The following is a 115,343-nucleotide window of genomic DNA, read 5'->3' on the forward strand; positions in this document are numbered from 1 at the left end:
GTTCCTGGTCAGCCTGATCCGCCAGGGCCTCACCGGTAAAGATGCCGACGCCGCCCTGGGCCGCGCGCACATCACCGTCAACAAGAACGCCGTGCCCAACGACCCGCAGTCACCGTTCGTCACCTCGGGCCTGCGCATCGGCACCCCGGCTGTCACCACCCGCGGCTTCAAAGTCGCCCAGTGTGTGGCCCTGGCTGGCTGGATCTGCGACATCCTCGACAACCTCGGTGATGCCGACGTTGAAGCCGATGTGGCGAAGAACGTCGCCGCCCTGTGCGCAGACTTCCCTGTTTACCGCTGAGTGGAGTAAACGACCATGCAACGCTACTCGGGCTTCGGCCTTTTCAAGCACTCCCTCAGCCACCACGAAAACTGGCAGCGCATGTGGCGCACGCCGACCCCTAAAAAGGTCTACGACGTGGTCATCGTCGGCGGTGGCGGCCATGGTCTGGCCACGGCCTACTACCTGGCCAAGGAACACGGCATCACCAACGTCGCGGTGATCGAGAAAGGTTACCTGGGCGGCGGCAACACCGCCCGTAACACCACTATCGTGCGGTCCAACTACCTGTGGGACGAGTCGGCGCAGCTGTACGAGCACGCCATGAAACTGTGGGAAGGCCTGTCCCAGGACATCAACTACAACGTGATGTTCTCTCAGCGCGGCGTCTACAACCTGTGCCACACCCTGCAGGACATTCGTGACTCCGAGCGCCGCGTCAGTGCCAACCGCCTCAACGGTGTCGATGGCGAACTGCTGAACACCGCCCAGGTCGCAGCCGAAATCCCGTACCTGGACTGCTCCAAGAACACCCGCTACCCGATCCTCGGCGCTACCGTTCAGCGCCGTGGTGGCGTCGCCCGTCACGACGCCGTGGCCTGGGGTTACGCCCGTGCCGCCGATGCCCTGGGCGTCGACCTGATCCAGCAGACCGAAGTGATCGGTTTCCGCAAGGAAAACGGCGCGGTCATCGGCGTGGAAACCAACAAAGGCTTCATCGGCGCCAAGCGCGTCGGCGTGGTCACTGCCGGTAACTCCGGGCACATGGCCAAGTTGGCCGGCTTCCGCCTGCCGCTGGAATCGCACCCGCTGCAAGCACTGGTGTCCGAGCCGATCAAACCGATCATCGACAGCGTGATCATGTCCAACGCGGTGCACGGCTACATCAGCCAGTCCGACAAGGGCGACCTGGTGATCGGCGCCGGTATCGACGGCTGGGTCGGCTACGGCCAGCGCGGTTCGTACCCGGTGATCGAGCACACCCTGCAGGCGATCGTCGAGATGTTCCCCAACCTCTCGCGCGTACGCATGAACCGCCAGTGGGGCGGCATCGTCGACACCTCGCCGGACGCCTGCCCGATCATCTCCAAGACCCCGGTCAAGAACATGTTCTTCAACTGCGGCTGGGGCACCGGCGGCTTCAAGGCGACCCCGGGTTCGGGCAACGTCTTTGCCGCAAGCCTGGCCAAAGGCGAGATGCACCCGCTGGCTGCGCCGTTCTCCATGGACCGTTTCTACAACGGCGCACTGATTGACGAACACGGCGCCGCCGCCGTCGCCCACTAACCGGAGACACCGTCATGTTGCATATTTTCTGTCCCCACTGCGGCGAGCTGCGCTCCGAAGAAGAGTTCCACGCCTCCGGCCAGGCGCACATCGCCCGCCCGCTGGACCCTGCCGCCTGCTCCGACGAAGAGTGGGGCACCTACATGTTCTTCCGCGACAACCCGCGCGGTATTCACCATGAACTGTGGGACCACGTTGCCGGCTGCCGTCAGTACTTCAACGTCACCCGTGACACCGTGACCTACGAGATTCTGGAAACCTACAAGATTGGCGAGAAGCCGCAGGTGACCGCCAACGGCAAGCAGAACAGCGCACCGTCGACCGTCAAAGGCCAAGGGGAAAAAGTATGAGCCAGACCTATCGCCTCGCCAGCGGCGGCCGTATCGACCGCAGCAAGGTCCTGAACTTCACCTTCAACGGCAAGACCTACCAGGGTTATGCCGGTGACAGCCTGGCCGCCGCGCTGCTGGCCAACGGCGTCGATATCGTCGGCCGCAGCTTCAAGTACTCGCGCCCGCGCGGCATCATCGCCGCCGGTACCGAAGAGCCGAACGCCATCCTGCAGATCGGCTCCAGCGAAGCCACCCAGATCCCTAACGTGCGTGCCACCCAGCAGGCGCTGTACGCCGGCCTGGTCGCCACCAGCACCAACGGCTGGCCGAACGTCAACAATGACGTCATGGGCATCCTCGGCAAGGTCGGCGGCAGCATGATGCCGCCGGGCTTCTACTACAAAACCTTCATGTACCCGAAATCGTTCTGGATGACTTACGAGAAGTACATCCGCAAGGCGGCAGGCCTTGGCCGTGCACCGCTGCAGAACGACCCGGACAGCTACGACTACATGAACCAGCACTGCGACGTGCTGATCGTCGGTGCCGGCCCTGCTGGCCTGGCTGCCGCCCTGGCCGCTGCCCGCAGCGGTGCGCGGGTGATCCTCGCCGACGAACAGGAAGAGTTCGGTGGCAGCCTGCTCGACAGCCGCGAGACCCTCGACGGCAAGCCTGCCGCCGAGTGGGTGAGCAGCATCGTCAAAGAGCTGGAAAGCCTGCCGGAAGTGACCCTGCTGCCACGCGCCACGGTCAACGGCTACCACGACCACAACTTCCTGACCATCCACGAGCGCCTCACCGACCACCTCGGTGACCGCGCCCCGATCGGCCAGGTGCGTCACCGCGTGCACCGTGTGCGTGCCGGCCGTGTGGTACTGGCCGCTGGCGCACACGAGCGCCCGCTGGTGTACGGCAACAACGACGTGCCGGGCAACATGCTGGCCGGTGCTGTCTCCACCTACGTGCGCCGCTACGGCGTGGCCCCGGGCCGCAAGCTGGTGCTGTCGACCAACAACGACCACGCCTACCGCGCCGCGCTGGACTGGCACGACGCTGGCCTGCAAGTGGTCGCCATCGCCGACGCCCGCCACAACCCGCGCGGTTCGCTGGTCGAGGAAGCACGTGCCAAGGGCATCCGCATCCTCACCTCCAGCGCCGTGGTCGAGGCCAAGGGCAGCAAGCACGTGACCGGCGCCCGCGTGGCCGCCATCGACGTGCAGGCACATAAAGTCACCAGCCCTGGCGAAACCCTTGAGTGCGACCTGATCGCTACCTCCGGCGGCTACAGCCCGATCGTCCACCTGGCTTCGCACCTGGGCGGTCGCCCGGTATGGCGTGAAGACATCCTCGGCTTCGTGCCGGGTGATGCACCGCAGAAACGCGTGTGCGTCGGCGGTATCCACGGCATCTACGCCCTCGGTGACGTGATTGCCGACGGCTTCGAAGGCGGCGTGCGCGCAGCCACCGAAGCCGGCTTCAAGGCCACTGCCGGCACCCTGCCGAAAACCGTGGCACGCAAGGAAGAGGCCACCGTGGCGCTGTTCCAGGTGCCGCACGACAAGGGCACCAAGGGGCCGAAGCAGTTCGTCGACCAGCAGAACGACGTGACCGCCGCCGGTATCGAACTGGCCACCCGTGAAGGCTTCGAGTCGGTCGAGCACGTCAAGCGCTACACCGCGCTGGGCTTCGGTACCGACCAGGGCAAACTGGGCAACATCAACGGCCTGGCCATCGCCGCCCGTTCGATCGGCATCACCATTCCGGAGATGGGCACCACCATGTTCCGCCCGAACTACACGCCGGTGACCTTCGGTGCGGTAGCGGGCCGGCACTGTGGCCACCTGTTCGAGCCCGTGCGCTTCACCGCCCTGCATGGCTGGCACGTGAAGAACGGCGCCGAGTTCGAAGACGTCGGCCAGTGGAAGCGCCCGTGGTACTTCCCCAAAGCCGGTGAAGACATCCACGCCGCCGTGGCCCGCGAGTGCAAGGCTGTGCGCGACAGCGTGGGCCTGCTCGACGCCTCGACCCTGGGCAAGATCGACATCCAGGGCCCGGATGCACGCGAGTTCCTCAACCGCATCTACAGCAACGCCTGGACCAAGCTCGACGTGGGCAAGGCCCGTTACGGCCTGATGTGCAAGGAAGACGGTATGGTCTTCGACGACGGCGTCACCGCCTGCGTTGGCGACAACCACTTCTACATGACCACCACCACCGGCGGCGCCGCCCGTGTGCTGCAGTGGCTGGAGCTGTACCACCAGACCGAATGGCCAGAGATGAAGGTGTACTTCACCTCGGTCACCGACCACTGGGCGACCATGACCCTGTCCGGCCCCAACAGCCGCAAGCTGCTGAGCGCGCTGACCGACGACATCGACCTGGACAAGGACGCCTTCCCGTTCATGACCTGGAAGGAAGGCACTGTTGGCGGCGTACCGGCCCGGGTGTTCCGTATCTCGTTCACCGGTGAGCTGTCGTACGAAGTCAACGTGCAGGCCAACTACGCCATGGGCGTACTGGAAAAGATCATCGAGGCAGGCAAGCAATACAACCTGACCCCGTATGGCACCGAGACCATGCACGTACTGCGTGCCGAGAAGGGCTTCATCATCGTTGGCCAGGACACGGACGGCTCGATGAACCCGGACGACCTCAACATGAGCTGGTGCGTGGGCCGCAACAAGCCGTTCTCGTGGATCGGCCTGCGTGGCATGAACCGCGAGGACTGCCTGCGCGACAACCGCAAGCAACTGGTCGGCCTCAAGCCTGTGGACCCGACCCAGTGGCTGCCGGAAGGTGCTCAGCTGGTGTTCGACCCCAAGCAACCGATCCCGATGGACATGGTCGGCCACGTTACCTCCAGCTACGCAGCCAACTCCCTGGGCTATTCGTTCGCCATGGGTGTGGTCAAGGGCGGCCTCAAGCGCATGGGCGAGCGTGTGTTCTCGCCGCAGGCCGACGGCAGCGTGATCGAGGCGGAGATCGTGTCTTCGGTGTTCTTCGATCCGAAGGGTGAGCGGCAGAACGTCTAAGGCCCACCGGTAGGCCTGAATTGGAATGCAAACCTTGTGGGAGCGGGCTTGCCCCGCGAATGCGCTGGTGGCCTCACCGCCCTCTTCGCGGGACAAGCCCGCTCCCACTGGGCCCCCATTAGCATTCGGGCATTGCATCTGACCTCTGGTCTTACGGACAACAGAATTCAAGGCAGGTAAGAAATGAGCGCTATCAACGTCTTCCAGCAAAACCCCGGCGCCGAAGCCAAGGCCCAGTCGCCGCTGCACCACGCCGACCTGGCCAGCCTGGTTGGCAAGGGCCGCAAGAACGCAGGTGTGACCCTGCGTGAAAAGAAATTCCTCGGCCACCTGACCCTGCGCGGCAATGGCCATGACCCGGCCTTTGCCGCAGGCGTGCACAAGGCCTTGGGCCTGGAGCTGCCGGTGGCCCTGACCGTGGTCGCCAACAACGAGATGTCGCTGCAGTGGATGGGCCCCGACGAGTGGCTGCTGATCGTCCCGGGCGGCCAGGAGTTCGCCGTCGAGCAAAAACTGCGCGCGGCCCTCGAAGGCCTGCACATCCAGGTGGTCAACGTCAGCGGTGGGCAGAGCCTGCTGGAACTGCGCGGCCCGAATGTGCGCGAAGTGCTGATGAAGTCCACCAGCTATGATGTGCACCCGAACAACTTCCCGGTGGGCAAGGCTGTCGGCACCGTATTCGCCAAGTCGCAACTGGTGATCCGCCGCACCGCCGAAGACACCTGGGAACTGGTGATTCGCCGCAGCTTTGCCGATTACTGGTGGCTGTGGCTGCAGGACGCTTCGGCCGAATACGGCCTGAGCATCGAAGCCTAAGGAGAAAGACATGAGTCGGGCACCGGATACCTGGATTCTCACCGCCGACTGCCCGAGCATGCTCGGTACCGTCGACGTGGTGACGCGTTACCTCTTCGAGCAGCGCTGCTACGTGACGGAGCACCACTCCTTCGATGACCGGCAGTCGGGGCGCTTCTTCATTCGCGTCGAATTCCGCCAGCCGGACGATTTTGACGAGGTCGGCTTTCGTGCCGGCCTCGCCGAGCGCAGTGAAGCGTTCGGCATGGCCTTCGAGCTGACCGCGCCCAACCACCGCCCCAAGGTGGTGATCATGGTGTCCAAGGCCGACCACTGCCTGAACGACCTGCTGTATCGCCAGCGCATTGGCCAACTGAGCATGGACGTGGTCGCGGTGGTGTCCAACCACCCCGACCTGGAGCCACTGGCGCACTGGCACAAGATCCCCTATTACCACTTTGCACTCGACCCCAACGACAAGGCTGGGCAAGAGCGCAAGGTGTTGCAGGTGATCGAGGAGTCTGGCGCTGAGCTGGTCATCCTTGCCCGCTACATGCAGGTGCTGTCGCCCGAGCTGTGCCGACGCCTGGATGGCTGGGCGATCAATATTCACCACTCACTGTTGCCAGGGTTCAAGGGCGCCAAGCCTTACCACCAGGCGTACAACAAAGGCGTGAAGATGGTCGGCGCCACGGCGCACTACATCAACAACGACCTCGACGAAGGGCCGATCATTGCCCAGGGCGTCGAAGTAGTGGACCACAGCCATTACCCCGAGGACCTGATTGCCAAGGGACGGGATATCGAATGCCTGACGCTGGCGCGGGCGGTGGGGTATCACATTGAACGGCGGGTGTTCCTGAACGCCAATCGGACAGTGGTGCTCTGACTATTTTGGGGCTGCTTTGCAGCCCTTTCGCGACGCAAGGCCGCTCCTACAGGGGTACGCGATCTCCTGTAGGAGCGGCCTTGCGTCGCGAAAGGGCCGCGAAGCGGCCCCCTGCATTTGGTCTGCCGTAAAAAGGCATCCCCCTGTCGCTTCCAGTCAGTGCCTTGCGCCTCATCAGGCCCACAATTCCCTGCATTCCAGTAACACATGCCGCCCATGGATGGCGGCGCTTCAACCAACGCTGCATAAATAAAAACCAAGCGAGGTAAGAGCATGTCTGGCAATCGTGGAGTGGTATATCTCGGCGCCGGCAAGGTCGAAGTACGCAATATCGACTACCCGAAAATGCAGGACCCGCGTGGCAAGAAGATCGAGCACGGCGTGATCCTCAAGGTGGTCTCCACAAACATCTGCGGCTCCGACCAGCACATGGTCCGCGGCCGCACCACTGCCCAGGTCGGCCTGGTGCTGGGCCACGAAATCACCGGTGAAATCGTCGAGTTGGGCCGTGACGTCGAACGCCTGAAAAAGGGCGACCTGGTGTCGGTACCGTTCAACGTCGCCTGCGGCCGCTGCCGCTCGTGCAAAGAGATGCACACCGGCGTCTGCCTCACCGTCAACCCGGCCCGCGCCGGTGGCGCCTACGGCTATGTCGACATGGGCGACTGGACCGGCGGCCAGGCTGAATACGTGCTGGTGCCGTACGCTGACTTCAACCTGCTGAAACTGCCGGATCGCGACAAGGCCATGGAAAAGATCCGTGACCTGACCTGCCTGTCCGACATTCTGCCGACTGGCTACCACGGTGCTGTGACGGCCGGCGTTGGCCCAGGCAGCACCGTTTATGTTGCCGGTGCCGGCCCGGTCGGCCTGGCTGCTGCTGCCTCGGCCCGCCTGCTGGGCGCTGCCTGCGTCATCGTCGGCGACCTCAACCCATTGCGCCTGGCACACGCCAAGTCGCAGGGCTTCGAAGTGGTCGACCTGTCCAAGGACACCCCGCTGCACGAGCAGATCGTCGATATCCTCGGTGAGCCGGAAGTGGACTGCGCCGTTGACGCCGTCGGCTTCGAGGCACGCGGCCATGGCCACGAAGGTGCCAAGCACGAAGCCCCGGCTACTGTGCTGAACTCGCTGATGCAAGTGACCCGCGTTGCCGGCAACATCGGTATCCCAGGGCTGTACGTGACCGAAGACCCGGGCGCGGTAGATGCCGCCGCCAAGATCGGCGCGCTGAGCATCCGCTTTGGCCTGGGCTGGGCGAAATCGCACAGCTTCCACACCGGCCAGACCCCCACCATGAAGTACAACCGACAGCTGATGCAGGCGATCATGTGGGATCGCATCAATATTGCTGAAGTGGTTGGCGTGCAGGTGATCAGCCTGGATCAGGCGCCGGAAGGGTATGGCGAGTTCGATGCAGGGGTGCCGAAGAAGTTTGTGATTGATCCGCACAAGACGTTTAGTGCGGCGTGAAGGATATAAACGAAGCCCCGTGCCTGGGGCTTCGTTTACCGGCAGGCCAGTTAGAGCTGCGGCCGAATAGGTTTATAGTCTTTTCGGATCTGCACTGAATGGTCGTTCAGATCGTGTAGCTGATCATGGCGTCTTTTTCCAGCCTTGAGCATAAAGGAATTTTGACGCTCCAAAATATTGATTTGAATGTTGAGCTTGCGTTGGTCGATTTTTTCAAACAGCTTGGGCGCGGCTTGAAGGCTTTTGATTTCACTCAGGTTGCTAGCGAATTTTCCATAGTCATCCCCCACAAGAAACAGGTGCGTGCCATTCCGTTGTTTGATTGAATGAAGATGAGTGCGAGTCAATGTGTAGGTGGCAGTTTTAGGTGGTAAACTTAAATTCGCTGTGTTGCCACTTTGGTTGAAAATTTCTTGATTGTTGAGCCATTGTTTTTTTGGCGTTGTGCTGAAAATTTCAATTTTTCTTCTGGATACTGAAGTAATTCCTTGAATTGTGACGTGGCCGGTAGGGTCGGTATAGTTCAAGGGGTCTCCATGGCAGTAGGCGAAAGGGTTCATGCCGCCTTCGTCGAAAGGGCTGAGATTGTCAGGTGCAAGAAAGCGCATGAGCTCGGGGCTGTAGAGCCGATAGCCGTTACCCAGTAGATAGCCTAGGGTTTGGGGCTCGATACGCTCACCATTGAAACCGAGCGAGTGACGACGGGGGAGCAGGGCGGGGGCGTGTCCATAAGCTGAATAGCTATGCGCGGCTTCGTCACTTTCGCTTTGCACCTGTAGAACAGAGCCTTTGTCATCGGTTGCCAGTAACGCGTTACCTGACATTTCACCCGTCTGCTGCTCGGCCAGTGGCATCTCCGCGCTGCGGAAGATGGCGCGATGATGTTTACCCTGCTTCACGGTAACGAGCCTACTGTCTTGGTAGAAGAAGAACGATTTATTCACTGACTTAATCATGGCGTTGGCCTCCTAAAACCCAAGATCAGCGAGTTGCCAATTGTTTTTAGATCTTGGCTTTTCGTAGCTCTTCGGCGCGATAGTATAGGTCTGGGTCTGTTTTGCCTTCGCGATGGTTGAAAAGGTTCATCGGGCTACCGTTGCGTGCTGATTGGATTTTCATTTGATTTATGTGTTGATCGTTGTTTTTTTTGTATTCGAGATATCTGACTCTAATGGCCATTTGGTCGGTAGATTCTGTGGGTGCTTGGCCATACTTCTTTAGATTTTTGAGCTTTTTCTTGACGTATTTTGCATCGGTGCTTATTTGGTTTTGTAGTTTATTGATTGCTGTCAGGTTTTCTATGGTCGTTGGTTCCTCGGTCAGTTGAATAACCGCTGACCTGTCAAGCATGAGCTTCTCGCGGCGGTCGGATACTTGTTGTTTTCGTTTATCAATTCGACTGCTTCTTGTGCTTATCCAAGTGGATGGCTTAAATAACGAGAAGTGACGTAACGAGAAGTGACCTGTTGGGTCTGATTGGTTGACGGGATCTCCCAGGCAATAGCAGTAGCTATTCAAGCCGCCCTCTTGAAAAGGACTTAGATTGTCTGGCGAATAAAATCGCATCAGGGCTGGGCTGTAAGATCGGTAACCGTTGCCGAGCAGATAGTGTCCCTCGTCTGTCCGGTACTGGCCGTTAAATCTTAATAAGGAGAATAAGGAGAGCATTCTGGTTTTGGCAGCATCATGCCCATAAGCCGCATAGGCCAGTGCTGCAGTTTCTACTTCGCTAATCATACCTAGTACTGAGCCGCTTTTGTCTGTAAACACTCGGGTCGCGCTTGCTTTCAAGTCGGTGTGAAGCTCCGCAAGTGGCACGTCGTCGTAAGCAAAGATGGCACGCTTCTGCGCTCCCTGACTGACGGTGATGAGCTTTCCGTTCTGGTAGAAGAACTGTGTAGCGTTCGCCTGGTTTTTCATGAAGCGCTCCTGTTATCAGTCACCGCTGATGGGCCTATAACAGGATATTGGTCAGGAATGGAGTGGTCGGCTACTGGCAAAAATGATAGGTATGCGGAAATTGCCTACGTGGCTATGGGCGATTTCCTGCTTACTCTACGAATCAGCAGGAAATACCCTACGCAGTCTGTCGAATCGCGTCTGATTGCCCCTGTGAACCCCGGTCCGTAGGCTCGTTGGGTCGCTGAACGGTTCAGCGATGGGGGTGTGGAAACCCTGGTAGTCATCGATCGACATGCCGTTATGGCGGCTGTGCGCGGGAGGCCGTTTGGCCTACCGGGTTGCTCGATGACCGGTTTTCCACCCCGCGTTCAGCTGCCTCCATTCGTGTGGAAACGAGGTTGGTGGCTTTCCCATCACCATCGAGTTGAATCATGAAAAAAATCGTCCCCGATCCACCCCGCCTCAAACTGTTCAACACCCTCTATTCCTCCATCCACCCCGACCTGCTCCCGCTCGACGCCTTGTTTGTCGCCAGCGAGATGCTGCTGGGCATCTCGGAAACCGTCGACGAGTACCGCCGCATCCATACCGGTGAGCCGGGCCTGCACATGCTGGCCAATGCAATCCATTCCGCCGATACCGCCCACGCGTTGATCGAGCACGCGCTGGCGCGTATGTGAAGGAGGGCGTAGTGCGATGAGCGACGATAGACAAGCAAACGTTACGGTTGGCGCCAAGACCTTCTGCGAGGCTGGTGAACAGCCCAGCCATCTGTTCCGGGTGATGCCTGGTGTGCCGTTCGAGCATGCCTATGAGCAGGTTTCGGTACTGCTGGGGTACATCAAGCACCTGGTGCGCGAAGGGGATATGGAGGATGACCATAAGCTGCTCGGTGCTGCGGATTACCTGAGTGCGTTTGCCAAGGCGATCATGGATGACATCGAGCTTGCTCGGAACAGAAGGCACTGACTGGGCCAGTCTGTTAGCGGGGGCCGCTGTGCGGCCCTTCGCGGGGCAAGCCCGCTCCCACAGGATCCCGATCTGCGGCCTGGAACAAACCTTCAATCTTTCAGTCGAATGCCTCGTTTCCCAGGCCATCCCGGCCTACGAGGTCCCTCCCGATGAAAGCTCTCACCCTGGCAACCCTGATGACCCTGGCCGCAAGCCCGGTGTTCGCCTTCAACCTCAGCGATGCCGCCAATGCCGTGTCGGCCATGCAGAACCAGAACCAACAGGGCCAGGTGCAGGCGCCCGAGGCGCAGGCCAATTTGCTCAACACTTTGGGCAGCGAACTGAACATCACCCCGGAGCAGGCCGTGGGCGGGGCAGGGGCGATGCTGGGGTTGGCGCGCAACAACCTGAGTTCTGACGATTACGGCCAACTGACCAAAGCCGTGCCCGGGCTGGACCTGCTGTCGGGTGCCAATGCGCTGGGCGGGTTGAGCGGGCTGGGTGAACTGCTGGGCAAGAACAGCGAAAGCCAGTCGGCGTTGAGCAATGCGCTGGGCAATAACGTGGAAAACCGCAGCGACCTGGACAGTGCGTTCAAGGCGCTGGGGATGGATACCGGGATGATCGGGCAGTTTGCGCCGTTGATTCTGCAGTATCTGGGGCAGCAGGGGATTGCCGGGTCGTTGCTGCAGAACCTGGGTAGCCTTTGGACTACCCCGGCGCCCTTGACCCAGCCATCGGTCTGAAGGACAGGCGCGGCCTGTAGGAGCGGCCTTGCGTCGCGAAAGGGCTGCGTAGCGGCCCCATCGATATTAGCGGCGACGCTGAAATCCGGGGGCCGCTGCGCAGCCCTTTCGCGACGCAAGGCCGCTCCTACAAGAGCACGCTCAGCTTAGGTCAGGTGGCTTCGGTGAAATCCACCAAGCGCACCGGGCGGCGGAAGCCAGCCGTCAGCACCGCCAGATACGCCAGCCCCAACGCAAACCAGCACAGCCCAATCACCAACGTCAGCGCCGACAGGCTGGTCCACAGCCACAATGTCAGGCTCAACCCCACCAGCGGCACCGCGCCATAGCACAGCAAGCCTTTAAGGTTACGCTGCGCGCTGTCGTTCATCAGGTGCGTCTTCACCACTGCCAGGTTAACCGCCGAAAACGCCACCAGCGCGCCAAAGCTGATCAACGAGGCGAGGGTGGCCAGGTCGATCACCAGCGCCAGCAACGAGAACGCCGACACCAGCAGGATGGCGAACACCGGCGTGCCGAAGCGTGGCGACAGATACCCGAAGGTGCGCTGTGGCAGCACTTTGTCACGCCCCATGGTGAACAGGATGCGCGACACCGCCGCCTGCGAGGCCAGCGCCGAACCCAGGCTGCCGGCAACGAACGCAGCCGTGAAGAAGTTGGCCAGGAACTGCCCGCCCGCTTTGAACATCACCTCGTTGGCCGCCGCATCGGCATTGACGAAGGTGCTGCCCGGGAACACCAGTTGGCTGACGTAGGCCAGTACGGTGAACAGCACGCCGGCACACAGCGTGGTCAGGATGATTGCCCGTGGCACGTCGCGGCGGGCGTCGCGGCATTCTTCGGCCAGGGTCGAGACAGCATCGAAACCGAGGAACGACAGGCACAGTACTGCAGCACCGGCCATCAGCGGGCCAAAACCAGGCTGGGTGCCGTCACCCATCAGCGGTGACAGCAAGTCCACCGGCTGGCCGGCCAGGGTCTGGCAAGACAGCGCCACGAACACCCCGATGAACACGATCTGCGCGCCGACGATGAGGTTGCTGGCCTTGGCCACCGAGTGGATACCGATCACGTTGAGTACGGTCACCAGTGCGATCGAGGCAAGGATGAGGGACCAGGCTGGGATGGCGGGGAAGGCGATGTTGAGGAACAGGCCGATGAGCAGGTAGTTGATCATCGGTATGAACAGGTAATCGAGAAGCAGCGACCAGCCGGCGAGAAAGCCCACGTTTGGGCCAAACGCCATGTTGCTGTAGGAGTACGCCGAACCCGCGACCGGGAAACGCTTGACCATGAAGCTGTAGGACGTGGCGGTGAATGACATGGCCAGCAACGTGACCAGGTAAGCGCCAGCGGTGCGGCCACCGGTGAGCTCGGTGACGATGCCGTAGGTGGTGAAGATGGTCAGCGGGACCATGTAGACAAGGCCGAAAAACACCAGGGCGGGCAGGCCGAGGACACGGCGGAGCTGGGCGGGGGCGGAGCTAGGTTGGTTGGCCATTGATCGATCCAGGCATTTTTTGTAATTGTGCTTTGATCGATTTTTATCCACTTATGGGGATGATGACAAAGAAGTAATCCTTATGCTGATTATTAGTCAGGCTTTTAATCGAGTTTATCTGGGGGGGGCGTCTTCGCGGGGCAAGCCCGCTCCCACAGGCCCACCACTATCCGTGGGAGCGGGCTTGCCCCGCGAAGAGGCCGGCCCAGGCTTACTACTTAGCCAATTCCCCACGCAACTGCTCGATCCGCTGATCCTTCTCCAGCCACAGCTGATTCACCCACGCCTGCACGGACTGCCGGAAGGCCGGGTCATTTTCATAATCCCCATCCCACAATGCCGGGTCCAGCTCACGCACTTGGATGTCGATAATCACCCGGCTAATGCTGCCATTGAGCAAGTCCCAGAAGCCGGGCGCCTTGTGGCCGGGGTAAACGATGGTCACGTCCAGCAGCGCGTCCAGCTGCTCGCCCAGCGCTGCCAGCACAAAAGCCACGCCCCCGGCCTTGGGCTTTAGCAGGTGACGGTAAGGCGATTGCTGCTCTTGGCGCTTGGCCTCGGTGAAGCGTGTGCCTTCGAGGTAGTTGACCACGGTCACCGGCTGGCGCTTGAACAGCTCGCAGGCGGCTTTGGTGATTTCCAGGTCCTTGCCCTTGAGCTCGGGGTGCTTGTCCAGAAACGCCTTGCTGTAGCGCTTCATGAATGGGTAATCCAGCCCCCACCAGGCCAGGCCCAGCAGCGGTACCCAGATCAGCTCCTTCTTGAGGAAGAACTTGAAGAACGGCGTGCGGCGGTTGAGGCTTTCGATCAGCGCGGGGATGTCGACCCAGCTCTGGTGGTTACTCACGGCCAGGTACGAGGTGTCCTTGCGCAGGCGCTCGACGCCGCGGATGTCCCACTGGGTGGGGATGCACAGGGCAAAGATCGCTTTGTCGATCTCCGACCAGGTTTCGGCCACCCACATCACTGCAGCGGATGCGTAGTCGCGGCCACGGCCCGGCAGCACCAGCTTGAGCAGGGCAAACACCAGCAGCGGGCAGATCAACACCACGGTGTTGAGCAGCAACAGAAGGGTTGTGAGAATGCCGGTCAGCAGGCGACGCATAAAGAAACTCTTGTTGTGAGATAAACGCGGTCGGCAATGATAAGCAGCGATGCGCCCCACGCCAAATTTCCAGTGCCCGTCGGCGGGGACAAATGTTTCACATTGTGTTGATTACCCTGTAACGACGAACCTATTCAACGTGTGCAGTCTAAGCACTGTCTGCAATCAAGGAAGCGTAACCCGTGAAATCACTGCTTGCCCTGTTGTCGCTGTTTGCCTTGCCGGTCATGGCCGCTGAGCCGACGATTTATGGCCGTTACGAAAACATTGCCCTGCCGGAAATCGGCGAAACGCTGAAGGCCAAGATGGACACTGGCGCCTTCACTGCATCGCTGTCGGCCAAGGACATCGAGCTGTTCACCCGCGATGGCGATGAGTGGGTGCGCTTCCGCCTGGCGACCAAGGAGTCCGACGGCAAGGTCTACGAGCACAAGGTCTCGCGCATCAGCAAGATCAAGGGCCGTGCCGACGAAGAGGAAGAAGGCGATGCGCCGGAAATCTCCAAGCGTCCGGTGGTGGACCTGGAGTTGTGCCTGGGTGATGAGAAGCGCACCGTTGAGGTGAACCTGGTAGACCGCAGCAGCTTCAACTACCCGCTGTTGATCGGGTCAAAGGCGTTGCGTGAGTTCAAGGCGGCGGTCAACCCGGCCAAGAAGTTTACCGCGGGCAAGCCGGACTGCTGACCTGGAACCTGACTGGCCCATTGTAGGAGCGGCCTTGCGTCGCGATAGGGCTGCGTAGCGGCCCCGGCGATTTATGCCACTACAGAAAACCTGGGGCCGCTACGCACCCCTATCGCGACGCAAGGCCGCTCCTACACAATAGTGCGTCGCCATCGACATTTGCACAGGCCGCGCACCATGCCCCATATCCTCATCGTCGAAGACGAAGCCGCCATCGCCGACACGCTGGTCTACGCCCTGCAGGCCGATGGCCACAGCACCGAATGGGTGACCCTGGGCAGCGCGGCCCTCGATAAGCAACGCCAGCGCCCGGCCGACCTGATCATCCTCGACATCGGCCTGCCCGATATCAGTGGCTTCGAAACCTGCCGCCAGCTACGCCGCTTCAGCGAAGTGCCGGTGATGTTCCTCAGTGCCCGCGACGGTGAAATCGACCGGGTGGTGGGCCTGGAGATCGGTGCCGACGATTATGTCGTCAAACCCTTCAGCCCGCGCGAGGTGGCCGCGCGCGTGCGGGCGATCCTCAAGCGCATGGCGCCAAGGGCTGAGCCTGCTGCTGCGGCAACGCTGTTCCAGCTCGACACCCTGCGCATGCAGATCAGCTACCGCAACCAGCCGCTGGCCCTGACCCGCCATGAGTTCCGCCTACTGCAATGCCTGCTGGAGCAGCCCCAGCGGGTATTCAGCCGCGAGCAATTGCTCGATGCCTTGGGGGTGGCCTCCGACGTGGGCTACGAGCGCACCATCGACAGCCATATCAAGAGCCTGCGTGCCAAGTTGCGCCTGGTGGCCAGCGCGGCAGAGCCGATCCAGACCCACCGCGGCCTAGGCTACAGCTACAGCCCGGATCACGCCTGATGCGCCTGGGCATCCGGATCTTCCTGGTGTATTTCCTGTTCGTTGGGCTGGCAGGCTACTTTCTGCTCAACACAGTGCGCGAGCAGATCCGCCCGGTGGTGCGCCAATCGTCCGAGGAAACCCTGGTAGACACCGCCAACCTGCTGGCGGAGATCCTGCACGATGACGTCAAGGCCGGCACCCTCGGCCAGAGCCGCCTGCCCGAAGTGCTCAAGGCCTATGGGTCGCGTAGCCCGGGCGCGCAGATCTGGGGGTTGGCGAAGAACCAGGTCAGCCACCGCATCTACGTGACTGACGCCAAAGGCATCGTCCTGCTCGACTCCAGCGGTGAAGGCCTGGGCAAGGACTATTCGAAGTGGAACGATGTCTACCTCACCCTGCGCGGCGAATACGGTGCCCGCTCCACGCGCAGCGTCGCTGATGACGAAAGCACCTCGGTGATGCACGTGGCCGCGCCGATCATCGATGACGGCCGGATCATCGGCGTGGTGACCGTGGCCAAGCCCAACAGCTCGCTGCAACCCTACATCGACCGCTCCGAGCAGCGCTTGCTGACGTTGGGCCTGGGCTTGATCGGCCTGGGCTTGTTGATCGGTGCCGCGCTGTCGTGGTGGCTGGCGCGCTCGCTGCGCAGGCTGGCCCGCTACGCCCAGGCCGTCAGCGAAGGCGAACGCGCGGCGCTGCCGCACTACAAGGGCGGTGAGCTGGCGCACCTGGCCAATGCGGTGGAGCGCATGCGTACGCAACTGGAAGGCAAAGCGTACGTCGAGCGCTACGTGCATACCCTGACCCACGAACTGAAAAGCCCGCTGGCGGCCATTCGCGGTGCTTCCGAGTTGCTGCAGGGCGAGATGCCGGCCGAACAGCGGGCGCGCTTTGTGGGCAACATCGAACGGGAGAGCGAGCGCTTGCAACAGATGATCGAGCGCCTGCTCAACCTGGCGCGGGTCGAGCAGATGCAGGCGCTGGAAGACGAACAGCAGGTGGCGCTGGCATCGCTGGTCGACGAACTGCTGCTGGCCCATGCGGCACGTATCGAAGGGGCTGGCTTGCAGGTGCGACAGCGGGTGCCGGTAGGGCTGCGGTTGTTGTGTGATCCGTTTCTGATGCGCCAGGCGCTGGCCAACCTGCTCGATAACGCGCTGGACTTTACCCCGGTGGGCGGGGCGCTGCTGTTCGAGCTGGAGCGCGAGGGCGGGCGCGTGGCATTGAGCCTGTTCAACCAGGGGCAGGCTATCCCGGCGTATGCCATCGGGCGGGTCAGCGAGCGGTTCTACTCACTGCCACGGCCGGGCAGCGGGCGCAAGAGTACCGGGCTGGGGCTGAATTTTGTGGCTGAGGTGATGCAGTTGCATGGCGGCACGTTGGCGGTGGATAACGTTGACGGCGGGGTGCGGGTGCGGTTGTGGCTGCCGGTGCGGCGTATCAGCTGAGGTTGCTGGGGCTACGCGCAAAAACACGCAATCTCCATAGAGTCTCCCCAAAGCCTCCATGCAAGGCGCAGACACTGCGCCCACTGCCATAGGAGGCCCCATGAACAAGACCTTGAGTTTCAAGCTCGGCATGATTGCCCTGCTGATGTTGCTGTTGCTGATCCCCCTGCTGCTGATCAACGGCCTTATCGACGAGCGCCAGAGCCTGCGTGACAGTGTGGTGCGGGACATCGCCCAGAGCGCCAGTTTCGACCAGCAGCTCAGCGGCCCGCTGCTGGTGGTGCCCTATCGCAAGTACCAACGGCGCTGGATCGACAAGGACGGCGAGCGTACCCAGGAGACCAGCACCGTCGCCGGCCATCTGTACTTCCTCCCGGAAACCTTCGACGCCGACCTGGGCGTGGAGACCGAGCTGCGCGCACGCGGTATCTACCAGGCGCGGCTGTTTCACGCCAAGGGCCGTATCAGTGGCCGCTTCAAACTGCCCGAGCGCTGGGGCATCGACAAGGACTTCGACGACTACCGGTTCGACAAGCCCTTCCTGGTGGTGGGCATCAGCGATATCCGCGGCATCGAGAACGGCCTGGAGCTGACCTTCGACGAACGCAAATTGCCGTTCGAAGCCGGCACCGGGCTCAGCTGGATGCGCGCGGGCGTGCATGCCAGTCTGCCAGGGCTGGGTGGCCTGCAGGCGCGCGAGTTCAGCTATGGCTTCGACCTGGCGTTGCAGGGCACTGGCCAGCTGCAGGTATTGCCGGTGGGCCGCACCAGCAGTGTCGACCTGCGCGCCAACTGGCCGCACCCAAGCTTCATCGGCAGCTACCTGCCCAGCCGTCGCGACATCGATGCCCAGGGCTTCAGTGCCCATTGGCAGACGTCGTTCTTCGCCACCAACCTCGAAGACGCCCTGCGCCAGTGCGCCAGCGGGGGGGAGTGCACGGACTTCAGCGAGCGGACCTTCGGCGTGAGCTTCGTCGACCCAGTGGACCAGTACCTGAAGAGCGAGCGGGCGATCAAATATGCGTTGTTGTTCATCGCGCTGACCTTTGCCGGCTTCTTCCTGTTCGAGGTGTTGAAAAACCTCAGCGTGCACCCGGTGCAGTACATCCTGGTGGGCGTGGCGCTGGCGTTCTTCTACCTGCTGTTGCTGTCGTTGTCCGAGCACATTGGCTTCGGCCCGGCGTATGGGCTGTCGGCTTTGGCCTGTGTGTTGCTGATTGGCTTCTACCTGAGCCACGTGTTGCACAGCCTCGGCCGTGGGGTGGGGTTTGCAGCAGGGTTGGCAGCGCTGTACGCGATGCTTTATGGGCTGCTCAGCGCCGAGGACTATGCGCTGCTGATGGGCTCGCTACTGTGCTTTGGCTTGCTGGGCGTGTTCATGGTGCTGACCCGGCGGCTGGACTGGGCACGGGTGGGGAGGGCGGCATGAGGGAGGATAGAGAAATCGGGCGTTGGTTGGCCCGCAGGATCGGGCAGTTGTTTCCTGTGATACCCAAGTAAGGCTTGGGGCTGCTTTGCAGCCCATTCGCGGGGCAAGCCCGCGAATGGGCCTGTCAGGCTGTCGGTGCTGTGGCGACCATCGAAGGCCGCTTGGCCACCTCGGCATACCAGGCCGCCAACCTAGGCTGGTGCTCACGCCAGCCAAAATCAGGCTGGCGCAAATCCAGGTATCCCAGTGCGCACGCCACACCGATTGCCGCCAGATCAAAGCCCGAGATCAGCTCCGCCAGGTGCTCCTGCTCCAGGTTGGCCAGGCTGCGGCGGATCTTCTCGCCCTGCGCTTCAAGCCAGCCGTCCCAGCGCTTGCCTTCAGGCCGCAGGAAGCTCTCATAGCGCGACGACACCGCCGCATCCATGATCGCATCGGCCTGCGACACCAGCGTCATGCGCCGCCAGCGCGCCGAGCCTTCACGCGGCAGCAACGGCAGGCCGACATGCTGCAGGTCCAGGTACTCGCAGATCACCCGGCTGTCGTGCAGCACCGTGCCGTCGTCCAGGCGCAGGGCCGGGATCTTGCCGATCGGGTTGCCCAGGTTGAGCTGCGCGTCGCCGCTCACCGGGCTGATGTTCACCGGTTGCAGGGTGACGCGGTCAAGCTGGCCAGTCTCGTGCAGCACTACCATGACCTTGCGCACGAAGGGCGATAGTGGCGAGTGGAACAGCGTCATCGTGGCCATGGTTCAGTTGCCTTGCAGGCTGGGCGGCAGGCACACGCCGGTACCGCCGATGCCGCAGTAGCCGCCCGGGTTCTTGGCCAGGTACTGCTGGTGGTAGGCCTCGGCGAAGTACACGGTTGGCGCTTGGTCGATCTCGGTGGTGATCTCGCCGAAACCGGCCTTGTTCAGCTCGGCCTGGAAGGCGTTGCGGCTGGCCTTGGCTTCGTCGAGCTGCTGCGGCGAGGTGCAGTAGATGGCCGAGCGGTACTGGGTGCCGACATCGTTGCCCTGACGCATGCCCTGTGTCGGGTTGTGCAGTTCCCAGAACATCGCCAGCAACTCGCGGTAGCTGAGCTTGTTCTTGTCGAACACCACCAGCACCACTTCGGTGTGGCCGGTCAGGCCCGAGCAGACCTCTTCGTAGGTGGGGTTGGGGGTGAAGCCGCCGGCATAGCCGACCACGGTGCTGACCACGCCTTCACGCTGCCAGAAGCGGCGCTCGGCGCCCCAGAAGCAGCCCAGGCCGAAGATGGCGAAGTCGATGTCACCTTCGAAGAACGGACCGAGCAGGGGCGTGCCCTCGAACACATAGTGGAACTCGGGCAGGGACATTGGGGTTTCGCGGCCAGGCAGCGCCTGCTCCGCAGTTGGCATGACGTTTTTGTTCACCAGGATTTCCGAACGCAGGACCATGGCCGTTCCTCTTTTTTTTTCAGATATCTGTTTGTCAGATAGATAAGTGTGGGCCGCGAAAGGGCCCGAATGGACTCTATAGTGCACGAGGTTGACGCTGCTGTCAGGCCACCGGGCCGCGCGGATAGCGCTTGAGTTTCTCGGCCAGCTCACGCCCCGGAATCGGCCGATCGAACAGATAGCCCTGGCCCACATCGCAGCGGTGCCGGCGCAGAAACGCCAATTGCGCCGGGGTCTCGATGCCCTCGGCCACCACCTTGAGCTTGAGGTTATGGGCCATGGCCACCACCGCCGAGGTGATCTCCATGTCGTCCTGGTTGTCGGGGATTTCGTTGATGAAGCTGCGGTCGATCTTGATGATGTCGATCGGAAACTTCTTCAGGTAGCTCAACGACGAATAGCCCGTGCCGAAGTCGTCCATGGCCAAGGTCAGGCCCAGGGCCTTGAGCTCGTCGAGCTGGCGGTGGGTGTCTTCGGTCGCTTCCAGCAGCAGGCCTTCGGTCAGCTCCAGCTCCAGCAGGTGCGGGGGCAGGGCCTCCTCCTTGATGATCGAGCTGATCGACGCTACCAGGTCAGGGTCGGAAAACTGCTTGGGCGACAGGTTGATGGCCACGTGCAGGTTGCCCATGCCGGCCTCGCGCAGCTGTTGGCTCATGCGGCACGCCTGGCGCACCACCCACTTGCCGATGGGGATGATCAGGCCGGTTTCCTCGGCCACGCTGATGAACTGGTCCGGGCGGATCATGCCGCGCTCGGGGTGGTTCCAGCGCAGCAGTGCCTCCAGCCCCAGCAGGCGGCCGCTGCGCAGGCACAGCTTGGGCTGGTAGAACACCTCCAGCTCGTTCTGGGTCAGGGCGCGGCGCAGGTTGTTCTCGACGAACAGCTTGTAACTGGCCTCGGCATTGAGCACTTCGGTAAACACCTGCACCTGGTGCTTGCCGTTGGCTTTGGCCTTGTGCAGGGCCAGGCCTGCGTTTTTCATCAGGCTCGCCGGGTCGATGCCATGCAGCGGCGCGCAGGCCAGGCCCACCGAGGCGGTGACGTTGATCAGCTGGTTGTCGACGAACATCGGTTTGTCGAGGGTGCGCAGCAATTGCTGGGCGACGCCCTGGCCATCTTCCAGGTGGGTGTCGTCGAGCAGCACGGCAAACTCGTTGCTGGCAAAGCGCGCCAGGATGCCGCCGGCGCTGAGGCTGTTGCGCAACCGGCGGGCGAGGCTGACCAGCAGCTTGTCACCGGTCTGGTGGCCGAGGCTGTCGTTGATGCGCTTGAAGTTGTCGATGTCCACCAGCAGCAGGCACATGGAATGCTCGTCGTTGCGGGCAAAGCGCTCGTCGAGGCTGCGGATGAAGGCCGGGCGGTTGCCCAGGTTGGTCAGGTTGTCGGTGTAGGCCAGGCGTTCGATGCGTTGCTGGGCCAGCTTGGTCTGGGTGACATCTTCGTAGATGCCGATGTAGTGGGTCAGCTCGCGGTTGTCACCATACACCTTGGAAATCGACAGCTGGCCCCAGTAGGGCTCGAGGTTTTTACGCCGGCTCTTGAATTCGCCCTGCCAACTGTTGCCCATGGCCAGGCTCGACGGCGAATCGAACAGCAGCTCGCTGAGGTTTTCCAGGGCGGGCAGTTCGGCCAGTTGGCGGCCCTGGACTTCGTCGGTGCTGTATTGGGTGATCGCGGTGAAGCTTGGGTTGACGTACTCCACCACGCCATCGCGGTTGACCAGCAAAAAGGCGCTGGCGCTTTGCTCTACGGCGCGCTGGAACAGGTGCAGGGCACTGGCTGCCGTGCGCCGGTTGTGGTTGGTGATGACCTGGGCGAACTGGTCGGCCAGCTCACCGGCAAAGGCGATTTCGTCAGACTGCCAGGCCCGCGGCTGGCCGCTCTGCTCCAGGCACAACACGCCGATGACCTGGCCATCGACGCGCACGCTGGCATCGAGCATGGCTTTGTTGTCGGGGCGCAGGCTTTGCGTCAGGGCGCGGGTGCGCGGGTCGTGGCTAGCGTTGTGGGCGTCGATGGCGCGGCTGGCGTGCAGGGCGTCGAGGTAGTCGGGAAAGCGGCTGGCATCGATGGCTTCGGGCAGGCGGTGTTGCTGCTCGTGGCGATACCAGGCGCTGATCGGCTCCAGGCGCTGGTCTTCCAGGTGCCAGATGCTGGCGCTGTCGACCTTGTAGATTTCGCAGGCGCTCTGGGTGATCAGCTCGGCAGCTTCGAGCAGCGAGTTCCCGGCACTGTAGCGCTGGCGGGCCAGGCGCAGGATGAGGTCTTGCTGGCCACGCACCCGCTCCAGGTGTTCAAGCTGTTCTTGCTGGGCGCGCTGGTTGAGTTGCAGGGCCAGCTGCAGGCGGGTGTTGCGTGACTCCAGCTCGCTGGGGTCTGCGTCGTTGGCGTCGTCGGGCGGGTCGTCGAGCACGCTCAGGTAGCCGCGCAACAGTTGGCGATTGTGCTGCCTGTAGGCCTCGCCGGCTTCCACCAGGCGCAGCGATGCACCAGGGCCATGCAAGGTGTAGCGCACCCGGTAATAGCCGCGACGGGCCAGTTGCGACTGGATTTCATCGTGCAACCTGTAGCGGGCCTCGGGTTCCATCAGGCTGGCATAGGGCGCATCGACGAGGGCACAGAGTTCGCCGGCCTGCAGGCCGAACTGGCGCTCGCAGGCAGGGTCGAGGTAGAGCATTGCCCAGGTGGCTTCGTTGAGCCTTTCGAAACGCAGCATGCCGAGCCGCGAGGGCACGGGTAGCTGCGTGACGACCTCGGCCGCCACACGGCTGGCGGCATCGGGTTGGCTTTTCATCGAAGACTCGCTTGAAGAGGGTGACACGGCCTGGGGGGCGGCGTATCTGGCAAGGTTGCATCATGTCCCGAGGGCTGGCAAGCGGCCATGCGTGATGCTGTGTACGGGTTATCGGCTGTTTGGCCGGAAATGTTAGTTCGCCTTGAGAATTTTGGCGTCTGGGAGATCGAGCGCCACACCCTATCGGCGGACAAAAAAAAGCCCCGCCAAATGACGGGGTTGAGGTACGAGCGTGGCAGCTCGAAAAGGGTACTGCCCCTCTTGCGAGGGGCAGCTTGCCGCCTTACAGCAGCAGGGTGCGGATATCCGCCAGCACGTCGCCCAGGCGCTTGGTGAAGCGCGCGGCGGCAGCGCCGTTGATCACACGGTGATCGTAGGACAGCGACAGCGGCAGCATCAGCTTCGGCTGGAAGGCTTTGCCATCCCACACCGGCTGCATGGTTGCCTTGGACACACCGAGGATCGCCACCTCTGGCGCATTGACGATCGGCGTGAAGCCGGTGCCGCCAATGTGGCCGAGGCTGGAGATGGTGAAGCAGGCGCCTTGCATGTCGTCGGCCGACAGCTTTTTGGTGCGCGCCTTCTCGGCCAGTGCAGCGGCTTCGGCAGCCAGTTGCAGCAGGTTTTTCTGGTCGACGTTCTTGATCACAGGGACCAGCAGGCCGTCCGGGGTGTCCACGGCAAAGCCGATGTTCACGTATTTCTTGCGGATGATGGCCTTGCCGCTTGGTGCCAGCGAGCTGTTGAAGTCCGGCAGTTCCTTGAGCAGGAAGGCGCAGGCCTTGAGCAGCAGTGGCAGCACGGTCAGCTTGACGCCAGCCTTCTCGGCCACGGCCTTCTGCGCAACGCGGAAGGCTTCCAGCTCGGTGATGTCGGCAGAGTCGAACTGGGTGACGTGCGGCACGTTCAGCCAGCTGCGGTGCAGGTTGGCGGCACCGACCTGCATCAGGCGGGTCAGGGCCACTTCTTCCACTTCGCCGAACTTGCTGAAGTCCACGGCAGGGATCGGCGGGATGCCAGCGCCGCCAGTCGCGCCGGCAGCTGCCGGTGCTTCTTTGGCCTTCTGCATCATCGCCTTGACGTAAACCTGCACGTCTTCTTTCAGGATACGGCCGTGCGGGCCGGTCGCGGCAACCGCGCCCAGCTCGACACCGAACTCACGGGCCAGCTGGCGAACAGCGGGGCCTGCGTGAACCTTGGCGTTGTTGCCGGCAGCCGGTGCGGTAGCGACCGGTGCAGGGGCAGCAGCGGGGGCAGCGGCAGCCGGTGCGGCGGCCGCAGCCGCCTCAGCCTTGGCCGGTGCAGCAGCGGCAGGCGCTGGCGCAGCAGCCGGGGCGGCGCCCGCGACTTCCAGTTTGATGATCAGGTCACCGGTGCCGACTTCGTCGTCCAGCTTGGCGATCACTTCCTTGACCACGCCAGCGGCGGGCGAAGGGATTTCCATGGAGGCCTTGTCGGACTCCAGGGTAATCAGCGACTGGTCGGCTTCGACGGTGTCGCCGACCTTGACCAGCACTTCGATGATCTTGGCCTTGCCCGACGAGCCGATGTCCGGCACGTGGATGTCCTGCACGCTGGCAGCAGCAGGGGCTGCAGCCGGCGCAGGGGCCGCTTCGGCAGCCGGCTTTTCAGCGGCAGCCGGCGCAGCGGCAGGGGCAGGTGCGGCGGCTGGGGCCTCGGACGCAGCAGCGCCCTCGGCTTCCAGAACCAGCAACTCGTCGCCCTCTTTCAGGCGATCGCCCAGCTTGACCTTCAGCTCTTTGACGATGCCGGCCTTGGGGGCCGGGATCTCCATGGAGGCCTTGTCGGACTCCAGGGTCAGCAGGCTCTGGTCAGCCTCGATACGGTCACCGACCTTGACGAACAGCTCGATGATTTCACCTTCACCGCTGCCGATGTCAGGTACGCGAATGAGTTCGCTCACTTAAAAATACTCCTCAGCAGTCCAGTGGGTTGCGCTTGTCCGGATCGATGCCGAACTTGACGATAGCGTCAGCCACCACTTTCGGTTCGATCTCGCCACGGTCAGCCAAGGCTTCCAGGGCAGCCAGCACCACGAAGTGACGGTCGACTTCGAAGAAGTGACGCAGCTTCTTGCGGCTGTCGCTGCGACCGTAACCATCGGTACCCAGGACTTTGAACTCTTTGCTCGGCACCCACTGGCGAATCTGTTCGGCGAACAGCTTCATGTAGTCGGTGGAGGCGATGACCGGGCCTTTGCGACCGTTCAGGCACTCTTCGACGTAAGTCAGCTGAGGCTTCTGGCCAGGCTTGAGGCGGTTGGCGCGTTCCACGGCCAGGCCGTCACGACGCAGTTCGTTGAAGCTGGTGACGCTCCACACGTCGGCACCGACGTTGAACTCTTCACGCAGGATCTTCGCCGCTTCGCGGACTTCGCGCAGGATAGTGCCGGAGCCCATCAGCTGAACGTGGTGCGCGGCTTCGCGGGTGTCTTCTTCGAGCAGGTACATGCCCTTGATGATGCCTTCCTCGACACCGGCCGGCATGGCTGGCTGCTGGTAGGATTCGTTCATCACGGTGATGTAGTAGAAGATGTCCTGTTGCTCTTCGGTCATCTTCTTCATGCCGTCCTGGATGATCACCGCCAGCTCGTAGCCGTAGGTCGGATCATAGGTGCGGCAGTTCGGGATGGTGCCCGCCATCATGTGGCTGTGACCGTCTTCGTGCTGCAGGCCTTCACCGTTGAGGGTGGTACGGCCGGCGGTACCGCCGATCAGGAAGCCACGGGTGCGGCTGTCGCCAGCGGCCCAGGCCAGGTCGCCGATACGCTGGAAGCCGAACATCGAGTAGAAGATGTAGAACGGCAGCATCGGCTGGTTGTGGCAGCTGTACGAGGTACCGGCAGCGATGAACGACGACATGGCGCCGGCTTCGTTGATGCCTTCCTCGAGGATCTGGCCCTTCTTGTCTTCGCGGTAGAACATCACCTGGTCTTTATCGACTGGCTCGTAGAGCTGGCCGACCGACGAGTAGATGCCCAACTGGCGGAACATGCCTTCCATACCGAAGGTACGGGCTTCGTCCGGGATGATCGGGACGATTCGCTGGCCGATTTCCTTGTCCTTGACCAGCTGCGCCAGGATGCGCACGAAGGCCATGGTGGTGGAAATTTCACGGTCGCCCGAGCCATCCAGGATCGCTTTCAGCGTTTCCAGGGATGGGGTCGGTACGCTGAAGCTCTTGGCGCGGCGCTGAGGTACGAAGCCACCCAGGGCTGCGCGGCGCTCGGCCAGGTACTTGGCTTCGGCAGAACCTTCTTCCGGCTTGAAGAACGGCAGGTTCTCGAGGTCGGCATCCTTGACCGGGATGTCGAAGCGGTCACGGAAGTGACGCAGGCTGTCGACGTCGACCTTCTTGGTGTTGTGCGCGGTGTTCTTGGCTTCGCCTGCACCGGTGCCGTAACCCTTGATGGTCTTGGCCAGGATGACAGTCGGCTGCTCTTTGTGGTTCACCGCCTGGTGGTAAGCCGCGTAGACCTTGTACGGGTCGTGGCCGCCACGGTTGAGCTTCCAGATCTCTTCGTCGGACAGGTCTTCGACCATGGCCTTGAGCTCTGGGGTGTTGAAGAAGTTCTCACGCACGTAGGCGCCGTCTTTGGCTTTGTAGTTCTGGTACTCGCCATCGATGACTTCGTCCATGCGGCGCTGCAGGGCACCGTTGGTGTCCTTGGCCAGCAGTGGGTCCCAGAAACGGCCCCAGACGACTTTGTTGACGTTCCAGCCACCGCCACGGAACACGCCTTCGAGTTCCTGGATGATTTTGCCGTTACCGCGAACCGGGCCGTCGAGGCGCTGCAGGTTGCAGTTAATGACAAAGATCAGGTTGTCCAGCTTCTCGCGGCCAGCCAGGGCGATTGCGCCCAGGGATTCCGGCTCGTCGCACTCGCCGTCGCCCATGAAGCACCAGACCTTCTGCTTGCCGGCCGGGATGAAGCCACGGGCTTCCAGGTACTTCATGAAGCGTGCCTGGTAGATCGCCTGGATCGGGCCCAGGCCCATCGAAACGGTCGGGAACTGCCAGAAGTCAGGCATCAGCCAAGGGTGCGGGTACGAAGACAGGCCTTTGCCGTCCACTTCCTGACGGAAGTTGTTCATCTGGTCTTCGCTGATGCGCCCTTCCATGAAGGCACGGGCGTAGACGCCTGGCGAAGCGTGGCCCTGGAAGAACACCAGGTCGCCGCCGTGTTCTTCGGTCGGGGCCTGGAAGAAGTAGTTGAAGCCGATGTCGTACAGGGTGGCACTGGAGGCGAAGCTGGAGATGTGCCCGCCCAGGTCCGAGTCTTTCAGGTTGGTGCGCATGACCATGGCCAGAGCGTTCCAACGCACCAACGAGCGAATGCGGCGTTCCATGAACAGGTCGCCAGGCATGCGTGCTTCGTGGGTGACAGGGATGGTGTTGCGGTATGGCGTGGTGATCGCATACGGCAGCTGGGAGCCACTACGGGTGGCCAGCTCGCCCATACGGGTCATCAGGTAATGAGCGCGGTCTTCGCCTTCTTTGTCGAGGACCGACTCCAGGGCATCCAGCCATTCCTGGGTTTCGATTGGATCGAGGTCTTGCATGGCTTGCTCCAGGGCGGAAAGGCAACCAGAATCGATTGCCTGAGTTTGCGACTGGCCTTATGGGCAGACGTCGTGAATTCTTGGATTACCGGAGTGTGATCCGGCGCCGTGTAGTTTTACTACAAATGCATTCGCATTTCATGCTTTTAGACAGTCGGGGTAGTAGTAAAACTACAGAAATGCGGCTTTTGGTCGCACCCCTGCTTGTGGGGAAAAACGTTCATGTTGGTTGGCGGTGTGTCGCGAACGGGTGATTCTTGATGTTTTTTGCCAGTGATTCGTTTTTTTTAGCTATTTCCAACTTTTGTATGACAGTCCAACCGTGGTCCGCCTTCCATTTGGCCGCCTTTACCCCTCTCTTTCACGCCGATCAAGGATAGTCCATGCGCCTGCCTTTGCCGCTCGATCTGCCCGCCACCCTGCAACCGCTGGTCGCTCGTAATCAGCAGTTCCTCAGCGATGCCGTGGCTGGCCACCCTGAACTCGACCTGAACGCTTGGAGCCCTGCCCATCGGCAACAGTTCGACCAGGTTGCCGCCGCCAGCGACTTCGTCCTCGGCCAGGCCCAGCGCGAGCCGGCCATGCTGTTTGCGCTGATGGCCAGTGGGGAACTCGAGCGGCGCTATGCGCCCGGTGAATTGCGCGCGCAGGTCGCTGCCGTGGCCCAGGCCGCGCAAAGCGAAGACGCGCTTGCGCGTAACCTGCGCCGCGAGCGCAACCGTCAGCAGGTGCGCATCATCTGGCGCGACATCACCCGCCAGGCCGAACTGGGTGAAACCTGCCGCGACCTCTCCGACCTTGCCGACGCCGCCATCGACGAAGCCTATCAATGGCTGTACCCACGCCATTGCCAGCAGTTCGGCACGCCCATCGGCCACCGCAGCGGCCAGCCGCAGCACATGGTGGTGCTGGGCATGGGCAAGCTGGGGGCGGTAGAGCTGAACCTGTCGTCGGACATCGACCTGATCTTCGCCTTCCCCGAAGGCGGCGAGACCGAAGGGGTCAAGCGCTCGTTGGACAACCAGGAGTTCTTCACCCGCCTGGGCCAGCGCCTGATCAAGGCCCTGGACCCGGTCACCGTCGACGGTTTCGTGTTCCGCGTCGACATGCGCCTGCGCCCCTATGGTTCGGCCGGTTCGCTGGTACTGAGCTTCAATGCCCTGGAACAGTACTACCAGGACCAGGGCCGTGACTGGGAACGCTACGCCATGATCAAGGCCCGGGTAGTGGCCGGTGACCAGGTGGCAGGCGCCCAGTTGCAAGAGATGCTGCGCCCGTTCGTCTATCGCCGTTACCTGGACTTCTCGGCCATCGAGGCCCTGCGCACCATGAAGCAGTTGATCCAGCAGGAGGTGCGGCGCAAGGGCATGTCCGAGAACATCAAGCTGGGTGCCGGCGGCATCCGCGAGGTGGAATTCATCGCCCAGGCCTTCCAGCTGATCCACGGCGGGCGTGACCTGAGCCTGCAGCAACGGCCCTTGCTCAAGGTGCTGGCGACCCTCGAAGGCCAAGGTTACCTGCCGCCGGCGGTGGTGGCCGAGCTGCGCGAAGGCTACGAGTTCCTACGCTATACCGAGCACGCCATCCAGGCCATCGCCGACCGCCAGACCCAGATGCTGCCAGACAGCGAGACAGACCAGGCGCGTGTCGCCTATATCCTGGGCTTCGCCGACTGGCAGGGCTTCCATGACCAGTTGATGCAATGGCGTGGCCGTGTCGACTGGCACTTCCGCCAGGTGATCGCCGACCCGGATGACGAAGACGGCGAGGGTGAGCTGGTGGTGGGGGGCGAGTGGTCGCCGCTGTGGGAGCAGGCGCAGGATGAAGACGCCGCCTGCCGGCAGCTTGAAGAAGCCGGCTTCAAGCAGCCGGCCGATGCCTTGCGCCGCCTGGCCGGGTTGCGCTCCAGCCCGCAGCTGCGGTCGATGCAGCGCATTGGCCGCGAGCGCCTGGATGCCTTCATCCCACGGCTGCTGGCCCAGGCCGTCGAGCATCAAGACCCTGATCTGGTGCTTGAGCGGGTGCTGCCGCTGGTTGAGGCGGTCGCGCGGCGTTCGGCCTACTTGGTGCTGCTCACCGAAAACCCGGGGGCCCTGCGCCGGCTGTTGACCTTGTGCGCGGCCAGCCCGTGGATCGCCGAACAGATTGCCCGCTACCCGTTGCTGCTCGACGAACTGCTCAACGAAGGCCGGCTGTTCAGCCCGCCACTGGCGCCGGAGCTGGCCAGCGAACTGCGCGAGCGTTTGACGCGCATCCCCGAGGACGACCTGGAGCAGCAGATGGAGGCGCTGCGCCACTTCAAGCTGGCCCACAGCTTGCGTGTGGCCGCCTCGGAAATCAGCGGCAACCTGCCGTTGATGAAAGTCAGCGACTACCTGACCTGGCTGGCCGAAGCCATCCTTGACCAGGTGCTGGCGCTGGCCTGGCGCCAGACAGTGGCCCGCCACGGCCAGCCCAAGCGCAGTGATGGCAGCCTGTGCGACCCGGGTTTCATCATCATTGGCTACGGCAAGGTCGGTGGCCTGGAACTGGGCCATGGCTCGGACCTGGACCTGGTGTTCATCCACGACGGTGACCCGCAGGCCGAAACCGATGGCGACAAGCCCATCGACAGCGCGCAGTTTTTCACCCGCCTGGGCCAGCGCATCATCCACCTGCTGACCACCCAGACCAACTCCGGGCAGCTCTACGACGTGGACATGCGCCTGCGCCCCTCCGGCGCTTCGGGGCTGCTGGTGAGTTCGCTCGGTGCATTCGAGCGCTATCAGCAGAACGAAGCCTGGACCTGGGAGCACCAGGCCTTGGTGCGGGCCCGCGTGCTGGTCGGCTGCAAGCAGGTGGGCGCAGCATTCGAAGGCGTACGCGCCAGGGTGTTGGGGCAGGCTCGTGACCTTGAGAAGTTGCGCACCGAAGTCAGTGAAATGCGCGCCAAGATGCGCGGCAATCTCGGTACCAAGGCTACCGCCGCCGGCACGGCGGCGAATGCGTTCGATGCCGGGGTTGCGTTCGATATCAAGCAGGATGCCGGCGGTATCGTCGATATCGAATTTATGGTGCAATACGCCGCTTTGGCCTGGTCTTTTGACCATCCGGCCATACTTCGATGGACCGATAACATCCGCATTCTGGAAGAGCTGGAGCAGGCGGGCTTGATGCCGGCCAGTGACGCGGTGCTGTTGCGCGAGGTGTACAAGGCGTTCCGTTCTGCCTCCCACCGCCAGGCCTTGCAGAAGCAGGCCGGGGTGATCGATGCGGCGCAGTTTGCCGATGAGCGTCGTGAGGTACGGCGCATCTGGGGCGAGCTTGGGCTGAGTTGAAATTGCCGGGGCCGCTTGGCGGCCCTTTCCGACCGGTCCGGCGCCCCGGCAGGGCCGCTCCGGGGGCCTGGAGGCCCATGTTCCACCACCGGTGGTACACTGTCCGCCACATAGCCTGAATATAAAGAGGGGAGGCCAGGCTGTACCGCAGCCTGCAGCCTCCCCGAGCGTTTCTGGACTAAGCATGAGAATACTGATCATTGGCCCCAGCTGGGTCGGCGACATGGTAATGGCGCAGACCCTGTTCCAGTGCCTGAAACAGCAGCACCCCGACTGCGTGATCGACGTGCTGGCGCCCGAGTGGAGCCGGCCGATCCTCGAACGCATGCCCGAGGTGCGTCAGGCCTTGAGCTTCCCGCTCGGCCATGGCGCGCTGGAGCTGGCCACACGGCGGCGCATCGGCAAGTCCCTGGCCGGCCAGTACGACCAGGCGATCCTGCTGCCCAACTCGCTGAAATCGGCGTTGGTACCGTTTTTTGCCGGTATCCCCAAACGCACCGGCTGGCGCGGCGAGATGCGTTTCGGCCTGCTCAACGACGTGCGCAAGCTGGACAAGGCGCGCTACCCGCTGATGATCGAGCGCTTCATGGCCCTGGCCTATGCGCCGGGTGCCGAGCTGCCGCAACCCTACCCGCGCCCCAGCCTGCAGATCGAGGCGCAGAGCCGCGACCTGGCCCTGGCCAAGTTCGGCCTGGCGCTGGACCGCCCGGTGCTGGCGTTGTGCCCTGGTGCTGAGTTTGGCGAGGCCAAGCGCTGGCCGGCCGAGCACTACGCCGCCGTGGCCGATGCCATGATCCGCCAGGGCTGGCAGGTGTGGCTGTTCGGCTCGAAAAGCGATCACCCGGTTGGTGAGCAGATTCGCGACCGGCTGATCCCGGGGCTGCGTGAAGAATCGTACAACCTGGCGGGTGAAACCTCGCTGGCCGAGGCCATCGATTTGATGTCCTGCGCCGATTCGGTGGTGTCCAACGACTCTGGGCTGATGCACGTGGCCGCCGCGCTGAACCGCCCGCTGGTCGCCGTCTATGGCTCGACCTCGCCGGGCTTCACGCCGCCGCTGGCCGAGCACGTCGAAGTGGTGCGCACCGGCATCGAATGCAGCCCTTGTTTCGACCGTACCTGCCGCTTCGGGCACTACAACTGCCTGCGCCTGCTCGAACCGCAGCGCGTCATCGCCGCCTTGCACAGCCTGGGTGGTCCGAACCTGATCGATACCGTGGCCGAGGTTGACTAAGTGCGGGTACTGATCATCAAGACTTCGTCGCTGGGGGATGTGATCCACACCCTGCCGGCAATCACCGATGCCGCCCACGCCATACCGGGCATTCGTTTCGACTGGGTGGTGGAAGAAGGCTTTGCCGAGATCCCCAGCTGGCACCCTGCGGTCGACGAGGTGATCCCGGTGGCGATCCGGCGCTGGCGCAAGCATCTCTGGCAGACCCTGAAGAGCGGCGAGTGGAAGGCGTTCAAGCAGCGTGTTCGCGCGCGCAAGTACGACCTGGTGATCGATGCCCAGGGCCTGGTCAAATCGGCCTGGCTGACCCGCTACGTCAAGGCACCGGTGGCCGGGCTGGACCGCTACTCGGCCCGCGAAGGCCTGGCCAGCCGCTTCTATGACCGGCCGCTGTCGGTCGCGGTTGGCCAGCACGCCGTGGAGCGGGTGCGTCAACTGTTCGCCATGGCCCTGGCCTATGACCTGCCGGAAGGCATCGGCAACTACGGCCTGGACCTCGATCGCCTGCAATTGCCGCCAGCTGCCCCCTACGTGGTATTCCTGCACGGCACCACCTGGGCCACCAAGCATTGGCCCGAGGCCTACTGGCGCGAGCTGGCCGAGCGCATGGGCCGGCGCAAGCTGCAAGTGCGCCTGCCCTGGGGCAACCCGGCCGAGAAGGCGCGCGCCGAGCGTATCGCCCAGGGCTTGAACAACTGCCAGGTGCTGCCCAAATTGAACCTGGTCGGCGTCGCCCGCGTGCTGGCTGCGGCCAAGGCCTGCGTGGCCGTGGACACCGGCCTGGGCCACCTGGCCGCAGCGCTGGACGTGCCGACCATTTCGCTGTTTGGCCCGACCAACCCTGGCCTGACCGGCGCCTATGGCCGCGCCCAGGTTCACCAGGCCAGCGATTTCCCCTGCGCGCCCTGCCTGCAGAAGAAGTGCACCTACAAACCGAGCGCCGATGACCTGCGCCGGTTCGATCTCAAACGCGAGTGGCCACTGTGCTTCACTCGCCTGAATCCCGAGCATGTGGCGAGCCGCTTGAGCGCGTTGCTGCTGGCTGAGGATGTTCGTTAATGCAACTGGCTTTCGTGCTTTACAAATATTTCCCCTTCGGCGGGCTGCAGCGCGACTTCATGCGCATTGCCCTGGAATGCCAGAAGCGCGGCCATCAGATTCGCGTGTACACGCTGATCTGGGAAGGTGATATTCCGCCGGGCTTCGAAGTGCTGGTGGCGCCGGTCAAGGCGCTGTTCAACCACCGGCGCAACGAGAAGCTCAGCGCCTGGATGGCCGCCGACCTTGCCAAGCGCCCGGTCGACCGCCTGATCGGCTTCAACAAGATGCCGGGGCTGGACGTGTACTACGCCGCCGACGGCTGCTTCGAAGACAAGGCCCAGACCCTGCGCGGCGGCCTGTACAAGCGCTGGGGCCGCTACCGGCACTTTGCCGAGTACGAGCGGGCGGTGTTCGCCAAGGATGCGAAAACCGAGGTGCTGATGATCTCCGAGGTGCAGCAGCCGCTGTTCGTCAAACATTACGGCACCCCGGCAGAACGCTTCCACCTGCTGCCGCCGGGCATTTCCCCGGATCGCCGCGCGCCGGCCAATGCCGCCGAGATCCGCGCCGGGTTCCGCAAGGAATTCAACCTGGCGGACGATGACCTGCTGCTGGTGCAGATTGGTTCGGGGTTCAAGACCAAGGGCGTCGACCGCAGCCTCAAGGCCTTGGCCGCACTGCCGTCGGCGTTGCGCAAGCGCACCCGCCTGATGGTCATCGGCCAGGACGACCCCAAGGTGTTCCAGCTGCAAAGCGCCACCCTAGGCTTAGGTGACCAGGTGCAGTTCCTCAAGGGGCGTAGCGACATCCCGCGCTTCCTGCTGGGCGCCGACCTGCTGATTCACCCGGCCTACAACGAAAACACCGGCACCGTGCTGCTCGAAGCCCTGGTGGCAGGCCTGCCGGTGCTGGTGTCCAAGGTGTGTGGCTACGCCCACTACATTGCCGAGGCCGACTGCGGCCTGGTCCTGGACGAGCCGTTCGAGCAGGAACAACTCAATGGCTACCTGCAACGCATGCTCGAAGACCCGCAGGCGCGCGCCGACTGGTCGCGCAATGGCCTGGCCTTTGCCGATACGGCCGACCTGTACAGCATGCCGCAGCATGCTGCCGACGTGATCCTGGGGCAGACCGCATGAAGCTGATACTGGCCGAACCCTTCAAGCGCCTGTGGGCCGGGCGTGATGCCTTCGAGGCCGTGGAAGCGCTGCAAGGCGAGGTATACCGCGAGCTGGAAGGCCGCCGCACACTGCGCACCGAGGTCGAGGGCGAAGGCTTTTTCGTCAAGATCCACCGGGGCATCGGTTGGGGCGAGATTTTCAAGAACCTGTTCAGCGCCAAGCTGCCGGTGCTCGGTGCCGGCCAGGAATGGCGAGCCATCCAGCGTCTGCACGAGGTCGGTGTGCCGACCATGACCGCAGTCGCCTATGGCGAGCGCGGCAGCAACCCGGCCACCCAGCACTCGTTCATCGTCACCGAAGAGCTGGCGCCGACCATCAGCCTGGAAGACTTCAGCATCGACTGGGTCAGGCAGGCGCCCGAGCCACGCCTCAAGCGTGCGCTGATCGCCGAAGTGGCGAAGATGACCGGTGGCATGCACCGCGCCGGGGTCAACCACCGCGACTGCTACATCTGCCACTTCCTGCTGCACACCGACCGCCCGGTGACGGCAGACGACTTCAAGCTGTCGGTCATCGACCTGCACCGTGCCCAGACGCGGGCGAGCATCAGCCGCCGCTGGCGTGACAAGGACCTGGCCGCGCTGTATTTCTCGGCGCTGGACATCGGCCTGACCCGTCGCGACAAATTGCGTTTTCTGCGTGGCTACTTCCAGCGCCCGCTGCGCCAGGTGCTTGCCGAAGAGGCCGCGCTGCTCGCCTGGCTGGAACGCAAGGCGCAGAAACTCTATGACCGCAAGCAACGTTATGGGGATGCACTCTGATGTCGGGTTGGACACTGGCGCCCGGCTACGAACACCTGGCGGCGGATTTCGGCAGCCTTGATGCCGTCTTTGCCATCCAGGGCGAACGCTTGACCCGCGACCCGCTCAGCGAGGTGGTGCGCATCGAGCGTGACGGCGTCAATTACTACGTCAAGCGTTACACCGGCGCCGGCAAGCACATGCGCCGTTACCTCGGCAGGCCGCGCATCAAGGCCGAATGGCAGAACCTCAAGCAGTTCGCCAAGTGGGGCATCCCCACCGCCGAAGTGGTCGCCTGGGGCCTGGAACGCAAGGGCCTGGCGTTTGGCCGGGGGGCGATGATCACCCGTGAACTGCCGCGCACCGAAGACTTGTCGGCGCTGGCCGAGCGCAATGATGCACGCCTGGCTGACCGGGCCTGGGTCGAGCATGTCAGCCAACAGCTGGCGCGCCACACTCGGGTCATGCACGAGCACCGTTTCGCCCACAACGACCTGAAGTGGCGCAACTTGCTGGTCGACGACCAGGGCACGCTATTCTTCATCGACTGCCCGACCGGCGACTTCTGGCGCGGTTTCATGTGGCGGCACCGGATGATCAAAGACCTGGCGTGCCTGGACAAGGTCGCCAAATACCACCTGTCGGCGACCCAGCGCCTGCGTTTCTACCTGCAATACCGCGGTCGCGACCGGCTCAATGCCCGCGACAAGAAGCGGATCCGCCAGGTGCTGAGCTTTTTCGAGGGAAGGGAATGACCGATTACCTGGCCAGCGCAGACCTCGCGCTGCTCAAACGCCACGGCTTGAACGACTTCGAGGCGCTGTGGGCGCTGCAGCTCGATGCCGTGGACGAGCCCAACACCGGGCGCGGGGGCTGGAGCAGCGTGTTCCGCCTGGAGCTCGAAGGCAAAGGCTACTACCTCAAGCGTCAGAGCGACTACCTCACCCGCACCCTGCACAGGCCCTTCGGCGAACCGACCTTCGCCCGCGAATTCCGCAATATCAGCCGTTACCAGAAGCTGCACATCCCGGCTTTGCAGGCGGTGTTCTATGGCGAGCGCAAGCAGGCCGGCCAGCACCGGGCAATCCTCATGACCCGGGCGCTGGACGAATGGGCCGACCTGGACAGCCTGTTGGCCCAGTGGCCGCAGCTGGGCGACGCCGAACGCAAAGGCATCCTTGAAGCCTGCGGCCAGTTGGCGCGCACGCTGCACAGCGCCGGGCAGGTACATGGCTGCTTCTACCCCAAGCATATTTTCTTGCGCCAGCGCCGCGAGGGCTGGGACGCGCAACTGATCGACCTGGAAAAGACCCGCCCGCTGCTGTTCGGCATGCGTGACCGGCTCAAGGACCTGGAGCCGTTGCTGCGCCGTGCCAGTGCCTGGAGTGAGGCGGATGTGCGTCAGTTGCTGGCGGCCTACCTGGCGCAGCCGGCGGACAGCGCCCTGGTCGACAACTGGCTGCAACGGCTGACGCAACGCCGTCGTGAAAAAGAGGCCCGCTGATGCGTTTGTCTGAACTGAAAGCTGCCGGGCGCACCCCGGCATTGCCCTTGAGTATCACCCTGGCCGATGCCGCCGGTAGCGCCGACCTGCAATTGTTCAGCCTGCTGCGCGTACTGCCCGGCCAGCGCTATGTCGGTGCCGGTGTCTGGCGTGGCACGCCGGTGCTGGCCAAGTTGCTGGTGGGGGGCAACGCTGCGCGGCATTTCCAGCGCGAGTTGCAGGGCGTGAAGCTGTTGGCCGAGCAAGGCCTGACCACGCCGAAGCTGCTGGCCGATGGCTTGAAGGAAGGCGAGGGTGGCTGGCTGTTGTTCGAGTTTCTCGATGGTGCAGAAAGCCTGGCCGATGCCTGGGCCGCCGTTGAGCACCTGCCGGTACTGGCCGACGAACAGCACCTGGTGCTGGGCGAAGCGCTGACCGCGGTGGCGCAGATGCACGCCAAGGGCCTGTGGCAGGAAGACCTGCACCTGGACAACCTGCTGCGCCACGGCGCCAAGCTGTACCTGATCGATGGCGCGGGCATCAAGGCCGAGACGCCGGGCCAGCAGTTGTCGCGCCCGCGTGTGCTGGAAAACCTCGGGGTGTTCTTCGCCCAGTTGCCCAAGCGTCTGGAGCCCTTTATCGAAGAGCTGCTGGTGCATTACCTGCTGGCCAATGCCGAGCACGCGTTGCCGATGGAAGCGCTGCAAAAGCAGATCGACAAGGTGCGCAGCTGGCGCCAGAAGGACTACCTGGAAAAGGCCGGCCGCGAGTGCACACTGTTCAGTGTCGAGCGCAGCCTTTCGGGCCTGCGGGCGATCCGCCGTGGTGAAGTCGAAGCGATGCTGCCGGTGCTGGCGCAGGCCGATGCGCTGATCGACAACGGGCACCTGTTCAAGACCGGCGGCGCCGCCAGCGTGGCTCGCATCGACGTCGATGGCCGCCCGCTGGTGCTCAAGCGCTACAACATCAAGAACACCGCGCACTGGTTCAAGCGCTTCTGGCGCCCGAGCCGGGCCTGGCACTCGTGGATCGAAGGCCATCGCCTGGAGTTCCTCGATATCGCCACACCGCGCCCGTTGGCGGTGCTGGAGCAACGGGTGATGGGCCTGCGCAGCCGTGCGTACCTGGTCACCGAATTCGTCGATGGCCCGGACCTGACCGCGTGCTTTGCGCCCTATGTGGAAAACGGCGAGGCGCCTGAAGAGCAGGTCGATGCGTTGGTCAAGGTGATGCAGCAACTGATCCGCGAGCGCATCAGCCATGGTGATTTCAAGGGCCACAACCTGTTCTGGCACAACGGCCAATGGTCGCTGATCGACCTCGACGCCATGTGCCAGCACGCCACCGGGCTCAGCTTCGCCCCGGCCTACGCCCGTGACCGGGCGCGGCTGCTGCGCAACTGGCCGAGTAGCTGTGCCCTGCATCAGCGCCTCGACCGGTTGCTGCCACGGCTCGCCGAGTAGCCTTCGGGCAGCGCCAGCCAATCGCTGCTGCGCCCGGCCTGGCGCACACGGATGCGCCATTGGTGGTCTTGCCAGCGCAGGATCGCCCACGGCACCACGCCGGCTTGCTGGGCGTGGGGGATGAGCAGGTGGTAGCGCCCGGCGAGCAGGTGCGCGCGCAGTGGCAGTTGCCCGGCAGCGGTTTGCAGGTAGAGCTGGTCGTCTGCGCGGTACAGCCCTGCCAGCGCATCCACCGCCTCACCCGCCAGCGGCGGTTGCAGGCGGCAGTCGGCGAGCAACTGCGCAAGATCCGGCAGGCCGTCGTACCACAGCACCGGTGAGTCGATGACCCAGTTGCCATCGGCCAGGCGTTTGACCGGCTGCTGCAAGTAGGCATCGGGTTGCATCGGGTCGATGACCCGCCAGCGACGGCCGTCGAACGCGACCTTGTAATAACGGCCGTGGGCGTCCTGGATGTAATACAGGCTCAGCCCTTCGAATGCCGATGCTTTCTCGAAAACGCCCTCGCCGTGCACACCGTCAATGGTGTAGCGCAGGTTATCGAGTGCAGGCGTGATGCTGTAACGCGAGGGCAATGGTAATGGCGGTTGTGTCGGCATGCCACGCATCATCCGGCGCATCAGGCCGGTGCTGACCATGCTGGTGCCGGCATCGTTGGCATAGCTCAGGGCGTTGTAGGTATGGGTCAGCACGCCGTCGATGTCATCTTGGCCAAAGGCGTCCACCCCACCCCAGATCTCGATGGCCATGCGCCCCAGCGCAAGTGGAAGTTGCACCCGGGCAGGCAGTACCAGGCTGATCATGTCTAGCAGGCGCCAGGCCAGGTCGGCGCCTTGCTGGAGGTCGGCTTCCCCGGTGGTACGGCTGTCGGCATCGACCTTGGCCAGCCAGGCGCGCACCTCGGCCCTGTAGCAGGCGAAAAACAGCTCGTCGTCGATCGCCGGGGTGCGCAGTACGGGGCTCAGCCGGCCTTTGTTCAGCAGCCGTTCGATGCCTGCGGGTGCCAGCAACGGCAGGCGGCCCGCCATGTAGGCGCGCAGGGCGGGTTGTTTGCGCAGTAGGCGCATCAGTTCGCGCGCATTGCTCAGCCCCCGCCAGGCGCGGCGGTCGGGTGCGTCCGGCGTGTAGAGGATGAACGCGCCCACGCCGGCGCCCTCGGCATTGATCAGCAACACGCCTTGCAAGGTATGGCCATGGATCGTCAATTGGCGCACGGTGACGCGCTGTCCGTCCACCGGGGGGCGAAGCGCGTTATGCGGATAGTCCAGCACCTGACGCACCCAACGGTAGGCTCGCTCATCGGGGTTGCGGGCGAGATGCCCGGCATAGCGCGCCTTGGCCGCCTCGGCGTACATGCGGGCGCGGTTGACCAGGGCATGGGCGTTCAGCCGCCACCCCCCGACCGGGGAATCGATCAATTGGGTTTTCAGGTAGGCATGATAGCTGCCACCGACATTCAGGTGCCTGATCATCGCCTTGATGTAGGCCGGGTTCAGTGCCTCGGGTAATGGCTTGCCGTGACGGTGGGTTACCCGGGCGGTGAGCCAGTAGTCGTAGTCGAACCAGGCCACGTTGCGCAATGCCAGCTCGTGTAGCGGGTAGCTCTCTCTGATCAGTTCGATCATCTGGCCGCCGACGTGCTCGAAGCCTCGCCAGGTAACGTAGCTTGAAGGGTGAAACGGATTCAACTGCGGGCCTGCCTGCCGGCTGTGCACGACATGGATCATGATGTCTGCGGCTGCGTAGCGCAGGCCATGATCGTGGCGCAGGCGTTCTTCGACGCGCGCGCGCGCCCAGCCCTGCAGGCTGTCCTGCTGGCGGAACTGCCCCAGGGTGAGGATGCCCGGGGCGGCGACGCGATTGCCGGCGGCTACCAGTTGTTGCATCGTCTGCATGATATGCGTAAGCCCCTGGGGCCCTGCCTTGCTCAACCAATTGGGCAGGTTTTTTTCCAGCAGCAGGCCGTAGCGGGTGTCGAGCAAGGCTTGCTTGCCGGCTTCAGCCGCCACTGAAAGGGCATTGTGCAGCGTCTCGACGGCCGGTGCCGGGGCACCCTGGGCGCTTGCCCAGGCTTGGTTGACACGCAGGCGCTGCGCTTCGATCAGGCTGTCGACCTGGGCTTGCACCGGGTCATCGGGATACCATTCGTAGCGTAGCCGGTCGGCCTTGGCGGCGTTGCCGATACGCGCGTCATCAACCAGCAGGCGCAGCAGTGGCGGGCCTTGCAGTGGGTCGTCGAGGCGCTCGCACAGCTCAAGGTGCAAGTCGGCCAGTGAGGCGTAGGCCTCGATGCCCTGGGCCAGGCCGCACAGCAAGGCCGGGCCCAGGGCCTGCTCTGGGGTGAGCTCGGCAGCCTCGTCGTTGCCGGTGACGACCACGAACATACCCGGCAGCACCGCGCGGCTGTGGGGCTGGCTACGGCTGAGGACCAGGCGGTACACCTGGGCACGCGTGGCCACCGGCTGGGGCCTCCGTTGCCAGGCGTTGGGCAGGTCGAGGCACAGGCTGAGGGCGTCGGCCTCGGGGGCGGGCAAGGTCCCGTCGGCCAGGCGCAGTGTCAGCTCGGCGTGCATCAGGGCGCGGCGCAGGTCGCCGAGGCGCACCCTGCGCGAGCGGCCTTGGGTGTCGCAGGCGGCCCAGTATTCCGCCAGTTCGCCCTGCAGTTGCTGTCGGCTGAGCGGTTGCCGGTCGGCGGCCGGTAATTGCGCCAGCAGGGCGATGATCTGCTGGTCGAGGAATTCGATGCGTTCCAGCGGTAGCATGTTGCGCTCCTTTCTTAAGGGAGCCGCAACGTTAGGGCCCAGGGCAAGGGCCGGAGCGGTAGCCGGTTATCGACTGCAAAGCCCGCGCAGGCTGAGGATGGCGGGCACGCCGAGGCCCAGCCAGGCCAGGGCGTCCCAGGCACCGTCACCCAGCAAGGCGGCAAACAGGCCGGCGGCTCCGAGCACGCTGATGGCGGCCGGCCAGGCGAAGATCCGCCAGGATGATCGAGAGGCGTGGCTCATGCCCGCACCTCCCGGGCTTTGCGCTGCTTGCTTAGCCACAGGTACAGGCCGCTGCCGAGCACGATGATGGTCAGCACATCCAGCACCGCCCAGAGAATCTGCATGGGGCGCCCGCCGTAGTCACCGAAGTGCAGTGGCTGGGACAGGCCCATGGCGTCCATGTACCACGGGCGTTCGCCCACTGCCGTCACGTGCAGGGTGCGCGCATCGATCAGCACGGGGGTGAGCAGGTGCGAGGTCAGGTGAGTGGCGCCCTTCATGAACACGGCGTAATGGTGCTCGCTGGAGAACCGCGTGCCGGGGAAGGCGATGAAGTCCGGGCGCATACCGGGCGCGGCCTGCTCGGCGATGTCCAGCAGGCGGCTGGCCGGGGCGCGCTCGGTGAGCGGCGGGGCGTTACGGTAGGGCGCGACCATGGCGGCCAGGCTGTCGTTGCGCCAGGCGGCGATCACCAGGTCGGACAAGGCACTGATCACCCCGGTGACGCCAACGGTCAGCGCCCAGGCCAGGGTCACCACGCCAATCAAGTTGTGCAGGTCGAGCCAGCGCAGGCGGCGGGATTTGTCGTGGCGCACCGTGGCGAAATCCAGGCGGCGCATGAACGGCGCGTAGAGCACGGTACCAGAGATGATCGCCACGACGAACAGCACACCCATGAACGCCAGCAGCAGCTTGCCGGGCAGCCCGGCGAACATGTCGACGTGCAGGCGCAGCATGACCATCATGAAGCCGCCGTTGGCGGCGGGCATGGCGACAGCTTCGCCGGTGCGGGCGTCGAGCATGAAGGTGTGTGACGAATTGGGCTCGGTGCCTGCGGTGGCGGCGGTGATCGCCACCACGCCGTTGCGTTCGTCCTCGTCGTAGCCGAAGTACTGCATCACTTCGCCGGGGCGATGCTGCTCGGCCTTGAGTACTAGTTGCTGCAGGTCGAGGTGCGGGGTGCCTGCGGGCATCTCGCGCAGCTCGGGGGCATCGCCGAGCAGATGCTCCAGCTCGTGGTGGAAGATCAGCGGCAGGCCGGTCAGCGCCAGCAACAGCAGGAACAAGGTGCAGACCAGGCTGCTCCAGGTGTGGATCGCGGACCAGCGGCGGATGGTTGAGCTTTTCATTTCATTTTCTTTCTCGACGTTCAGAAAGACCAAAGCCGCCCCTGGGGGGCGGCTTGGTCGGCGAGCTTGTCGTCAGGTCATCACCATTTGTAAGTGGCGCTGGCGACCACGCTGCGCTCATCGCCGTAGTAGCAGTAGTAGCTGTCACACGTGGAAATGTAGTCTTTGTTGAACACGTTGGTGGCGTTGACCGCCACCGAGGCACCCTTCAGGCTGTTGTCCAGGCGCCCCAGGTCGTAGTGCACGGAGGCATCGAACACGGTGTAGGCGTTGGCCTTGCCCAGGTAGGTATTGGCCTGGTCACCGTAGGTGTTGCCGGTGTAGCGCGCGCCACCGCCGATGCCGAAGCCGTCGAGTACGCCGGTGTGCCAGGTGTAGTCGGCCCACAGCGAGGCTTGCTGGTTGGGTATCAACTGCAGGCGGTTGCCTTTGTACAGGCCGTCCTGCACTTCGGATTTGGCCAGGGTGTAGGCGGCAACTACCTTCAGGTTTTCGGTAACGTCGGCAACCGCTTCGAGCTCCAGCCCGCGCACCTTCACTTCGCCGGTCTGGCTGGTGAAGGTAATGCCACCGATGTTGTTTGTGACAGAGACGTTTTTCTGCGTCAGGTCATACACGGCGGCCGACAGCAGGGTGCTGGAGCCCGGCGGCTGATATTTGATGCCCAGTTCCCACTGCTCGCCTTCGGTCGGCTTGAACGACTCCGTTGCCGAGACACTGGCATTGCTAGACGGCTGGAACGACTCGGCATAGGAAAGGTACGGCACGAAGCCAGAGTCGAACACGTAGCTGATTGCCGCGTTGCCGCTGAACTTCTTGTCACGCTCGGTACTGGTGGCATCGCCCTGGTTGAAGAACTTGGTGCCGGTGTGCACCCAGTCTTCACGCCCGCCCAAGGTCAGGCGCCAGTTGCCCAGCGCCATCTGGTCCTGGACGTACACGCCGGTCTGGCGGGTTTTCTGGTTGTAGTCGTAGAACGCCGTGGAGCGATCCGGGCGTGTGATCGGCAGCCCGTAGACGGGGTTGATGACGTTGCTGTCTGGCACGTTGAAGCCGAAGATCGACAGGTAGTTGGTGTTGACGCGCTGGTGGTCCAGGCCCATCAGCAGGGTGTGGCTGATGTCCCCGGTACTGAAGTCAGCCTGAAAGTTGTTGTCCACTGCGAACTGGCTGATGTCTTCATCGGTGTTGGTGGACATGCGGCTGACGGTGCCATCGTCCTGCACGGGGCCACCGGGCTGGTAGTAGCTGCCGGGGGTGATGGTCTGGAACGCCAGGTCGGTCTTGGTGTAGCGCAGGTTCTGGCGGAACTGCCAGACATCGTTGATGCGGTGCTCGAAGGCATAGCCCAGCGCGTAGTAGGTACGGTCGTAGAACTCGTAGTCCGGGTCACCCAGGTTCTTGTGGTGCGAGATCTTGCCGAATGGCATGTCGATCTTGGTGCCCTGGATGGGCCGGAACTGGCTGGTGGCGCCGGTATCGTCGCGGGTGAACTGGGTCAAAAGGGTCAGCGAGGTGTCTTCGTCGATGTTCCAGGTCAGGCTTGGGGCGATGTTGTAGCGCTTGTCGTCGATGTGGTCGATCTGCGTGCCGCCATCGCGAATCACGCCACTGACGCTGTACAGGAACTGGCCTTGGTCATCGATTTTGCCGGTGCTGGCGAAGTTGATCTGGCGGTGATTGTCGCTGCCGTACTGCACTTCGATTTCGTGGCTGCTTTCGGCCTGTGGGCGGCGGCTGACCATGTCCAGCAGGCCACCCGGTGGGGTCTGGCCATAGAGCGAGGAGGCTGGGCCGCGCAGCAGCGCGAGGCGGTCCAGGTTCCAGGTTTCGGCTTTCGGATTGGCGTATACGCCACGTGGCAGTGGCAGGCCATCGAGGAATTGGGTCGGCTCGAAGCCGCGCACGCGCATCCAGTCATAGCGGGTGTCGCTGCCGAAACTGGCAGAGACGATGCCGGGCATGTAGCGCACCGCATCATCCAGGCTGTGCACGCCGCGGTCAGCCATTTGCTGGCGCGTGGCGACGGAAATGGAGCGGGGTATTTCGACCAGTGCGGTATCGGTTTTGGTGCCGGCGGCGCTGCGCTTGGCGAGGTAGCCCTCTACCGGGCCCCACGCGCTTTCGCTGATGCTGGCAGCATTCACGGTGATTTCTGGCAGCGCCAGGGTGCCATCCGGGACGGCCACCAGGCTGTAGCTGCCGACGCTGCTCTGCTGCAACTGCAACCCGCTGCCGCGCAGGGCGGCCTGCAGGGCGCCGATGCCGTCGTACTGGCCGGTGACGGGCGCCGAAGTGCGGCCGCTGACCAGTGCTGGGTCGATGGCCAGGGCGATGCCCGATTGGCTGGCGATCTGGTTGAGGGTGCTGGCCAGGGGGGCGCTGGGCAGGTCGTAGGCGCGCAGGGCGGATTGCTCGGCGGCGAACAGGGCAGGGCTGGCCAACGGCGCAGCCAGGCCAATGGCCAGGGCTATCAGGCTGGGGCGCAGGATACGATCGACAGTACGGGACATGCAGCGGCTCCTCGACGGATAAGTGCTTACTGCTTCCTTGCCGAGCGAGATTTCAAAAGTGACAGGGGGGTGTCATGAAAAAAGCGAGATTGTTTGCAGGGCGGCCACAGGCCGCTACTACTGGGGCTGAACCGTTACCCACCACGGGGTATGCCGCTCGATCTTCACCGGCAGTGCCGGCACCAGCGATGCCAGGGCCAGGTCGATGTCGGTCAGCGGGAAGCTGCCGGTAACACGCAGGTCGGCGACCTCGTCTGCCACCCCGAGGTGGCCGCTGCGGTACTTGCCGAGGGCAGCGACCAGGTCAGCCAGGCGTACGTTGTCCACCACCAGCATGCCGCGGGTCCAGGCATCGGCACCGACGTCGACCGTGCCGACCTGGCCGAGGCCGTTGGCATCCATGAGCACCTGCTGGCCTTCGCGCAATACCTGTTCGTCACCACTGTTCAGCGGCATGGCCGCGACCGAGGCCTGCAGCACTTCCAGGCGTGTTCCGTTGGCCTCACGGCGCACCAGGAAGCGCGTGCCCAGCGGGCGCAGGCGGCCGTCGTCGGTGCGTACCAGCAACGGGCGTGGGTCTTGGTGGCCGGTCTCGACCGAGATTTCACCCTGGTGCAGCACGATCACCCGTTGCGCGCCTGCGTAGTCGATGTCCACTGCTGTGTGGGTGTTCAGGCTCAGCAAGGTGCCGTCTTCCAGGCGCAGGGTGCGCAGCTCGCCGGTGGCGGTGCGTTGGTCGGCCAGCCAGTAGTGCGCTGACAGCGACGGGGCGCCGACCCAAGCCAGCAACGAACCCAGCAGGAACATGCCCGCCAGGCCACCGCCCACCTTGCCGATGCGCCGGCGCAAGCCGGCACGCGATTGCAGCAGCGCCTGGCGCGCGGGCCCGGCAGCGGCGCTGACGCGCTGGTCAAGGCAACCCAGCTGGCGCCAGGCGCGGGCATGCTCTTCGCTGGCAGCGTGCCAGCGCATGAACTCACTGCGTTCATCTGGCGTGCCGCTGCCCTGGTCCAGGCTCAGCTTCCAGGCAATGGCTGCATCCAGCACCCGCGACGAGACCGGTGAACCGTTCACGTCGGCTCCCCGTACAAGGCCACATAGCACTGGCGCATGCCCTGGGCGATGTACTGGCGTACCCGCGAGACCGAAACACCAAGGCGCTCGGCGATTTCGGCGTGGCCCATGCCGTCCAGGCGGTTATGCAGGAAGGCCGCACGGGCCTTGCTCGACAGCTTGCCAAGCAGGCGGTCGATGGCCTTGAGGTCTTCGAGAATCAGGTGCTGGATTTCGGGGGAGGGCTGTTCGGCTTCCGGCAGGTGGGCGAGTTCGGCCAGGTAGGCCTGCTCCAGTGCGGCGCGGCGGAAGTGGTCGAACAGCAGCCCCTTGGCCACGGCGGCCAGAAAGGCGCGCGGCTCGCGGGGCGTGTCTAGTTGCTCGCGGCCGAGCAGGCGCACGAAGGTGTCCTGGCTCAGGTCTTCGGCACGTTGGCGGCAGGCCATGCTGCGTTGCAGCCAGGCGAGCAGCCAGCTGCGGTGATCGCGGTAAAGCGCACCGACCAGCTCGGCGTGTGGGCTGTGTGCAGAAGACAAGCAGCGTCCCCCCGGAACGAATGCATTAACTAACGATAATTATTCGCGATTGTTGCAGAGGCGGGGGGCGCCGCGCAATGGACGCTTATCGGATTGCCACCAGGGCGGGGCTTCCAGGCGCTGAATCATCCAAGCCCTACAAACCGTGACTCTGTGCCGCACGCCGCCGCCACCCGCGCAACCGCTGCTCAAGTTGCAACGGGCTGTCGAGCTGCTGGCGGCGAGCCTGGCTGAACAGGATCAACGCCAGTTCGGCAGTGACCTGGGCATCGGCGCTGGCATGGTGGCGCTCTTCAACCTGCAGGCCAAAGCGGGCGACCCAGTCATCCAGCCCGGCTTCGCGCAGTACCGTGTCGGGGTTGAGCATCGGCGCCAGTTCAGCCACATCCAGGAACGGCACCTGCAGGCGATAGCCCAGGCTTTCCTTGAGCGCCCGCGCCAGCATGCGCTGATCGAAAGGCGCATGGAACGCCAACACCGGGCTGTCGCCAATGAAGTCGAGCAGGTCGATCAACGCCTCGACTGGGTCGCAACCCGCGGCCAGGGCACTGGGCCCTAGCCCGTGAATCAGCACACTGGCGTTGGTCTTCTGGGAGGGGCGGTACAGAGTGCGTTCGAACTGCTGGGCAAAGTCGATGGCACCGTCCTCGATGGCCACGGCACCGATCGACAGGACCTGGTCGCGGTTGGGGTTGAGGCCACTGGTTTCCAGGTCCAGCACCACCCAGCGCTGTTCGCGCAACGTGCACACCCCCAGCGCAGCCGGCTTGGGCAACTGCGCCAGGCGTTGGCGCGCGGTGTCGTCCAGCGTGGGCAGGCTGGGGCGCAGCCAGGCGAACAGGCTCATAGCTGGTACCGCAAGGCCAGGCTGCTTTGCAGGCGCTGGGCCTGGCGCAGCGACTCACGCAGGATGCGTCGGTCCAGGTGGTTGAGGCTGTCGGGGTCGACGCGGTTGGAGTAGGGCAGGTTATCGCGGGTCTGGCGCTGGTGCTGCTGCATGCGGGTCTGCTGGATGAAGTGGTAGGCCTCTTCGTAAGCCGCACCGTCGAGTGGTTCGATGATGCCCTTCTGCACCAGCTGGCGCAGGCGTTCGAGGGTGTTGCAGGCGCCGATGCCGTTGGCCAGGGCCAGCAGGCGCGCACCATCGACGAAGGGCGTCAGGCCTTGCACCTTGAGGTCGAGGGTGGCGGCCTTGTCGTTGCCCTGGCGGGTCAGCACGAATTCGCGCAGGCGCCCCACCGGTGGGCGTTGGCGCAGGGCGTTGTCGGCCATCATACGCTGGAAAATGCGGTTGTCGGCGACCTGGGCCAGCAGGCTCTGGCGCAGTTGTTCACAGCCTTGCTCGTCACCCCAGACCACGCGCAGGTCGAAATAGATGCTCGAACCCAGCAGGTTTTCGGGGCTTGCCTCGCGGATGAATCCTGCAAAGCGCCGCGCCCATTCCCCGCGTGACAGGCACAGCGCGGGGTTGCCGGCCATGACATTGCCTTTGCACAGGGTAAAGCCGCACTGTGCCAGGCACTGGTTGATGTACTGCGCCAGGGGCAGCAGGCGGGCACGGATCGCGTCGGCTTCGGCGCTGTCGCGGGCCTCGAACAGAATGCCGTTGTCCTGGTCGGTGTGCAGGGTCTGCTCGCGCCGCCCCTCACTGCCGAAGCACAGCCAGCTGAACGGCACGCCTGGGTCGCCGCGTTCGGCTATGGCCAGTTCGATCACCCGGCAGACTGTGTGGTCGTTGAGCAAGGTGATGATCTGGGTGATCTGCGTCGACGAGGCGCCATGGGCGAGCATGCGCTCGACCAGCTGGCTGATCTCACCGCGCAGCGACACCAGGGTGTCCAGGCGCGGGGCATGGCGGATGGTACGCGCCAGGTGCACCAGGTCGACACGTTGCAGGGAGAACAGGTCACGCTCGGAAACCACCCCGCACAGGCGCTGGTTGTCCACCAGGCAGACATGCGCGATATGCCGCTCGGTCATGGCCATGGCGGCATCGAAAGCACTGGCCTGCGGGCTGAGGTAGAACGGCCTGGCGGTCATGTGCCGGTCGATGGGCGCGCCCAGGTCGGCATCCGCGCCCGCCACCACCTGGCGCAGGTCGCGCAGGGTGAAGATGCCGATCGGGTAGCGCTGGGGGTCGACCACGACAATGCTGCCGACCTGCTGCTCGTGCATCAGCCGCACGGCGTCGCGCAGCGGCGTGTCGGGGTTGCACACCACCGGGTGACGCATGGCCAGCTCGCCCAGGGGGGTGTTCAGCGAGTACTGGGTGCCGAGGGTTTCCACGGCGCGTTGGCGCACCTGCTGGTTGACCTGGTCGAGCAGGCTGCTGACCCCGCGCAGGGCAAAGTCGCGAAAGGCTTCCGACAGGGAGAAGACGCGGATGAAAGCGGCCTTGTTCAGTTGCAGGCAGAAGGTGTCCTCACCGGCCAGGTGCTCGGTGCGGGTGGCGCGCTCGCCAAGCAGGGCGGCCAGGGGGAAGCACTCGCCGCTGGTGATCTCGAAGGTGGTCTCCACACCGGGTTTGACCAGGTGCTGGCGTTCGCCGACCACGCGCCCTTGTTTGACGATGTAGAAGTGCTCGACCGGGCCGTCGGCGGGTTTGACGATGCTTTCGCCACTGGCATAGAAACGCAGCTGGCACTGCTCGACCAGATACGCCAGGTGGCTGTGCTCCATCTGGTTGAAGGGTGGGAAGCGCTGCAGAAACTGCAACGTACCTTGTATGTTCTGCAGCACAGCCGTCCTGCCCGCCTGGCTGTAGGCGTCCTTTTTACTCATGACACTGACCGTATCGCTACGCCGAACTATATATATCTATATATAGGTGCCGGCCTTGTTGTTCTCGGTCCCCATGGTCGGCTGGCTGAGGTGTGGTGCCCATTGGACGTAAGTCTATGGGCGGCGTGTGATCAATATCGCAAAGCGCGGTCTTACCGGTGAGCAAGACTTTTTGACGAGACGACCATGGTTGAGCATGACGACATCCTGAGTGACGCCGAACGCGAGGCACTGGCCGGGCTGGTGGCGCCTATTGCGCCCAAGCCTGTGGTTCTGGTGGTGGATGACAACCGAGTGAACAGCGAGGCCTTGAGCCTGTACCTGAAAAGCAGAGGCATCGACTGCATGACGGCCGACGGGGTCCAGGAGGCGATGTTCAAGCTGCATTACGAGCCGAGGATCGCCTTGGTGATCACTGACCTGCGCATGGAGCCCAAGGATGGCCTGGATCTGATCCGGTATATTCGTAAGTCGGAGCGGGCGGCGTTGTCGATCATCGTGGTGTCGGGCGACACCGATGTGAAAGAGGCGGTAGACGTGATGCACCTGGGGGTGGTCGACTTTTTGCTCAAGCCGGTGGACCTGGGCAAACTGCTGGAGCTGGTGAAGAAAGAACTGAAGATTGGGTGATGGGTAGGGGGGCCGCAAAGCGGCCCCCGTACGCAGATGTGACTTACAACCCGTTACGCGCCTTGAACTCGCGACGGCGACGGTGCAGTACCGGCTCGGTATAACCGTTCGGCTGCTTGCCACCTTCGATCACCAGCTCCACGGCCGCCTGGAACGCGACGTTGTCGTCGAAGCTCGGCGCCATCGGTTGGTACAGGGGGTCGCCAGCGTTCTGCTGGTCGACCACCACCGCCATGCGCTTGAGGCTTTCCAGCACCTGCGCCTCGTTGACCACGCCGTGGCGCAGCCAGTTGGCCAGCAGCTGGGCCGAGATGCGCAGGGTGGCGCGGTCTTCCATCAGGCCGACGTTGTTGATGTCCGGCACCTTCGAACAACCCACGCCCTGATCGATCCAGCGAACCACGTAGCCAAGGATGCCCTGGGCGTTGTTGTCCAGCTCGTTGCGGATCTCCTCGGCCGACCAGTGGGTGTCGGCGGCCAGCGGGATGGCCAGGATGTCGTCGACCGAAGCCGGGGTGCGCGTAGCCAGCTCGCGCTGACGCGCCTGCACATCGACCTTGTGGTAGTGCAGGGCATGCAGGGTAGCGGCGGTCGGCGAAGGTACCCAGGCGGTGTTGGCACCGGCCAGCGGGTGGGCGATCTTCTGCTCGAGCATGGCAGCCATCAGGTCGGGCATGGCCCACATGCCTTTGCCGATCTGCGCACGGCCTTGCAGGCCGGTGGCCAGGCCGACGTCGACGTTGTTGTTCTCGTAGGCGCCGATCCACTTCTCGTTCTTCATGGCGCCCTTGCGCACGACGGCGCCGGCTTCCATGGAGGTGTGAATTTCGTCACCGGTGCGGTCGAGGAAGCCGGTGTTGATGAACGCCACGCGCTCGGCAGCGGCCTTGATGCAGGACTTGAGGTTGACCGTGGTACGGCGCTCCTCGTCCATGATGCCGACCTTGACGGTGTTGCGCGGCATGCCCAGCAGGTCTTCGACCTGGCTGAAGATTTCAGCGGCGAAGGCCACTTCTTCAGGGCCGTGCATCTTCGGCTTGACGATGTAGACGCTGCCGGTACGGGTGTTCTTGCGGCTGGTGTTGCCGTTGAGGTTGTGCAGGGCGATCAGGTTGGTGAACAGACCGTCCTGGATACCTTCGGGGATTTCATTGCCTTGGGCATCGAGGATCGCCGGGTTGGTCATCAGGTGGCCAACGTTGCGCACGAACAGCAGCGAACGGCCGTGCAGGGTGACGGTGCCACCGTTTGGCGCGGCGTATTCGCGGTCTGGGTTCATGGTGCGGGTGAAGGTCTTGCCACCCTTGTTCACGCTTTCGGCCAGGTCGCCTTTCATCAGGCCCAGCCAGTTGCGGTAGACGATGACTTTGTCATCGGCGTCCACGGCCGCGACCGAGTCTTCGCAGTCCATGATGGTGGTCAGTGCCGATTCCATCAGGATGTCTTTGACGCCGGCGGCATCGGTGCTGCCAACCGGGGTGCTGGCATCGACCTGGATTTCGAAGTGCAGGCCGTTGTGCTTGAGCAGCACGGAGGTCGGCGCGGCGGCATCGCCGACGTAGCCGATCAGTTGGGCATCGTCACGCAGGCCGCTGTTGCTGCCGCCCTTGAGGGCGACGACCAGCTTGCCGGCTTTGATGCTGTAGGCCGTGGAATCGACATGCGAGCCTGCAGCCAGTGGCGCGGCTTCGTCGAGGAAGGCGCGGGCAAAGGCAATAACCTTGTCGCCCCGGGCTTTGTTGTAGCCCTGGCCTTTCTCGGCGCCGCCTTCATCGCTGATGGCATCGGTGCCATACAGGGCGTCGTACAGCGAACCCCAACGGGCGTTGGCGGCGTTCAGGGCGAAGCGGGCGTTCATCACCGGCACTACCAGCTGTGGGCCGGCCATGCGGGCGATTTCTTCGTCCACGTTCTGCGTGGTGGCCTGGAAATCGTCGGCTTGTGGCAGCAGATAGCCGATTTCCTGGAGGAAGCTTTTGTAGGCTACGGCGTCATGGGCCTGGCCTTTGCGTGCCTGGTGCCAGGCGTCGATCTTGGCTTGCAGCTCGTCGCGCTTGGCGAGCAGGGCTTTGTTCTTTGGAGCGAGGTCATTGATGATCTTCTCTGCACCTGCCCAGAACTGCTCGGCGACGATGCCGGTCCCGGGGATGGCTTCGTTGTTCACGAAGTCGTACAGGACCTTGGCGACCTGAAGGCCACCGACTTGAACGTATCCAGTCATTGCTTGCCTCACTCTGCTCAGCTATTTCGCTCTTCTGTATTAAGCCTGTAGCGCTTCTCTAAACACGGCACCAGTGCGTGCCCAGGTCGGATGAACCCGAGGGCGGCTGGGTGCGGCCTGCCAGACGGGCTGGCGGGCAGTGTGCGTATTTTCACAGGCGCCTTGGCAGACATCCAAACGACGTTTTGTAGTCCGCGCCACGGGATACTACATGAAGCAGTAGGCGGGGCAAAATCAGACTAAAAGCGTCGTTGTGCGACCCGTTGGTCGCGTATGGTCACGCTGGGAATTGGTATGTTCGCAAAAAACAGGTGGATTGTTCCAGATAAATCTTGAAACAGTACACGATTAGTCATGTCGATTGCCCTGCGGCAGGTTGCCGCGCCTTGCCTATACTCAATCGATCCCCCGGTTTATCGCCGCCCAGCGCGGTTCGACACAGAGGAAGGGCTTGTGGATCATCTTGTACTCACTGTGATTGCCCCTGACAAGGCCGGCCAGGTCGAACGCATTGCCCAATGCATCGCCGACCACAGCGGTAACTGGCTGGAAAGCCGCATGTCGCGCATGGCCGGGCAGTTCGCCGGCATCCTGCGGGTGGCGGTGCCGGCGGAAAATTATGCAGAACTGGTCGCGTCGCTGCAGGCCCTGGCCCGCTACGATATTCGTGTATTGATTGCCGAGAGCGGCATCGAGCCATCGTGCACCTGGAAGCCTATCGCCATGGAGCTGGTGGGTAATGACCGGCCCGGGATCGTGCGCGATATCACCCGGCTGCTGGCCGAGCTTGGGGTGAACCTGGAGCGCTTTACCACTGAAGTGCGGCCTGCACCGATGAGCAGTGAGCCGTTGTTTCATGCCAATGCATTGTTGGCGCTGCCGTTGACCTTGTCGCTGGACGAACTGCAGCAGCGGTTGGAGAGCCTGGCGGATGATTTGATGGTGGAGTTGGAGCTGCGGGCGGAAGAGTGATCCGCGATGGCTGGGGCCGCTTTGCGGCCTCAGGGTTATCCCCCGTTTTACAGGTACGGCCCTGTGGATAACCTGGGGGCGCACGTCTCCAGCCCACGCGCATCAAGGCCTGCAAAGGTTTGATCAAAAAACGCCCAGAATTCAGCAGCTTGTGCACAAAGCACGGGGACGAGGGTGTGGATAACCTCTGGAGATGTCTCTGCAGGCCACGACCCACGTGCCCTGCAGAGTTTTGATCGTTTTTTGATCAGGCGCGCTTGCGCAAATTCAGCCAGGCATCGACGCTGTATATCGCCAAACCCGCCCAGATGAACACGAACGCCACCAGCGTGCTCGACGACAAATGCTCGTCAAACAGCAGCACCGCCTGCAGCAGCACCAGGGTCGGGGCGAGGTACTGCAGGAAGCCCAGCGTGGTATACGGCAGATGGCGTGCGGCAGCGTTGAAGCACACCAGCGGCACCAGCGTTACCGGCCCTGCCGCCATCAACCACAACGCTTCGCTGCTGGTGTAGAACGCGCCCTGCGCGCTCATCGCGGCGGGGTGCAGCAACAGCCAGCCAAGGGCCAGGGGCACCAGCATCCAGGTTTCCACCACCAGGCCCGGCAACGCTGCCACGGGCGCCTGTTTGCGGATCAGCCCATAGAAGCCGAAGGTCAGCGCCAGTACCAGCGAGACCCAGGGCAGGCTGCCGACCTGCCATACCTGCTGGGCCACGCCCACCGCCGCCATGGCCACTGCCAGCCATTGCAGGCGGCGCAGGCGCTCGCCCAGGATGAGCATGCCCAGCAGCACGTTGATCAGCGGGTTTATGTAGTAGCCAAGGCTGGCTTCGAGCATGCGGCCATTGTTCACCGACCATACGTAGGTCAGCCAGTTGCCAGCGATCAGCGCGCCGCTCAGCGCCAGGATGGCCAGCCGGCGCGGGTTGTCGCGCAGTTCGCGCCACCAGCCGGGGTGCTTCCATACCAGCAACAGCAGCGAGCCAAACAAGGCCGACCAGAGCACCCGGTGGACGATGATCTCCACCGCCGGCACGCTCTGGATCGCTTTGAAGTAGAGAGGGAACAGGCCCCAGATGATGTAGGCACTGAGGCCTAGGATGTACCCGCGTTGCGGGTTTGCGGCGTGCATGCAGAATCCTTGCTTAGGTAGCTAAATAAAGCGACGCCTATTGTAGACAGAGGTCAGCGCACTTCTAGAACAATTTCAGCGGTTGTTCATCGAGGGCTGCCATCTGCTCGCGCAGCGCGAGAATCTGGTCGCCCCAGTAGCGCGGCTGGCCGAACCACGGGAAGCTTCGCGGGAATGCCGGGTCGTCCCAGCGCCGCGCCAGCCACGCGCTGTGGTGCAGTTGGCGCAAGGCGCGCAGCGGCTCGATCAGGGGCAGCTCGCGTGGGTCGAAGTCGTGGAACTCGTTGTAGCCGTCGATCAGCTCTGCCAGTTGGCCGAGGCGTTCTTCGCGGCTGCCGGCGAGCATCATCCACAGGTCCTGCACCGCCGGGCCCATGCGGCAGTCGTCGAGGTCGACCACGTGATACACCTCGTCGCGATGCATCAGGTTGCCCGGGTGCAAGTCGCCGTGCAGGCGCATCACCTTGTGTGGGGTGCGCGCGTAGATATCCTCGACCCGTTTCAGCAGGTCGCGGGCCACGGACTCGAAGGCGGGCAGCAATTCGCGCGGGACGAAGTTGCCTTCCAGCAGGGTTTGCAGGGAGGCGTGGCCGAAGTTGTCCACAGCCAACGCTTCGCGATGCTCGAACGGCCGTGTGGCGGCAACGGCGTGTAGGCGGCCGAGCAACTGGCCGAGGCGATAGAGCTGGTCGAGGTTGCCGGGTTCTGGTGCATGGCCGCCACGGCGGGGGAACAGTGTGAAGCGAAAACCCTGGTGCTCGAACAGTGTGCGGCCGTCGTGCTGCAGAGGCGCGACCACGGGCACTTCACAGTCGGCAAGCTCGGCAGTGAAGCGGTGTTCTTCAAGAATCGCCGCATCGCTCCAGCGGGCAGGTCGGTAGAACTTGGCGATCAGCGGTTGTGAGTCTTCGATGCCTACCTGGTAGACGCGGTTTTCGTAGCTGTTCAGCGCCAGGATCCGGGCATCGCTGAGAAAGCCGATGCTTTCCACGGCATCCAGGACCAAGTCGGGGGTGAGGGTGACGAAGGGGTGTGACATGGTGGCTCCGGGGATAGGCGGCGTGCAGCCATGGTAACGCATTCCACCTTGCCAAACGGTGCGGCCAAGCTACACCGGCACCCCCAGCAGCACATAAGAAGGATGGAACTGTGCCCGTACCTGGCTGCCCGTTTGAATCCGATTGCGCGTCAACCACGCCTTTTCGGCGAACGCGCACAATGTCTGCCCATTGCCCAGCGCCAGCCGTACTTCGCTGGGCCCGTCAGCGTCCGCCAGCACGTGTTCCACCGTTGTCTTGAGGCAGTTGCTGCCCGCGTCGGCGTCATCGCCATCCCCCAGCAGTTGCACCCACCCGGCCTTGAGCAACGCCACCACCATTGTCCCCAGGGTCAACTCCAGGCGCGCGGTGCTGTCGTGGGTAATCAGCGCCTCGATCTCCAGGCCACCACCCAGCGCCAGGCTTACGCAGTCATGCCGGCCTTCACGGCGTAGGCCGCTGACCTTGCCCTGCAGCTGATTGCGCGCACTGGTGCGCAGCATCAGGCGCCCGAGCAGGTCGAGGTCGCTGGACTCTTCGGCCGCTTCCAGGATTTGTGCCTGCAGGGCCTGCAGGCGTTGATAAAGACGCAGCACGCGTTCGCCTTCGACCGACAGGCGTGCGCCGCCGCCGCCACGCCCGCCGGTGCTGCGCTCGACCAGGGGCTGGCTGGCCAGGTTGTTGAGCTCGTCGATGGCGTCCCAGGCGGCTTTGTAGCTGACGCCTGCGGCCTTGGCGGCGCGTGTGATCGAGCCTTGTTCGGCGATATGCTGGAGCAGGGCGATGCGTTGCGGGCGGCGGGCGATGTGCTGGGTGAGCAGGGCGGGTAGGGACATGGGCAGGATAATCAGTGGTTGATGCAAGGTCGTTGCTTTATAGCATGGCCCTGATTGGTTGCATGGCCCTGATTTGGTTGCATGGCCCTGATTGGTTGCATGGCCCTGATTGGTGTAGGAGCGGCCTTGCGTCGCGAAAGGGCTGCGCAGCGGCCCCCATCGATTTTAGCGGCGACGCTGGAATCCGGGATTAGCAGCGACGCTGAAATCCGAGACTAGCAGCGACGCTGAAATCCGGGGGCCGCTGCGCGACCCTTTCGCGACGCAAGGCCGCTCCTACAAGGGCTTGGGGGTGCGTGCCAGGCAATACACATCGACCCGGCGTGCCCCGGCCTTGGTTAACACCTGGGCAATCGCCTGGGCGGTGGTGCCGGTAGTCAGCACGTCATCGACCACCGCTACATGCCTCCCCGCCAGTGCCTTGTGCCCGGTGACGCAGAACGCCTGGCGCAGGTTGCGGCGCCTGGCCTTGGCATCCAGGTGCTGCTGCGCCTGGGTCTCGCGTGTACGCAGCAGCAGCCTCTCGTCGCAATCGATGCCCAACTGCGACGCCAACCAGCGCGCCAGCATGCCGGCCTGGTTGAAGCCGCGCTCACGCAGTCGACGCTTGGCCAAGGGCACAGGCAACAGCAGGTCAGGTTGCGCCAGGCCTTCTGCATAGCGATGTTGCAGGCCCTGGCCGAGCAATTCGGCCATCAACCGCCCCAGCGGCCACTGGCGTTTGTGCTTGAAGCGGCTGATCAGCGTGTCTACCGGGAACCCGTAATGCCACAGCGCGATGACCTGGTCGAACGCCGGCGCCCGGCGGCTGCATTGGCCGCAGGTCAGGTTGGCCATGGGCAAAGGCAGTGCGCAGCGCAGGCAGTAGTCCTGCAACCAAGGCAACGCCTGTTCGCAGGCGACACACAGTGGGTACGCCTGTTCGGCAGGGGCGTCGCAGAGCAGACAGTGTTGGTTAATATTTACACACTTGTAAACCAGTGCTTTCAGGTTGGGTTGACAGTTCATAGGCCTTCCATGACTATGCGAGCTATCCGTGATGCGCTGGCGGGCATTCCTGTCCCGGCGCCAGTTACAGCCTAAACAAGGAAACGCCGATGAGCGCCAGCACAACTGCAACAACACGTCACGACTGGACCCTGGCCGAGGTCAAGGCGCTGTTCCAGCAACCATTCAACGACCTGCTGTTCCAGGCGCAAACCGTGCACCGCGCGCATTTCGACGCAAACCGCGTGCAGGTCTCGACCCTGCTGTCGATCAAGACCGGCGCCTGCCCGGAAGATTGCAAATATTGTCCGCAGTCCGGCCACTACAACACCGGGCTGGAAAAACAGAAGCTGATGGAAGTGCAGAAGGTGCTGGAAGAAGCCGCCCGCGCCAAAGCCATTGGCTCGACCCGCTTCTGCATGGGCGCGGCGTGGAAGCACCCGTCGGCCAAGGACATGCCCTACGTGCTGGAGATGGTCAAAGGGGTCAAGGCCATGGGCCTGGAAACCTGCATGACCCTCGGCAAGCTCGATCAGGACCAGACCCAGGCGCTGGCCCAGGCCGGCCTCGACTATTACAACCACAACCTCGACACCTCGCCCGAGTTCTACGGCAGCATCATCACCACCCGCACCTACAGCGAACGCCTGCAAACCCTGGCCTATGTGCGTGATGCCGGGATGAAGATCTGCTCTGGCGGCATCCTCGGCATGGGCGAGTCGCTGGATGACCGCGCCGGCCTGCTGATCCAGCTGGCCAACCTGCCCGAGCACCCGGAGTCGGTGCCGATCAACATGCTGGTCAAGGTGGCGGGCACGCCGCTGGCCGAAGAAGAAGATGTCGACCCGTTCGACTTCATCCGCATGCTGGCGGTGGCCCGCCTGCTGATGCCCAAGTCGCATGTGCGCCTGTCTGCCGGCCGTGAGCAGATGAACGAGCAGATGCAGGCCCTGGCCTTCATGGCGGGCGCCAACTCGATCTTCTATGGCGAGAAGCTGCTGACCACCGCCAACCCGCAGGCTGACAAGGACATGCAGCTGTTCGCCCGCCTGGGTATCAAGCCTGAGGCCCGCGAAGAGCACGCCGATGAAGTGCACCAGGCAGCCATCGAGCAGGCGCTGGTCGAACAGCGCAGCAGCGAGATGTTCTACAACGCAGCAACGGCCTGAGATGGCCTTTGACCTGGCAGCGCGCCTGGCCGAACGGCGCGCTGCAGACCTGTATCGGCAGCGGCCACTGCTGGAGAGCCCGCAGGGGCCTGAAGTGGTGGTCGATGGCCAGCCGCTGTTGGCGTTTTGCAGCAATGATTACCTGGGCCTTGCCAATCACCCGGAGGTGATCGCCGCCTGGCAGGCCGGCGCCGAACGCTGGGGTGTCGGTGGCGGCGCGTCGCACCTGGTGATTGGCCACAGCACGCCGCACCACCAGGTCGAAGAGGCGTTGGCAGAGCTGACCGGGCGTCCGCGCGCGTTGCTGTTCTCCACCGGCTACATGGCCAACCTGGGCGCCATCACTGCGCTGGTGGGGCAGGGCGACACGGTGCTGCAGGACCGCCTCAACCACGCCTCGCTGTTGGATGGCGGGCTGCTCAGTGGTGCCCGTTTCAACCGCTACCTGCACAACGACCCGGCCAGCCTGGCCAGCCGCCTGGACAAGGCCGTGGGCAATACCCTGGTGGTGACCGACGGGGTGTTCAGCATGGATGGCGACCTTGCCGATTTGCCGGCCCTGGCCAAGGCCGCCCGCGCCCGCGGCGCCTGGCTGATGGTTGATGATGCCCATGGCCTGGGGACCTTGGGGGCCCAGGGTGGCGGTATCGTCGAGCACTTTGGTTTGGGTGTGGATGATGTACCCGTGCTGATCGGCACCCTGGGCAAAGCCTGCGGCACGGCAGGCGCTTTTGTTGCCGGTAGCGAAGCGTTGATCGAGGCGCTGGTGCAGTTCGCCCGGCCTTACATCTACACCACCAGCCAGCCCCCGGCGCTGGCCTGTGCCACGCTTAAAAGCCTGGAGCTGCTGCGCCGCGAAACCTGGCGCCGCGAGCACCTGGCCGCGTTGATCCGCCAGTTCCGCCAGGGCGCCCAGCAGATCGGCCTGGAGCTGATGGACAGCCCCACACCGATTCAGCCGATCATGATCGGTGACAGCGCCCAGGCCCTGCGCCTGTCACAGATGTTGCGCGAGCGGGGCTTGCTGGTGACGGCGATCCGCCCACCCACCGTGCCCGCCGGCAGCGCGCGCCTGCGGGTGACGCTGAGCGCCGCGCACAGTGAGGCGCAGGTGCAGCTATTGTTGAATGCATTGGCCGAGTGTTATCCACAACTGGAGCGCACCACTGGAGAGCGCCGATGCGAAATCGACTGATTCTATTGCCCGGCTGGGGCCTGGGCACCGCTGCGCTGGAGCCACTGGCTGCCAGCCTCAGGGCCCAGGATGCACGCCTGCAGGTCGAGCTGATGCCCCTGCCGGAACTGGCCGAGGCCGATGTGCAGGCCTGGGTCGACCACCTCGATCGCAAGCTGCCGACTGATACGTGGCTGGGCGGCTGGTCGCTCGGCGGCATGTTGGCCAGTGAGCTGGCAAGCAGGCGCGGTGATCACTGCTGCGGCCTGCTGACCCTGGGCAGCAACCCCAGCTTCGTGGCGCGGCCGGACTGGCCCCACGGCATGGCCGACGACACCTTCGGCACCTTCCTCGACGGTTGCCGCAGCCACACCCAGGTGACGCTCAAGCGCTTTCGCAGCTTGTGCAGCGACGGTGCCCTGCAACCGCGTACGTTGCTGCGTCAGCTTGGCGTAGGGGTGCCGGACACCGACCCGCTTTACCTTGCCACCGGCTTGCAGGTGCTGGCGCAACTGGACACCCGCGCAGCCCTGCAACACTTCGCCGGGCCGCAACTGCACCTGTTCGCCGGTAGCGATGCGCTGGTACCGGCGGAGGCCGCCAAGGCCCTGAGCGAACTGTTGCCGGACGTGGAAGTCGGCCTGGTCGAAGAGAGTTCCCACGCCTTCCTGCTGGAGTACCCACAGGAGCTGGCGGCGGGCATCAAGAGTTTCCTGCATGAGAGTGGCGATGACTGACCTTTCCCGTCCGACCCTGCCCGGCGCACTGCCGGACAAGCGCCAGGTGGCGGCCTCGTTTTCCCGCGCGGCGGCCAGCTACGACAGCGTCGCGGCCTTGCAGCGCGACGTTGGCATGAGCCTGCTGGGCCAGTTGCCGGCGGGGCTGGCACCGTCGCGCTGGCTTGACCTGGGCAGCGGCACCGGGCACTTCAGCCGGGTGCTGGCCGAGCGCTTCGCGCAGGCCAGTGGCGTGGCGGTGGATATCGCCGAAGGCATGCTGCGCCATGCCCGGCATGAGCAGGGCGGCGCCCAGTACCACGTGGTCGGCGATGCCGAGCGCCTGCCGCTGCGTGAGGCCAGCGTCGACCTGGTGTTCTCCAGCCTTGCAGTGCAGTGGTGTGGGCAGTTCGCCAGTGTGCTGGATGAGGCGCGGCGGGTGCTGCGCCCAGGCGGTGTGCTGGCGTTCAGCAGCCTGTGCGTCGGTACCCTGGACGAGCTGCGCGCCAGTTGGCAGGCGGTGGATGGCCTGGTGCACGTCAACCGCTTCCGCCGCTTCGACGATTACCAGCGCCTGTGCGCCGGCAGTGGCTTGCAGCACGTGACGCTGCAGCAGCGTGCGCATGTGCTGCACTACCCGGATGTACGCAGCCTGACCCACGAACTGAAGGCCCTTGGCGCCCACAACATCAACCCGGGCCGCCCCTCGGGCCTGACCGGCCGCGCGCGCATGCAAAGCTTGTTGCAGGCATATGAGGCATTTCGCCAGCCCCAGGGGCTGCCAGCCACTTATCAAGTGGTCTATGGTGTGTTGCGCAAGCCACAGGGGTAAGGGGAGTCAGATGAGCCAGGCCTATTTCATTGCCGGTACCGATACCGACGTCGGCAAGACCACCATTGCCGCCGGCCTGCTGCATGCGGCGCGGTTGCAAGGCATGAGCACCTTGGGGGCCAAGCCGGTGGCGTCCGGTTGCACGGTAACCCCAAAGGGCTTGCGCAACAGCGATGCGCAGGCGCTGATCGATGAAAGCTCGATCAAGTTGCCGTACGAACAGGTCAACCCGTTTGCCTTCGAGCCTGCGATCGCACCCCATGTCGCGGCCCGTGAGGCTGGCGTCACGCTGGGCGTGCCCGAGCTGCTGGCGGCGATGCGCAACGTGCTGCAGCAAAACGCCGACTTCACCTTGATTGAAGGCGCCGGTGGCTGGCGCGTGCCGTTGTCGGGCCAGGCCAACCTGTCTGACCTGGCCATCGCCCTGAAACTGCCGGTGATTCTGGTGGTGGGGGTACGCCTGGGCTGTATCAGCCATGCCTTGCTCAGCGCCGAAGCGATCGCCCGCGACGGGCTGCAATTGGCGGGCTGGGTGGCGAACATCATCGAACCGCGCACGTCGCGCCTGGAAGAGAACCTGGCCAGCCTCGCCGAGCGGTTGCCCGCGCCTTGCCTGGGGCGGGTGCCCAAGTTGAAGCAGGCGAGTGCCGACATGGTGGCGGAGCATTTACAGCTTGATTTGCTCGATTAACCGCCGCTGTCTATCGACTGGCACTGGGCCATTAACGATTTAAACGGGCCTTTTCTGCCGTCGCCTGCTTTAATTAGGCCTGTTCGTCATCCAGCGTCAATGGAGTCCTGACATGGAAATCACCGGTAGCTCCGCCTACTACGCGGGCCTGAGCGCAATCCAGACCGGCCAGAACCGCGTTGATCAAGCCGCCAGCCAGATTGCCAACACCAGCCAGATTGCCAACAACAGTGCCGAGCGCACTGCCACCAGCCAGTCCAGCGACTTTCAGGCAGAACGCCTGCGCGCGGTTGATCGCAGCCAGCAAATGGACATGGCGACCAGTACCGTGCAACTGGCACTGGGCAAGCATGAAGTCGAGCTTGGCGCAAAAGTCGTCAAGGCTTCCGACGAAATGCTCGGTCGGATCATCGACACCTACGCCTGATTTCTGGCTTCCCCTGTAAAACACCTCCTTTCAACACTGTGGGAGCGGGTTTACCCGCGAATGCGTCCGATCAGACACCTTTATCGTCTGGGAGGCCCTGTTCGCGGGTAAACCCGCTCCCGCAGCCTGTGCATTTCAGGCACTGATCGTCGTGCAGTGGCCGAAACGTCATTTTTCGTGACGTAAATGGCACCATCGTCCCTTCTTGACATCCGCGCGTGCTAAACGTAAGTTTCAAACAACTGTTTGATCGAAAGCCGCCAAGAGCTTGTCGGTAGTACCGATCACCCCCGAACTCATCACAGAGGTTCACCGCAATGCCTGACTACAAAGCCCCCTTGCGTGATATCCGTTTCGTTCGCGACGAGCTGCTCGGCTACGAAGCGCATTATCAGAGCCTGCCGGGTTGCGAGGACGCCACGCCCGACATGGTCGACGCGATCCTTGAAGAAGGCGCGAAATTCTGTGAGCAGGTACTCGCCCCGCTGAACCGCGTTGGCGACCAGGAAGGCTGCACCTGGAGCGAGTCGGGCGTGAAGACGCCGACCGGCTTCAAAGCGGCTTACGAGCAGTTTGTCGAGGGTGGCTGGCCGAGCCTGGCGCATGACGTTGCCCACGGCGGCCAAGGCCTGCCGGAATCGCTGGGCCTGGCCCTGAGCGAGATGGTTGGTGAGTCGAACTGGTCGTGGGGCATGTACCCAGGCCTGTCCCATGGCGCCATGAACACCATTTCCGAGCACGGCACGCCTGAGCAGCAAGAGGTCTACCTGACCAAGCTGGTTTCCGGCGAGTGGACCGGCACCATGTGCCTGACCGAGCCGCACTGCGGCACTGACCTGGGCATGCTGCGTACCAAGGCCGAGCCTCAGGCTGACGGTTCGTACAAAGTGTCGGGCACCAAGATCTTCATTTCCGCTGGCGAGCACGACATGGCCGACAACATCGTCCATATCGTGCTGGCCCGCCTGCCCGATGCCCCGGCTGGTACCAAAGGCATCTCGCTGTTCATCGTGCCGAAGTTCATGCCCAACGCCGAAGGCGCTGCCGGCGAGCGTAACGCCGTGAGCTGTGGCTCGATCGAACACAAGATGGGCATCCACGGTAACGCCACCTGCGTGATGAACTTCGACGGCGCAACCGGCTATCTGATCGGCCCGGCCAACAAAGGCCTGAACTGCATGTTCACCTTCATGAACACCGCTCGCCTGGGCACCGCACTGCAAGGCCTGGCCCATGCCGAAGTGGCCTTCCAGGGCGGCCTGAAGTATGCCCGTGAGCGCCTGCAGATGCGCTCGCTGACCGGCCCTAAAGCCCCTGAAAAGGCGGCCGACCCGATCATCGTCCACCCAGACGTGCGCCGCATGCTGCTGACCATGAAAGCCTTCGCTGAAGGCAACCGCGCCATGGTCTACTTCACCGCCAAGCAGGTCGACATCGTCAAGTACAGCCAGGACGAAGAAGAGCGCAAGAAAGCTGACGCGCTGCTGGCTTTCATGACCCCGATCGCCAAGGCCTTCATGACCGAAGTCGGTTTCGAGGCCGCCAACCACGGCGTGCAGATCTACGGCGGCCATGGTTTCATCGCCGAGTGGGGCATGGAACAGAACGTGCGCGACAGCCGTATCTCCATGCTGTACGAAGGCACTACCGGCATCCAGGCCCTCGACCTGCTCGGCCGCAAGGTGCTGATGACCCAAGGTGAAGCGCTGAAGGGCTTTACCAAGATCGTGCACAAGTTCTGCCAGGCGCAAGAAGGCGTCGAGGCGGTCAAAGAGTTCGTCGAGCCGCTGGCGGCCATCAACAAGGAATGGGGCGAGCTGACCATGAAGGTCGGTATGGCCGCCATGAAAGATCGCGAAGAAGTGGGTGCCGCTTCGGTCGATTACCTGATGTATTCCGGTTATGCCTGCCTGGCCTACTTCTGGGCTGACATCGCCCGCCTGGCTGCCGAAAAGCTGGCTGCCGGTACTGAAGAAGTGGCGTTCTACACCGCCAAGCTGCAGACCGCGCGCTTCTACTTCCAGCGCATCCTGCCGCGTACCCGTACCCATGTGGCGGCGATGCTGTCGGGTGCAGGTAACCTGATGGCGATGGAAGAAGAGCACTTCGGTCTGTCTTACTGACCCATAAGCTGTAGAAAAAACCCGCCTGCCCTCACCGGCAGGCGGGTTTTTTCGTTTCGGGGCCAGGGCATTGCCAGCGGGTATTCAACTGTTCACGCGCGCTGCCGATGAAATAAGGGCACAATGCCACTATTGATCTGCCGGGTTGGAGATTACCCTTGTTTCGTCTTGATGCTGTACGCGTAAGCCACTTCCTGCCTTCGCTGTTTCTGTTGCTGGCAGGCCTTGCGGCGGCTTACGTAAGAGACCTCAGTGTCTTTTTCACGTCGCTGTTCAATGTGCTGCCCACCTTGGTCCTGCTATTGGGCGGTGCCTACTGCGCCGTTTATCGCCGCCAGCGCGAGCTGTTTCTGATGGTCACGGTGTACATCGCCTACTATCTGCTCGACACCCAGACCGACTTCTACCGCGACAACGGCCACGTGCGCGCGGATGCCGCGGTGATCTTCCATCTGGTGTGCCTGCTGCTACCAGCCCTGTTCGCGCTGTATGGCGCCTGGCAGGAGCGCACCCACCTGCTGCAGGACCTGGTCGCGCGCTTTGCGGTGCTGTTTGCCGTTGCCAGCGTTGCTGTGGCCCTCGAGCAAAGCTACCCCGATACGCTGCTGACGTGGCTGGCGGAGATCCGCTGGCCGTCCTTGCATGGCCAGTGGATGAGCCTGATCCAGATGGCCTACCCGTTGTTCCTCGCGGTGTTCATCCTGCTGGTGGTGCAGTACCTGCGCGAGCCCAGGCCCTTGCACGCGGCGCAGGTGATTGGCCTGATCGGCGTCTTCTGGATGCTGCCGCAAACGTTCATCCTGCCCTTCACCCTGAACATCATGTGCAGCCAGGTGATGTTGATGATCGCCGCTGCCGTCGCGCACGAGGCTTATCAGATGGCTTTTCGCGATGAGCTTACCGGCCTGCCGGGGCGCCGCGCCTTGAACGAGCGCATGCAACGGCTGGGGCGCAACTATGTGATCGCCATGACCGACGTCGACCACTTCAAGAGATTCAACGATACCCACGGCCACGATGTCGGCGACCAGGTGCTACGGCTGGTGGCCAGCCGGTTGTCCAAGATCACCGGCGGCGGTCGGGCCTATCGCTATGGCGGCGAGGAATTTGCACTGGTCTTCGCGGGCAAGACGGCAGAAGAATGTGTGCCGCACGTGCAAGCCGTGCGCGAGATGATTGCCAACTACGCCATGCAACTGCGTGACCCGAACAGCCGCCCGCAGGACGATTCGGCAGGGCGACAGCGCCGCGGTGGCAGCGGCGCCGGTACGGTTTCGGTAACCATCAGCATCGGCGTTGCCGAGCGCCAGGCCGATCACCGCAACCCGGAGGCCGTGCTCAAGTCTGCCGATCAGGCGCTGTATAGCGCCAAAGAGGCGGGGCGCAATTGTGTCATGGTGCATGGGCAACAATCGCAACGTGGAGCGGTGCGAATGGCATGACCAGATTAGACCATACGGTCAACTGATGACCCTATGTCTCGTAAAAGTTGTTCGGTTACACTGCCAGCAACCCAGTGTCGCGGTTCTCCGAGACCGCCCCGACCCTACTAGCGAGAGGTTGTCATGGCCGACTATAAAGCGCCCCTGCGCGACATGCGCTTCGTTCTGAATGAAGTCTTCAACGTGGCCGAGCAATGGGCACAGTTGCCCGCGCTGGCCGACGTGGTCGATGCCGAAACCGCCCTGGCTGTGCTGGAGGAGGCCGGCAAGGTCACCGCGCGGACCATCGCCCCGCTCAGCCGCGCCGCCGATGAAGAGGGCTGCCGCTGGGACAACGGTGCGGTGAGCACGCCCGCTGGCTTCATCGACGCTTACAACACTTATGCCGAAGGCGGCTGGGTGGGTGTGGGCGGTGACCCGCTGTTCGGCGGCATGGGTATGCCCAAGGTCATCTCGGCCCAGGTCGAGGAAATGGTCAACGCGTCGAGCCTGGCCTTCGGCCTGTACCCGATGCTGACTGCCGGCGCCTGCCTGTCGATCAATGCCCACGCCAGTGAAGCACTCAAGGCAGCCTACCTGCCCAACATGTACGCTGGCGTCTGGGCGGGCTCCATGTGCCTGACCGAGCCCCATGCCGGTACCGACCTCGGCATCATCCGCACCAAGGCGGAGCCCCAGGCCGATGGCAGCTACAAGGTCAGTGGCACCAAGATCTTCATCACCGGTGGCGAGCATGACCTGACCGAGAACATCATCCACCTGGTGCTGGCCAAGTTGCCGGATGCCCCGGCCGGGCCCAAAGGTATTTCGTTGTTCCTGGTGCCCAAGTTCCTGGTCAACCCGGACGGCAGCCTGGGCGCACGCAACCCCGCCACCTGTGGCTCGATCGAACACAAGATGGGTATCCAGGCATCAGCCACCTGCGTGATGAACTTCGACGAAGCGGTCGGTTACATTGTCGGTGAGCCGAACAAGGGTTTGGCGGCCATGTTCACCATGATGAACTATGAGCGCCTGGGCGTAGGCATCCAAGGCCTGGCATCGGCCGAACGTTCCTACCAGAACGCCGTGGAGTATGCCCGTGACCGCCTGCAGAGCCGCGCCCCGACCGGCCCGCAAGCCAAGGACAAGGCCGCAGACCCGATCATCGTCCACCCGGACGTACGGCGCATGCTGTTGACCATGAAGGCCTTGATCGAAGGCGGACGCGCCTTCTCCAGCTACGTGGCGATGCAGCTCGACAGTGCCAAGTACAGCGAAGACCCGACCACCCGCAAGCGCAGTGAAGAACTGGTGGCGCTGTTGACCCCGGTTGCCAAGGCCTTCCTCACCGACCTTGGCCTTGAGTGCACCGTGCATGGCCAGCAGGTGTTCGGCGGGCATGGCTACATCAGGGAGTGGGGGCAGGAGCAATTGGTACGTGATGTGCGGATTACGCAGATCTACGAAGGCACCAACGGCATCCAGGCCCTCGACCTGATGGGGCGCAAGGTGGTGGCCAGTGGGGGTGCGTACTACAAGCTGTTCTCCGACGAGATACGCCGGTTTGTCGCCGGTGCCGACAGTGAACTGGATGAGTTTGCCAAACCCTTGGGTGCTTACCTTGACCAGCTGGACGGGCTGACCGAGTGGGTACTGGAGCAGGCCAAGGGTAACCCCAATGAAATTGGCGCCGCTTCGGTCGAGTACCTGCAGGCGTTTGGTTACGTCGCCTATGGCTACATGTGGGCGTTGATGGCGCGGGCGGCCAAGGCTGGCGAGGGGGATGAAGCCTTCTACTCCGGCAAACTGGGGACGGCGCGGTTCTACTTTGCGCGTCTGTTGCCGCGGGTGCAGTCATTGGTGGCCTCGGTCAAGGCGGGGAGCGAGGCGCTGTATCTGCTGGAGGCTGAGCAGTTCTGATCGGTTGATGCTGGGGGGCGAAGCGCCCCCAATCTCCGGTATGACTAGCAATGAATCCTCTTTGTAAGCTTTTTCCTACACAACGTGGTGACTTTTCACCACTGTTCTCAGATTGGATCCACAGGTAATCTTTACCACATGGACGTTGCGCAGGAAGCGCAAAGGACAGATCAAGGAAGACGACGAAGGACTTCCTGCCAGGATGGCGGGGCGATACGGATGTCACAGGGAAACAGTCTGGGAAACCCCGCTTCGGCGGGGTTTTCTTTGTGCGCGTGTTTTGCAGCCGAGCACATCCTTTCAGCCGAGCACATCCAGTGGCGAGCCTCCCAGGTGGCGCGCGTCTGTCTCTTCTTCCAGCAATGTACGCAGCAGCTCGACCGACGCCTGCTGGCGCTGTGCATCGCGGAACACCAGCCCAACCTTGAGCGGCACCCGCGGCTCGCTCAATGGCTTCCACAGCAGGCCCTGGTCATCCTCGGCCGCGTCCTTGGCCCGGCCAGGCAGGATGGTGGCCAGCGCCGTGTGCGCCAGGCTGTCGAGAATCCCGGCCATGTTGTTCATTTCTGCCTGCACCTGCGGCCGACGCCCCTGGCTGGCCAACTGCGCCTGCCAGATCTGGCGAATCTGAAACTCCTCGCCCAGCATCAGCATGGGTAGCTCGGCTGCCTGACGGATCGACACCTTCTTGAAATCCTTCAATGGGTGGGTATCGGGGATGACAAGTTGCAGTTCATCTTCGTACAGCAGCAGGCCATGCAGCCCAGGTTGGCGCGGCGGCAGGTAGCTGATGCCGATGTCCAGGCTGCCATTGAGCAAACGCCGTTCGATTTCCAGCCCCGACAGCTCGTAGATCTGCACCACAAGGTGCGGCTGTGCCTTGCGCAAGCGTTCGAGCAGCTGCGGCACCAGGCTTGGCCGCACGGTCTGCAGCACGCCGATGGCCAAGGTGCGCAGGGACTGGCCCTTGAAGTTGCGCATGGCCTCATGGGCCCGTTGCAAGCCATCGAGCAACGGCAGGGCATGGTTGTACAGCGTGTGTGCGGCCAAGGTCGGCAGCAGGCGCTTGTTGCTGCGCTCGAACAGGTTCAGGTCGAGGCTGTGTTCCAGTTGGCGTATCTGTTGGGAAAGCGCTGGCTGGGACAGTGACAGACGCTCGGCGGCGCGGCCTACGTGGCCTTCTTCGTACACCGCGACGAAATAACGCAGTTGGCGGAAATCCATAAGTAACACTTATCGAAAATGCTGGAAAAACGAAATGGTCGAAAACCGTTGCGAAGCCTAGTCTATCGCCGTATTCCAGAGGGTTACAGCGGTCATTGAGCTGATTGTTACCCCAGATGAAAAACACTTTTGATAGGCAAGGCTAAATATCAAGTGCCGGCATTCAGACCGCACATAGCCGCCCTTTACCGTGATTGGTTGGAGCCCTGATGAACCTGTTCAACCTGCGCCGGTCGGCAGCCGCCGCTGTCGCCGAGCCCAAGCGTGCGCCGGTGACCGTGGCGGATGCGCCGCAGTTGTCCCGCGAGCGCCTGATGCCGAGCACCGAACGCGCGCCGCAGATGTTCGTGCGTGGTCAGGGTTCGTGGTTGTGGGACAGCGAAGGGCATGCCTACCTGGATTTCACCCAGGGTGGTGCGGTAAACAGCCTTGGCCACAGCCCCAGCGTGCTGGTCAAGGCACTGGGTAACCAGGCCCAGGCACTGATCAACCCAGGTTCCGGTTATCACAGCCGCGCGCTGCTGGCACTGGTCGAACGCCTGTGCCAGAGCACCGGCAGCGACCAGGCCTACCTGCTCAACAGCGGCGCCGAAGCCTGCGAAGGGGCGATCAAGCTGGCGCGCAAATGGGGCCAGCTACACCGTAACGGCGCCTATCACATCATCACTGCCAGCCAGGCTTGCCATGGCCGCAGCCTGGGCGCGTTGTCGGCCTCCGACCCACTGCCGTGCAATCGTTGCGAACCGGGCCTGCCGGGTTTCAGCAAGGTGCCGTTCAATGACCTGGCGGCGCTGCATGCAGCAGTGGATTCGCGCACCGTCGCGATCATGCTCGAACCGATCCAGGGCGAGGCAGGTGTTATTCCGGCCACGCAGGCGTACCTGAAGGGCGTCGAAACACTGTGCCGCGAGCTGGGCATCCTGTTGATCCTCGATGAGGTGCAGACCGGCATCGGCCGTTGTGGCGCCCTGCTCGCCGAGCAGAGCTACGGCGTGCGGGCCGACATCATCACCCTGGGCAAGGGCCTGGGTGGTGGTGTGCCGCTGGCGGCCTTGCTGGCGCGCGGTAGCGCTTGCTGCGCCGAGCCGGGTGAGCTGGAAGGCAGCCACCATGGCAACGCGCTGATGAGCGCTGCGGGCCTGGCAGTGCTCGATACCGTGCTGGAGCCTGGCTTTTTCGAGCATGTACAGGACAGCGGTCGCCACCTGCGCGATGGCCTTTGCCGCTTGGCGGGGCGATATGGCCAGGGCGAGGCGCGCGGCCAAGGCCTGCTGTGGGCCTTGCAACTGCAGGAGCGCGTCGCTCAGGACTTGGTCAAGGCTGCTCTGCATGAAGGCCTGCTGCTCAATGCCCCGCAGGCCGATGTGGTGCGCTTCTCGCCCGCGCTGACCGTGAGCAAGGGCAACATCGACGAAATGCTCCTGCGCCTGGCCCGCGCCTTTGCTCGTCTGCATGCACAGCAGCAGGCCCGCCGGGAAATGCCGGCATAACCGAATTCAACGAACCGTCTGGCGTTTCTGCGCATCGCCCTTGGCCTGTTTCATTTGGCCAGGGGCGTTTTTTTTTGCCCGGTATTGCAGGGGTGTGGAACCTCTGCGAAGCGCGGCTAGTCTTTGTTGAGACCCTTCAGGAGAGACTCGCATGGACTTCATTCGTATCATCATCGCCATCCTGCTGCCGCCACTTGGGGTGTTTCTGCAGGTGGGCTTCGGCGGGGCATTCTGGCTGAATATTCTGCTGACCCTGCTGGGGTACATTCCGGGGATCGTGCATGCGGTGTATATCATCGCCAAGCGATGAGCGCATTGGGGCCGCGTTGCGGCCCTTTTCGCGACGAAAGGCCAGATTCAGTGAGGGACCTGGCCTAACACCCGGCAATAGAACTTCCACTCCTCTTCCAGCGCATGCGCCAGGTTCTCTGCCTGGCGGAACCCGTGTCGCTCCCCCGCATAAAAGTGCCCTTCGGCTTCTATGCCATTTGCCTTCAGTGCATCGAGCATCAGGCGCGTCTGCTCCGGCACCACCACAGCATCCAGTTCACCCTGGAAGAAAATCACCGGCACCTTGATCTGCGCGGCATGCAGCAGTGGCGTGCGTGCGTGATAGCGCTCGGCATCTTGCAGTGGGTCGCCGATCAACCAGTCCAGGTAATCCCCTTCGAACTTGTGCGTGGCGCGGCTCAGGGCAATAGGGTCACTGACCCCGTAGAGGCTGGCCCCCGCTCGGAACACGTCGTGGAACGCCAGGGCGCACAGCGTGGTGTAACCGCCCGCGCTGCCACCGCGGATGAAGGCCTTGTGCGGGTCGATCAGCCCCAGCCCGGCCAGGTGCGTGACCGCTGCGCAAGCATCCTCGACATCCCGCTCGCCCCAGTGCAGGTGCAGGGCCTGGCGATAGTCCCGGCCATAGCCGGTACTGCCCCGGTAATTCAGGTCGGCGACGGCGAAGCCGCGCTGGGTCCAGTACTGGATGCGGGGGTCGAGCGCCGGGTAGCAGGCCGACGTCGGCCCGCCATGGATAAACACCACCAGGGGCGCGGGCGCCTTGGCGTGCATGGCCGGGTAGAAGAAGCCATGGGCGAGGCCGTTGCCACTGGTGTAGCGAATGGACTGCGGCATGCTGATGGCTTCGGCGGGCAGTACCTCGGCCCCCCCTGCCAGCACGCGTACCTCGTGATTGCTGCGGTCGATGGCAATGACTGCCGCCGGGCTGACGGGGGATGCGGCGATGGCATAGAGGTGCCCGTCATCCATGGCCAGGCTGCGAAAGCGCGTGTAGGCACTGGCGAAACGTTCTACCGGTTGCTCGGTGGTGCGCAGCCCCAACTGCCCAAAACCGCCCTCGAACCAACTGGCCACATAGCTTTGCGGCCCCAGGGCCAGCCAACTGCTGGCGCCAAGTTGCCAGGGCGCCGAGGCATGGTCGGCGGGTTCGGCGGGCAGGGCCTGCCAGTGCCCGTTGACTTCCCCCCAGGGCTGCCAGAAACCGTCGTGATCAGACAGGCAATACAAGCGGCCCTGCGCGTCGAAACGCGGTTGTTGCAGAGACTCGTCCTGGCCTGCCACGCAACACGCAGGCCCCCATGCGCCGCTGCTGTCGCGTTGGCGAAGTAGCAGGCGCGTGTGTGTCCAGGGTTGTGCCGGGCGGTCCCATTCGACCCAGGCCAGGCGCTGCCCATCACTGCTCACGGTGGGTGATGCGTAGAAGTCGGCGCCTTCAGCCAGCACCTCGCGCGAGCCTTCGCGCAGGGCAACCAGGCGATGCTCCACGGTTTGCCCATGGCGCTCTTCGACCGCCAGCACTTGGCCGTCGTGCCAGTGCACATCGCCGTAGCGGCACTGCTGGTCGTCGGTAAGCCGCTTGGGTACGGCGCCGTCCAGCGTCTGGGTATAGAGCTGCTGATCGTTCTCGTTGACGAAGACCAGCCCTTCACCGCCGAGGCAAAAGCTGCCCCCGCCATATTCGTAAACCCGGCTGCGCACGCTGAAACCATCCGGCGTCAGGCACTGGGCCTGGTGTTGATGCCAGTGCCAGATTCGGCAGGCACCGTCGGCCGGGCGAAACTCGTTCCAGAACAACCCGGTGGGGCCGACCTTGAGCTCGGCGAAGTCGGTACCAGCGGCGACGGCCTGGGCTGCGCTGAATTCAGCCGCGGGCGATGACACGGGAGTTTCGATCATTGCGGAAGGTCATCTCTTCAATGGCGAGTTGGGCGGTTTCTGCCTCCTCGCGGGCCTTGAGGATGATGCCGTGATCCGCCGATTTTGCGCACACCGGGTCGGCGTTGCTGGCATCGCCGGTGAGCATGAAGGCCTGGCAACGGCAGCCGCCGAAGTCCTTTTCCTTCTCGTCGCAGGAGCGGCAGGGCTCAGGCATCCATTGGTAACCGCGAAAGCGGTTGAAACCGAACGAGTCGTACCAGATGTGGTGCAGGTCGTGGTCACGCACGTTGGGGAACTGCACCGGCAGTTGGCGGGCGCCGTGGCAGGGCAGGGCGGTGCCGTCCGGGGTGATGGTGAGGAACAGGTTGCCCCAGCCATTCATGCAGGCCTTGGGGCGTTCTTCGTAGTAGTCAGGGGTGACGAAGATCAGCTTGCACGGGTTGCCTTCGGCCTTGAGCTTGTCACGGTATTCATTGGTGATGCGTTCGGCCCGCTGCAGCTGTGCGCGAGTCGGCAGCAGGCCCAGGCGGTTGAGGTGCGCCCAGCCATAGAACTGGCAAGTGGCAAGCTCGACGAAGTCGGCCTCGAGCGCGATGCACAGCTCGATGATGCGGTCGATCTTGTCGATGTTGTGCCGATGGGTAACGAAGTTGAGCACCATCGGGTAGCCGTGGGCTTTTACGGCACGGGCCATCTCCAGCTTCTGCGCGAAGGCCTTCTTCGAGCCGGCCAGCAGGTTGTTGACCTGCTCGTCGCTGGCCTGGAAGCTGATCTGGATGTGGTCCAGGCCGGCGGTCTTGAACGCGGCGATGCGCGCTTCGGTGAGGCCAATGCCCGAGGTGATCAGGTTGGTGTAGTAGCCCAGCCGGCGCGCCTCGCCGATCAGCGCGGCGAGGTCCTGGCGCACCAGCGGTTCGCCACCGGAAAAACCGATCTGCGCGGCGCCCATTTCGCGCGCCTCGGCCATCACCTTGAACCACTGCGCGGTGCTCAGCTCCTGGCCCTGGGCTGCGAAGTCCAGCGGGTTGGAGCAGTACGGGCATTGCAGCGGGCAGCGGTAGGTCAGCTCGGCCAGCAACCACAGCGGCAGGCCGACCTCGGGCGTGGCCGGCAGGTCAGGCGAGGACGATCCAGTGTTCGCCACGGGCCACCTCCATGAACTGCTCGATGTCGTCGGCCACTTCCGGGACATCCGGGAACTGCTGGGCCAGTACGGCAATGATCGCCGCGACGTCGCGTTGGCCGTCGATCAGGCCGCCGATCAGCGCGGCGCTGTCGTTGAGCTTGATCATGCCCTCGGGGTACAGCAGCACATGGCCTTTCTGGGCCGGCTCGTACTGGAAGCGGTAGCCGGGGCGCCAGTTCGGCACCTGCTTGCGATCGAAACTCATAGGGCGACCCCCTTGTGCCAGACCCGTTCCTGGGTGACCGAATGATAAGGCGGGCGGTTCAGCTCGTAGGCCATGCTCATGGCATCGAGCATGCTCCAGAGGATATCCAGCTTGAACTGCAGGATCTCCAGCATACGCTCCTGGCCCGCGCGGGTGGTGTAGTGCTGCAAGGTAATCGCCAGCCCGTGCTCGACATCACGCCGGGCCTGGCCCAGGCGGGTGCGGAAGTATTCGTAGCCGGCCGGGTCGATCCAGGGGTAGTGCTGTGGCCAGCTGTCCAGGCGCGACTGGTGGATCTGCGGGGCGAACAGCTCGGTCAGCGAGCTGCTGGCCGCCTCTTGCCAGCTGGCGCGGCGGGCAAAGTTGACGTAGGCGTCTACGGCAAAGCGCACGCCGGGCAGCACAAGCTCCTGGGAGCGCAGTTGCTCAGGGTCCAGGCCAACGGCCTGGCCAAGGCGCAGCCAGGCTTCGATACCCCCGTCTTCGCCAGGGGCGCCATCGTGGTCGAGCAGGCGCTGGATCCACTCGCGGCGCACTTCGCGGTCCGGGCAGTTGGCCAGGATCGCGGCATCCTTCATCGGGATGTTGACCTGGTAGTAGAAGCGGTTGGCTACCCAGCCCTGTATTTGCTCACGGGTGGCGCGGCCCTGGTACATCGCCACGTGATAGGGGTGATGAATGTGGTAGTAGGCGCCTTTGGCGCGCAGGGCCTGCTCGAACTCGGCAGGGGACATCGGCAATGGGTCGCTCATCAGGCCTCCTTACAACGTGATGCTCATGCCATCGAAGGCGACTTCTACGCCCCGACGCTGGACCTCGGCCCGTTCAGGCGAGTCTTCATCGAGAATCGGGTTGGTGTTGTTGATGTGGATAAGTACCTTGCGCTGGCGCGGGAAGCCATCGAGCACTTCGAGCATGCCGCCTGGCCCGTTCTGCGCCAGGTGGCCCATCTCGCGGCCGGTGCGGGTGCCGACGCCACGGCGCTGCATTTCATCGTCTTCCCACAAGGTGCCGTCGACCAGCAGGCAGTCGGCACCGTGCATCATCGCCAGCAGCTTGTCGTCGACCTGGCCAAGGCCTGGGGCGTAGAACAGCTTGCCGCCGGTGCGGGTGTCTTCGACCAGCAGGCCCAGGTTGTCGCCCGGGTGAGGGTCGAAGCGGTGCGGTGAATAGGGCGGCGCGGCGCTGCGCAGGGGGAAGGGGGTGAACCGGAGGTTGGGGCAGGCGTCGATGACGAAGCTGCCTTCCAGCTCGATGCGGTTCCACTGCAGGCCGCCGTTCCAGTGGCTGAGCATGTTGAACAGTGGGAAGCCGGTGGTCAGGTCCTGGTGGACCATGTCGGTGCACCAGACCTGATGCGGGCAGCCTTCGCGCAGGCTGAGCAGGCCGGTGGTGTGGTCGATCTGGCTGTCGAGCAAGACGATGGCATTGATGCCGGTATCGCGCAGGGCGCGGGCCGGTTGCATCGGCGCAAAGGCCTGAAGCTGGGCGCGGATATCGGGCGAGGCGTTGCACAGGACCCAGTGCTCGCCGTCGTCGGACAGTGCGATGGACGACTGGGTGCGCGCCGTGGCACGCAGGCTGCCGTCGCGATAGCCCTTGCAGTTGACGCAGTTGCAGTTCCACTGGGGGAAGCCGCCGCCGGCGGCGGAACCGAGAATCTGGATGTACATGGCCACTCTCTACCGGAAAACCGTATCCGAAAAACACAAACGCCCCGGCGGGCCGAGGCGTCGAACCGTAAGCAGAGCTTAGCGGTTGGCGAAGTACATGGTGACTTCGAAGCCGATACGCAGATCAGTGTATGCAGGTTTGGTCCACATGGGATGACTCCTTCCGAACGGGTTGGGTTGGTCAGCTACTTGTTGGGTACCGCCGGGCGCCGGAGGTTCCCTTGACTGAGATTGCGCTATCTTACAAGAAAAATTTGTACTGAAAGGTTAATTATTGGAAAAGCGCCCTTGCAGTTCACGTAACAATACGCCTTTGCTCTTCACCAAGCCGGGCCTGGTGCGGCCGCATTGGCCAGGCAGAGCCAAGGGGCGCGGTGGGCAAGAAGGCTGCCTAGCAGCACGTCCAGATCGGCCTGTTGCGTCATCAGGATAGACCGGTGCAGGTCATTCAGCCTGTCGGATTGTATCGCCATGTGTGCCTGCCATGCCCATTCGGCCACCTCGGCATTGGCCATGGCCGACTCGACGAACTGCTCGGCCAAGGCTTGCCGGGCGGTGCAGTCCAGTGTCACGCCCTGGCTTAGCAACGCATGCAGGTGGGCGAGTATTTCGGCATGGCTGGCATGGGGCGACTGCACGCCGAACAGCAGGCCATTGCAGCCTTCTATCTGACGGAAGGCGCTGAAAACGGCGTAGCCCAATTGCAGCTCCACCCGTAGGCGTTGGTACACCGGCCCTTGCAACAACTGGGCGAGCAGGCGGCCGCTGGCTTGCTGGTTGGCCGCCACCGGGCAGAACAGCAGCAGGGCGTTTTCGCTGCCGGCGAGCGCAGTGTCAACCCAGCGACGGCCCTGCCAAATGGGCAGTGGCGTCGCTGTGGCGCCCTGGCCTGGGCAGGCGCCCAGCACGGCGCCAAGGGCGGCCAATTCATCAACGCCCAGCGCCAGGCCGTGCCAGCGGGCAGTTGCCCATACCTGGTCAAGCAGTGGCTGGTCGAGTGTGCAAGGCGGCAACGGCTCGGCATTGCTGCCAAGAATGGCGTCAGGCAGTTGCTTGAGCAGGGCTCTGATCGGGATCTGCGCGGGTTCTGGGTTCGGCTGCCCTTGCCAGCTATCGTGTGAGGGCGCGTTCAGCAAGGCGAGGGCTTCATCGACGGCGCGGAGCACCGCTGAGGGTTGGCCGGCGCAACGTAGCTGCCAATACTCGCCAGCTTCGCTGAACTGCAGTTGCAACGCCGCCTGTTCGGCGCGTTCCTGCAAGGGACGCAAGGCCTGGCCCAGGATGGGAAACAGCGCACGTCGAAGAGGTGAAGGCAGGTGCCAGCGCAGGTACAGCGCCGCGTACTCGCGTGTCGGTGGCTGCGCGTCGCTGATGGCCAATGCCACGGGTAACGGTGCCTTTGCGGCGAGCGGCTCGGCCGTCAGCAGAGGGTCGGCGGCGGGTATCTGCCATTGACCAAGGCTGGCGTAAGGGAGGCTGGCAAGCAGCGCCTCCAGTGCGCGTAAAGCTTGCTTGTCGAGTGCTGAGAAAGGCTGGTCTGCGCTGTCCCGTCGTGCCAGTTCAAGCGGGCTGGCGGCCCGCTCGCGGCTGCGTTGCAGTTGGCCGAACTGGGCATTGAGGTGCTGCAGGTCGCTCTGGCGAATAAAGCCGAACCAGCCGTGCAGCAATGCGATAGCTTCGTCGACAGAGGCGTCGGTACCGAGCTGCAAGTCGATGTGCCAGAGCATCTGCCCGGCGAAAGCATACAGCGGTTCGGCTTTGACTCCCCGCAGCCAGCCGCGCTGGCGAAGCGCGTTCAGCCATCCGCCCGGGCGGCTGTCGCCTAGCAGGTCGATCAGTAAGCCAAGCGCGCGTTCGCCACCTTCGGGCAGGCCTTCATGGGCGAAGATGAACGGCTGATCGGCCGCCAGCAGCGGCGGCGGCATTGCTTGCTCGACACGCCCACCGGCCGGGAACAGGCTGCCAAATTGCCGGCCCAGGCGCTCCAGTGCATCCAAGGGTTGTGGGCCGCACAGGCTCAGGGTGACCTGCCCGCCCTGGTAGAAGCGTTGGTGAAACACCCCGAGAGCCCGTTGGAATGCGGGGTCCTGCAGGGCAAGGGTAAACCGGTTGCCGGCATGAAAGCCGCTTAATGGATGCTGCGGCGAAACCGACTGCAGCAAGGCGAACTGCTGTTGTGCCTGCGGGTTACGTGACCAGGCGATGAACTCGGCGTGAATCACCTCACGCTCTTGGCGCTGGCGCTTGATGCCAAGGTCGGGCTCGACCAGCATCTGGCACAGGCGCTCCAGCCCTCCGGCCAGCGCCGCCGGTGGGACTTCGAAGAAGAAGTCGGTGGTGCGCTCACGGGTGCTGGCGTTGACCTGGCCGCCGAGGGACTGGACGTAGCGCATCAGCCCATGCTGCTGCGCGAATGTACGGGTGCCGAGAAAGAACAGGTGTTCAAGGAAGTGGGCCAGCCCAGGCCATTGCGCCGGGGCATCGTGGCTACCCGCGTGCACCCGCAACGCGGCCGCCGCGCGCTTGAGGCGCGGGGCATGGCGCAGGGTCAGCTGCAGGCCGTTGGCGAGGGTGAGGTGGCGCGTAGCGTCAGGCATGAGGGGGTCCGGTCAGCCTTTACTCAGATGCAGCTCCTGACGCAAATCGGTCAGGTAGGGAAATGCCTTGCGCCCCTCTATCACGCGCTCATGCGCAAGCTCCGCCAGCAACTGGCATTCATCCCGCCCGGCCATGGCCAGCAGGCTGCCATCCGGGCCGATGATGCTGCTCTGCCCGCAATACTGGATTTCATCCTCGGCCCCGCAGTAGTTCGCATACACCAGGTAGCACTGGTTCTCCTGTGCGCGTGCCCGTACCGTCACCTGGCAGATGAAATCGTAGGGCGTCATGTTCGCCGTCGGCACCAGGATCAGTTCCGCGCCCGCCAGCGCCAGGCGCCGGGCGTTCTCCGGGAACTCGATGTCATAGCAGATCAGCATGCCGACTTTCCAGCCATCCAGTTCCACAACCGGGAAGTGATCGGGGCCTGCGCTGAACATCGACCGGTCAAGCTCCCCGAACAGATGCGTCTTGCGGTAGTTGCACAGGCTGCGACCCTGGGCATCGATCAGTTGCACGCTGTTATAGATCGCGCCGTCATCGCCCCGCTCCGGGTAGCCGTAGACGATCGCGATGCGATGGGCCTGGGCGATTTCCACCACATCCATGGCCGCTAGGCCATCACTGGCCTCGGCCAGGCGTTCGACCTGGGCCAGGCCGATGTTGTAGCCGGTCAGGAACATCTCCGGGCACACCAGCAGTTGAGCGCCGCGCTCAGCCGCCAGTTGGGCCTGGTGCTGCAGCCGTTGCAGGTTGCCGGGCACGTCCAGTGGGTTGGGTGCGCCTTGGAACAGAGCGATGCGCATGGCGCCTCCTTGTTTCAGTCGGCCAGCGCGATAGGGCCGATTTCATCGAACACATCGCCTGGGCCTGGGTTGTCCGGGTGGGTCTGGCCACCGAAGTGGTTCATGATACCCCACACGGCATTGAGCGAAGTCTGCACCGCGCCTTCTACCCAGGCCGGCGTCCACGACACGTCGTCACCGGCGATGAACATGCCGCGTTGTTCGGCGGGCATGTCCTGCTGCATGAAGTGCGCGTACATGCGCTGGTTGTAGCGGTAATGGCCCGGCAGCGCGCCCTTGAAGGCGCCGAGGAAGTGCGGGTCGGCCTCCCAGGAAATGGTGATCGGGTCGCCGATGATGTGCCCGGCGATATCGGTCTTCGGGTAGATTTTCTTCAAGGCGTCGAGGGCCAGTTGCACGCGCTTTTCGACCGGGTGCGGGAGCATTTTCAGCGCATCGCTCATCCACGCGTAGGACAGGCAGATCACCCCGGGTTTGTCGTCGCCGTTATCGAACAGATAGGTCCCCCGGGTGAGGCGGTCGGTGAGGGTCATGCTCATCAGGTCGCGGCCGGTTTGCGGGTCTTTGTCCTTCCAGAACGGGCGGTCGACCATGACGAAGGTTTTCGACGATTGCATGTAGCGGGTGCGGTCCAGGGCCATCCACATCTTCTGCGAGAACAGCGATTCTTCGCAGTCGATCTGGGTGGTCAGCAGCCAGGTCTGGCAGGTGGCGAGCACGGCGGCGTAATGGCGGGTATCACCCCAGTTGTCGGTGACCGCAAGCCGGCCATCGGCGGCACGGGCGATGCGTTTGACCCCGGTGCGTGGCGCACCCCCGTGTAACGAGCTGAGGCTGGTGCCTTCAGGCCAGTGGGCGCAGCGCTCTGGCGCATGCCGCCAGATACCTTGCGGCACCTGCTCCACGCCGCCCACCACCAGGTGCTGGTGATCGTCGCAGTTGGTCATCACCACGCGGAAGATTTCCAGCATCGAATTGGGGAAGTCCGAGTCCCAGCCACCGGTGCCGAAGCCCACCTGGCCGAACACCTCCCGGTGCTGGAAGCTCAGCTTGGCGAATGAGCGCGAAGTGGCGACAAAGTCGTAGAAGGTGCGGTCGTCCCACAGGGGCACCAGCGTGTTCCACAGTTCTTTGAGGCGCGGTACGTCACGGTCGCGGATCGCCTGCTGGATGTCGGCAAATTGAGCGCCGCTCTCCAGCGCGTCGGCCCAGGCGTTGGCCACTTCATGGAACAGCTCAGGCAGGTCGGCGACTTTCTCGGCGTAGTAGGTCTGGCCTTCCAGGTCGATCACCGTGCTGCCGGAGGCCGGCGTCAGCGGGTTGGGGAAGGGTTTGGTCTCCAGGCCCAGCTTGTCCACATAGTGGTAGAAGGCCGTTGAAGAAACCGGAAAGCGCATGCCGCCGAGCTCGGCGATGATTCCGTCGGTGCCGTTGAAGGCTTGCGAGCGCAACCGGCCACCGAGCTTCGAGGCCTCATAGACCACCGGTTTGAGGCCCAGCTTCATCAGCTCGTAGGCCGCCACCAGGCCGGCGATACCGGCACCCACGATCGCCACTTCTTCGCCATGCCGCTGGGCAGGGATGCTGCCCAGGCCAGCCGGGTGTTCCAGCCAGTCATCGAAGGCGAAGGGGAAGTCCGGGCCGAAGATGGTGATGGGTTTTTTGCCGTCGGCGGGGTGGCGGTTCTTGTTGTTCATGAAGTGACCTTGCCAGAGGGGCTGCGCGGAGGGCGGAGCCTGAGTATAGGAGATGCCTGGGGGTCATTTTAGGGAGCGGGGTGTTCGTAATTAAGGTGCAGAGTGTTGGAGGAATGTAGTGGTTTTAGTCGAAATGTATCCAATTAAAGTCATTGTGACGAGTCAGGTCAACGTGGCGGGAGAATCCACGGTTTAGGAGGCATTACTCGCCAGTCAGTAAGCCTGATCGCCAGCCACTTCAGAGCGGCTGCCCGCGGTCGACCTTGCTGCTCAAGATGATCGACGTAGTGGTTTTTTCCACCCCGTCGACACTGCCGATCTGGTCGAGCATCTGGTCCAGTTGTTCTGGCGAATCGGTCCGCAGCCAGGCCACATAATCGAATTCGCCACTCACCGCGCACAATTGCTGCACCTGCCCCATGGCACTCAAGCGCCGCACCACTTCCTTGCCGGAGCGGGGCTGCACCTTGATCCCGACATACGCCTGCAAACCACCCCCGATCACGTGCTGGCCAAGGCGCACGCCGTAGCCTGAGATCACCTTGTTCTTCTCCAGCCGCTCCAGGCGCGAGTTGACCGTGGTGCGCGCAATACCGAGCAGGCGGGCGAGGGTGGCAACGCTTTCGCGGGCATTGATCTGCAGCAGGGCGATCAGCTGGCGATCGATTTCATCCAGCGTGATGGGGCGGGCATCCGACATGGCAAGTCTCTACAGTGGGCCCGCTAGCCTAGCCAGCCAGTGGCCGCCAGGGCAAGGCTGCGTCGTTGGCTTTCTTTCGGCATCATGGCAGGCCGTACGCAGTGGAGCCACGCCATGAACCTCGCAAACCTGCTCGAATGCTGGCGACTGGAAGTCTCCAACAAGAAAAAGCCCGGGCGCCGTATCAGCCTGCTGTTCAACGTGCTGCGCCGCGCCCGCAAGGACAACAAGCTGCGCTTTCTCTTCGCCTTCCGCCTGGCCCAGTATCTGGATGCACGAGGCGGCCTGGCCCGGCGGCACGCCAAGCGCATGCAGCAGCGGCTTAATCTGAAGTATGCCGTGGACATCGACATCGGCGCACAGATCGCGCCCGGGCTGCGCATCGCCCACCTGCCTGGCGTGGTGATTACCCGTCACGTGAGCATCGGGCGCAATTTCTTCATTCGGCAGAATTGCTCGATTGGCATCAAGACCCTTGGGCTGCAGGCGTATGCGCTGCGCATTGGCGATAACGTCAGCTTGGGCGCCAACAGCTGCATTGTTGCCGACCGGATCAGCATTGGCGATAACGTGGTGATTGGGGCCATGTCGCTGGTGATGCGCGATATTCCGGCTGACACCACGTTCTACAACCCCCGCCAAGCAGAAATGCGCGGAACCACCCTGTAATCCTTGGTCGTTGATCTTCAGCAAACCTGCCGGCCGGTTGATCTGCGTGGACGGAATGGTGGCCGATTGATATCTTCCGCCGCCCCGCTCACTGCGATTTAACCTCACGTCATGCAAGGATTCGCGCTATGAACAAGATGACAGTCAGCCCCTGGTTGATGGTCTCACCGGATGGGCCGCTGACCTATGCTCGTGGCGGTCAGTTGGTGCATTTGCGCCAAGGTGGACTGGACGGTGCGTGTGGCCCATACAGTGTGGTGATGGCCCTGATTACCCTGGGCGTCATGGGTTATGGCGAAGCCAGGAACATGTATCTCTGGCATGGCAACAGCCGCGAAGGGCGTTTTCGTTCCGAAATACGTAGTTTGGGCGCACTGGTTTCAGAAGGCACCGACCACAAGGACATGCTGAGGCTGGTCGAGTGCTTCAGTGGTGTGGGGGTGGGCGCTGAGTACGTTACCGGCAGTAAAAAAGACATTGTTCAACAGGTCCAGGATTCAATCGACTGCATGTCTGCCCCGATTATCGGGGTGCGCTGGCCTGGTGGCAGTGGCCACTGGATGATGGTGGTCGGTTATCAGGGTTATGAAAACGAGGGTGATTTCCAGATCACTCACTTGTTATGCCTGGACCCCGGCAGCGAAACACCTCGCACAAGTTTGTGGAACGCGGTTATTGAAGTGTTCAACGAGGATGGCAGTTCTGTGGCAAGCGGCCCGCTCCCCTCCATTCATTGGGGGTATGACGGTAAACAGGAAAGCTGCCGTATCGAAGATGCAATCTTGATCTGCAAAGCCTGACCAAGTTGAAATGACAAAGCCGCGCGATGGCGCGGCTTTGTCATTGTTACAGGTTCGTATAAAAGCTGTTGCAGACGCGTTGGTTTATCCTGGCGATAGTCGGACTTATCCTTTAAGCAACGTCAAACCTCGGTATTCAGGTTGCTGACGTTGAATAATTGTTCGTTTTACAAAGTTTCGTGCCAACAGGGCCTTTCTAGCGGCCTGCCTGAATAACTGACCTCTCATCCAACGCTGATGATCTTGGCGATTCTTGCTACTGGCAGGCTGCGCAGCCTGACTTCTCTGGCGGCGTGCTTGCGCCCTGATGGAACAACCATGCATATACCCACAGAGCTTACACAACCATGATGGATGACACGTGTTCCAACGCGGGGAGGCGCTCGTTAAGCAGTGCCGCTCGATTGCTATTTGCGCTACTTGTAATGTGTGTGGCGCTGGGTTTGATTTACGGCGGTTGCAAACTATTGGCACTGGGCGGGTCAAGTTACTACCTGCTGGCGGGGCTTGCCTACGCCGTGCTGGCCGTAGCCGTGTGCTTGCGCAAGCGTATCAGTATTGTACTTTCGATCCTGATATTCCTGGCCACCTGCGCCTGGGCATTTTACGAAGTGGGGCAACTTAGTTACTGGCCACTGCTGCCGCGTCTGGTGGTCCCGGCCATCATCCTGACCCTGAGCCTGTGGGTGGGCGCTGCACTGCCCACTACCTCTTCGCGCACACGCCGAACCGCCAATCGCTCCGGGTTTGCCCTGTTGCTGGCATTGATCGCCACGTTCATCGCCGCCTTCTTCCCACATGGCGGCATCTCGAACCCCATCGCAGCAGGTAGCCTGACAACCCCAGACGCTGCCTCCACAGCCCCGGAAAACTGGGAGTTCTTCGGGCGCAGCGCCTCGGGCACGCGCTTCGCGCCCTACACGCAAATCACCCCGGAAAACGTCAAGGACCTGCAAGTTGCCTGGACCTACCGGACCGGCCGCAGAACCAGCGGCCCAGGTGCGGGTGTCGACGAGAACACGCCATTGCAGATCGGCAACGTCCTGTACTCGTGCACGCCGGAAAACCTGATCACCGCGCTTGATGGCGATACCGGCAAACCTCTCTGGAAGTTCGACCCTCACGCCAAAAGCGAAGAGCACGTGACCTGCCGTGGCGTGGGCTATTACGACATCGACCGGGACGACAGCCTCAGCGCCGAGGTAAAAGCCTCTCACGCCAGCGAGCAGCAATGCCGCCAGCGCATCCTGGTATCGTCGGTCGATGCCCGGCTGTTTGCCCTGGATGCACACACCGGCACCCTTTGCCCCAACTTCGGCGAGGACGGTTACGTTGACCTCAAGAAGGGCATGGGGCCAACGGAAAACAGCAAGCGCTACCACCCGACGTCTCTGCCTGTGGTCATGGGCCACCTCACGGTGGTGGGTGGCTGGGTACGTGACATCGTGGCCGGCGAGCCTTCTGGTGCCGTGCGTGCATTCGATGTGCTGAGCGGTTCGTTGGTATGGGCCTGGGATGTCGGTGCGCCTGAGGGCACCGACACTGCGGCGGCTGACCATCAGTTCGCGCTTGAAACACCTAACGTATGGACCATTCCCACCTACGACAAAGAACTGAATCTGGTCTACCTGCCTACCGGCAATGGCCCACCTGACTATTGGGGTGGCGACCGTAACCAGGTGAAAGAAAAGTTCGGCACAGCCATTGTCGCGGTCGATGCATCGACGGGTAAGGCCAAGTGGGTTTTCCAGACTGTCCATCATGATGTCTGGGACTACGACCTGCCTTCGCAACCCGTGCTGTACGAGATGAAAAACGCCCAAGGCACCAAGACCCCGGTGCTGATCCAGACCACCAAGACCGGCCATATCTTCGTGCTGGATCGCCGCACTGGCCAGCCGGTCACTGAAGTTCAGGAGCGCCCTGTTCCCACTTCACCGGCCGCAGAAGGCGAACACCTGTCACCGACCCAGCCGTACTCGGCGGGTATGCCCGTCATTGGCGCGGACCCGCTGACCGAGCAATCGATGTGGGGTGTGTCCACTTTCGACCAGCTCTACTGCCGGATCATGTTCAAGGACTCGGTGTATGTCGGCCCGTTCACACCGCCCTCTGAAAAGCCGTACATCGAATGGCCAGGGCTGTTGGGTGGCATGAACTGGGGTGGCATTTCTATTGATGAAAACACCGGCATGATGTTCGTCAACGACATGCGCATGCCACTGCGCATGTCGTTGGTAACCCAGGAAAACACCCGCAAGTACAAAGTGTCGACCGATGAGGTGCCTGGCTTCATGGGCACTATTCGGCCGCAGGTCGCGGGCATCTATGGCGGTGTGAAGATCGACATCCTCCAGTCGCCGCTGGGCGTACCGTGCAATACGCCACCGTTTGGCAGCATGAGCGCGATTGACCTCAACACCCAGAAACTGGTGTGGCAGGTGCCACTGGGCACGGTTCAGGATACCGGCCCACTGGGCATCAAGACGCACCTGCAGATCCCTTTGGGTATGCCGACACTCGGCGGCCCTACTTCGACGGCATCCGGCCTGGTGTTCTTCGCGGGCACCCAGGACTACTACCTGCGTGGGCTCGACTCGGCAACCGGCAAAGAAGTGTGGAAGGCCCGCTTGCCAGTAGGTGCCGTAGCAGCGCCGCTGATCTACAAGTCCCCCACGACCGGCAAGCAGTATGTGGTGATTTCCGCTGGCGGCATGAGCCACTCGCCAGATGTGGGCGATTACATCATCGCTTACGCATTGCCTGACGGCAGCAAGCCGTAACGGCTCTGGTGCACTACGAAAAATCCCCGCTCGCGGGGATTTTTTTTCCCGCCAGTCAGCCCATCACGCAAAAGCCAGAACTGTTCAACGACTTCTCAAGCAAGGAACCCGCGCAAAATGTCATTACCCCTCCGCGCCGTGCTGGCCGGCAGCCTGTGCAGCGGTTTATCGCTTTGCCTTCTGCCACTGCCCTGCGCATTGGCCGATACTGCCCACCTGATGACCCAACCTACACTCACCGGTAACTGGGGCGGGCAGCGTCAGAGGCTGGAAGACCAGGGTATCAAGCTGACGGGCGACTACACCTCGGAAACCATTTCCAACCTGCATGGCGGTATCAAACGCGGTACTCGCTATGCACAACAGATACGTTTGGGCGCTCAGTTTGATTTGAGCAAACTGCTCGACACCCCAGATGCCGGGCGCGTGCAAGTACTGCTCAACGATCGTCGCGGCCACAGCGCCACCGAAGACCTGATTGGCAACCGCATGTCCGCGCAAGAGGTCTACGGGGGCGAATATACGCGGCTGACCGAGTTGAGTTACCAGCGCACGCTGTTCTCGCCCGACCTGTCCACCAAGCTCGGTTACATGGTCATGGGCACCGATTTCGGCGGCATGCCGATCCTGGCCAACTTTGTCAGTGCAGGCTTTTGTGCGCATCCGCTGACCATGTCCAGCGGCAGTGGCTGGGGCAACTACCCGACCGCACATTGGGGGGGCGAGTTGCGCTATGACGTCAACCCGTCGCTGACGCTGCAAACGGCACTGTTCCAGGTCAACCCGGGGTACAACGCGCGCGTCTCCAAAGCGTTCGCTATGCCCAGCAACGGCACGACGGGCGCTATCTTGCCGCTGGAGGCGATCATCAATAACCGTGCATTTCTCAATGGCCAATACAAAGTTGGCTGGTACTACGACACGTCCGATTACGCCAAGATTGGCGGCACCGGCAAAAGCAGCAGCCGTACTGGCGCTTACCTGCTGGTGGATCAGGCGATCTGGCGCGACGAGCAAGACCCGGCCAGTGTGCTGAGGTTGTTCGGGCAAGCAGCCACCAGCAACGCCGCGACTTCGCCAATGCGCCGCTGGTACTCGCTGGGTCTGGTTAAACAAAAGCCGTTTGCCAGCCGCCCGCAAGACTCCATTTCCTTTGGCTATGGCCGCGCCGTTATCAACCCGCGCACGCGGGGTGTGCAGGAAGCTGCTGCAGCCTACCCAGAAGACGCTGCCGTCATTACCGGGCTCGATAGCGGGGAGCAAGTACTGGAACTCAACTACGGTGCGCAAGTAACACCGTGGCTACTGCTGCGCCCGGACGTGCAGTACTACATCGAACCTGGGGCTTTCTTTGGCAAGCAAAGAGGCAATGCGCTAGCGGCTGGGTTGCAGGTGAAGATGACGTTTTAATCGTCAACCTTCGGACCCAACCTAGGACTGATACGGGTGCGAAAAACCCGAAAAGCAGAAAGCCGCGCAGTGCGCGGCTTTGAGTTTGGTGGGCCCACACGGACTCGAACCGTGGACCAAAGGATTATGAGTCCTCTGCTCTAACCAACTGAGCTATAGGCCCTCAGAGGTGGCCGGATTATAACGAGGGTTTTGAAAGGGTGCCATCCGAAAGATCGGTTAGTGCTATACGAAGAAACGCCGCAGCGAATTCCTCCGCCGGCAGGGGCAGGCTTACGATGTAGCCCTGGATCTGCTCGCAGCCTTCGGCGGCCAGGAAGCGCTGTTGGGCCTGGTTCTCCACGCCTTCGGCAATGATGGTGAACTGCATGCTGCGGCCCAGGGCAATGATTGCGCGGGCGATGGCGGCGTCGTGGGGGTCCTCGGGCAGGCCGCGGATGAACGACTTGTCGATCTTGAGGATGTCCAGCGGCAGGCGTTTGAGGTAGCTGAGCGACGAATAGCCGGTGCCGAAATCGTCGATGGCCAATTGCACGCCCAGTTTTTTCAACTGGTGCAGCACGGCCAGGGCTTCCTCGGCCTGGCTCATGATGAAGTTCTCGGTGATCTCCAACTGCAGGTCACCCGCCTTCAGTTGATAGGTCTTGAGCAACTGTTCGATGCGCCGCGCCAGGTGCGGGTGACGCAGTTGGGCGCCGGCCAGGTTGATCGACAGGGGGCCGAAGTCTTCGTAGTGCATCTTCCAGAGGTGCATCTGCCGGCAGGCCTGCTCCAGCACCCAGTCGCCCAACTGAAGAATGGTGCCGTTCTCTTCTGCCAGGTGAATGAAATGCTCTGGCGGCACCTCGCCAAAGGTCGGGTGGCTCCAGCGGATCAGCGCTTCGGCACCGACCAGGCTCTGGGTCTTGAGGCTGAGCTTGGGCTGGAAGCACAGGCTCATCTCGTTGCGCTCGACGGCGCGGCGCAACTCATGTTCGAGGGCGATGCGTTCGCTGGCCTGGGCGGTGAGGTCGCGGGTGTAGGCTTCTACACGGTTGCGGCCTTTGGCCTTGGAGCGGTACATGGCAGCGTCGGCATTGCGAATCAGCGTCGAGACGTCGCTGCCGTCCTGGGGGTACAGGCTGATGCCGATGCTGGCGCTGGTGAAGAACTCGTGCTCGCCGGCCTGGAACGGCGCGCTGAAGCAGGCCAGCAACTTGCCGGCGATGCTGTTGGCGTCGCTGGGCCTGTGCAGGCCGGGCAGAAGGATGATGAACTCGTCACCGCCCAGGCGGGCCACGGTGTCGACGTCACGCACCTGCTCTTTCAGGCGCTGGGCGATACCCTTGAGCAACAGGTCGCCGACCGGGTGGCCAAGGCTGTCGTTGATGTGCTTGAAGCGGTCGAGGTCGAGGAACAGGACCGCGCCCTGGCGGTTGGAGACCTGGGCGCAGGTGAGCACCGCCTGCAGGCGATTCTCGAACAACGCGCGGTTGGGCAGGCCGGTCAGTGGGTCGTGGTGGGCCTGGTAGTCGAGCTTGGCCTGGGCGTGCTTGAGGCTGGAGATGTCGGCGAACACGGCGACGAAGTGGGTGATTTCATGCTCGCTGTTGCGCACCGCGCTGATGGTCAGCCAGCCAGGGTAGAACTCGCCATTCTTGCGCCTGTTGTAGATCTCGCCCTGCCAATGGCCCTCGGCGGTCAGTTGGTGCCACATGGCGGCATAGAAGGCGCTGTCGTGCTGGCCAGAGGCAAGCAGGCGTGGGGTCTGGCCGAGCGCTTCGATCTCGCTGTAGCCCGTGATTTCGCTGAAGGCGCGGTTGACCGCGCTGATGCGCTGGTCGATATCGGTGATCAGCACGCCCTCGGCGGTGTTCTCGAACACGGTAGCGGCCAGTTGCAGTTTTTCCTGCATCAGGTGGCGCTCGGTGATATCGCGGGCGATGGTCAGCATGCAGTCGACACCGCCGATCGGCAGGGGCCGGGCAGACAGCTCGCACAGGCGGATCTGCCCATCGCTGCGGCGGATGTGGCAGCTGAAATCTCGCACGAAGCCATCACGCTTGAGTTGGTCGACCAGGCGCTTGCGTTCGTTCAGGTCAACCCAGATGCCGAGGTCGAGGGAGGTCTGGTCGATGCTCGGGTTCAGGTCATAGCCGGTGAGGCGGCAGAAGCCCTCGTTCACTTCAATCAGCAGCCCATCACTCTGGCGTGACAGCAGCAGGCCATCGGGCGAGGCGTGGAACGCCTTGGCGAACTTCTCTTCCGAGGTTTGCAGTTGCTCCTGGGTTTCCTTGAGCTGGCTGATGTCGCGCACGGCCACCACCAGCGCCGGGGTGCCATCGAGTTCGAAGGTTTCTGCCGAGGTCAGGCCCGTGAACAGCTGGCCGTTGCTGCGCCGGAAGCTCATTTCGAGGTTGCGGATGCCGCCTTGGTGCAGGCGTTCGAGCAAACGTGGGCCGCTGCCTTCTACGGCCCACAGGTCCAGCTCGGTGGCGGTGCGGCCGATGACTTGGCCCGGGGTCAGGCCGATCTGCTCCTCGAAGGCCTCGTTGACCTCCAGCAGGCAGCCGTCGCTGTGGCGGGCGATCAGCAGGATGTCCGGGCACTGCTGGAACACCGAGGCGAATTTCTGCTCCGACAGGCGCAGGGCATCCTCGGTGCGTTTGGTCTCGCTGATGTCGATCATCAGCCCGCGCATCACCGGCCGATGCCCATGCTCGATCAGGCTGACGATGTTGCGCACCCAGAGCGGTTGGCCATCGGCGCGGATCACCCGGTAGTCGAGGCTGTGATCACGCCTGGCGGCGGTCTCGCTGTCGCAGTAGGCCTGGGCCCAGAGCGCGTCCTCGGGGTGCAGGATGCTGCGCCAGAAGCCCTGTTTGAGCCAATCATGCAGCGGGTAGCCGAGCAGGTCCTCGGCGTGGGGCGAGACATAGCTGTAGGTAAAGTCGTTGGCGTCCGCCTCCCAAGCGATTGCCGACAGGCTTTCGACCAGGCCGCGGTAGTGATACTCGCTGCTGCGCAGTTCTTGTTCCAGGGCGATGCGACGGGAAATTTCCGAGCTGAGCCGACGGTTGATACGAATGACTACTGCGAGAATCGCCACCAGTAGCAGCACTGCAGGCAAGCCATAGATGAGCATGTCGGACCAGAACATGCGCTGGTCCACCACGTTGCCGACCCAGCGCTGCTGAATATGGCTGACTTCGGCGCTGGTCATGTCGGCCATGACCTTATCGAGAATGCCCACCAGCACTTTGTTATCCCGCGGTGCGGCCATGGCCAGCTGGTAGCGGTAGGGCGTTTCGCCGCTGACGTAGAGGCCGTCGAGCTTGAGCTGGCGCAAGCTCCAGATGCTCGAGGCGAGGTCGCCGACTACGGCATCGACCTCGTCTGTGGCCAGGGCTTGCAGCGTTGAACTGACATTGGGCATGGCCACCAGGTTGAGGTCCGGGTGGTGGGTGCGCAGTAGTTCGTGTGGGGCGTAATCCTCGACCACGGCGATTTTCAGGCCGTACAGGTCTTTCAATGAACGGGGTTGTGCACCGCCTTTGTGGGCAAGGATGACAATGGGGAAGTCGAGGTAGGGGCGGGTGAAGGCCAGATAACCCTGACGCTCTGGGGTCGACATGATGCCGGGGAGCAGGTCGAGCTTGCCATCGCGCACTTGCGCCAATACCTCGGTCCAGCTCTTTGGCTCGACCGGTTTTAGCGTCACACCCAGGCGTTCCTGGATCATGGCGATGTAGTCGGCGGCCAATCCCTGGTACCGGCCCTCCTGGTCGCGAAACTCGAACGGTGGCCAAGAGGCGTCTACGCCCAGGCTCAACTGCGGGTGGGCAGCCAGCCAGGCTTTTTCCTCGTCTGTCAGGGTCAGGGCGCCGGCCGTTGTGGTCCACAGAATCAGGAGCAGCAACAGGATGGCCGGCATCAGGGGCATAGCGGCCTCGCGATCAGAGTGTCTGACGACGAGTGTAGACCGGCATTCAGGGGGATGTGGGGCGGAAGTCGGGCATTGTGTTGCAGCCGGGGCCGTAAAAGAAAAACCCCGGCCTGGGCCGGGGTTTGTCATCACTCGTCGAGGAAGGAGCGCAGATGCTCGCTGCGAGTTGGGTGGCGCAATTTGCGCAACGCCTTCGCCTCGATCTGACGGATCCGTTCACGGGTCACGTCGAACTGCTTGCCCACCTCTTCGAGGGTGTGGTCGGTGTTCATGTCGATGCCGAAGCGCATACGCAGCACTTTGGCTTCGCGGGCGGTCAGGCCCGAGAGCACGTCGCGGGTGGCTTCCTTGAGGCTTTCGACCGTGGCTACATCGATCGGGGACTGCATGGTCGAGTCCTCGATGAAGTCGCCCAGGTGCGAGTCTTCGTCGTCACCGATCGGGGTTTCCATGGAGATCGGCTCTTTGGCGATCTTCAGTACCTTGCGGATCTTGTCCTCAGGCATTTCCATGCGCTCGCCCAGCTCTTCCGGGGTCGGTTCACGACCCATTTCCTGCAACATCTGCCGGGAAATACGGTTGAGCTTGTTGATCGTCTCGATCATGTGCACCGGAATACGGATGGTGCGCGCCTGGTCGGCGATCGAGCGGGTGATCGCCTGGCGAATCCACCAGGTGGCATATGTCGAGAACTTGTAGCCGCGACGGTATTCGAACTTGTCCACCGCTTTCATCAAGCCGATGTTGCCTTCCTGGATCAGATCGAGGAACTGCAGGCCACGGTTGGTGTACTTCTTGGCGATGGAGATCACCAGACGCAGGTTCGCCTCGACCATTTCTTTCTTGGCGCGGCGGGCCTTGGCTTCACCGATCGACATGCGACGGTTGATTTCCTTGATCTCGGCGACGGTCAGGCCAGTCTCGGTCTCAAGGTCGATCAGCTTCTGTTGGCAAGCGACGATGGCAGCGTCTTTTTCACCCAGGGCGGCAGCCCACTTGGTGCTACGCTTGGCCAGGTCACCGCTCCAGGTCTGGTCGGTTTCGTTGCTTGGGAACATGCGCAGGAAGTCGGCACGCGGCATGCGGGCGTCACGGACGCACAGTTGCATGATGGCGCGTTCTTGCTGACGCAGGCGGCTCAGTGCATCACGCACGCGCTCGACCAGTACCTCGAACTGCTTGGGTACCAGCTTGATCGGCATGAACAGGTCAGCCAGGGCCTGAAGGGCCGCGATGCTTTCCTTGGCGCTGCGACCGCTCTTCTTCAGCACCTTGTTGGTGACTTGAAGCTGATCGGCAACGGCACCGAAACGCTGAGCTGCTACGACGGGGTCCGGGCCACTTTCGGCCTCTTCCTCGTCATCGCTCTCTTCGCTTTCTTCTTCGTCGTCTGTTTCTTCCTTGGTAGCCGCGGCCTTGGCGCCTGGAACAGGCACTTCTTCGGTCGGGGCAGCGATGTTGTCATCAGGGTCGATGTAACCGCTGAGCACATCGGACAGACGGCCACCTTCGGTGGTGACACGATCGTATTCGCTGAGAATGTAGTCGACAGTACCCGGGAAGTGAGCGATGGCGCCCATGACTTCACGGATGCCTTCCTCGATACGCTTGGCGATTTCGATCTCGCCTTCGCGGGTCAGCAGCTCGACAGTACCCATTTCACGCATGTACATGCGCACCGGGTCGGTCGTGCGGCCGATATCGGTTTCAACTGCCGCCAACGCAGCAGCGGCTTCTTCGGCCGCGGCTTCGTCGGTGTCGGCTTCCGCCAACAGAAGGGCATCCGCATCCGGAGCACTCTCGAATACGTTGATCCCCATGTCGTTGATCATGCGGATGATGTCTTCCACCTGTTCAGGATCTGAAATATCCTCAGGCAGGTGGTCGTTGACCTCCGCGTAAGTCAGGTAGCCCTGCTCACGACCGCGGGTGATCAACTCTTTGATACGAGACTGCTGTTGCGCTTTTCCGGACATAACACCCTATCCACTGAAGGTCTTGGCGGGCAAAAAACAAGCCGAGGATTATACCCGAGCATGGGCCTCACGCGCCAGATGAGGTCGGCGTTTGTGCGGGAACATTCCTGCTAAGCAGGGCGAGAAGCTGAGATTTTTCCTCACTGCTCAACTCGCTTTGACGTGCTTTCCTGAGCAGATGTTCCAGGCTGCGCTCGCGTTGGCGGGCGGACAAGCTAGTTATAGTGTCGAAAAACTGTTGTTCAAGGTTGTCGGCCACGATCAGCCATTCCTTCTCAGCCAATGCCCGCAGTAAACGGCCCTGTTCGGTGCCGTGCCAGCGTGCAATCAGCTGCATTGAGCTTAGCCCAGGATTCTTCTGCGCGGCTTCGATCAATGCCACCAGCAACTGGCTGTAGAGGTGCTCTTCGTCGGCGAAGTGGCTGGCATCTTCCACCTTTCCGGCCAGCAGCGGGTGGTGCAGCAGGGTGCGCAGGGCGGCCAGCGTAGGCGGCTCCACGGGGGCTGGCGTGCGCGGTGGCGCCTCATCGCGTTGCTGCCAGGGCTTGCCGCCTTTGCGGTTTTTGTCCCAGGGCTTGTCGCTCCACGGTTTCTTGCCGCCACCCTTGTTCGGCTTCCATTGCTGCTCTTGCTGCGCCGGGGCGTAGTCGTGCTGCGGCATGTCGCCGAAGTCCGGGGTGTAGCTGGCCATGGCGTCGTAGTCATAGCCCGGGTCGTAGTCCGGTACGCTGCTGTTGGCAGCCGGCTGTTGGGCCAGTTGCTCTACTTGCTGCGGGTCGAGGCCGGTAATTTCTTTCAGGCGGTTACGCATCAGCTGGCGCAGGTTGGCGCCCGGGATTTTTTCGACCAGCGGTGCAGCCAGGGTGGCCAGATGCGCTTTGCCTTCCAGCGAGCGCGGGTCGGCCTCAATGCTCAATTGCTCGAAAAAGTAATCCGCCAGTGGCTGGGCGTGCTGGTTGATGCGTGCCATGAAGGCGTCGGTGCCTTCGGCGCGCACCAGGCTGTCCGGGTCTTCGCCTTCGGGCAGGAACAAAAAGCGTGCGCGGCGGCCGTCCTGCAGCGCCGACAGGGTCGACTCCAGTGCGCGCCAGGCGGCTTTGCGCCCGGCTTGGTCGCCGTCAAAACAGAACAATACGCTGGGCACCACACGGAACAGGCGCTTGAGGTGTTCTTCGCTGGTGGCGGTGCCGAGGGTGGCGACGGCATTGCGCAGGCCTTGCTGGGCCAGTGCGATAACGTCCATGTAGCCCTCGACGACAATGATTTCATCGAGGTTGCGGTTGTGCTTGCGTGCCTCGTAAAGCCCGTAGAGCTCTTGGCCCTTGTGGAAAACCGGGGTTTCCGGGGAGTTGAGGTACTTGGGCTTGTCGTCCCCCAGCACGCGGCCACCGAAGGCGATCACCCGGCCACGGCTGTCGCGGATCGGGAACATCACACGGTCGCGGAAGCGGTCATAGCGCTTGCCGCTCTCGGCGTTCTCGATCAGCAGGCCGGCGTCGATCATCACCTTTTGCTGCAGGCTGTCGGCGCCCAGGTGCTTGAGCAGGTTGTCCCAGCCTGGCGGGGCAAAGCCCAGGCCGAAGTCGCGGGCAATCTCACCGGACAGGCCGCGCCCCTTGAGGTAATCCACCGCCGCCTTGCGGGTCGGGTGGCTGCGCAGGGCCTGGCGATAGAATTCGGTGGCAGCATCCAGTAGCGGGTACAGCGGCGAATCTGTCGGCTGGCGTGGCTTCTGCGCGCGCCGGCCTTCCTCGCGTGGCACTTCCATGCCGGCGGCACGGGCCAGCTCCTCGACTGCCTGGGGGAAGTCCAGGTTGTCGTGGTCCATGACGAAGCCAAGGGCGTTGCCGCCGGCGCCGCAGCCGAAGCAGTAGTAGAACTGCTTGTCGGGGCTGACCGTGAAGGAAGGGGTTTTTTCCTTGTGGAACGGGCAGCAGGCGGAGTAGTTCTTGCCGGTTTTTTTCAGCTGGACGCGCGAACTCACCACGTCGACAATGTCGAGGCGGTTGATAAGGTCGTCAATGAAACTCTGGGGAATCAGCCCGGCCATGGCAGTCTCGTCATCTGGCAACTGGCAAGTCTAATCGCTCACGCGCCGGTTGGGGCGAATGCTGCAAGGGGAAGTGCGAGGGAGGTATGTGCTCGTCGCCAGCCAATGAAGGCTCGTCAGACAGGACGTGCACGCCTGGTCAAGGACCAGCTCTGACGTTTCAGGCAGGTTGCCCTGCTGCAGTTCGCATGACGCGAGTGCGTAGGGGCCTTGAGCTAGCTGCCCAAGTTTGAAGCAATTGTGTAGCAACCGCTGCCATCGGCCCGGCGGTGAGCCGGGCAGGGCAGAAGCTTTGCGTAGAACGTCTGTATTAGTACAGACGAACGGCGCGGCGCTGTTCGCGCTGAACTTTCTTGGCGTGACGCTTAACAGCGGCAGCTGCTTTACGCTTACGCTCTGCGGTCGGCTTCTCGTAAAACTCGCGGCTACGAACTTCAGCCAGTACACCGGCTTTTTCGCAGGAGCGCTTGAAACGACGCAGAGCTACGTCGAAGGGTTCGTTCTCTTTAACTTTGACGGCTGGCATCCAGGGCTACCTTAATTCATTACCGGGGTAGACGTGCTCCTGGCAAAACAAAGGTGTGCTGGAGAACGTCGGTTTTCAAGGGTTGCGGATGTTAACCCTTAGCTGGCCGGAATGCAAAGCCTCTGATCGAAAACCGCTGGTCGGCACCCGACACGGCGACTATCATGCGCGGCTTCGAATTCAGCCCCCACAAGGGACGAACCCATGCTAGTACTGGGATTGGAAACATCCTGCGACGAAACTGGCGTCGCATTATATGACAGCGAACGCGGCTTGTTGGCCGACGCGCTGTTCAGCCAGATCGACCTGCACCGCGTGTTCGGCGGTGTGGTCCCCGAGCTTGCCTCACGCGATCACGTCAAGCGCATGCTGCCGCTGATCCGCCAGGTGCTGGACGAGGCTGGCTGCGTGGCCACCGAGATCGACGCCATCGCCTACACCGCGGGTCCTGGGCTGGTCGGCGCGTTGCTGGTCGGGGCTTCCTGCGCCCAGGCGCTGGCGTTTGCCTGGGACATTCCGGCCATTGGTGTGCACCACATGGAAGGCCATCTTCTGGCGCCCATGCTGGAAGAAACCCCACCCGAATTCCCGTTCGTCGCTTTGTTGGTGTCGGGCGGCCATACCCAGCTGGTACGGGTCGATGGCATCGGCCATTACCAACTGTTGGGCGAGAGCCTGGATGACGCGGCCGGTGAGGCCTTCGACAAAACCGCCAAGCTGATCGGCCTGAACTACCCAGGCGGCCCTGAAATCGCCCGGCTGGCCGAGCAGGGCGTACCGGGGCGCTTTGTCTTCCCGCGGCCGATGACCGATCGCCCAGGCCTGGAATTCAGTTTCAGCGGCCTCAAGACGTTCGCCCTGAACACCTGGCAGCAATGCCGCGATGCTGGCGACGACGGTGAGCAAACCCGTTGCGACGTGTCCCTGGCATTCCAGCAGGCGGTGGTGGAGACTTTGACCATCAAGTGCAAGCGGGCCCTGAAGCAGACTGGCCTGAAGCGGCTGGTGATCGCCGGTGGCGTCAGCGCCAACAAGGCTTTGCGCGCGTCCCTCGAGGACATGCTGGGCAGCATGAAGGGCAACGTGTACTACGCGCGCCCGCAGTTCTGCACCGACAACGGCGCCATGATCGCCTATGCCGGCTGCCAGCGCCTGTTGGCGGGGCAGCAGCAGGACCTGGCGATCAGTGTGCAGGCGCGTTGGCCGATGGAGCAGTTACCGCCGGTCTGAAAGGTGTCAGAAGTGGCGTTCGCGCCCGGCGAACAGGTCGCGCAGGTTGTTGCGATGACGCCAGACGATCATCACCGTGAGTACGCTGATCGGTAGCAAGGCCTCTGGCTCGCGCCAGGCGAGCAGGGGCAGGGTCAGCGGCGTGGCGATCAGCGCCGCCAGCGAGCTGGTGCGGGTGAGGTAGAAGGTCAGTAGCCAGGCGGCGATGGCCAGCAGTGCGGCTGGGAAGTACAGGGCCATGAGCAGGCCGGCGGCAGTCGCCACGCCCTTGCCGCCCTGGAAGCGAAAGTACAGCGGGAACAGGTGGCCCAGCACCGCGCATACGCCAACCCAGGCCTGTGCGTGCAGGTCGAGCCCGGCAAGGCGGGCGAGCAATACTGGCAACAAGCCCTTGCACAGGTCGCCAAGCAGGGTCAGGATCGCCAGCTTGCGGCCTGCCAGGCGTAGCATGTTGGTGGCCCCGGCATTGCCCGAACCGCTGGAACGGGGGTCCGGGCTACCGAACAGGCGGCTGAGGACGATGGCGAAGGACAGCGAGCCGAGCAGGTAGGCGAGCAGCGCCAATAACCAAAACATGCTAACTATTCCGGGCGAGGACGCCCTGATTCTAACGGCGCCAGTCGCCCTTGTCGTGCTGTGGAGAGAAGTGCTTGGACAGAGTGTTCATCGAAGGCCTGGAAGTCGATACCGTCATCGGTGCCTATGACTGGGAGCGGGATATTCGCCAGTGCTTGCGCCTGGACCTGAGTTTCGCCTGGGATAACCGCCCGGCAGCGGCCGGCGACGATCTCAGCCTGGCGCTGGACTACGCCAGTGTTTCGGCGCGTATCCAGGCATTTTCCGAGCAGGCGCGCTTCGAACTGGTGGAAACCTTCGCCGAGCGCCTGGTCGCGGTGCTGATGGAAGAATTCCAGATCCCGTGGGTGCGGCTGAAACTGACCAAGCCAGGCGCGGTCCCCGCTGCCCGTGGCGGTGTTGGCGTGGAGATCGAGCGCGGATGTCTCTGAACACGGTTTATCTGGGCCTGGGCAGCAACATCGACCGCGAGGCGCACCTGTGCGCGGGTCTCGATGCCTTGGCGGGCATCCTCACCGACATGCGTTGTTCGCCGGCGTTCGAGAGCCAGGCGGTGGGTATCAAGAGTGGCCCGTTCATCAACTTCGTGGTGACCGGCAAGACCGATCTGCCACTGTTGGAGCTGGACCGCCGGCTCAAGTTCATCGAAGCCGACAACGGCCGCTACGCGCCCGAGCGCAAAGGGCTGCCGCTGGATATCGACGTGTTGATGTATGACGACCTGCACGGCACGTTCGATGGGTTGGTGCTGCCGCGGGCCGAGATTCTGAAAAACGCGTTCGTGTTGTGGCCATTGTCGCTCTTGGCGCCCGAGCTGGTGCACCCTGGGGTGGGCAAGCCCATGGCGCAGGTGTGGCAGGAGGCGCGGATTGATCAGGTGCTGGCCCCGGTCGCCTTCGAGTGGCGAGGGTTGCAGCTGACGCCGGCCTGAGCCTTGCCCTTTCGGTGCCTTGCCGGGCCTCTTCGCGGTGCCCGGCAATCGCGAAATCAGCCTTCTGCAGCGCCTTTGTAGGCCGTCAGCGCCTTTAACCGCTCACCTTTAAGCGACTCGCCCAACGCCTGCCCGGTCAGCCCAGCCTGCACCAGCGGCTTCACATCCACAGCCCTTGCCGCCGCCGCTGCCCCTCGCAGGTAGTCAGCCTGTGGATAAGCCAGATTGCCCTGGCGCGCGCGCGCATCCATCTCGCAGGCGCTGATGAAGTCGTCGAAACGCTGTGGCCGCCGATACACATCGAACTTCTGCAACAGCTCCAGCAATGCCGTGGGCGGCAACTCAAGGGCCTGGTTGCATTGAGACAGGCACTCACCCACCAGTATGGCCAGCTCCTGGCAGTCTCGCGGCGCCTTGAAGCGCTGGCTGACCGCCTTGATCGTTGCTGGCTGCAGCTCGCGCAGCAGGCAAGCCCAGCGCACATGCAGTGGTTGATCATGCTGCGCGGCCTGCTCCAGGCCCGCCAAGGCGTGGGGGCTATCCTCAAGCTCTGGCAACAGTGCCTGCAAGGCATCGCAAGCGCGCAAGACCTCGAAGAACACCTGGGGTTGCGGCTCCATCAGCGCGCGCTCGATCTCTTTCCAGCTGCGTTCGGCGGTGAGCGCCTGCAGTTCGCCAGAGGCACTGATCTGACGCATCAGCGCCAGGGTTTCGTCAGCCACCTTGAAGCCCAGTGGCGCGTAGCGTGCGGCAAAGCGGGCAACCCTGAGTACCCGCAGGGGGTCTTCGGCGAACGCGGGGGATACGTGGCGTAAAAGGCGCCTTTCGAGGTCCTCTTTGCCGTGATAGGGGTCGTAAAGCGTGCCGTCGTCGTCCTCCGCCATCGCATTGATGGTCAGGTCGCGGCGGATCAGGTCTTCTTCGAGGGTGACGTCGGGGCTGGCATGGAAGGTAAACCCGCCATAGCCACGGCCACTTTTGCGCTCGGTGCGCGCCAGGGCGTATTCCTCACCGCTTCGGGGGTGAATGAACACCGGGAAATCAGCGCCTACCGGGCAGTAGCCCAGGGCCTGCATCTGTTCGACGGTGGCGCCAACCACCAGCCAGTCGATGTCGCTGACGGGGCGCCCGAGCAAGCGGTCGCGCACGGCGCCGCCAACTTTGTAGATGTGCATGTACAGCCTCCATAACTGCCCACAGGATAACCTGTTGGCAGTTATGCGGGGGCGTCGCTGCTAGAGGTGGTGGATGACGGCCAGGTCCATGCGGCCATAGTCGGCGCTTTCGCCATGCTCACCGCGCGGAGGCATGTGATGGGTCTTCATGACCTGGTCGCCTTGTACGGTCTCCAGGTGAATGTCGAAGCCCCACAGGCGGTGCAGGTGCTTGAGCACTTCCTCGGTCGAGTCGCCCAGCGGTTTGCGGTTGTGTTGTTGGTGGCGCAGGGTCAGCGAGCGGTCGCCGCGGCGGTCGATGCTCCAGATCTGTACGTTGGGTTCACGGTTGCCCAGGTTGTATTGGGCCGCCAGTTGTTCGCGGATGAACCGGTACCCTGCCTCGTCATGGATAGCGGGTACCAGCAGGTCATCACGCTGGTCGTCGTCAAGAATGCTGAACAGCTTGAGGTCGCGGATCACCTTGGGCGACAGGTACTGCAGGATGAAGCTCTCGTCCTTGAAGCTGCTCATGGCGAACTTGATGGTCGAGAGCCAGTCGCTGCCGGCAATGTCGGGGAACCAGTGGCGATCTTCTTCGGTTGGGTTTTCGCAGATGCGGCGGATGTCGGTGTACATCGCAAAGCCGAGTGCATAGGGGTTGATGCCGTTGTAGTACGGGCTGTCGAAACCTGGCTGGAACACCACGCTGGTGTGCGACTGCAGGAACTCCATGATGAAACCGTCGGTGACCAGGCCCTCGTCGTACAGGTCGTTCATCAGCGTGTAGTGCCAGAAGGTGGCCCACCCTTCGTTCATCACCTGGGTCTGGCGCTGCGGATAGAAGTACTGCGCTATCTTGCGCACGATGCGCACCACTTCGCGCTGCCAGGGTTCGAGCAGGGGGGCGTGCTTTTCGATGAAGTACAGGATGTTTTCCTGAGGTTCGGCGGGGAAGCGCGCATCATCACGCTCACCACCCTTCTCCGCGCCCTTGGGGATGGTGCGCCACAGGTCGTTGATCTGCCGTTGCAGGTGCTCTTCACGCTCCTTCTGCCGGCGCCGCTCCTCCTCGGCAGAAATGGGGTAGGGGCGCTTGTAGCGGTCGACACCGTAATTCATCAGCGCGTGGCAGGAGTCGATGAGGTCTTCGACGGCATCGATGCCGTGGCGCTCTTCACACTGGGCGATGTACTGCTTGGCAAACACCAGGTAGTCGATGATCGAACTGGCATCGGTCCAGGTGCGGAACAGGTAGTTGCCCTTGAAAAAGCTGTTGTGGCCATAGCAGGCATGGGCGATCACCAGTGCCTGCATGCACATGGTGTTTTCTTCCATCAGGTAGGCGATGCACGGGTCGGAGTTGATCACGATCTCGTACGCCAGGCCCATCTGGCCCCTACTGTAGGACTTTTCGGTACTGAGGAACTGCTTGCCATAGGACCAGTGGTGGTAGCCCAGCGGCATGCCTACCGAGGCATAGGCATCCATCATCTGTTCGGCGGTAATCACTTCGATCTGGTTGGGATAGGTGTCCAGGGCGTAACGCTCGGCCAGGCGGCTGATTTCCCGGTCGTAGGTCTGGATCAGGTCGAACGTCCATTCGGACCCGGTGGAAATAGGTTGGCGTTTCTGAGCTCTGGCGGTCATGTGGCTAACCTGCGCTGGAAGAGTTCACGGAAGACCGGGTAGATGTCGCCGGCCGATACCAACTGCTGCTGGGCGAACGTGTCGGGAAAGCCTTCGCCGATTCGCTCGTACTCGTACCACAGCGCCTGATGCTCACGGGGGGTGATCTCGACGTAAGTGTAGTACTGCACGTGCGGCATGATCTGCTTGGAGAGGATCTCGCGGCAGATCGGCGAGTCGTCGTTCCAGTTGTCGCCGTCGGAGGCCTGGGCGGCATAGATGTTCCAGTCACTGGCCGGGTAGCGCTCGGCCATGATTTCCTGCATCAGCTTGAGCGCGCTGGAGACGATGGTGCCGCCGGTCTCCCGCGAATAGAAGAACTCTTCCTCGTCCACTTCCCGCGCACTGGTGTGATGGCGGATGAAGACCACTTCGATGCGGTCGTAATTACGCTTGAGGAACAGGTACAGGAGGATGAAGAAGCGCTTGGCGATGTCCTTGGTGGCCTGGGTCATGGAGCCGGAGACGTCCATCAGGCAGAACATCACCGCTTTCGAACTGGGGTTGGGCTGCTTGACCAGCAGGTTGTACTTGAGGTCGAAGGTGTCGAGGAAGGGCAGGCGGTTGATGCGTGCCTTGAGCCGTTCGATTTCTTGCTCGACTTCCTGGATGTCGGTGAAGTTGTCAGGTTCCTCGACCTTCAGGCGGTCGAGTTCTTTCTGCGCTTCGCGCAACAAGGCACGGCTGCTGCCGGTCAGGGCAATACGCCGGGCATGGGCCGAACGCAGGGTGCGAACGATGTTGATGCGTGATGGGTTGCCTTCGTTAGCAATACCGGCACGTACAGTCTTGAAGGTGTCGGCACCGGTCAGGTGGCGTTTGACCAGGTTGGGCAGTTCGAGGTCTTCGAACATGAATTCGAGAAACTCTTCCTGGGTGATCTGGAAGACGAACTCATCCATGCCCTCGCCAGAGTTGCCGGCCTTGCCGCGGCCACCGCCGCCGCCGCCACCCTGGGGCCTGGGGATGTGTTCGCCGGCGGTGAATTCCTTGTTGCCAGGGTGCACGATGGTCTGCTTGCCGCCACGACCGTGGTGCAACACCGGTTCATCGATGTCCCGTCCCGGAATGCTGATCTGCTCGCCATGCTCCATGTCCATGATGGAGCGGCGGCTCACGGCCTCTTCGACGGCCTTTTTGATGTGCTCACGGTAGCGCCGCAGAAAACGCTGGCGGTTGACCGTGCTCTTGTTCTTGCCGTTCAGGCGTCGGTCGATTACGTAGCTCATGGTCCCTCCGGTGACTGGATGCAGCTACAAGCCACGAGCTTCAAGCTGCAAGAAAGAGCAGCCACCGCGGCTGCAAGCTGTGGCGTAGACAGAAGCGCCGACGCCGGGCAGCTTGCAGCTTGCGGCTAGAAGCTTGCCGCTTTATTGCGATTTCCTGACCCGCAGGTACCATTCCGACAGCAAGCGCACCTGCTTGTCGGTGTAACCACGCTCCACCATCCGGGTGACGAAGTCGTTGTGTTTCTTCTGGTCTTCCTTGCTGGCCTTGGCATTGAAGCTGATGACCGGCAGCAGGTCTTCGGTGTTGGAGAACATTTTCTTCTCGATCACCACCCGCAGTTTTTCATAGCTCAGCCAGCTCGGGTTCTTGCCGTTGTTGTTGGCGCGTGCGCGCAGTACGAAGTTGACGATCTCGTTGCGGAAGTCTTTCGGGTTGCTGATGCCGGCAGGCTTCTCGATCTTCTCCAGTTCTTCGTTGAGGGCAATACGGTTGAGGATCTCGCCGGTTTCCGGGTCGCGGTATTCCTGGTCCTGAATCCAGAAGTCGGCGTACAGCACATAGCGGTCGAAGATGTTCTGGCCGTACTCGCTGTAAGACTCGAGGTAGGCGGTCTGGATCTCCTTGCCGATGAACTCGATGTAGCGCGGTGCCAGGTATTCCTTCAGGTAGCGCAGGTAGCGTTCGCGCACTTCGGCCGGGAACTGTTCCTGTTCGATCTGCTGTTCGAGCACATACAGCAGGTGAACCGGGTTGGCTGCGATCTCGTGCGGGTCGAAGTTGAAGACCTTGGACAGGATCTTGAAGGCGAAGCGGGTCGACAGGCCGTTCATGCCCTCGTCGACGCCTGCCGAGTCCCGGTATTCCTGGATCGACTTGGCCTTAGGATCGGTGTCCTTGAGGTTTTCACCGTCGTAGACACGCATCTTCGAATAGATGTTGGAGTTTTCGGGCTCCTTGAGGCGCGAGAGCACGGTGAACTGGGCCAGCATCTTGAGGGTGTCGGGCGCGCAATGGGCCTTGGCCAGCGAGCTGTTGACCAGCAGTTTGTCGTAGATCTTGATTTCGTCACTGACGCGCAGGCAGTAGGGCACCTTGACGATGTAGATCCGGTCGATGAACGCTTCGTTGTTTTTGTTGTTGCGGAAGGTGTGCCACTCCGATTCGTTGGAGTGGGCCAGCAGGATGCCGGTGTAGGGGATCGCCCCCAGCCCCTCGGTACTGTTGTAGTTACCTTCCTGGGTCGCCGTCAGCAGGGGGTGCAGGACCTTGATCGGCGCCTTGAACATCTCGACGAATTCCATCAGGCCCTGGTTGGCCCGGCACAGCGCACCCGAATAGCTGTAGGCGTCGGCGTCGTTCTGTGGGTATTCCTCGAGTTTGCGGATGTCCACCTTGCCCACCAGGGCAGAAATGTCCTGGTTGTTCTCATCGCCGGGTTCGGTCTTGGCGATGGCGATCTGGTTAAGGATCGAGGGGTAGAGTTTGACCACCTTGAACTTGGAGATATCGCCGCCGAACTCCTGCAGGCGCTTGGTGGCCCAGGGCGACATGATGGTGTTCAGGTAGCGCCGTGGGATCCCAAACTCTTCCTCGAGAATGGCCCCATCTTCGGTGGCGTTGAACAAACCCAGTGGTGATTCGAATACAGGCGAGCCCTTGATGGCGTAGAAGGGCACTTTCTCCATCAGCTGCTTGAGCTTCTCGGCCAGCGACGACTTGCCGCCGCCTACCGGGCCCAGCAGGTAGAGGATTTGCTTCTTCTCTTCCAGGCCCTGCGCCGCGTGGCGGAAGTACGAAACGATCTGGTCGATGCATTCTTCCATGCCATGGAAGTCTTCAAAGGCCGGATAGCGCCGAATGACCTTGTTCGAGAAGATCCGCGAAAGCCTGGAATTGTTGGAGGTGTCGACAAGCTCCGGTTCGCCGATGGCCAGCAACAGCCGTTCTGCCGCCGAAGCGTAGGCGCTGCGATCCTGCTTGCACAGCTCGAGGTACTCCTGCAGCGAAAGTTCTTCCTGGCGGGTGGACTCGAAACGTTGTTGGAAGTGGCTAAAAATGCTCATGACGTCACCTCGCTCGATACGTGGAGACGACGCCGGATCAGTCAGCTGATGCTGGCATGCAACCGGGTTCGCCGATTGCTGTATACCCCCCAGAACACCCTTGAAACGCTACCGATGACCCGCACGCCGGTGTACCGGCTCTCCCCTTTTTTGGATGGCCTGGGCTTAAGGATAGTTGGTAATACGCAAGGTCAAGGGCGCGAGGCCGAGAAGTTGCTCGCGACCGTTCGTCAGGTGAGCCGCAAGCCCGCATAGGGCGCGGGCTGCAGTAAAAATGAAAAAATTATTCAGCAGCGCCTTGGGCAGTCTCGCCCGGGTAGGTGGCGCGCCACAGCTCAAAGCCGCCATCGACGCTGTACACCTCCGAGAAGCCCTGGCCGGCCAGGTAGGCGGCGGCGCTCTGGCTGGAATTGCCGTGGTAGCAGACCACCAGGGTCGGTGCATCGAGGTCGGCATTGCGGATGAAATCGGCGACCGAATGGTTATCCAGGTGGGTGGCGCCGCTGATGTGGCCGGCGGCAAAAGCCTGTGGGTCGCGAATATCGACCACTACCGCACCTTGCGCGCGCAGGGCCAGGGCCTGCTCGGGAGGGATGCGCTTGAATTCGCTCATGGGTACGGTTTCCTTCAGGGCTGATCGTTGAGTCTAGTGGGTTGTGCCGGCGTGCGTACGGTGCCGTCGTCGGCGCAGTCGCAGCGATGGTATTCACCGCTGTCGACGTTATAGAGGGTCATGGCACCGCCCCACACGCAACCGGTGTCCAGGGCGATGATGCCGGGCTCGTCGACGCGCCCTTCAAGGGCGGCCCAGTGGCCGAAGATGATCTTCACATGCCGCGAGCGGCGGTCCTTGTGCGCAAACCAGGGCTTGTAGCCTTTGGGGGCTGCGCCCAAGCCTTCCTTGCTCTTGAGGTCGAGCTTGCCCTCGGGGGTGCAGAAGCGCATGCGCGTGAGGTAGTTGGTGATCACCCGCAGGCGCTCGATACCTGTGAGGTTCTTGCTCCACTTGTTCGGCTCGTTGCCGTACATGCCATCGAGGTAGAGCTTGAGGCGCCCGTCGTCCCGCAGCACTTCCTCGACTTCGGCGGCAAGCTCAAGGGCTCGGCCCAGGGTCCACTGTGGCGGTATGCCGGCATGTACCATGGCGATACCGCGGGGCTCGTCGTAATGCAGCAGTTTTTGCCGGCGCAGCCAGTCGAACAGCAGGTCGGCGTCTGGCGCTTCGAGGATTGCGCCCAGGGTGTCGCTCTTTTTCAGGCGTTCGACGTTGTGCCAGGCGGCCAGCAGGTGCAGGTCATGGTTGCCCAGCACGCACACCAGCGAGTCACGGATCGAGTAAAGGTAACGCAGGGTTTCCAGCGACTCGGGGCCGCGGTTGACCAGGTCACCGACCAACCAGAGGCGGTCGACGGCGGGGTTGAAGCGCACGCGTTCGAGCAGGCATTTGAGCGGTTGCAGGCAGCCTTGCAGGTCACCGACGGCGTAGGTCGCCATCAGTGCAGGGCTCCGGGTACCGCTAGGCGGAAGGGCGCGATCTGGGCATCGAAGCGTTTACCGTCTTCGGCGAACATCTGGTAGCTGCCCTGCATGGTGCCGACGCGGGTGCTGATGACCGCGCCACTGCTGTAGGTATGGCTCTGGCCCGGGTCGATGTTCGGTTGCTGGCCGACCACGCCGGCGCCGCGCACTTCCTCGACTTCGCCATCACCGTTGGTGATCAGCCAGTGTCGGGACAGCAACTTGGCCGTGACCGAGCCGTTGTTCTGCACGGTAATGGTGTAGGCGAAAGCGAAACGACTGTTTTCGGGGTCGGATTGTTCTTTGAGGTAGCGGGTCACGACGCTGACGTCGATCTGATAGCGGGGATCGGACATGCAAAGGCCTTGGGCGAACTGACGCAATAATGCAGTCTAGGCCATTGGCGGGGGGGAGGGCCAGCGGTGTGGTCGCGGGCAGGCATGTCAGCAGGGGTGGGGGTGGTGCCGGCCTCTTCACGGGTGAACCGCGAAGAGGCCGGTGCAGGCGCTATCAGGCTTGTTGGTCAGCCAACTGGTCTGCCAGGCGCACGAAGGCCGCCAGGTCCAGCTGTTCAGGCCTCAGGCTGCCATCAACACCAGCGGCTTCGATCGCCTGGCTGTCGAGCAGGCCTTTGAGGGTGTTGCGCAGTGTCTTGCGACGCTGGTTGAAGGCTTCGCGAACGACCCGCTCCAGCAGCAGGTGGTCCTTGGCTGGGAACGGTAGCACTTCGTGTGGCACCAGGCGCACGATGGCCGAGTCCACCTTTGGCGGCGGGTTGAACGCGCCAGGGCCGACGTTGAACAGGTGTTCGACCCGGCAGTGGTACTGCACCATGATCGACAGGCGGCCCCAGTCACCGCCACCCGGGCCTGCGGCCATGCGCTCGACCACTTCCTTCTGCAGCATGAAGTGCATGTCGCGGATCAGCCCGGCGTGGCTGAGCAGGTGGAAGATCAGCGGTGTGGAAATGTTGTAGGGCAGGTTGCCGACCACCTTGAGGCTGCGCGGTGGCACGCCGAGCTGGTTGAAGTCGAACTTCAGGGCGTCGCCTTGGTGCAGGCGGAAGTTGTCACGGCCGGCGAATTTGTGCTGAAGGATCGGCACCAGGTCCTTGTCCAGTTCCACCACGTCCAGCTGTGCACCGCTGCCCAGCAGGCCCTCGGTGAGGGCGCCCTGGCCTGGGCCGATTTCCAGCAGGTGTTCACCCGCCTTGGCGTGGATGGCGCGCAGGATGCGGTCGATGATGCCGGCGTCGTGCAGGAAGTTCTGACCGAAGCGCTTGCGCGCCCGGTGTTGGTATTGCTCGTTCATGGTCGGTTCTCGGCCATCTGGTAGGCGGTTTCCAGGGCAACCCGCAGGCTGCCGGTATCAACCTTGCCGGTGCCGGCCAGGTCCAGGGCGGTGCCGTGGTCGACCGACGTGCGGATGATCGGCAGGCCCAGCGTGACATTGACGGCGGCGCCGAAGCCTTTGTACTTGAGTACGGGCAGGCCCTGGTCGTGGTACATCGCCAGCACTGCGTCGCAGTGCTCCAGATATTTGGGGGTAAACAGGGTATCGGCCGGCAGCGGTCCGCGCAGGTCCATGCCTTCGGTGCGCAGGCGGGCCAGTGTCGGTTCGATGATGTCGATTTCTTCGCGGCCCAGATGGCCGCCTTCTCCGGCGTGCGGGTTGAGGCCGCAGACCAGGATGCGAGGGTTGGCAATGCCGAACTTGTCGCGCATATCGGCGTGCAGGATGCGGGTGACACGCTCGACGCGTTCAGCGGTGATCGCGTCGGCAATCTCGCGCAGCGGCAGGTGAGTGGTCACCAGGGCCACGCGCAGGCCGCGGGTCGCGAGCATCATCACCACTTGCGCGGTGTGGGTCAGCTCGGCGAGGAACTCGGTATGCCCGGAAAAGGCAATGCCGCTCTCGTTGATCACGCCCTTGTGCACAGGGGCGGTGATCATCCCGGCGAAATGCCCGTCCAGGCAGCCAGTGCCTGCGCGGGTCAGGGTTTGCAGGACGAAGGCGGCATTGGCCTTGTCCAGCTGGCCTGCCGTCACGGCGGTGGCCAGGGGTGTATCCCAGACATACAAGCTGCCCGCAGGCGCTGGCTGGTCGGGCCAGTGGTCCGGCGCTACCGGCAGCAGGTTGACGGCCAGCCCCAGCTGCGTGGCCCGCTCGGCGAGCAGGTCACGGCTGGTGATGGCAATCAGGGGATGGGGCTGGGCGTCTGCGGCGAGCAGCAGGCACAGGTCGGGACCTATGCCGGCTGGTTCACCGGGGGTGACGGCGAAGCGCAGGGGCTTCACTGTGCAGCCTGGTCGGCGCCAGGCAGCTTGATTTCAACGTAGGCTTCGTCGCGGATCTGGCGCAGCCAGGTCTGCAGCTCTTCGTCGTACTTGCGGTTGCGCAGCACGTTCAATGCCTGCTGTTCACGCGCCTGTTCGGTGCTGTCGGTGGCGCGGCGGCCCAGCACTTCCAGGACGTGCCAGCCGTACTGGGTCTTGAACGGTTTGGTGACTTCGCCTTGGGCTGCGTTGGCCATCTGCTCACGGAACTCAGGCACCAGGCTGTTTGGGTCGACCCAGTTGAGGTCGCCGCCGTTAAGCGCCGAGCCCGGGTCTTCCGAGAAGCTCTTGGCCAGCTCGCCGAAGTCTTCGCCGTTCTTGATGCGGTCGTACAGGCGTTCGGCCAATTGCTCGGTGGCTGCGTCGCTGCGGATTTCGCTCGGCTTGATCAGGATGTGGCGTACATGCACTTCGTCACGCAGCACGTTCTCGCTGCCACCACGCTTCTCCTCGAGCTTGAGGATGATGAAGCCGTTGGGGATACGGATTGGCTGGGTGACATCGCCAGTGGCCATGTTGCTGAGCATCTTGGCGAAGTCAGGTGGCAGCTGGCCGGCTTTACGCCAGCCCATCTCGCCGCCTTCCAGGGCGTTCTCGCTGGCGGAACGGGCGATGGCCAACTGGCCGAAGTCCGCGCCTTGCTTGAGCTGCTGGTAGACATCGCCGGCCTGCCGGGCGGCCGCCTGGATGGCGTCGGAGTTGGCGCTTTCCGGGGTCGGGATAAGGATGTTGGCCAGGCGGTACTCTTCCGAGAGCTGCATCTTGCCCAGGTCCGAGTTGAGGAAGTTTTTCACTTCCTGCTCGGAAACCTGAATGCGCTCGGCCACACGGCGCTGGCGCACGCGGCTGATGATCATCTCGCGCTTGACCTGCTCGCGAGCGTCGTCGAACGACAGGCCATCATGGGCCAGGGCCGCGCGGAACTGGTCCAGCGACATGCCGTTGCGCTGGGCAATGGTGCCGATGGCCTGGTTCAGCTCCTCATCGGTGATGCGGATGCCGGAACGCTCGCCGATCTGCAGTTGCAGGTTTTCGACGATCAGGCGTTCGAGCACCTGCTGTTCCAGGGCGCTGGTCGGTGGCGCGCCGGCGCCACGTTTGGCGATGGTTTGCTGAACTTCATGGACGCGCTGGTCCAGTTGGCTCTGCATGACCACGTCGTTGTCGACGATGGCCACCACGCGGTCCAGGGGTTGTACCGCGGCATGCACCGCGCCACTCAGCAAAGCGGCGCCCAGCAACACTGGGCGCAGACGATCAATAAGCTTGGTCTTCACGTGTACGGTAACCTTGAATGCCTTCGTCGAGGAAAGATTCGACCTTGTTGCCCACTACACCACCGAGGCCTTTCAGCACGATCTGCAGGAAGATACCGTGGTCGCCTTTTTCGTTCGCTGGAAGGGCTTGGCTGAAGTCGTCGTAGTCGATCCAGTAACGGTTGATCAGGCGCAGCTTCCAGCAGCAGTTGTCATACTCGAAACCGCCCATGGCTTCCAGGGTGCGGTTGCGGTTGTAGTCATGCTGCCAGCGAGCGATGACGCTCCACTGCGGAACGATCGGCCAGATGACCGAGAAGTCATGCTGCTGGATCTTGTAGTAGTCCTTGATGTAGTTCTCGCTGCCTGGCACACCGTAGTCGCCGCCGCCCACTTTCCAGGTACCGGTCTGGGAGTCGTAGGAGATGGTGTCGTTGCGGTAGCGATAACCGAGGTTGACCACCTTGTTCGGGTTGTCTTCAGGCTGGTAGTGGAACATCGCGCTGCCCGAGCGGGTGCTGCGGCTGTCCGGGTCCCAGTTGAAGTCCGAATTGAAGCGCCAGTCGCGGTTGAACGCATAGTTGTACACCAGGGCGTACGGCGAAACGTCGGCCTGCGAGTCGGCGCGGGTCTTGTAGTTGATACCCGGCAACTGGACCTTGCGATCCTTGAAGTAGTAGGCCTGGCCGATGCTGAAGCTCTGCCGCTCGAAGCCGTCGTCCTCGATCCAGCGCGTGGTCACGCCCAGCGACAGTTTGTTCTCGTCGCCGATGCGGTCGGTGCCGCTGAAGCGGTTGTCGCGGAACAGCGAGTCGTAGCTGAACAGCGTTTCACCCGAGTCGAACAGCGGGATGTCCTTCTGGTCCTTGTACGGGACGTAGAGGTAGAACAGGCGCGGTTCAAGGGTTTGCTTGTAATTGGTGCCGAACATCGAGGTGTTGCGGTCGAAATACAACCCGCTGTCCACGCTGAAGATTGGCACGTCACGGTTCACCGTGCCGCTGTAGCTGCCATAAGCTACCGGATCAGCTGCCTGCAGCCTGATAGCGTCGGCCTTGCCTTTGCTGTCCAGGTCGAGGTCGTAATGGGTGTAGGCGTACTTCAGTTTTGGCGTCAGGTAGCCGTAGCTGGCTTCCATCGGCAGGCTGATCGATGGCGCGAAGTTCAGACGTGTGCCGTTGGCACGGGCAATACCGGCAATGTTCTGGTCAAGCCGTCGGCCGCCCAGCACTTCTCCGGTAATCGGGTCCGTTACAACGCCAGCAGTTCTGTCTGGCACGCCGTCCTTGTTGAATACCAGGTCGTCTTTCAGATCCCGATCAAAGCGAACCGCTTCAGTCTCATAAGCAAGGTTCAGCCCACCCGGCTCGAACGGCAGTTTACCGTTGAAGGTGATCTGCGGCAGGCGGTCATACGGCGTGATCTGCGAGATGGTCGCCATCTCGTAGGCATGCACGTTCAACCGCGCGGTGTAGCTGTCGCCACGGTAGGTCAGGGCGCCCTGCTGGTTGAGCAGGTCCTGGGTCTCTACGCCGATCTGGTCGGATTCGAGGTCCTGGAAGTAGAACGGGTCGCTGATGTCGGTGTAGTCCACCTCGGCCATCAGGCGCTCGTCCAGGCCACCCTTGTGCTGCCAGTTGACCATCCAGCGCTGTTCTTTGTAGTCAGTCTGGTCTTTACGGTCGTCGTTCTTGTCGTTCAGGTACGCGCCGCCGAACTGGCCTTCGCTGGACGGGGTCAGGTAACGGAACTCACCTTCCATCAGCAGGCCGCGCTTGGTCATGTAGCGCGGGTACAACGTGGCGTCATAGTTGGGCGCCAGGTTGAAGTAGTACGGGGTGACCAGCATGAAGCCGGTGTCGCTGCTGCTGCTGAACGAGGGCGGCAGGAAGCCGGACTGGCGACGGTCGTCGATCGGGAAGTAGATGTACGGTGTGTAGAACACCGGGAAATCCTTGACCCGCAAGGTGACGTTGGTCGCCGTGCCGAAACCGGTGGCCGGGTTCAGGGTGATGTTGTTGCCCTTCAGCTGCCAGGCGTTGCTGCCCGGTTCGCAGGTGGTGTACGTACCGTCCTTGAGACGGATGATGGCGTTTTCGCCACGTTTGGCGTACAGGGCGTTGCCGCGGATATGCGACTTGTGCATCACGTATTCGGCGTTGTCGACCTGGGCTTCGCCCGTGTCGAGCTGGATCTGCGCCTCGTCACCGACCACCAGCGAGCCGTTGTCACGGATCTTGACGTTGCCCTTGAGCTCGCCACGGTTCTCGGTCTGGTAGAGGTTGGCCTCGTCGGCCTCGGCCTGCATGCTGCCCTGGCGCATCACCACGTTACCGGCGAGGGTAGCGATCTGCTGCTCCTGCTGGTACTTGGACACCTTGGCATTGATGTAGGTCGGCGACTCGTCCTTGGGCGTGGTGTCGGCCATGCCAGGGCGGGTCGGCTCGATGTACGCGCCACCGCAGTACGGGCCGGTTTCGGCCAGCTGGGCGGCGGTAAGCTTGTCACGCGGGACCCAGTCGAGGTGGCTGTAGTCTTCGCTGCGCGACTTCAGGCCACGGCCCTTGGCCTCGGTGACCAGCATCGGCTTGTCCGCGGTTTCGGCTTCGCCCGCCTGGGCTTCGGTACCGGAACTGAGGGCAGCACCCTCGTGCACCGGACGCGGCGGCAGGTTGTTGACAGGCGCCTTGGGCTTGCAGTCCCAACCACCGGAGGCGGACACTTGGCAGTCGAACTGTTCGGCTGCCACGACGTACGACGTGGCCAGAGGTTGCAGGGCCAGCAAACCGCCGGTGACCAGCAACGGAAACTTTCTACGAAACGCGGGGGATTTCAATGCCATCTTATTAGTCCGGGCTTCCTGCGTGCCATCTGCCCGCGTGTGGGGCCGCACGCCTCTCGATGGTCTGAAAAAGATGCTGGATAATAAAGCATGACCCGCTTGACGGCTAGGGCCGTCGGAGACCCTTGTAATGCCTGATCACGATGTACGCTTGCAACAACTGACTGTCTGGCTCGATGAGCAGCTCAACACTATTTTCCAAAACAACGCCTGGGGCGAAGTGCCAGCAGGCAGCCTGACTGCCGCCAGCAGCGATGCGAGCTTCCGCCGCTACTTCCGCTGGCAGGGCGCAGGCCATAGTTTCGTGATCATGGATGCCCCCCCGCCGCAGGAGAACTGCCGACCGTTCGTCGCCATCGATCACCTGCTGGCCAGTGCCGGCGTGCACGTGCCGGTGATCCATGCCCAGGACCTGGAGCGCGGTTTCCTGCTGCTGGGCGATCTGGGCCACCAGACCTACCTGGACATCATCGATGGCCAGAATGCCGATGGCCTGTTCAGTGATGCCATCGATGCGCTGCTGGCGTTCCAGCGCCTGCCGATGGACGCGCCACTGCCGAGCTACGACGATGCCCTGCTGCGCCGGGAAGTCGAACTGTTCCCCGAGTGGTACGTCGGGCGAGAGCTTGGCCTGGCCTTCAGCGAGGCTCAGAAGGCCGCCTGGCAACGTGTCAGCCAGGCGCTGATCGACAGTGCCCTGGCCCAGCCCAAGGTGCTGGTGCACCGCGACTACATGCCGCGCAACTTGATGCACAGCACGCCAAACCCAGGCGTGCTGGACTTCCAGGACGCGGTCTACGGCCCGGTCACCTACGACATCACCTGCCTGTTCAAGGATGCCTTCCTCAGCTGGCCGCAGGCCCGGGTAGACGGCTGGCTGCGCAATTACTGGCAAAAAGCGCAGGCTGCCGGTATTCCCGTGCAAGCCGATTTCGAGGCATTTCAGCGCGCCAGCGACCTGATGGGGGTGCAGCGTCACCTCAAGGTGATCGGCATCTTCGCCCGCATCTGCCACCGCGATGGCAAGCCGCGCTACCTGGCGGACGTCCCACGTTTCTTCGCCTATATAGATGAAGTGATCGGTCGCCGTCCCGAATTGGCGGAGCTGGGCGAGCTGATTGCCGAACTCAAGGCCGGAGCACAGGCATGAAAGCGATGATCCTGGCAGCGGGCAAGGGCGAGCGCATGCGCCCCTTGACCCTGCACACGCCCAAGCCACTGGTGCCGGTAGCAGGCCAGCCGCTGATCGAGTACCACTTGCGCGCCCTGGCGGCAGCCGGTGTTACCGAGGTGGTGATCAACCATGCCTGGCTGGGCCAGCAGATCGAGGACCACCTGGGTGATGGCAGCTGTTTCGGCCTGAGCATCCGCTATTCGCCCGAGGGCGAACCGCTGGAAACCGGCGGCGGGATCTTCAAGGCACTGCCGTTGCTGGGCGAGGCGCCGTTCCTGCTGGTCAATGGTGACGTCTGGACCGACTACGACTTCACCCGCCTGCAGGCGCCGCTTGCGGGCCTGGCGCACCTGGTGCTGGTAGACAACCCGGGGCATCACGACCGTGGCGACTTCCGCCTGGCTGGCACGCAAGTGCTGGATGGCGATGAAGCGCCGGGTACCTTGACCTTCAGTGGCCTCTCGGTGCTTGACCCCGCGTTGTTCGAGGGTTGCCAGCCGGGGGCTTTCAAGCTGGCGCCTTTGCTGCGCCAGGCCATGGCGGATGGCAAGGTCACGGGCGAGCACTACCGTGGCCATTGGGTCGATGTCGGCACGCTGGAGCGCCTGGCCCAGGCCGAGCGCCTGATCGGCGAGCGCGCCTGAGATGTGGTGGCCAAGCACGGTGATTGGTGCCGGCGCCGGTTTTGCCGTCGCCAGCATCCCCGGCGCCTTGCTCGGCGCTCTGCTCGGGCAGGCCATGGACCGGCGCCTGCGGGTGCGTGGCTGGGAGGACATGCGCGAGCGCCTGGGCGGGCGCCCGGCCCTGCGCGACGAGGAGTTGCTGTTCGTGCTGCTCGGCAGGTTGGCCAAATGCGATGGGCGGGTGGCCGAGCAGCATATCCAGCAGGCGCGCCAAGAAATGGTACGCCTGGACCTGGCTGAGGCGGCCCGGCTGCGGGCCATTGCCGCGTTCAACCGTGGCAAGGCCGGCAAGGACCGGCTGGCCGGCCATCTGCGCCGTATCCGCCAGCAGCCGCATGCTGCAGAAGGGACCTTGCGTGCTTGTTGGCGCATGGTCTGGGCCGACGGCAAGGTTGGCAGCAAAGAGCGCGAGATGCTGTTGGACTGGGGGCAGAAGCTGGGTTTGAGCCGGCGCCAGGTGCAAGCCATGTCGCTGGAGTACGAGCCACGCAAGGCAGGGCTGGACGGTGGCACCATGACCTATGCGGCGGCCTTGCGACTGTTGGCGGTCGAGGCTGATACCGAGGGCGACAAGGTCAAGCAGGCCTATCGCCGGCTGATCAGCCGGCATCACCCGGATAAGCTGGCGGGTAGCGGCGCTACGGAAGCCCAGGTACGCGAGGCGACCGAACGGACCCGTGAGTTGCATCAGGCGTATGGGCTGATTCGCAAGCGGCGGGGGTTGTAGTCAACAGCCGAGGGCCGCACTACGGCCCCGGCAGCTTGTAATCAGTCTTGCGGGTTCAGCCACCCGCGCACCCGGCGGAACAATTGCTCCTGTTCAGCGGCCTTGTTGCCAGGCATGGCAATCAGCGACAACTGCCGGTACTGGCTGTCCTTCTGCCGCTTGCTGGCCTGCAGGCGCAATGCTGCAGCACGGCGATCACCGGTGCGGGTGGCGTAATACAGGTCGGCGGTCGGCACCTTGAGGGTGGGGGCCAGGCTTTCCAGGTCATGTTCCACCCGTGCCGGCGTCTGCGCGGCGACCATCACCAGTTTCTGCACCTGTGCGGGTTGCTTCTCGCTCAGGTAGCGGGCCGCCCAGTACGCGCCACTGCCATGGCCGATCAGCACGATGCTGCGCGCGTCATGCTGTTGCGCGTAGGCCACCGCGGCGTCGAGGCGGGCGAAGATGCGTTCGGCATCGGCAGGGTCGTTCTGCTCGCTGGCCTGCTCGGCGTCGGTGCTTTCTGCGGCATCGGCATCGGCGGCTGTCGCCTGGGCGACGTTGGCGTTGGCATCGGTCGGGGTGTCCTTGGCTGGCGCACTTTCGCCGTTGTCGTTGGCCGGTGCCTCGGTGGGCTTGGCTTCAACCCGCGCCTGCGGGCTGTCGGCGAGCAGGTCGGGCAAACTTACGCTCAGGCTGTGCCAGCCGACGTCGGGGAACTTGCGCCGCAGCGGGCCGACGGCGTTCGGCCAGTCGGCTGTCTCACCGGCACCGGGCACGATGATCACCGCACCTTGCGGGTCGTTGCTGTTGGCCGGTTTC

94 protein-coding genes, 1 tRNA gene and 1 pseudogene (1 of these 96 running past the window's edge) are annotated in these 115,343 nt (G+C 63.1%); 45 read left to right on the forward strand and 51 right to left on the reverse strand.

Annotated elements, in window-relative coordinates; genetic code table 11:
- The 7 genes and pseudogenes from glyA to fdhA form a co-directional block, all read left to right on the forward strand.
- Window positions 1-301 (forward strand): annotated as a pseudogene (glyA, locus tag HU766_RS15560) (serine hydroxymethyltransferase); the annotation flags it as partial.
- A 15-nt stretch (window positions 302-316) separates the two neighbouring features.
- Window positions 317-1,567 carry a sarcosine oxidase subunit beta family protein gene (locus tag HU766_RS15565; RefSeq protein ID WP_008089646.1) on the forward strand — a complete coding sequence of 417 codons (1,251 nt, stop codon included), beginning with the start codon at window positions 317-319 and terminating at the stop codon, window positions 1,565-1,567.
- Window positions 1,568-1,581: 14 nt separating this feature from the next.
- A complete protein-coding gene (locus HU766_RS15570; RefSeq protein ID WP_027594307.1) occupies window positions 1,582-1,917 on the forward strand; it encodes a sarcosine oxidase subunit delta in 336 nt (111 codons plus the stop codon).
- Window positions 1,914-4,931 carry a sarcosine oxidase subunit alpha gene (locus tag HU766_RS15575; protein ID WP_033703143.1) on the forward strand — a complete coding sequence of 1,006 codons (3,018 nt, stop codon included), beginning with the start codon at window positions 1,914-1,916 and terminating at the stop codon, window positions 4,929-4,931. Before HU766_RS15570 ends, HU766_RS15575 begins: the two co-directional genes overlap by 4 nt.
- Before the next feature lie 183 nt (window positions 4,932-5,114).
- Complete coding sequence (gene soxG, locus HU766_RS15580; RefSeq protein WP_186658521.1) at window positions 5,115-5,747, forward strand: sarcosine oxidase subunit gamma family protein; 633 nt, start codon at window positions 5,115-5,117, stop codon at window positions 5,745-5,747.
- Between the two features lie 10 nt (window positions 5,748-5,757).
- Window positions 5,758-6,615, forward strand: a complete 858-nt coding sequence (gene purU / locus HU766_RS15585) for a formyltetrahydrofolate deformylase (RefSeq protein ID WP_186658525.1) — start codon at window positions 5,758-5,760, stop codon at window positions 6,613-6,615.
- Window positions 6,616-6,888: 273 nt separating this feature from the next.
- Window positions 6,889-8,088: a formaldehyde dehydrogenase, glutathione-independent gene (gene fdhA / locus HU766_RS15590; RefSeq protein ID WP_033703138.1), complete on the forward strand. Its 1,200-nt coding sequence runs from the start codon at window positions 6,889-6,891 to the stop codon at window positions 8,086-8,088.
- 50 nt (window positions 8,089-8,138) lie between these two features.
- Here fdhA and HU766_RS15595 read toward each other — a convergent pair whose 3' ends face one another.
- Entirely contained in the window at window positions 8,139-9,044 is a 906-nt protein-coding gene (locus tag HU766_RS15595) for an RHS repeat-associated core domain-containing protein (protein WP_186658528.1), read from the reverse strand.
- A 46-nt stretch (window positions 9,045-9,090) separates the two neighbouring features.
- A complete protein-coding gene (locus HU766_RS15600) occupies window positions 9,091-10,008 on the reverse strand; it encodes an RHS repeat-associated core domain-containing protein (protein WP_186658531.1) in 918 nt (305 codons plus the stop codon).
- Between the two features lie 413 nt (window positions 10,009-10,421).
- Between HU766_RS15600 and HU766_RS15605 the strand changes: the two genes are divergently transcribed.
- The 3 genes from HU766_RS15605 (at window position 10,422) to HU766_RS15615 (ending at window position 11,687) form a co-directional block, all read left to right on the forward strand.
- Window positions 10,422-10,670 carry a hypothetical protein gene (locus HU766_RS15605; protein WP_186658536.1) on the forward strand — a complete coding sequence of 83 codons (249 nt, stop codon included), beginning with the start codon at window positions 10,422-10,424 and terminating at the stop codon, window positions 10,668-10,670.
- 16 nt (window positions 10,671-10,686) lie between these two features.
- A complete protein-coding gene (locus tag HU766_RS15610) occupies window positions 10,687-10,959 on the forward strand; it encodes a DUF3077 domain-containing protein (RefSeq protein WP_033703134.1) in 273 nt (90 codons plus the stop codon).
- 152 nt (window positions 10,960-11,111) lie between these two features.
- Entirely contained in the window at window positions 11,112-11,687 is a 576-nt protein-coding gene (locus tag HU766_RS15615) for a DUF2780 domain-containing protein (RefSeq protein ID WP_186658539.1), read from the forward strand.
- 151 nt (window positions 11,688-11,838) lie between these two features.
- On the opposite strand, the gene HU766_RS15620 is transcribed toward HU766_RS15615, so the two are convergent.
- Together HU766_RS15620 and HU766_RS15625 are read right to left on the reverse strand one after the other, a co-directional pair.
- The gene (locus tag HU766_RS15620) at window positions 11,839-13,188 is read right to left on the reverse strand and encodes an APC family permease (RefSeq protein ID WP_186658542.1); all 1,350 of its coding nucleotides are present in this window, start codon (window positions 13,186-13,188) and stop codon (window positions 11,839-11,841) included.
- A gap of 214 nt (window positions 13,189-13,402) precedes the next feature.
- Window positions 13,403-14,293 carry an acyltransferase gene (locus HU766_RS15625; RefSeq protein ID WP_186658545.1) on the reverse strand — a complete coding sequence of 297 codons (891 nt, stop codon included), beginning with the start codon at window positions 14,291-14,293 and terminating at the stop codon, window positions 13,403-13,405.
- 182 nt (window positions 14,294-14,475) lie between these two features.
- On the opposite strand from HU766_RS15625, the gene HU766_RS15630 reads away from it, so the two are divergent.
- The 4 genes from HU766_RS15630 to creD all read left to right on the forward strand — a co-directional run bounded on the left by HU766_RS15630 (window position 14,476) and on the right by creD (window position 18,696).
- Entirely contained in the window at window positions 14,476-14,976 is a 501-nt protein-coding gene (locus HU766_RS15630) for an ATP-dependent zinc protease (protein WP_095065441.1), read from the forward strand.
- A gap of 177 nt (window positions 14,977-15,153) precedes the next feature.
- Window positions 15,154-15,834, forward strand: coding sequence for a two-component system response regulator CreB (gene creB / locus HU766_RS15635; RefSeq protein WP_033703127.1), 681 nt, complete (start codon window positions 15,154-15,156; stop codon window positions 15,832-15,834).
- Window positions 15,834-17,267 carry a two-component system sensor histidine kinase CreC gene (gene creC, locus HU766_RS15640; RefSeq protein ID WP_186658548.1) on the forward strand — a complete coding sequence of 478 codons (1,434 nt, stop codon included), beginning with the start codon at window positions 15,834-15,836 and terminating at the stop codon, window positions 17,265-17,267. Before creB ends, creC begins: the two co-directional genes overlap by 1 nt.
- A gap of 100 nt (window positions 17,268-17,367) precedes the next feature.
- Window positions 17,368-18,696, forward strand: a complete 1,329-nt coding sequence (creD, locus tag HU766_RS15645) for a cell envelope integrity protein CreD (protein WP_186658551.1) — start codon at window positions 17,368-17,370, stop codon at window positions 18,694-18,696.
- A gap of 124 nt (window positions 18,697-18,820) precedes the next feature.
- On the opposite strand, the gene HU766_RS15650 is transcribed toward creD, so the two are convergent.
- The 5 genes from HU766_RS15650 to aceE form a co-directional block, all read right to left on the reverse strand.
- Window positions 18,821-19,444 (reverse strand): glutathione S-transferase, encoded by a 624-nt coding sequence (locus HU766_RS15650; protein ID WP_186658555.1) that lies wholly within the window; start codon window positions 19,442-19,444, stop codon window positions 18,821-18,823.
- Window positions 19,445-19,447: 3 nt separating this feature from the next.
- Window positions 19,448-20,116 (reverse strand): peptide-methionine (S)-S-oxide reductase MsrA, encoded by a 669-nt coding sequence (msrA, locus tag HU766_RS15655; protein ID WP_033703123.1) that lies wholly within the window; start codon window positions 20,114-20,116, stop codon window positions 19,448-19,450.
- A gap of 103 nt (window positions 20,117-20,219) precedes the next feature.
- The gene (locus tag HU766_RS15660; RefSeq protein ID WP_033703122.1) at window positions 20,220-22,910 is read right to left on the reverse strand and encodes an EAL domain-containing protein; all 2,691 of its coding nucleotides are present in this window, start codon (window positions 22,908-22,910) and stop codon (window positions 20,220-20,222) included.
- 283 nt (window positions 22,911-23,193) lie between these two features.
- Complete coding sequence (aceF, locus tag HU766_RS15665) at window positions 23,194-24,834, reverse strand: dihydrolipoyllysine-residue acetyltransferase (protein ID WP_047583686.1); 1,641 nt, start codon at window positions 24,832-24,834, stop codon at window positions 23,194-23,196.
- 13 nt (window positions 24,835-24,847) lie between these two features.
- Window positions 24,848-27,493, reverse strand: coding sequence for a pyruvate dehydrogenase (acetyl-transferring), homodimeric type (gene aceE / locus HU766_RS15670; RefSeq protein ID WP_033703119.1), 2,646 nt, complete (start codon window positions 27,491-27,493; stop codon window positions 24,848-24,850).
- Between the two features lie 383 nt (window positions 27,494-27,876).
- Between aceE and glnE the strand changes: the two genes are divergently transcribed.
- The 8 genes from glnE (at window position 27,877) to HU766_RS15710 (ending at window position 37,952) form a co-directional block, all read left to right on the forward strand.
- A complete protein-coding gene (glnE, locus tag HU766_RS15675) occupies window positions 27,877-30,810 on the forward strand; it encodes a bifunctional [glutamate--ammonia ligase]-adenylyl-L-tyrosine phosphorylase/[glutamate--ammonia-ligase] adenylyltransferase (protein ID WP_186658558.1) in 2,934 nt (977 codons plus the stop codon).
- A 184-nt stretch (window positions 30,811-30,994) separates the two neighbouring features.
- The gene (gene waaF / locus HU766_RS15680; protein WP_033703117.1) at window positions 30,995-32,044 is read left to right on the forward strand and encodes a lipopolysaccharide heptosyltransferase II; all 1,050 of its coding nucleotides are present in this window, start codon (window positions 30,995-30,997) and stop codon (window positions 32,042-32,044) included.
- The gene (waaC, locus tag HU766_RS15685; protein ID WP_033703116.1) at window positions 32,045-33,103 is read left to right on the forward strand and encodes a lipopolysaccharide heptosyltransferase I; all 1,059 of its coding nucleotides are present in this window, start codon (window positions 32,045-32,047) and stop codon (window positions 33,101-33,103) included.
- A complete protein-coding gene (locus tag HU766_RS15690) occupies window positions 33,103-34,224 on the forward strand; it encodes a glycosyltransferase family 4 protein (protein WP_186658560.1) in 1,122 nt (373 codons plus the stop codon). The genes waaC and HU766_RS15690 overlap by 1 nt, the downstream gene beginning before the upstream one ends.
- Entirely contained in the window at window positions 34,221-35,027 is an 807-nt protein-coding gene (gene rfaP, locus HU766_RS15695) for a lipopolysaccharide core heptose(I) kinase RfaP (RefSeq protein ID WP_186658562.1), read from the forward strand. Before HU766_RS15690 ends, rfaP begins: the two co-directional genes overlap by 4 nt.
- The gene (locus tag HU766_RS15700) at window positions 35,027-35,761 is read left to right on the forward strand and encodes a lipopolysaccharide kinase InaA family protein (protein ID WP_033703113.1); all 735 of its coding nucleotides are present in this window, start codon (window positions 35,027-35,029) and stop codon (window positions 35,759-35,761) included. Before rfaP ends, HU766_RS15700 begins: the two co-directional genes overlap by 1 nt.
- Entirely contained in the window at window positions 35,758-36,510 is a 753-nt protein-coding gene (locus tag HU766_RS15705; protein ID WP_047583687.1) for a lipopolysaccharide kinase InaA family protein, read from the forward strand. The genes HU766_RS15700 and HU766_RS15705 overlap by 4 nt, the downstream gene beginning before the upstream one ends.
- On the forward strand, window positions 36,510-37,952 hold the full coding sequence (locus HU766_RS15710; RefSeq protein WP_186658565.1) for a lipopolysaccharide kinase InaA family protein: 1,443 nt from the start codon (window positions 36,510-36,512) through the stop codon (window positions 37,950-37,952). The genes HU766_RS15705 and HU766_RS15710 overlap by 1 nt, the downstream gene beginning before the upstream one ends.
- On the opposite strand, the gene HU766_RS15715 is transcribed toward HU766_RS15710, so the two are convergent.
- From HU766_RS15715 to HU766_RS15750, 8 genes are all read right to left on the reverse strand, one after another.
- Window positions 37,913-40,714 (reverse strand): DUF6543 domain-containing protein, encoded by a 2,802-nt coding sequence (locus HU766_RS15715; RefSeq protein WP_186658567.1) that lies wholly within the window; start codon window positions 40,712-40,714, stop codon window positions 37,913-37,915. The genes HU766_RS15710 and HU766_RS15715 overlap by 40 nt on opposite strands.
- 66 nt (window positions 40,715-40,780) lie before the next feature.
- On the reverse strand, window positions 40,781-40,957 hold the full coding sequence (locus HU766_RS15720) for a hypothetical protein (RefSeq protein ID WP_077068766.1): 177 nt from the start codon (window positions 40,955-40,957) through the stop codon (window positions 40,781-40,783).
- Entirely contained in the window at window positions 40,954-42,066 is a 1,113-nt protein-coding gene (locus HU766_RS15725) for a PepSY-associated TM helix domain-containing protein (RefSeq protein ID WP_186658569.1), read from the reverse strand. The genes HU766_RS15720 and HU766_RS15725 overlap by 4 nt, the downstream gene beginning before the upstream one ends.
- Before the next feature lie 80 nt (window positions 42,067-42,146).
- Window positions 42,147-44,579 (reverse strand): TonB-dependent siderophore receptor, encoded by a 2,433-nt coding sequence (locus HU766_RS15730; RefSeq protein WP_186658571.1) that lies wholly within the window; start codon window positions 44,577-44,579, stop codon window positions 42,147-42,149.
- Between the two features lie 117 nt (window positions 44,580-44,696).
- Window positions 44,697-45,653: a FecR family protein gene (locus HU766_RS15735; protein WP_186658574.1), complete on the reverse strand. Its 957-nt coding sequence runs from the start codon at window positions 45,651-45,653 to the stop codon at window positions 44,697-44,699.
- Window positions 45,650-46,168 (reverse strand): RNA polymerase sigma factor, encoded by a 519-nt coding sequence (locus HU766_RS15740; RefSeq protein WP_047583689.1) that lies wholly within the window; start codon window positions 46,166-46,168, stop codon window positions 45,650-45,652. Before HU766_RS15740 ends, HU766_RS15735 begins: the two co-directional genes overlap by 4 nt.
- 136 nt (window positions 46,169-46,304) lie before the next feature.
- The gene (locus tag HU766_RS15745) at window positions 46,305-47,015 is read right to left on the reverse strand and encodes a 3'-5' exonuclease (RefSeq protein ID WP_186658578.1); all 711 of its coding nucleotides are present in this window, start codon (window positions 47,013-47,015) and stop codon (window positions 46,305-46,307) included.
- Entirely contained in the window at window positions 47,012-48,949 is a 1,938-nt protein-coding gene (locus HU766_RS15750; RefSeq protein ID WP_095065455.1) for a putative nucleotidyltransferase substrate binding domain-containing protein, read from the reverse strand. Before HU766_RS15750 ends, HU766_RS15745 begins: the two co-directional genes overlap by 4 nt.
- Before the next feature lie 186 nt (window positions 48,950-49,135).
- Here HU766_RS15750 and HU766_RS15755 point away from each other — a divergent pair, with 186 nt between their 5' ends.
- Window positions 49,136-49,579 (forward strand): response regulator, encoded by a 444-nt coding sequence (locus HU766_RS15755; protein WP_186658581.1) that lies wholly within the window; start codon window positions 49,136-49,138, stop codon window positions 49,577-49,579.
- A 43-nt stretch (window positions 49,580-49,622) separates the two neighbouring features.
- Here HU766_RS15755 and HU766_RS15760 read toward each other — a convergent pair whose 3' ends face one another.
- Window positions 49,623-51,800 carry a malate synthase G gene (locus HU766_RS15760; RefSeq protein ID WP_186658583.1) on the reverse strand — a complete coding sequence of 726 codons (2,178 nt, stop codon included), beginning with the start codon at window positions 51,798-51,800 and terminating at the stop codon, window positions 49,623-49,625.
- A gap of 453 nt (window positions 51,801-52,253) precedes the next feature.
- On the opposite strand from HU766_RS15760, the gene HU766_RS15765 reads away from it, so the two are divergent.
- Window positions 52,254-52,772, forward strand: a complete 519-nt coding sequence (locus HU766_RS15765; RefSeq protein WP_033703100.1) for an ACT domain-containing protein — start codon at window positions 52,254-52,256, stop codon at window positions 52,770-52,772.
- A 247-nt stretch (window positions 52,773-53,019) separates the two neighbouring features.
- On the opposite strand, the gene rarD is transcribed toward HU766_RS15765, so the two are convergent.
- From rarD to HU766_RS15785, 4 genes are all read right to left on the reverse strand, one after another.
- Window positions 53,020-53,907, reverse strand: a complete 888-nt coding sequence (gene rarD / locus HU766_RS15770; RefSeq protein ID WP_033703099.1) for an EamA family transporter RarD — start codon at window positions 53,905-53,907, stop codon at window positions 53,020-53,022.
- A gap of 64 nt (window positions 53,908-53,971) precedes the next feature.
- Window positions 53,972-54,946, reverse strand: coding sequence for a serine/threonine protein kinase (locus HU766_RS15775; protein ID WP_186658597.1), 975 nt, complete (start codon window positions 54,944-54,946; stop codon window positions 53,972-53,974).
- Between the two features lie 69 nt (window positions 54,947-55,015).
- Window positions 55,016-55,780 carry a TOBE domain-containing protein gene (locus HU766_RS15780; protein ID WP_186658619.1) on the reverse strand — a complete coding sequence of 255 codons (765 nt, stop codon included), beginning with the start codon at window positions 55,778-55,780 and terminating at the stop codon, window positions 55,016-55,018.
- 276 nt (window positions 55,781-56,056) lie between these two features.
- Complete coding sequence (locus tag HU766_RS15785) at window positions 56,057-56,788, reverse strand: ComF family protein (protein WP_186658621.1); 732 nt, start codon at window positions 56,786-56,788, stop codon at window positions 56,057-56,059.
- 89 nt (window positions 56,789-56,877) lie between these two features.
- Between HU766_RS15785 and bioB the strand changes: the two genes are divergently transcribed.
- The 9 genes from bioB (at window position 56,878) to HU766_RS15830 (ending at window position 67,243) form a co-directional block, all read left to right on the forward strand.
- The gene (gene bioB, locus HU766_RS15790; RefSeq protein ID WP_033703095.1) at window positions 56,878-57,936 is read left to right on the forward strand and encodes a biotin synthase BioB; all 1,059 of its coding nucleotides are present in this window, start codon (window positions 56,878-56,880) and stop codon (window positions 57,934-57,936) included.
- A 1-nt stretch (window position 57,937) separates the two neighbouring features.
- Window positions 57,938-59,131 (forward strand): 8-amino-7-oxononanoate synthase, encoded by a 1,194-nt coding sequence (gene bioF / locus HU766_RS15795; protein ID WP_186658623.1) that lies wholly within the window; start codon window positions 57,938-57,940, stop codon window positions 59,129-59,131.
- The gene (locus HU766_RS15800) at window positions 59,116-59,847 is read left to right on the forward strand and encodes an alpha/beta fold hydrolase (protein WP_186658628.1); all 732 of its coding nucleotides are present in this window, start codon (window positions 59,116-59,118) and stop codon (window positions 59,845-59,847) included. Before bioF ends, HU766_RS15800 begins: the two co-directional genes overlap by 16 nt.
- Window positions 59,840-60,658 (forward strand): malonyl-ACP O-methyltransferase BioC, encoded by an 819-nt coding sequence (gene bioC, locus HU766_RS15805; RefSeq protein ID WP_186658631.1) that lies wholly within the window; start codon window positions 59,840-59,842, stop codon window positions 60,656-60,658. The genes HU766_RS15800 and bioC overlap by 8 nt, the downstream gene beginning before the upstream one ends.
- Before the next feature lie 10 nt (window positions 60,659-60,668).
- Entirely contained in the window at window positions 60,669-61,349 is a 681-nt protein-coding gene (gene bioD / locus HU766_RS15810) for a dethiobiotin synthase (protein WP_033703090.1), read from the forward strand.
- Window positions 61,350-61,461: 112 nt separating this feature from the next.
- A complete protein-coding gene (locus HU766_RS15815; RefSeq protein WP_033703088.1) occupies window positions 61,462-61,776 on the forward strand; it encodes a hypothetical protein in 315 nt (104 codons plus the stop codon).
- 317 nt (window positions 61,777-62,093) lie between these two features.
- The gene (locus HU766_RS15820; RefSeq protein WP_033703087.1) at window positions 62,094-63,899 is read left to right on the forward strand and encodes a phenylacyl-CoA dehydrogenase; all 1,806 of its coding nucleotides are present in this window, start codon (window positions 62,094-62,096) and stop codon (window positions 63,897-63,899) included.
- Between the two features lie 158 nt (window positions 63,900-64,057).
- A complete protein-coding gene (locus HU766_RS15825; RefSeq protein ID WP_186658634.1) occupies window positions 64,058-65,341 on the forward strand; it encodes a GGDEF domain-containing protein in 1,284 nt (427 codons plus the stop codon).
- A gap of 123 nt (window positions 65,342-65,464) precedes the next feature.
- On the forward strand, window positions 65,465-67,243 hold the full coding sequence (locus tag HU766_RS15830; protein ID WP_033703084.1) for an acyl-CoA dehydrogenase C-terminal domain-containing protein: 1,779 nt from the start codon (window positions 65,465-65,467) through the stop codon (window positions 67,241-67,243).
- A gap of 300 nt (window positions 67,244-67,543) precedes the next feature.
- Here HU766_RS15830 and HU766_RS15835 read toward each other — a convergent pair whose 3' ends face one another.
- Entirely contained in the window at window positions 67,544-68,467 is a 924-nt protein-coding gene (locus HU766_RS15835; RefSeq protein WP_033703083.1) for a LysR family transcriptional regulator, read from the reverse strand.
- A gap of 209 nt (window positions 68,468-68,676) precedes the next feature.
- On the opposite strand from HU766_RS15835, the gene HU766_RS15840 reads away from it, so the two are divergent.
- The gene (locus HU766_RS15840; protein WP_186658639.1) at window positions 68,677-69,957 is read left to right on the forward strand and encodes an aminotransferase class III-fold pyridoxal phosphate-dependent enzyme; all 1,281 of its coding nucleotides are present in this window, start codon (window positions 68,677-68,679) and stop codon (window positions 69,955-69,957) included.
- A 151-nt stretch (window positions 69,958-70,108) separates the two neighbouring features.
- A complete protein-coding gene (locus tag HU766_RS15845) occupies window positions 70,109-70,267 on the forward strand; it encodes a YqaE/Pmp3 family membrane protein (RefSeq protein WP_003177654.1) in 159 nt (52 codons plus the stop codon).
- Window positions 70,268-70,314: 47 nt separating this feature from the next.
- Here the strand turns inward: HU766_RS15845 and HU766_RS15850 are convergent, their stop codons facing one another.
- The 10 genes from HU766_RS15850 to HU766_RS15895 form a co-directional block, all read right to left on the reverse strand.
- Complete coding sequence (locus HU766_RS15850; protein ID WP_186658642.1) at window positions 70,315-72,147, reverse strand: S9 family peptidase; 1,833 nt, start codon at window positions 72,145-72,147, stop codon at window positions 70,315-70,317.
- Window positions 72,113-73,243 (reverse strand): pyrroloquinoline quinone biosynthesis protein PqqE, encoded by a 1,131-nt coding sequence (gene pqqE / locus HU766_RS15855; RefSeq protein WP_189673245.1) that lies wholly within the window; start codon window positions 73,241-73,243, stop codon window positions 72,113-72,115. Before pqqE ends, HU766_RS15850 begins: the two co-directional genes overlap by 35 nt.
- Before the next feature lies 1 nt (window position 73,244).
- Window positions 73,245-73,520: a pyrroloquinoline quinone biosynthesis peptide chaperone PqqD gene (gene pqqD / locus HU766_RS15860; RefSeq protein WP_033703078.1), complete on the reverse strand. Its 276-nt coding sequence runs from the start codon at window positions 73,518-73,520 to the stop codon at window positions 73,245-73,247.
- Window positions 73,517-74,272, reverse strand: a complete 756-nt coding sequence (pqqC, locus tag HU766_RS15865; RefSeq protein WP_186658666.1) for a pyrroloquinoline-quinone synthase PqqC — start codon at window positions 74,270-74,272, stop codon at window positions 73,517-73,519. Before pqqC ends, pqqD begins: the two co-directional genes overlap by 4 nt.
- Window positions 74,273-74,281: 9 nt before the next feature.
- On the reverse strand, window positions 74,282-75,193 hold the full coding sequence (gene pqqB, locus HU766_RS15870) for a pyrroloquinoline quinone biosynthesis protein PqqB (RefSeq protein WP_186658671.1): 912 nt from the start codon (window positions 75,191-75,193) through the stop codon (window positions 74,282-74,284).
- A gap of 78 nt (window positions 75,194-75,271) precedes the next feature.
- A complete protein-coding gene (gene pqqA, locus HU766_RS15875; protein ID WP_003243383.1) occupies window positions 75,272-75,343 on the reverse strand; it encodes a pyrroloquinoline quinone precursor peptide PqqA in 72 nt (23 codons plus the stop codon).
- Between the two features lie 170 nt (window positions 75,344-75,513).
- Entirely contained in the window at window positions 75,514-77,790 is a 2,277-nt protein-coding gene (gene pqqF, locus HU766_RS15880; RefSeq protein WP_186658680.1) for a pyrroloquinoline quinone biosynthesis protein PqqF, read from the reverse strand.
- Between the two features lie 12 nt (window positions 77,791-77,802).
- Window positions 77,803-78,597, reverse strand: a complete 795-nt coding sequence (locus HU766_RS15885) for a carbon-nitrogen hydrolase family protein (protein WP_186658681.1) — start codon at window positions 78,595-78,597, stop codon at window positions 77,803-77,805.
- Window positions 78,598-78,611: 14 nt separating this feature from the next.
- Window positions 78,612-80,294 (reverse strand): NAD(P)/FAD-dependent oxidoreductase, encoded by a 1,683-nt coding sequence (locus HU766_RS15890; protein ID WP_047583699.1) that lies wholly within the window; start codon window positions 80,292-80,294, stop codon window positions 78,612-78,614.
- Window positions 80,295-80,532: 238 nt separating this feature from the next.
- Window positions 80,533-80,994 carry an Lrp/AsnC family transcriptional regulator gene (locus HU766_RS15895; RefSeq protein WP_033703070.1) on the reverse strand — a complete coding sequence of 154 codons (462 nt, stop codon included), beginning with the start codon at window positions 80,992-80,994 and terminating at the stop codon, window positions 80,533-80,535.
- A gap of 114 nt (window positions 80,995-81,108) precedes the next feature.
- On the opposite strand from HU766_RS15895, the gene HU766_RS15900 reads away from it, so the two are divergent.
- From HU766_RS15900 to HU766_RS15915, 4 genes are all read left to right on the forward strand, one after another.
- Complete coding sequence (locus HU766_RS15900) at window positions 81,109-81,663, forward strand: serine acetyltransferase (protein ID WP_186658684.1); 555 nt, start codon at window positions 81,109-81,111, stop codon at window positions 81,661-81,663.
- 128 nt (window positions 81,664-81,791) lie between these two features.
- The gene (locus HU766_RS15905) at window positions 81,792-82,463 is read left to right on the forward strand and encodes a hypothetical protein (protein WP_033703068.1); all 672 of its coding nucleotides are present in this window, start codon (window positions 81,792-81,794) and stop codon (window positions 82,461-82,463) included.
- Between the two features lie 350 nt (window positions 82,464-82,813).
- Window positions 82,814-85,246 (forward strand): membrane-bound PQQ-dependent dehydrogenase, glucose/quinate/shikimate family, encoded by a 2,433-nt coding sequence (locus tag HU766_RS15910; protein ID WP_186658756.1) that lies wholly within the window; start codon window positions 82,814-82,816, stop codon window positions 85,244-85,246.
- Window positions 85,247-85,363: 117 nt separating this feature from the next.
- Window positions 85,364-86,656, forward strand: a complete 1,293-nt coding sequence (locus tag HU766_RS15915; protein ID WP_186658687.1) for a carbohydrate porin — start codon at window positions 85,364-85,366, stop codon at window positions 86,654-86,656.
- A gap of 86 nt (window positions 86,657-86,742) precedes the next feature.
- On the opposite strand, the gene HU766_RS15920 is transcribed toward HU766_RS15915, so the two are convergent.
- The 5 genes from HU766_RS15920 to rpsU form a co-directional block, all read right to left on the reverse strand.
- A tRNA-Ile gene (locus HU766_RS15920) sits at window positions 86,743-86,819 on the reverse strand.
- 15 nt (window positions 86,820-86,834) lie between these two features.
- Window positions 86,835-90,578 (reverse strand): EAL domain-containing protein, encoded by a 3,744-nt coding sequence (locus HU766_RS15925; protein WP_186658690.1) that lies wholly within the window; start codon window positions 90,576-90,578, stop codon window positions 86,835-86,837.
- Window positions 90,579-90,709: 131 nt separating this feature from the next.
- Window positions 90,710-92,557 (reverse strand): RNA polymerase sigma factor RpoD, encoded by a 1,848-nt coding sequence (gene rpoD, locus HU766_RS15930; RefSeq protein ID WP_033703065.1) that lies wholly within the window; start codon window positions 92,555-92,557, stop codon window positions 90,710-90,712.
- 67 nt (window positions 92,558-92,624) lie between these two features.
- Window positions 92,625-94,607, reverse strand: a complete 1,983-nt coding sequence (gene dnaG, locus HU766_RS15935) for a DNA primase (protein ID WP_186658693.1) — start codon at window positions 94,605-94,607, stop codon at window positions 92,625-92,627.
- A gap of 310 nt (window positions 94,608-94,917) precedes the next feature.
- Window positions 94,918-95,133 carry a 30S ribosomal protein S21 gene (gene rpsU / locus HU766_RS15940; protein ID WP_003255575.1) on the reverse strand — a complete coding sequence of 72 codons (216 nt, stop codon included), beginning with the start codon at window positions 95,131-95,133 and terminating at the stop codon, window positions 94,918-94,920.
- 204 nt (window positions 95,134-95,337) lie between these two features.
- Here rpsU and tsaD point away from each other — a divergent pair, with 204 nt between their 5' ends.
- Complete coding sequence (gene tsaD, locus HU766_RS15945) at window positions 95,338-96,363, forward strand: tRNA (adenosine(37)-N6)-threonylcarbamoyltransferase complex transferase subunit TsaD (RefSeq protein ID WP_047583864.1); 1,026 nt, start codon at window positions 95,338-95,340, stop codon at window positions 96,361-96,363.
- A 6-nt stretch (window positions 96,364-96,369) separates the two neighbouring features.
- Here the strand turns inward: tsaD and plsY are convergent, their stop codons facing one another.
- Entirely contained in the window at window positions 96,370-96,939 is a 570-nt protein-coding gene (gene plsY, locus HU766_RS15950; RefSeq protein ID WP_033703062.1) for a glycerol-3-phosphate 1-O-acyltransferase PlsY, read from the reverse strand.
- A gap of 74 nt (window positions 96,940-97,013) precedes the next feature.
- Here plsY and folB point away from each other — a divergent pair, with 74 nt between their 5' ends.
- Both folB and folK read left to right on the forward strand, forming a co-directional pair.
- Entirely contained in the window at window positions 97,014-97,370 is a 357-nt protein-coding gene (folB, locus tag HU766_RS15955; RefSeq protein ID WP_033703061.1) for a dihydroneopterin aldolase, read from the forward strand.
- On the forward strand, window positions 97,361-97,870 hold the full coding sequence (folK, locus tag HU766_RS15960) for a 2-amino-4-hydroxy-6-hydroxymethyldihydropteridine diphosphokinase (protein ID WP_186658696.1): 510 nt from the start codon (window positions 97,361-97,363) through the stop codon (window positions 97,868-97,870). Before folB ends, folK begins: the two co-directional genes overlap by 10 nt.
- A 56-nt stretch (window positions 97,871-97,926) precedes the next feature.
- Here the strand turns inward: folK and HU766_RS15965 are convergent, their stop codons facing one another.
- From HU766_RS15965 to HU766_RS16015, 11 genes are all read right to left on the reverse strand, one after another.
- Window positions 97,927-99,045, reverse strand: a complete 1,119-nt coding sequence (locus tag HU766_RS15965) for a multifunctional CCA addition/repair protein (RefSeq protein ID WP_186658699.1) — start codon at window positions 99,043-99,045, stop codon at window positions 97,927-97,929.
- 60 nt (window positions 99,046-99,105) lie between these two features.
- Entirely contained in the window at window positions 99,106-100,674 is a 1,569-nt protein-coding gene (locus tag HU766_RS15970; RefSeq protein WP_033703057.1) for a SpoVR family protein, read from the reverse strand.
- Window positions 100,671-101,942: a YeaH/YhbH family protein gene (locus HU766_RS15975; RefSeq protein WP_033703056.1), complete on the reverse strand. Its 1,272-nt coding sequence runs from the start codon at window positions 101,940-101,942 to the stop codon at window positions 100,671-100,673. The genes HU766_RS15970 and HU766_RS15975 overlap by 4 nt, the downstream gene beginning before the upstream one ends.
- A 141-nt stretch (window positions 101,943-102,083) precedes the next feature.
- Window positions 102,084-104,006 carry a PrkA family serine protein kinase gene (locus HU766_RS15980; RefSeq protein ID WP_027594382.1) on the reverse strand — a complete coding sequence of 641 codons (1,923 nt, stop codon included), beginning with the start codon at window positions 104,004-104,006 and terminating at the stop codon, window positions 102,084-102,086.
- Between the two features lie 283 nt (window positions 104,007-104,289).
- Window positions 104,290-104,619 (reverse strand): thiosulfate sulfurtransferase GlpE, encoded by a 330-nt coding sequence (gene glpE, locus HU766_RS15985; protein ID WP_047583863.1) that lies wholly within the window; start codon window positions 104,617-104,619, stop codon window positions 104,290-104,292.
- Window positions 104,620-104,633: 14 nt separating this feature from the next.
- Entirely contained in the window at window positions 104,634-105,500 is an 867-nt protein-coding gene (locus HU766_RS15990; protein WP_186658702.1) for a symmetrical bis(5'-nucleosyl)-tetraphosphatase, read from the reverse strand.
- Window positions 105,500-105,880, reverse strand: coding sequence for a Co2+/Mg2+ efflux protein ApaG (gene apaG, locus HU766_RS15995; RefSeq protein ID WP_033703052.1), 381 nt, complete (start codon window positions 105,878-105,880; stop codon window positions 105,500-105,502). The genes HU766_RS15990 and apaG overlap by 1 nt, the downstream gene beginning before the upstream one ends.
- A gap of 154 nt (window positions 105,881-106,034) precedes the next feature.
- The gene (rsmA, locus tag HU766_RS16000; protein ID WP_033703051.1) at window positions 106,035-106,835 is read right to left on the reverse strand and encodes a 16S rRNA (adenine(1518)-N(6)/adenine(1519)-N(6))-dimethyltransferase RsmA; all 801 of its coding nucleotides are present in this window, start codon (window positions 106,833-106,835) and stop codon (window positions 106,035-106,037) included.
- A complete protein-coding gene (gene pdxA, locus HU766_RS16005) occupies window positions 106,832-107,821 on the reverse strand; it encodes a 4-hydroxythreonine-4-phosphate dehydrogenase PdxA (RefSeq protein WP_033703049.1) in 990 nt (329 codons plus the stop codon). Before pdxA ends, rsmA begins: the two co-directional genes overlap by 4 nt.
- Window positions 107,818-109,137 (reverse strand): peptidylprolyl isomerase SurA, encoded by a 1,320-nt coding sequence (gene surA, locus HU766_RS16010; protein WP_033703048.1) that lies wholly within the window; start codon window positions 109,135-109,137, stop codon window positions 107,818-107,820. Before surA ends, pdxA begins: the two co-directional genes overlap by 4 nt.
- Entirely contained in the window at window positions 109,118-111,958 is a 2,841-nt protein-coding gene (locus tag HU766_RS16015) for an LPS-assembly protein LptD (RefSeq protein ID WP_186658704.1), read from the reverse strand. The genes surA and HU766_RS16015 overlap by 20 nt, the downstream gene beginning before the upstream one ends.
- A gap of 130 nt (window positions 111,959-112,088) precedes the next feature.
- On the opposite strand from HU766_RS16015, the gene HU766_RS16020 reads away from it, so the two are divergent.
- Genes HU766_RS16020 through HU766_RS16030 form a run of 3 tightly spaced genes read left to right on the forward strand, consistent with a single transcriptional unit; the run spans window position 112,089 to window position 114,542 of the window.
- Window positions 112,089-113,108: a phosphotransferase gene (locus HU766_RS16020; RefSeq protein ID WP_033703045.1), complete on the forward strand. Its 1,020-nt coding sequence runs from the start codon at window positions 112,089-112,091 to the stop codon at window positions 113,106-113,108.
- Complete coding sequence (murU, locus tag HU766_RS16025; RefSeq protein ID WP_186658707.1) at window positions 113,105-113,776, forward strand: N-acetylmuramate alpha-1-phosphate uridylyltransferase MurU; 672 nt, start codon at window positions 113,105-113,107, stop codon at window positions 113,774-113,776. The genes HU766_RS16020 and murU overlap by 4 nt, the downstream gene beginning before the upstream one ends.
- 1 nt (window position 113,777) lies before the next feature.
- The gene (locus tag HU766_RS16030) at window positions 113,778-114,542 is read left to right on the forward strand and encodes a TerB family tellurite resistance protein (protein ID WP_033703043.1); all 765 of its coding nucleotides are present in this window, start codon (window positions 113,778-113,780) and stop codon (window positions 114,540-114,542) included.
- Between the two features lie 41 nt (window positions 114,543-114,583).
- Here the strand turns inward: HU766_RS16030 and HU766_RS16035 are convergent, their stop codons facing one another.
- On the reverse strand, window positions 114,584-115,343 hold the 3' portion of the coding sequence (locus tag HU766_RS16035) for an alpha/beta hydrolase family protein (RefSeq protein ID WP_186658710.1). It continues 239 nt past the right edge of the window; only the last 760 of its 999 coding nucleotides appear in the window; the start codon falls outside the window, past its right edge; it ends in the stop codon at window positions 114,584-114,586.

The organism is Pseudomonas sp. SWRI77 (assembly GCF_014269105.1).
Lineage (GTDB): Bacteria > Pseudomonadota > Gammaproteobacteria > Pseudomonadales > Pseudomonadaceae > Aquipseudomonas > Aquipseudomonas capeferrum.

Bases quoted from the DNA above. Each gene is read 5' to 3' on its own strand.
- HU766_RS15565 (WP_008089646.1), top strand. From the start codon at position 317: ATGCAACGCTACTCGGGCTTCGGCCTTTTCAAGCACTCCCTCAGCCAC.
- HU766_RS15570 (WP_027594307.1), top strand. From the start codon at position 1,582: ATGTTGCATATTTTCTGTCCCCACTGCGGCGAGCTGCGCTCCGAAGAA.
- HU766_RS15575 (WP_033703143.1), top strand. From the start codon at position 1,914: ATGAGCCAGACCTATCGCCTCGCCAGCGGCGGCCGTATCGACCGCAGC.
- soxG (WP_186658521.1), top strand. From the start codon at position 5,115: ATGAGCGCTATCAACGTCTTCCAGCAAAACCCCGGCGCCGAAGCCAAG.
- purU (WP_186658525.1), top strand. From the start codon at position 5,758: ATGAGTCGGGCACCGGATACCTGGATTCTCACCGCCGACTGCCCGAGC.
- fdhA (WP_033703138.1), top strand. From the start codon at position 6,889: ATGTCTGGCAATCGTGGAGTGGTATATCTCGGCGCCGGCAAGGTCGAA.
- HU766_RS15595 (WP_186658528.1), bottom strand. From the start codon at position 9,044: ATGATTAAGTCAGTGAATAAATCGTTCTTCTTCTACCAAGACAGTAGG.
- HU766_RS15600 (WP_186658531.1), bottom strand. From the start codon at position 10,008: ATGAAAAACCAGGCGAACGCTACACAGTTCTTCTACCAGAACGGAAAG.
- HU766_RS15605 (WP_186658536.1), top strand. From the start codon at position 10,422: ATGAAAAAAATCGTCCCCGATCCACCCCGCCTCAAACTGTTCAACACC.
- HU766_RS15610 (WP_033703134.1), top strand. From the start codon at position 10,687: ATGAGCGACGATAGACAAGCAAACGTTACGGTTGGCGCCAAGACCTTC.
- HU766_RS15615 (WP_186658539.1), top strand. From the start codon at position 11,112: ATGAAAGCTCTCACCCTGGCAACCCTGATGACCCTGGCCGCAAGCCCG.
- HU766_RS15620 (WP_186658542.1), bottom strand. From the start codon at position 13,188: ATGGCCAACCAACCTAGCTCCGCCCCCGCCCAGCTCCGCCGTGTCCTC.
- HU766_RS15625 (WP_186658545.1), bottom strand. From the start codon at position 14,293: ATGCGTCGCCTGCTGACCGGCATTCTCACAACCCTTCTGTTGCTGCTC.
- creB (WP_033703127.1), top strand. From the start codon at position 15,154: ATGCCCCATATCCTCATCGTCGAAGACGAAGCCGCCATCGCCGACACG.
- creC (WP_186658548.1), top strand. From the start codon at position 15,834: ATGCGCCTGGGCATCCGGATCTTCCTGGTGTATTTCCTGTTCGTTGGG.
- creD (WP_186658551.1), top strand. From the start codon at position 17,368: ATGAACAAGACCTTGAGTTTCAAGCTCGGCATGATTGCCCTGCTGATG.
- HU766_RS15650 (WP_186658555.1), bottom strand. From the start codon at position 19,444: ATGGCCACGATGACGCTGTTCCACTCGCCACTATCGCCCTTCGTGCGC.
- msrA (WP_033703123.1), bottom strand. From the start codon at position 20,116: ATGGTCCTGCGTTCGGAAATCCTGGTGAACAAAAACGTCATGCCAACT.
- HU766_RS15660 (WP_033703122.1), bottom strand. From the start codon at position 22,910: ATGAAAAGCCAACCCGATGCCGCCAGCCGTGTGGCGGCCGAGGTCGTC.
- aceE (WP_033703119.1), bottom strand. From the start codon at position 27,493: ATGCAAGACCTCGATCCAATCGAAACCCAGGAATGGCTGGATGCCCTG.
- glnE (WP_186658558.1), top strand. From the start codon at position 27,877: ATGCGCCTGCCTTTGCCGCTCGATCTGCCCGCCACCCTGCAACCGCTG.
- waaF (WP_033703117.1), top strand. From the start codon at position 30,995: ATGAGAATACTGATCATTGGCCCCAGCTGGGTCGGCGACATGGTAATG.
- HU766_RS15690 (WP_186658560.1), top strand. From the start codon at position 33,103: ATGCAACTGGCTTTCGTGCTTTACAAATATTTCCCCTTCGGCGGGCTG.
- rfaP (WP_186658562.1), top strand. From the start codon at position 34,221: ATGAAGCTGATACTGGCCGAACCCTTCAAGCGCCTGTGGGCCGGGCGT.
- HU766_RS15700 (WP_033703113.1), top strand. From the start codon at position 35,027: ATGTCGGGTTGGACACTGGCGCCCGGCTACGAACACCTGGCGGCGGAT.
- HU766_RS15705 (WP_047583687.1), top strand. From the start codon at position 35,758: ATGACCGATTACCTGGCCAGCGCAGACCTCGCGCTGCTCAAACGCCAC.
- HU766_RS15710 (WP_186658565.1), top strand. From the start codon at position 36,510: ATGCGTTTGTCTGAACTGAAAGCTGCCGGGCGCACCCCGGCATTGCCC.
- HU766_RS15715 (WP_186658567.1), bottom strand. From the start codon at position 40,714: ATGCTACCGCTGGAACGCATCGAATTCCTCGACCAGCAGATCATCGCC.
- HU766_RS15720 (WP_077068766.1), bottom strand. From the start codon at position 40,957: ATGAGCCACGCCTCTCGATCATCCTGGCGGATCTTCGCCTGGCCGGCC.
- HU766_RS15725 (WP_186658569.1), bottom strand. From the start codon at position 42,066: ATGAAAAGCTCAACCATCCGCCGCTGGTCCGCGATCCACACCTGGAGC.
- HU766_RS15730 (WP_186658571.1), bottom strand. From the start codon at position 44,579: ATGTCCCGTACTGTCGATCGTATCCTGCGCCCCAGCCTGATAGCCCTG.
- HU766_RS15745 (WP_186658578.1), bottom strand. From the start codon at position 47,015: ATGAGCCTGTTCGCCTGGCTGCGCCCCAGCCTGCCCACGCTGGACGAC.
- HU766_RS15750 (WP_095065455.1), bottom strand. From the start codon at position 48,949: ATGAGTAAAAAGGACGCCTACAGCCAGGCGGGCAGGACGGCTGTGCTG.
- HU766_RS15755 (WP_186658581.1), top strand. From the start codon at position 49,136: ATGGTTGAGCATGACGACATCCTGAGTGACGCCGAACGCGAGGCACTG.
- HU766_RS15760 (WP_186658583.1), bottom strand. From the start codon at position 51,800: ATGACTGGATACGTTCAAGTCGGTGGCCTTCAGGTCGCCAAGGTCCTG.
- rarD (WP_033703099.1), bottom strand. From the start codon at position 53,907: ATGCACGCCGCAAACCCGCAACGCGGGTACATCCTAGGCCTCAGTGCC.
- HU766_RS15775 (WP_186658597.1), bottom strand. From the start codon at position 54,946: ATGTCACACCCCTTCGTCACCCTCACCCCCGACTTGGTCCTGGATGCC.
- HU766_RS15780 (WP_186658619.1), bottom strand. From the start codon at position 55,780: ATGTCCCTACCCGCCCTGCTCACCCAGCACATCGCCCGCCGCCCGCAA.
- HU766_RS15785 (WP_186658621.1), bottom strand. From the start codon at position 56,788: ATGAACTGTCAACCCAACCTGAAAGCACTGGTTTACAAGTGTGTAAAT.
- bioB (WP_033703095.1), top strand. From the start codon at position 56,878: ATGAGCGCCAGCACAACTGCAACAACACGTCACGACTGGACCCTGGCC.
- bioF (WP_186658623.1), top strand. From the start codon at position 57,938: ATGGCCTTTGACCTGGCAGCGCGCCTGGCCGAACGGCGCGCTGCAGAC.
- HU766_RS15800 (WP_186658628.1), top strand. From the start codon at position 59,116: ATGCGAAATCGACTGATTCTATTGCCCGGCTGGGGCCTGGGCACCGCT.
- bioC (WP_186658631.1), top strand. From the start codon at position 59,840: ATGACTGACCTTTCCCGTCCGACCCTGCCCGGCGCACTGCCGGACAAG.
- bioD (WP_033703090.1), top strand. From the start codon at position 60,669: ATGAGCCAGGCCTATTTCATTGCCGGTACCGATACCGACGTCGGCAAG.
- HU766_RS15815 (WP_033703088.1), top strand. From the start codon at position 61,462: ATGGAAATCACCGGTAGCTCCGCCTACTACGCGGGCCTGAGCGCAATC.
- HU766_RS15820 (WP_033703087.1), top strand. From the start codon at position 62,094: ATGCCTGACTACAAAGCCCCCTTGCGTGATATCCGTTTCGTTCGCGAC.
- HU766_RS15830 (WP_033703084.1), top strand. From the start codon at position 65,465: ATGGCCGACTATAAAGCGCCCCTGCGCGACATGCGCTTCGTTCTGAAT.
- HU766_RS15835 (WP_033703083.1), bottom strand. From the start codon at position 68,467: ATGGATTTCCGCCAACTGCGTTATTTCGTCGCGGTGTACGAAGAAGGC.
- HU766_RS15840 (WP_186658639.1), top strand. From the start codon at position 68,677: ATGAACCTGTTCAACCTGCGCCGGTCGGCAGCCGCCGCTGTCGCCGAG.
- HU766_RS15845 (WP_003177654.1), top strand. From the start codon at position 70,109: ATGGACTTCATTCGTATCATCATCGCCATCCTGCTGCCGCCACTTGGG.
- HU766_RS15850 (WP_186658642.1), bottom strand. From the start codon at position 72,147: ATGATCGAAACTCCCGTGTCATCGCCCGCGGCTGAATTCAGCGCAGCC.
- pqqD (WP_033703078.1), bottom strand. From the start codon at position 73,520: ATGAGTTTCGATCGCAAGCAGGTGCCGAACTGGCGCCCCGGCTACCGC.
- pqqC (WP_186658666.1), bottom strand. From the start codon at position 74,272: ATGAGCGACCCATTGCCGATGTCCCCTGCCGAGTTCGAGCAGGCCCTG.
- pqqB (WP_186658671.1), bottom strand. From the start codon at position 75,193: ATGTACATCCAGATTCTCGGTTCCGCCGCCGGCGGCGGCTTCCCCCAG.
- pqqF (WP_186658680.1), bottom strand. From the start codon at position 77,790: ATGCCTGACGCTACGCGCCACCTCACCCTCGCCAACGGCCTGCAGCTG.
- HU766_RS15885 (WP_186658681.1), bottom strand. From the start codon at position 78,597: ATGCGCATCGCTCTGTTCCAAGGCGCACCCAACCCACTGGACGTGCCC.
- HU766_RS15890 (WP_047583699.1), bottom strand. From the start codon at position 80,294: ATGAACAACAAGAACCGCCACCCCGCCGACGGCAAAAAACCCATCACC.
- HU766_RS15895 (WP_033703070.1), bottom strand. From the start codon at position 80,994: ATGTCGGATGCCCGCCCCATCACGCTGGATGAAATCGATCGCCAGCTG.
- HU766_RS15900 (WP_186658684.1), top strand. From the start codon at position 81,109: ATGAACCTCGCAAACCTGCTCGAATGCTGGCGACTGGAAGTCTCCAAC.
- HU766_RS15905 (WP_033703068.1), top strand. From the start codon at position 81,792: ATGAACAAGATGACAGTCAGCCCCTGGTTGATGGTCTCACCGGATGGG.
- HU766_RS15910 (WP_186658756.1), top strand. From the start codon at position 82,814: ATGGATGACACGTGTTCCAACGCGGGGAGGCGCTCGTTAAGCAGTGCC.
- HU766_RS15915 (WP_186658687.1), top strand. From the start codon at position 85,364: ATGTCATTACCCCTCCGCGCCGTGCTGGCCGGCAGCCTGTGCAGCGGT.
- HU766_RS15925 (WP_186658690.1), bottom strand. From the start codon at position 90,578: ATGCCCCTGATGCCGGCCATCCTGTTGCTGCTCCTGATTCTGTGGACC.
- rpoD (WP_033703065.1), bottom strand. From the start codon at position 92,557: ATGTCCGGAAAAGCGCAACAGCAGTCTCGTATCAAAGAGTTGATCACC.
- dnaG (WP_186658693.1), bottom strand. From the start codon at position 94,607: ATGGCCGGGCTGATTCCCCAGAGTTTCATTGACGACCTTATCAACCGC.
- rpsU (WP_003255575.1), bottom strand. From the start codon at position 95,133: ATGCCAGCCGTCAAAGTTAAAGAGAACGAACCCTTCGACGTAGCTCTG.
- tsaD (WP_047583864.1), top strand. From the start codon at position 95,338: ATGCTAGTACTGGGATTGGAAACATCCTGCGACGAAACTGGCGTCGCA.
- plsY (WP_033703062.1), bottom strand. From the start codon at position 96,939: ATGTTTTGGTTATTGGCGCTGCTCGCCTACCTGCTCGGCTCGCTGTCC.
- folK (WP_186658696.1), top strand. From the start codon at position 97,361: ATGTCTCTGAACACGGTTTATCTGGGCCTGGGCAGCAACATCGACCGC.
- HU766_RS15965 (WP_186658699.1), bottom strand. From the start codon at position 99,045: ATGCACATCTACAAAGTTGGCGGCGCCGTGCGCGACCGCTTGCTCGGG.
- HU766_RS15970 (WP_033703057.1), bottom strand. From the start codon at position 100,674: ATGACCGCCAGAGCTCAGAAACGCCAACCTATTTCCACCGGGTCCGAA.
- HU766_RS15975 (WP_033703056.1), bottom strand. From the start codon at position 101,942: ATGAGCTACGTAATCGACCGACGCCTGAACGGCAAGAACAAGAGCACG.
- HU766_RS15980 (WP_027594382.1), bottom strand. From the start codon at position 104,006: ATGAGCATTTTTAGCCACTTCCAACAACGTTTCGAGTCCACCCGCCAG.
- glpE (WP_047583863.1), bottom strand. From the start codon at position 104,619: ATGAGCGAATTCAAGCGCATCCCTCCCGAGCAGGCCCTGGCCCTGCGC.
- HU766_RS15990 (WP_186658702.1), bottom strand. From the start codon at position 105,500: ATGGCGACCTACGCCGTCGGTGACCTGCAAGGCTGCCTGCAACCGCTC.
- apaG (WP_033703052.1), bottom strand. From the start codon at position 105,880: ATGTCCGATCCCCGCTATCAGATCGACGTCAGCGTCGTGACCCGCTAC.
- rsmA (WP_033703051.1), bottom strand. From the start codon at position 106,835: ATGAACGAGCAATACCAACACCGGGCGCGCAAGCGCTTCGGTCAGAAC.
- HU766_RS16015 (WP_186658704.1), bottom strand. From the start codon at position 111,958: ATGGCATTGAAATCCCCCGCGTTTCGTAGAAAGTTTCCGTTGCTGGTC.
- HU766_RS16020 (WP_033703045.1), top strand. From the start codon at position 112,089: ATGCCTGATCACGATGTACGCTTGCAACAACTGACTGTCTGGCTCGAT.
- murU (WP_186658707.1), top strand. From the start codon at position 113,105: ATGAAAGCGATGATCCTGGCAGCGGGCAAGGGCGAGCGCATGCGCCCC.
- HU766_RS16030 (WP_033703043.1), top strand. From the start codon at position 113,778: ATGTGGTGGCCAAGCACGGTGATTGGTGCCGGCGCCGGTTTTGCCGTC.